Origin of the sequence: Allobosea psychrotolerans (assembly GCF_002917105.1) — a bacterium.
Classification (GTDB): domain Bacteria; phylum Pseudomonadota; class Alphaproteobacteria; order Rhizobiales; family Beijerinckiaceae; genus Allobosea; species Allobosea psychrotolerans.
This window is the reverse complement of the sequence record NZ_PQFZ01000006.1, coordinates 170,043-256,467: the sequence shown is the minus strand read 5'-3', so window position 1 is coordinate 256,467 and position 86,425 is coordinate 170,043. Positions and strand designations below refer to the sequence as shown.

The window sequence follows — 86,425 nt, the reverse complement described above, 5'->3', positions numbered from 1 at the left end:
TAAGCCGGCCTCGCGCCGGAAACGACGCGACCATGTCCGGACGCGGGAGTAGCTCAGGGGTAGAGCACAACCTTGCCAAGGTTGGGGTCGAGGGTTCGAATCCCTTCTCCCGCTCCAGGACATCTTAGTACTGAAGACTGCCAAAGGCGCCGGATTTTCCGGCGCTTTTTGCGTTTGGGGCTTGGACCTCGGGGGCCTTTCTGAAATGCCGCGAAAGTCCGCGGTTACATCTCGGTTCCAACTACGGCCCGATCTCAGATCGGACCGCCCAGGCCAGCCTGCCAACTCCTAATGTTTGAAGCAGTTTTCCAAGTGCCGCCGCAGGAAATGCGGATGTGGACGATCGTGAGCTTTGAGCGGCGGCAGGGCTCTGGCTGTCTTGTCGACAAAACAGTGTACTCCGTCGGAGTCTTTGGCCTGTCGGGAAATCAGGATATCAAGGTCGTCGGACAGGCTTGTGCGATCGCGAAGGCTACCAGGCCGTAATTGTGAGTTCGAGCGGACCGAGAAGTGGATCGCGTCATCGGTATCCAGGTCTCTCAGCCGGATCAGCACCACTTGCCGGCGCCGCTGCCGCAACCGCGTTCGTCGCCTTGCTCGTCATTGCCGCCTCGTTGCAGGAATCTGACCCTTCTGCAAACCAGGAACGGTTCAGACCGCAATTCTTGGAATAACAATGGGCCTCAGGTCCGCGGGTCGTAACACGGCTTGGGGGCTCAATGCGGTAGCCCAGTCAAAGTCCGCCAATGCGCGTCTGCGCGACTGGCCGGAGAGGCATTGCAAGGCTTCGACCGTAGACGAAAAAACCTGCTCGACCGCTGCCCGACCTTCAATGGTTGCGCCGAATGTTGGGCAGAGACGCTCGATGTCGAACTTCGTTGCCAGTTGCTGCAGGTCCTCGATCAACGAGTCGCAATAGGCACCGCAGAGCCAATCAAATTTTTGAACCAAGGCGTGCTCGACGACCTGCGGAGTAACGTCTTGTGCTTGCGGGCGAGCCACCCAAGGCCAGGGCGAGAACGGATTGGGCAGGAAGCCAAAAGAATCCGCTGTGAACAGGCTGCGGCTACGTCTCTCATAGAACCAGGTCGTGAGCAGCAGTCGCAAGCTCGGATTGATGACCTCGAGTTCGAAGTCCTCGACGGTTAGGCGATCACCAGGCGCGATCGTGACCAGGTCGGCCGGTGCGGCCTGAGTCCGGGCATTGGACTGTACGGCCGCGGCGTCGAAACCATCGAAAAAGTCCAGCGGATTGATGCCGCCGAGCGAGAGCACCTCTCGAATGCGATAGCGGTCCACCAGCCAGGGCAGGTTGACCATGGCATCGGGCTCCCAACGGCTAACCAGTAACCGTGGCGCTCCCCGGCCCGCCAACAGGCGGTCCAGCCCTTCCGCGATGCACTGCCGGTGAAGGCCAAGTCCACTATCCAACACTAAGGCTTCCCGCTCGCCGAGAAACACGTAGCACTGGAAGGGCACCCAGCCACGCAGCCCCTCAGAAATCCAGCTTATCGAAGTTTCCGCGGGAATGCCGCCGCCGACGGCATAGAGCCCTGTCGCGATCTCCACGACCGAGGCGGGCATCGTGAATCCGGCACCGGGCTCCGGCCGACGCGCTGCTGTGCCGCCGGTCGTGATCATGGCACGGCCTCGACACGGGGACGAACCGTCATGCCGAGCTTGACCAGCGGCAGCATCGCCTCACGCTCATCGACGACACCACCATGTGCGGTGGCGATGATCGCCGGCTCAAGCACTTTGATCATCTCGTCGATATCATCGAAGCTATGTTGCGGGTCTGTGTGCCGGGTCCAGTACATTGCGCGCTCGTTGAAGAACTGGATCATGCGCACATCGGGCAACGGCTGCTCGCTGGTGAGCAAGTCGCACTGGCTTTCCTCATGATAGTGCAGGTAGGCAAAGGCGTCCGAGACAAACAACGTCCGCTCCAGCGTGTCGAACGCCCATAGTGTGTCGCGCAGATCCCGCCAAATAGGGGGAATGAAAACGATCCGGCGATCTCCGAGATCGAGCGCCTCGCCGGCCGAAACATGTCGCATGCGGTGCGCATGCTCTGGATAGAAGAGGGCGAAATCCCGCAAGGCGCCTACCGCGAGAGCTTCGGGATAGAGATCCATCCAGTTGGTCAGGAGCCCACAATGGGGCAGCTCCCCATGGGTCGGAAAGATGTAATCGAGCGGCCGGCCGTTGAGGAAACGAGATATGTCGCTCTCCAGGCGCCGGGCATCGTAGGCGTTGCCCGTATCGACCAACATGGTCTTCTCCGAGCCCAGAACGAGATATGTGCACACATGCGAGTGCACGTTGCGTCCGTGATAATCGATGTTCAAGCAGCCTCCCGTCCAGAGCAGAGTGTCGCTCAGCCTGCGTGGGAAGCGACCGGTCGGCCGGTCGCAGGAGGGGCACGCCATTGGCAGTCCTCATTGGTTGCTACGCGAGTGGCTTTGCGTCTCGTCAGGGCGCAGAAGCCCCGATCGCGGCGAGTCCGGCCTTGCAGCACTCCATGTCCTGCAAATAGTGACCACCGCTTATGCCAATTGAGCCAATCAGTTCTTCGCCCTCCATGATCGGATAGCCCCCTCCAAAGACGATGAAGCGCGGGTATTGGGTGATGCCGTGCAGCAACGGAGGATCTTTCTGAATCCACTCGAAGAGCGAATGTGTCGGGCTGCGAAAGCTCGCCGAGGTATGGGCCTTGTCTTCGGCTATCTGCGCCGCGAGCATCGGCGCATTGTCCATGCGAACGAAGGCCTTGAGCTGCGACGAGCTGTCATAGATCGCGATACACACGGCCACGCCGATTTCCTTGGCCTTCTCTGCCGCGCCCTGCGCGGCCTTGATGGCGGTCGCGCTGTCGATCGCGCGCATGACAATGCTACTCATGAGACACCCTTCCCTCGATAACGGATATGCGAAGATCAGAAACGTGGCAGGCCGGCGTCAGCCGGCCATCGCCCGAATGCGCCGCATCGCGGCGGGGGACACGTTCATCCCTTCGACCCTGATAGCGCCGATGCCCGCGACGGATTCGACGACAGGCAGAACCGCTGAACCAAAGGTTAGTGCCTGCGCCGGGCAAGATATGCAGGTCCCTGTGAAAGCGAGCGAGACGTCGCCCTCAGGTGATATCGAAACCACTTCGACATCACCTGCATGGGCGCGCAGCTTGGCCCGGATCCCAGCCAATGCCTCGTCGACAGCATTCTCCAGCGACCGGACCGGCTCTCCCGAAAGCCGCGACATCAGTACGCTGCAGCAGCTGCCGCCGTCCCTGCCGCGGCCTTCTTGGCCCTGAGTTCGAGCTTCTTCTTCTCGACGTCGATTCCGAAAAGACGCGCCTGATTTTCGCCGAACATTTTTCGCTTCATCTCGCGCGTGATCTCGGGATAGCCGTAGCCGTCCTGTAGATCCTCGGGCATCTGCATGTCCGCGAAAAGCTTGATATAGGGCTGCAGCGACGGCCAGACGAACGCTTCCGAGCCGTAAAGCAGGCGGTCCGCGCCAACGAACATCAGCGCTTTGCCCAACATGTCCATCGCGACCCGTGGCTGGATCGGATAGATGTTGATCCAGGCCGACAGCGCCACCCAAATGTTCTCGTGCCGCGACGCGATGTTGATCGTATCGTCCACGAAAGGCATGCCCAGGTGGTGAATGATGAATGTCAGCTCGGGAAAGTCGATCGAGGCCTGCTCGAGATCGTTCGGCCGCTGATGTTCCAGCAACTGGCGGCCGAACGGGAAGCCTTTGTGAAACTGGACGCTGGTGATGCCGAGCTTGAGCGCCTGTTCCCAGAGCGGATAAGCCACGTGCCGGTCATCGGCTCGCCAGGCGGAACCGTTGAGTTGCGACTGATAGAACTTGAAGCTTATCGCGTTCCATTCTTCCTTCTGTCGGCGCATCTCGTCGAGCGCGCCGCGGCTGCCGTGATAGAGCGGGTCGACGCCGCCGCAGAAGACGACGCGATCCGGATAAGCGGATGCCAGCGCGTGATTGGCGCGGGCAGGCGAGAACCCTTCCTTGAACCAGCCCATCAGCGGCACGGTCTGGGCGACAGCCATGTCGGTGTCGGACTCCTCGAACAGGATTCGATGCGCCTCCGCCGGCTCAATATGCCCTTCCCCGAAATCAGGGTGGGCGATATAGGGGCCTTTCGAGTATAATTTCGCGGCTCCCCAGATAGAATCGATCATCTTCCGGCCAGGTTCCCCCAGTTTATTGGAGGTTCGGTTGTCGAACATGTGAACGACATTGTCGAAGATGAAATAATCGTCGTACATGAAGAGTCCCTCTCTATTCGAATTATTGTAATTGTATTACAGAGTGTGCCGTTTCCAATGCTGACGTCAATCGGGAAGACCCGCCCGTCTCGCAAAGCGGAACACTCAGACGCCGGCGGTCTTCTCCAGCACAGCCCAGCCCTGAGGCCCGATCTTCTCGCGCCAACTCTTGTAGTAATCGGTCTTGCCGAGCGCCTCGCGGAACATGCCGGGTGCCGGCCGGTGAATGGCCACGCCGTTGCCGGCGAGAGCCTTTTCCGCATTCGCCTCGGCCTTGGCTATATCTTCGCGCTGACCGAGCGCCGCTTCGCTGAACCGCTTGACGACGACCTCCTTCACGTCGTCGGGAAGGCGGCTCCACGCGCGCCGATTGGCCACCGGGATGAAGGCATCCCAGCTGTGGTTGGTGATGGTGATGTTCTTCTGGACTTCGTGGATCCGCATCGAGTTCAGGGTCCAGAGCGGATTGTCCGAACCGTCAACGAGCCCTGTCTGCAGCGCGGGATATAGTTCACCGAAACTCAGGCTCGTCGGCGAGGCGCCGAGTGCGGAAAACAAGCTGGAAAGGATCGGCGCAGGTGGAACGCGAATCTTGAAGCCCTTGAGATCGCCAGGTTCGCGGATGACGCGATTTCCCGACGTGATCTGACGAAACCCAACGTTGAACGCCCGCCCGACGTGCTGGATCGTGCCAACCTTGGCGACCTCGGCGGCTAGAAACGCGCCGAGCTCTCCGTCCATGGCAGGCCAGATCTTGTTGTAATCGCTCCAAGCGAAAGCGAGCGAATTGATGCCCGCCAGCGGTGCGATCGGCATCTGATTACCGTAGCCGCAGCAATAGAACTCGAGCGCGCCGTTGCGCACCTGGTTCAACTCCTCCGTGATGGTGCCGAGTTGGCTGCTTGGGAAGAGCCGAATCTGCAGTCGCCCGCCTGTGTCTTGCTCGATTGCGCGGATCGCCGCGCCAAAGCGGACATTCATCGGATCGTCGGGCGCCAGGTCGGTCGCTAACTTGTAGGTGAATTCGGCGGCGCGAAGGCGCCCGACCGACAATCCCGCGAAGATGGTCGCCGCCGAGCCGGCGACGAACAGACGTCTTGAATGTTTCACTTTCGACCTCCCGAGATCACGATGCGCGGCGTAACTCCCGACTGCGCCGCATCGGCCGACGCCAGGTTCGCCGTTCTGTCTTGAAGCATCGCCCTCGTGCCACGGCGCGCAACCGGCAATCGCGGCTCGTCTCACGCAGCGAGACGCCGCGGGTTTCGGCCTTGCCGCACGCCTCCCCCACCGATTGCCTGAACGCAAACAGGCAGGCTGGCCGCCATGGTGCGGCTCGACGCTGCCCATTGGGGGAGGATGAGCGATCATGCAGGACGATGTGTCCGTCGGGACAGCAGGAAAGCTCCCCTCCACTCCAATCGACCGGCCTGAGGCAGAGCCGAAACTCCCGCCAAGGCTGCCCTCCGGGTCCGTTCCCGTCGGCTTCGACGTGCTGGCGAAACTCTCGCGCGCAATCACCTTCTTCGCTGAGCATCTGGCTGCATGCATTGCCTTGGCCATTGCATGCATCTTGCTCGCGGGCGTGACGTCCCGCTATGTCTTCAACCAGCCGTTACACTGGTCCGACGAGGTCGCCTCCTTCCTATTCGTCTGGCTGACGATGCTGGGTTCGATCATCGCGCTTGCCCGCAACGGACATCTGCGCCTAACAGCGATGGAACGGCGTGCGGGCCCGCGCACGAAGACCGTGCTTAAACTTGCGTCCGGTCTACTCATCTTCGTCATGCTCGGCTGGATGCTGATGGCCTCCGGTGAGCATCTTGAGGACGCTTACTATTCGATCAACCCGATGCTGCACATTTCGGACGCGTGGCGTTCGGGCGCCATGAATGTTGGCCTGGCCTTGCTTGCGGTCGTGTCCTTCGCGCAGGTCGTAATCGGAGCGCGGGGCAACGCGGCGGAATTGCTGATAGCACTAGCCAGCGTCACCGCGGCGGCCGCGGCACTCTATGGGTTGAGCCTTGCGACAGGCGGACGCTACGACCTGGTCTTGTTCTTTCTCGTGGCCGGCAGCGCCTGCGTCCTCATCGGCATGCCGATCGCCTTTGCTTTCGGACTCGCCGCGCTTGCGTTCCTAAACTGGACCACCTCGATCCCGATGAGCATCGTCGTTGGCCGCTTCGAGGCCGGCATGTCGCATCTGATCCTGCTGTCGGTGCCGATGTTCATCGTGCTGGGCCTTATGTTCGAGATGACCGGCATGGCCCGCTCGATGATCGCCTTTCTGGCCTCTCTCGTCGGCCACCTGCGTGGCGGTCTGTCCTTTGTCATGCTGGGGGCAATGTATCTCGTCTCTGGCATCTCGGGCGCCAAGGCGGCCGACATGGCAGCGATAGCTCCTGCCATGGTCCCAGAAATGCGGAGACGCGGCGTGCCTGACAGCGAGCTCGTATCGTTGCTGGCCGGAGCCAGCGCCATGTCCGAGACCATTCCGCCAAGCCTAGTGCTGATCACTGTCGGCGTCGTGACCGGCGTCTCGATCGGTTCGCTCTTCGCCGCTGGGCTCCTGCCCGCGCTGGCTCTGGCCCTGCTCATGTGCGTAGTCGCGCGTTACAATGCGGGCCGTGATAATCTCAGCATGCCGGTCCGCGCTACCTGGGCGACGACGTCGCAAGCTTTCTTCGCGGCAATTCCGGGCCTGATCCTGCCGATCGTCATTCGCACCGCAGTCGTTGAGGGCGTCGCCACTGCCACCGAGGTCGCAACGATCGGCGTCGTCTACATCCTTGTCGCTGCGCTTGTCGTTTATCGCCGCTTTGATCTTGCCCGCTTCTACGAAGTGCTCAAGGAGTCGGCTACTCTTTCCGGCGCGATCATGATCATTCTCGGCGCTGCCAATGCCGTATCCTGGGCGTTGACCCAGACCGGTTTTTCGCAGGACCTCGCAAGCCGCATCACCTCGATGCCGGGCGGAGCCGCCGGCTTCATGGCGATGTCGATTCTGCTTTTCGTGGTTTTCGGCAGCTTGCTTGAGGGCATCCCCGCGCTCGTGATCTTTGGGCCGCTGCTCTTCCCAATCGCACGTTCGATGGGCATCCACGAGGTTCAATATGCGATGGTGGCGGTGCTCGCGATGGGGGTAGGGCTTTACATGCCGCCCTTCGGGGTGGGGTATTATACCGCTTGCGCCATCAGCCGGATCGATCCCAGCGCGGGCATGCTGCGTATCTGGCCCTATCTCGGTGTCCTCATCCTGGGGGTGACGATTGTCGCCGCCGTGCCCTGGATTTCCACGGGCTTCCTCAGCCGATGAGGCGTGACTGTCGCATCAGACCAGCCCGGGCGGAACGCCGGGCTTCGGAGGGAAGAGTCCGGCCCGCCCCAACATGGCGGGCACTGGCTTGCCCAGCCGATCGGCCAACCATGATGAGGCCGCGATCAGCGCTTCGCCGTCGAGCCCGGTTGCGATGCCCATCCGCTCAAGCATGTACCAGAGATCCTCAGTAGGGATATTGCCGGTCGCCGCAGGAGCAAATGGGCATCCACCGATCCCGCCAAGGCTGCTGTCCAGCCCGGAAAAGCCGCTACGGACGGCGGCGTAGGCATTGGCGAGTCCGATATTGCGGGTGTTGTGGAAATGGCCCCTTAGTCTGACGCCCGGCGCTTCCCGTTCCAGCGCGACAGCGAAGGCCTCTACTGCCCCAGGGTCGGCAACACCAATCGTATCAGCAAGGGTGAGTTCATCGAGTCCGTCGGCGGCGAGCCGGCCGGCAATCTCCAGTACACGGCCTTGCGGGACCAATCCCTCAAACGGGCAACCAAACGCAGCGCCGATCGTAACAGAGTAGCGGATGCCGGCGCGACGGGCTTCATCAGACAATTCGCGCGACACGGCCAGTGAGTCAGCGATCGTGCTGCCCTGGTTTCGACGGCTGAAACTCTCGGAAGCCAGCACGACGACGTTGATGCTGCGCACGCCGGCGAGAAGCGCGCGCTCAAAGCCCCGCCGGTTGAGAACCAGCCCGATGAGCTCGGCATCCAGACGTTGCGGGATGCGCGCAAAAAGCGCTTCGGCATCTGCCATCTGCGGCACCAGGCGCGGATTCACGAAGCTGGAGACCTCCATGCGGCGGACGCCCGCCCTGAGCAGGAGTTCACAAAGCCGAACCTTGTCATCGGTTGCAAAGGTGCGGCCCTCGTTCTGCAACCCATCTCTGGGCGCAACCTCGACAATATCGATGTTCTGCATCTCGAATCTCAATTTTGCATGCAATGGTGGCTGCTGAGTTTTCTTTCCGGGCAGGGCAAGGACACCGTAAATGCCATAACTATTTGTAAAAACAACAAAATACTTATTCTCAGAATGTGAGACGCAACAGGTTTCACTTTGACGCGCTATTTATTGCATCCAATATTGGGAAGCTTGGTCCGACTATGGAGCCGCCAGTGACGACAAATCCGAGATCCGGCCCACTTTCAAACTTGCGCGTCATCGAGATGGGACAGCTCATCGCAGGCCCATTCTGCGGGCAGCTCCTCGCCGATTTCGGGGCGCAAGTAATCAAAATCGAGCCCCCGGCCGGCGGCGATCCGATGCGGGTGTGGGGGCGAGAAAAACCGCATGGGAAATCTTTGTGGTTCCCTGTGCTTGCGCGGGGCAAGCAATCGGTAACGCTCGACCTGCGCCAGCCGGAAGGCCAGCGACTGGCAAGGGAGCTCATCGCTGGCGCAGATGTGCTGGTGGAAAACTTCCGGCCGGGAACCATGGAGCGCTGGAATCTGGGTTATGACGAACTCTCGGCCGTCAATCCCGGTCTGATAATGGTGCGGGTCTCCGGATATGGACAAACCGGACCCTACGCGAAGCGGGCCGGCTACGGCGCCATCGGCGAGGCCATGGGCGGATTGCGTTACGTGGTCGGCGATCCGAAGTCGCCGCCCAGCCGTGTCGGCTTCTCGATTGGCGACACCCTCGCCGCGACTTTCGGCTGCCTGGGTGCCCTGGTCGCGCTGCATGCACGCAAGACCACCGGCCGGGGCCAGATCGTCGACAGCGCGATCTACGAGTCCGTGCTCGCCATCACAGAGAATCTGGTCACCGAATATGCCAGCGCCGGCTATGTGCGGGAACGCACCGGTTCAATGCTGCCCAACATAGCTCCCTCCAACGTCTATCCGACGCGCGACGGCATCGACATCCTCATCGCCGCAAATCAGGATACGGTGTTCGCTCGCCTCTGCACGGCGATGGACCGTCCGGAGCTGGCGCAGAACGAACGCTACGCTACACATGGGGCACGCGGGGCCAACCAGGTCGAGCTCGACAGCCTTCTAGCGGAATGGACAGCGACGCTCGCCGCCGGCGATCTGGAGGCCCTGCTCGAGACGCACAGCGTGCCCGCTGGACGGATTTACCGGGCTCCGGAAATGCTTGCCGATCCGCATTTCGCCGCGCGGGAGGCGATCATCCGGCTGACCCACCCGATTCTCGGCGATCTCGCAATGCAGAACGTCTTTCCCCGGCTTTCCGAGACACCAGGATCTGTCCACTCACTCGGCCCTGAGCTCGGCGAGCACAACCAAGCGATCCTGGGCGGCTTGCTTGGGCTCGACGAAGCCGAGCTCGGCCGGCTATTCCGACTCGGCGTGGTTTCGGCGAGCCCGCTGCCGCCAAAGCAGCCTGCCGAAATGGACGCCGCCAGGGCTCGAGGCGATCTGCTTGCGCCGAGCGGAGCCTGATCTGCCATGGCGACGCCGACCAATCAGTCAATTGTCAAGGCCTTCGACATCATCGCCATCGTCTGCGCCTCGGCGCAGTCGCGCTCGCTGCGCGAGCTCGCGGCCGAAGCCGACCTTTCGCTGGCTTCGACGCATCGCATCCTCGGCACGCTCAAATCGGTTGGCGCTGTTAGGCTGACGCGCAACGGTGGCTATGAGCTTGGCGCGATGATCGCATCGCTACGCAAGCGCGATCTCCAGTGCCAGCAGGACATGCGCGCCGAAATCCAGCACGAGATCAACGAACTGCATAGGGATCTGGGCAGCAAGGTTACGCTTGCGGCACTCAACCGGTCGACGTTCATGTTAACCGTGGCAGAGAGCGGCGCCTGTGGCGTCTCGGAGATCGGAAACAGCTACGAGCCCTATTTTAGTGCTCCGGGGAAAATGCTGCTCGCAGGCCTGTCGTCGAACCTCTTGTCGGAATACATCGCCGAAGCGCCATTCGCCGCGTTGACGCCCGGGACAATCGTCGCTCCGGCGCAACTCGCCAGCGAGATCAGGCAGATCCGCCGTTGCGGTTATGCCACCGACAATGAGGAGTATCGCGAGGGAACCAGGGGCGTTGCAGTGGGGCTTCGGGATCGCGCTTGTGCATCGATCGGCGCCCTCAGCGTCAGTGACAGCGCCAGCAGGTTGCCGCAGCGTGCCACGCTTGAGATCGTCGGTCGTCTCAAAGAAACCGCACGTGCCATCGAACAGACCCTCGCCCGTTCGGCCAAGTTTGGCGACATCCTGACTTTGTACAGCGAGGATTGAGCCGAACCCTCTCTTGCACGATACTGCGATCTTTCAGCGGCACACGAGTTCCTTGCCAGAGGCGACATGGCAGAAGCAGTCGAACGCGTCTATGTGGCCATCCGATCAGGCATCATCGATGGCACGTACCCTTCCGGTACGCCGCTTCGCGCCGAAGGCTTGGCGATCCAGCTCGGCGTAAGCCGCACGCCCGTACGCGAGGCGTTCCGACGGCTCGACGCCGAGGGCCTGGTCCGCATCGTGGCCAATCAGGGCGCGCGCGTCACCGGTTGGAGCCGACGCGCAATGGAAGAGGTCTTCGGTATCCGCGTCCGGCTCGAGAGTTACGCCGCCGAGTTGGGCGCAACCACCCTTTCGGAAGAGGCTATCGATGAGCTCGACCAGTTAGACGTCCAGATGAGAAATCTCGCTGCGGGCAAGGCAACTGGCTTCATCGATGCGATAGCCACGGCCAATAGCCGGTTTCATCGCATCATCGTCGATGGCTCGATGAATCAGCGCCTGGCCGCGATGATCTCAATGGTCGTCGAGACGCATCTCATTGGCATGACGTTCCGTAACTATGGTCCGGGCGATCTGGCGCGCAGCATGTCGCATCACAGCGAGCTGGTCTCCGCCTTCAGGGCTCGCAACGGCGCGTGGGCTAGCGCCGTCATGCAGAGCCATATCCTGGCTGCCCGCAGCGTCGTGATCGCTGACAGCGACGAAACCTGACCCGTTCGAGGGGGCGGCTCACCCCTTTACAGCGCAGCCTCGAAGATGGTCCTGTCGAAGCCCTTGAGGCGGTCTACAATGGGCTCGCGCGAGAGCAGCTGTACAGCCTCGATTGTTTCGTCGATCACGCGGCTCGCGAGCAAAGCACCCTCGATGACCCCGCCATATGTCGAGCAGATGCGCCGGATATCATATTGCTTCAAAAGCGCGAGATCAGCCTCGATCACAGAGGTATCGATGCCGCAAAGCCAGTCAAACTTGTGTCGGAGATAGCGGGCGATTGACCCCCGCGACAGCCGTTCGTCCCAGGCTGTCACAATATCCAGCGAGCTGGTGCCGAGCTGGGACAAGAAGCCCCAAGTGTCCGACCCGAACAGCGTGCCGGTGCGCTGTTCGTAGAGATGGGTCTTCGGCAGCACGACGACGGTGGTGCGAAGGATCTCCAGGCTCAGGGCTCCGATCGGGAGCGCGCTGCCAGGTTTCGCCCACTCGACACTAGCGTGAGCAATCGCGCTGACGTGCGATTCGAGGCTCTTTTGATCAACTCGCTCGAAGAAGTCGAGCGGGTTGAGCACTCCTCCGCAGAAGACGGCATCCAGCTCAACTTCCTTTACCAGGAACGGGAGATTGATGATCGCATCCGGTTCCCGCCGCGTCATGATCAGCTCGCGCCTGCGGCAGTCAGCCAGAAGCCAGCTGATACTGCGGCCGACCTCGTCGCGATGCGCCGCGAGGCCAGTATCGATAATCATGGCGTGTCCGCCATCAATCAGGACATAGCAGGACACGGCGAGGTGGCCCTCCAGCCCGGACAGTATCCAGGTGGCGGGCCGCGCCGCCGGAACATAACCGCTGACCGCGAAGATCCGGCCATCGCAGATGTCCGTGACAGCGCTCGGGCGCACGGGCGGCTGCGGCCGCGACGGGAGGGAGATGGCCATGGTCATTGCCGCATCAGTCTCCAAGAAATGCCCGAGCCGTTACGGGAGCCGGGAAGGCGAAATCGGATTGGTCACGCTCGGAAGTGCCATGCCCTGCTTGATCAGTGGCAGCATCTGCGCCGGCGCTTCGATGACGGAGCCGTGCGCAGGACAGATGAAGCGCGGTCGCACGATGTCGATCAACCCGTCCAGCGCTGCGAAGGTCTCGGACGGGTTCATATAGCGTGTCCATTGCAAGGCGAGCTCAGAGAGGAGCCGAACCATCTTGCGATCGGGGATCGGCTGTTCGCCCGCGGTCAGCCCGCAGGCTCCCGGCATGTGGTGGTGGGTGACGGAGAAGCCGTCGGCCACGAAGAGCGCCCGGTCGCCGGTGTCGAAGGCCCAGAGCGTATCCTTCAGGTCGTTCCAGATTGCCGGCACCAGAACGACCTTGCGATCGCCAAGGTCGATCGCTCCCCCGGCCTCGATCTGAACCAGTCGATTGGCGAATTCAGGATAGTACAGATCGTAGTCACGAACGTCGCCGACGATCTTGGCATTGGGATATTTGACCAGCCATTTCGGCATCAGCCCGAAATGTGGGAACTCGCCGTGGGTCGGAAAGATATAGTCGATCCCGGCCTCCCCGACGAATTCATCGAGGGCCTTGTCGATCAGATCGGCGTGGCTGGGGTGCCCGGTGTCGATGAGGATCGATTTGCGCGAGCCCTTGATTGCATACATGCCAAAATGCGAATGCACGAGCTCGCCGTCGAGCTCTAGTTCCATGCAGCCGCCGGCCCAGAGAAGGCTCGGTGTGATCAGGCGTGGAAGCTCGGCTTTCCCGCCGACGGGCTTGCTGATGATCATGGCGCTTCCCGTTCGGCTTCCATTCTCGAGGCATATCGGCGTGCGGCAGCTGGCGGGTCTGTCGAGCCGGGCTCGCGACGCTTTCCTCTCCGATGATTTCCAACATCGCCGATCGGGCAAGCCTTCTACGCGGCAGTCTTAACAAGTGAGACAGGCAAACATCCCGATTGCAGATGCCACGGCCACATGCGTCGATCCAACCTAGACGCATCTTCCGCCTTGTCTGCCGCCAGGCAGACGCGGAGAGGGGCGCCATGACAGCGGCCGCCATGATCCGCGATTAGGGGGAAGACATGAGTTCGATTGCGAGCCACATCGACACGGACGCCGTCGCGGAGCCCGCGGCCAGCGCGACCGCCGACCGCATTGTCGGCAAGGTGATCTGGCGGCTGCTGCCCTTCATGGCGCTGCTGTACTTCGTCAACCAGCTCGATCGAGTGAACATATCCTTCGCTGCGCTGACCATGAACCAGGATCTCGGCTTTACCGCCCAGATGTACGGCTTCGGTGCGGGCATCTTCTTCGTCGGCTATTTCATCTTCGAAATCCCGAGCAATCTGCTCTTGCACCGCTTTGGTGCAAGGCTCTGGATCTTCCGGATCATGCTGACCTGGGGCGCAGTCTCCGTCGCGATGGCTTGGGTCAACTCGCCGCAGGCGTTCTATGTCATGCGATTTTTGCTCGGCTTTGCCGAAGCCGGGTTCGTCCCAGGCATGTTCCTCTATCTGACCTACTGGATTCCCAAGGCCTATCGCGGCAAGGCGCTTGGTCTTTTCATCATCGCCGCGCCCGCAACTCCAGTTCTGGCGGGTCCGATCTCGACGCTGCTGCTGGAAATGGACGGACTTCTAGGCCTGCGTGGTTGGCAATGGATGTTCATCCTCGAAGGCCTGCCGGCCATTGTGCTCGCATTCGTCACGCTATCGTACCTCACCGATCGGCCGGCAAATGCACAATGGCTGACAGCCCAGGAGCGAACATGGCTCGAGGACACCATCGCAGCGGAAGAGAAGGTGGTGGCGCAGCACGGTTCTGATAGCCTGTGGGACGGGCTGCGTTCACTCAAGGTCATGACGCTGACCATCTGCTATCTGATGCTCGTGATCGGGACATTGGGCGTCGCTTTCTTCCTGCCGCAGATCATTCGCACCTTCGGTCTCGGCAATCTTGCTGTTGGCTTCGTGATCGCGATTCCCTATGGACTTGCCGCCGCCGCCTGCATCCTCTGGCCGCGACGTTCCGACCGCAAGCGCGAGCGGCGCTGGCATCTCGCATTGGCCTGCTTTGCGGGAGCGGGAGGCCTGGCGGTCGCGGCGTCGATCGGCACGCATTGGCTGGCTATCCTGCCACTATGCGTTGCACTGATGGGCGTCTATGCGGCTTTGCCCGTGTTCTGGTGCATCCCCGGCAATTATCTCATAGGACTTGCGGCCGCCAGCGGCATCGCGCTGATCAACTCGATCGGTAATCTAGGAGGGTTTATCGGCCCCTTTCTGGTCGGCTGGTTGCGCGATCTGACCGGCAGCTTCAACACCGCGCTGCTGTGTCTCTCGATCGGCCCGCTCGTCGCAGGCCTGATCATTCTGGCGATGCCTGGCGAAATCGACAAATCCGCGAAATAGGGCCTCGCGACGCGATGCCAGCAGTACAGCTGTCGGCGGGCGAAGACGCCATGCCGACAGCTGGCGGCGGATTAGGCGACCTCGAGATTCTCGATATCCAGCAAAGTGCTCATTCCGCGCGGGAGTTCGCGTAGCTGTGCCGACAAGAGGCTCGCTTTCTGGCGCAATTGCGGGATCAAAGCGGACAGATCGCGCAATCCGAGCTGTTCTCCAGCAATGCTGAGCGCCGCAACAGTGCGTTCAGACTTGTCCTTCAAGGGTACTGCGATACAGCGGACGCCTTCAATGAATTCCTGATCGTCCAGCGCATATTCCACAGTGCGGATGTGCGCGATCTCGTCCAGGAGGCGCCGAGGTTCACAGATCGTATTGTGAGTTATCCTTACCAGCGGCGCTTCATTCAGATACGCGTTCAGCTGGTCGATACTCAGCGCAGCCAGGAGCAACTTTCCAGGCGCAGTGCAATAGGCCTCGTAGCGATAGCCGATCGTGCTGCGCATCTTCTGGTGCACACCGCTGTCATTCCCAGCCATGATGACCAACTCGCCATCGTCGAGCATGCTCAATCGCGCGCTGATCCCAGCCTTGCTGAGCAGATCCTTGAGCTGCAATTCCACAATCTTGCGGACTTGATGAATATTGTCGGAGATCGACGCGTGGATCCCGACAAGCTTCTCGCCGAGCTTGAAGGTTCCGTCCCCGGTCGCTTGCAGCGCGCCTACCGCCTTGAGCGTGCCGAGCAGGCGATGAGTTGTCGGCAGCGACAGGTTGGCCTTGGACGCGATATGCCGCAGCGAAATCGGCCCGCTTTCTGAGCACACAATCTCGATCAATCGAAACGCCTTCGCGATTGACTTGTTTGATTGAGTAACCATTCCGACCTCCCGTTGCGCCAAACAGGCGCCCTGGGCCCAATCTGCGAGGGCTCCAATTTAAAAGGATAACAATCGGCCGCGAACGCAGCAATCCTTCTCATGACGCGAGCGACGTACCGCACCCACGACGTTCGATTCCGGCGTCAAGAAAGTGAACGCCCCGCGTTGAATCGTAAAATTAGACTTTGAATACTGCCTCCAATTCAGAGGCAATTACCGCGTAATGATCGTCGCCAATCATCGTTTCCGGCGGAGATGCCGCGCCCAGATGCTATCGCAAGACCTCACTGCTTGAAGCAGTTCTCGCGGTGCCATTTCAGGAAAGGTGGGTGCGGGCGCTCATGCGTCCTCATCGGCGCGACGGCGCGTCCCGTTTTGTTGATGAAACTGCGAATGCCATCCGGGTCGTTGGCTTGCCGCGACACCAGGATGTCGAGATCGTCCGACAGGCTGATGAGGCCACGGTCGAACATCCAATGGGCCGTGCCCGAGAGGGCGATACCGTTGCTGACGATGTCGGGACCATGTGCTGCAACGGGTCGAATATGGGCGGCCGCGACCTCGGCACGCCCGCCGCCATTGATGAGCTTCAGCCCGGTCACCGCGCAGCGCTCGTCATAAGCGCGCAGGACGACACGCCGGAACACACGATCCCGGACCAGCCGCGATGTGATCAGCGTCAGCCGCTCGCGCTCCTGGTCGAACGCGAAAGGCGCCTGCTCCTCGGCAAAGCCGGACAGGGGCTGATCGACGCGCGGTAGCAATGTCTCGTGCTCGTCGAGGCCGAGAGCCAGGATACGGTCGAAGTCGACTGGTGAAATCGGTCGCACGGCTGCCTGGGCTCGGCCCGATATCCGCCCCTGCTCGTTCAGGACGCCGCGCTCGACGACGCCATTGGCATCGGTGAACGGGACAGGACGGGCGAAGTCGAGATAGCTGTCGGGTTCGATGATCGCGATGAACATGTCAGGCGCGGCAGGGTCCGCGATCACCTGCTGAACCTTTGCTACGGCGAAATAGCCGCGCGTCTCGGTGACCTTGCGCGGCTCGTAATAGATGATCCAGCCGCCAACACAGGCCTGCACGCGGCCAAGATATTGGCGCGGGAACTGATAGCGTTCGGCAGGGCTGTCGTCGTAGATCGAATCGTGACGGTGGATGAAGACGCCGAAGGCCATGAACACCTTATAGCGCGACATTCAGAGTTGGCGAGACCGATCCGATAACCTGCTTCGGTAGCGCCAAGAGTTGACTTTGGCTGCCAGCCTGGAAGCGGATATTGGCAGCACGCGAAACAATCGACTTAAGTCTTCGAGGACGCTGGCGGCTTCACAGCTGTCTGCCGCTGACCGGCCGCCCGCACGAAATCAACTTCAGCATCCCGGCCATACAGCCTGGCGCCACGAAGGACGTCGTCGAGCCCTTGCCCACACGGGAACGGTAGATGTGCCTATCCGCCAGCGCCTTCCGAAAGGCTCCGGTGATCTTCGCCTTGATCTCTTGCGGTGACATCCAGGTTTGCCTTGGTTGGGGGCGAGCGCGGATGGGCTCCCACGGCGTCGCCAAGTCCGGTGAACGCCATGAGGCACTAGCCAAGACGCCAGCCGCCGCTCCGATCTCTATCGGATAGAGTTGATCTGATTTATCAGAAGCTGATTGAGGAACTGTTTGGATAGGCCCGGAGCCGTCGCAGCCGGGATGGCTGCATTTGCGCTCGGCGCAGGCGGGCCAGAGGCGAATGCGAATGTAATTTTATCCGAATTGATGCGCGAAGCCTCGCCTAAGCCTCCCGGCCCTTTGAAATGAGTAAGCGTCCAGGTCGGTCCGAGCGCATTCACATTGCGCGTCACGACAAAGTTTACGTGACCACCGAATTCCCCGCCGCTATCCAGCTTCGCTCCCTCTACTTTGCGACCGCCGGCGGTCATGGCGAGGAATACGGTGTTCCTTATTCCAAGATCACCAGCGAGATTAGTATCTGCTTCGGGGCAGCGCCCATACTCTGGAAATTTGTCTACACGTCTTGCTAGATTAGCCATCGAGAAATACAGATTCTGAGTGTAATTTTGTTCGCGCGATCGACCAAGCCTCGCTCCGAAACCTAACTCGAAAAGTGGCGGATAGGGGAAACTCAAGCTTGGCGTCAGCTGTCCCGAGTCGGTAACCTGAAGCGAGAGGGAAGCCGCCACCTCGTAGTTACCCGTCAACAATACTGTCCTATAGCCCCCATACGGTCCCCCCTCGCGCACAAGGTCCACCAACTCGCAAGTCACGCGGCTTGTTATCGAGTTTACCGTCGGACCACCTTCCTTTTCCGGGATGTCGAACGCCGGGACACTGCAGCCGCCGGCCAGCGATGCAAGTAGCAAGCACACAAGTGCTGGACTCTTCGGCTCAGTCCGAGGAGTTACGACACGCATGGCCTGCCTACCTGAAAATGGGCGTGGCCTGCTCCCTCAATCGACAACTGAGTGTCCAGATCATCACACTGCTGGCGAGTCGCCTGGCAGCAGATCGCCTTGGGATTGCGACCTGGTCGAGTAACCGTGCAAGCGCCCCTCTCGTTGGCGGCTGCGTCGGCCGAAACGCGTTCGGCCGCGAATGGGAGATCGCGTTTCTGAATCTTTGCGAACATCGCGCGGATCTGGCGCGCGCTATACTTGACCGCCATCACGTGCCCCCCCGGAGGCTAGCTACCAGGCCAGCAACCTAAGGTTGACCAGGCGTCAGCCCTGGTCAAGGAGCATCGGGGTTTCTAAGGATTCGATCTGGCTCTGGCGGTGCCTGGTCCGGTACGAAGTCTCCATGTTTTCGTCGCTATGCGGGACACCACTACCAGATCTGAGCGCATCGCAAGCGTCGGCGTTCGTAGCGTCATCGCCATATTAGGCAATTAAGCCGGGAGCCAATTCAGTCTTCAGAGCCTCCGGTGTAGCTGATGTTATTGACTCGTCACGTTGTCCGCCCAAAATCAATCCGCGAAAACCTCGGGAAAAATCGAAGTGGCCGAGGCGCGTGGTTCGGGGGGAGCACCGATGCTGTTGGATCCATCGATCGTCGAGGAGGTGAAGAAGCGTTGGAAATCCTATGGAGGGGACGTCCGCGACGCTCGCGATCTGGCCTCCATAGGCAATACCGCTGCGAGGCCGGCCGATGCCACGGTCGAGTTCTGGAAGCGCCGTGCGCTCGCTCCGTCGCCTGACGGTACCGCGTTCAGGACAATCCCGCCCACCGAAAGCCTCTTGATCGAGGGCTTGGGACTGCCAGTGGATCGACGTGCTGAGCGCGTCCTGGGGACGAGCGACCTGCTGGAAGTCGTCTTCCTCGAGGCAGCGCTCGCGGTGGCGAGGACGGTCGCCCGAATTCGCGTGAACGGGACCACCGGCTCGCTGCTCGGCTACGGCACCGGCTTTCTCGTGTCCCCCCGATTGCTGCTGACCAACTGGCATGTCCTAAAGACGGAAACGGTGGCCGCGATCGCCACCGCGGAATTCGGCTACGAGACCCGGCTGGGCGACGGCGCGGCTCGCGATGGGTCCATCTTCAGGCTGCGCCCGGACCAGTTCTTCCTCTCGCAGCAGGACCTCGATTTCGCCCTAGTGGCGGTCGAGCAGACCGGCACGGCAGGCCAGTCGCTCGACGCATACGGTTTTAACAAACTCGTCGACGACGACGTCGACCTGATCGTCAAAGGTCAGTTCGCCAACATCATTCAGCATCCCTCCGGCCAGCCCAAGCAGTTGGCATTCCGGCAAAACGAGGTGCTCGAGAAACCAGCGAACTTCCTCCACTACCGAACGGATACCGCACCCGGCTCCTCGGGGGCGCCGGTGTTCAACGATCAATGGCAAGTCGTGGCGCTGCATCGCGCCGGCGTTTGGGCTACGAACGCGGCCGGTCAAATCCTCGCCGTCGATAACACGGTCTGGCGCGAAAGCATAGGTGAGGACCGTATCAAGTGGCTGTCCAACGAAGGCGTACGAATTCCCGCACTCCTCGCGCGCTGGCGCGAGCAGCCGTCATCCCTTCGCGGCCGTGAACTCCTAGAAGCGGTTTTCGCGCCCGGCGTTCCCGCAGTCACCGAACGGATGAAAGCGGAGGGCGCGCACCTGTCCCAAGGCGTCGCGGCGACACCCGGCGCGCTCGCCCATCCGAAGCCGCAAGGCGCGAGCGATGGACCCGAAATCGTCGATGGCGTCGCGACGTGGAACATCCCGCTGCGCATCTCCGTCTCCCTTGGGAATTTGCCTGGAGTGACTTCGTCGAGCACCGCGCCCGTCGTATCTGAGCTTCCCGCCGTTGCCCCAGCCCCCACCCCGGCACCGGCTCCGGCGCCGGACTTGGCGACCGTGTTGCGCCGCGCCAACGAGGTGCTCGCGGCCGGCCGTGACGACATCTTGAGGATAAGGGCAGGGTGGCAGTTCGACGAGAACGGCGTGACGGACAAGCGCGCGCTGGTCGTCGTCGTGAAGCGCAAGCGGTCGCCGGCCGAACTCGCCCGAGCCGCCATCACCGAACTGCCGAGGACCTTCGAAGGCTACCCGGTCGACGTGATGGGACCGTCCGTCGAGGATGTTCTGCGCATGGAGCTCGGCCCCCAGCGTACGGAGAGCTTGCTTCCCGGGAGCGTCTCCCCGGAGGAGATAAAGTACCATCCGCCCGAGGGACTGTCGCTGAAGCCTGTGCGCGGCACCATGCGCGTCGTCGCGCATGTCAGCCCGGATGCGGGTTGGCCCGTGCTGAGCGCCTTCATCGCCGACGCTCGCGAACAGCTTGTCGGTGCGATGTACGAATTCACGGCCTCCCACATCCGGGACGCCCTCGTCACGGCCGCTTCCAAACCTGGCTTCAAGAAGCTCACCTTGGTCCTAGATTCTACGCGAGGGAGCGCCGGAAACAATCCTTTGACGCCCGACAGCGAGGCGATGGTTCGCAAGATGCGCGAGACCATCGACACGAAGCTGGAAACGGCTTGGGTAAAGCTCGGCTCGGTCAACGGCTGGGTGAACCACGACTATCATATCAAGGTGCTCGTCCGCGACGGCGAGGCGCTCTGGCTTTCGAGCGGAAACTGGAAGGACTCCGGGCAGCCGACGCGCGATCCGGCGGGCGACGAGGACGCGTTGCGCACGATGCTGCGCAAGACGAATAGGGAATGGCACGCCGTGATCGAGCACCCCGGCCTGGCAAAGACTTACCGCACCGCCATCCTCGGCGACTTCGAGGCGAACCGCGACACGCGGCCCGAAGAGCTCGGCTTGCCTGAACTGTACGTCGAGTCCCGCCCGCTGCCGCCGGCGGAGGAGGCCCGCGAACCGGTCCGGTATTTCGCACCCTTCGACGAGCGCCGCGAGTTCAGCGTCCGGCCGATCCTGACTCCGGACAATTACATCGATGTCGTGCTCGATGCGGTGCGCGGCGTGTCGAGCGCGTTGCTCATCCAGAACCAAAGCCTGGCCACTCCCACGGAGAAGGCCGACCCGCGCTATCGCGAGCTATGGGAGACGATCCTGGCCAAGCAGAAGCGCGGGTTCGACGTGCGACTGATCTTTCGGATACAAGATCGCGACAAGGCAGGCAGCCGCGAGATGTTCGAGGCGTTGAAGGACTTCGGCCTCGACGCGAAGCGCATAAAGATCCAGCCGGGTTGCCACACGAAGGGAATGGTGATCGACGGCCGGCATGTCCTGCTCGGCAGCCACAACCTGACCAACATGGGGGCGACCACGAACCGCGACGCCAGCCTGCTGTTCGACGACGTCGGCCTCGCCGCTTACTTCTCGGCGTTGTTCGAGCACGATTGGGAGCATGTCGCCACGTCGCCCACCGCGGCGAGTTGGCGAGGCGGCGAAATCGCGCGCGCGGCGGGGGAAGCTCCCGAGGGGTTCGAGCCGTTCGATTGGAAGGCGTGGCTGGAAGCACGGTGACGAACCCAGCCTGCTTGGCGCGAGGGTTCGAATCCCTTCTCCCGCTCCAGGACATCTTAGTACTGAAGGCTGCCAAAGGCGCCGGATTTTCCGGCGCTTTTTGCGTTTGGGGCTGTGGGCGAACGCCGCCTTTCCGTGATGCCTCGAAAATCCGTGGTTGCCGTATGGTGACGTGGATTGCTTCGCGCCAGGAGCGCACCTTGGGGCAACGCCCGGAAGCGGACGTCCGCTGCGCGACCGCAGCAGAGCCCGAACGGACTCGCTGCGGACATTAGCAAGCACGGTAGTTGGATAGGCGCTGATCTCGCGACGAGCCGCGCTGCGATCCACCCTCCAGGCTAGGCATTGATGACGAGGCTAACCAACGCGCGGCATCGTTGCCCGCGCGACGGCTCGATTCGACCGACCCTCTGCAATCGACGGGGGACGACGAAAGCCGATCGCAATACGGTTGAAGGTGTTCATCAAGCCGATCGCAATGGTCAGGTCGACGATCTCCTTCTCGCCGAACACGGCGGAGACGGCTTCGAATTCGTGGTCCGGAATGGCGGTCTCGGCGACGCGGGTGACGGTCTCAGCCCAGCGCAACGCGGCGCGTTCTCGGTCGTCGAAGACGAGGCCCGCTTCCCGCCAAACCTGCACAAGCGCCAGCTTCTCCGGCGCGACGCCGTTGCCGACGAGATCGCGCGTGTGGAGATCGAGGCAATAGGCACAGCCGTTAATTTGCGAAATGCGCAGAAAGACGAGTTCGACGAGCACGCCGCCGAGTCCGGCCTGCTTGACGTATGCATAGACGCCGCCGAGCGCCCTGTAGCCGGCGGGCGCCACCTTTTCGTAGTCAATTCGAATGCTCACGAAGTGCTCCTGGATCCGCAAAGGGGATGTCACGGTCGCCGGAAGACATGAGGGAAATCCGGCGGCTCGGTACGGGTTGGGCCTGTGGACGGCATTGTCAGGTCAAGGAAGCGCCGTTCAGCTGCCGGCCGAATATGAAGGCGGTTCGGCCTGATCGACAGAACCAGGATCGCGCGGTCGCGATGGACCATGAAGCGACGGCGACCGGTGTCTTGGTCCATTCGAATTCGAAGTTCCTGGTACTGATCGCGCGGCCATCGCGACGTTAATTCCTCCTGACCCAGCCAAGCCCTGACCCAGCCAAGCCCTGACCCAGCCAAGTCCGTGAGGAGCCAATGTCAGATCCAATCGATGCCTCGGTCGCCTTGCCGAACGGGATCGTCCTGCGCCATGCGCACGGCCCTGCCGAATTGACGGCATGCTTTCCCGTGATATTCGGACTGCGCCCGCGGCTCAAAGGGGTCGAGGAGTGGGTCGAGCGCGCTTCCGAGATGGCCACCGACGGCTACCGCGTCCTGGCCGCCTGGCAGGGAAGCAGGGTGGTGGCGCTGGCCGGGTATCGGGTCATGGAGAATCTGATCCACGGCCATTTCCTCTATGTCGACGACCTCGTGACGGCGGAAGGCGAACGGCGCAAGGGGCTCGCCGCGGCGCTGCTGGCGGAGCTGTCCGCGATCGGCGTCGACGAATATTGCGGGCGCCTTGTCCTCGATACCGCGGCGACGAACGAGAACGCGCGGCGCTTCTACAAGCAGGAAGGGCTGGTGGACGCCATCGTCGGATTCATCAAGCCGCTGAGGCAGCCGGCATGAAGATCCTTCACATCGACTGCAGCCCGCGCGCGACCTCGCAGAGCCGCCAGCTCTCGGCCGCGATCGTCGAAACGCTCCTGACGCATCTGCCGCGTGCCAGCGTCCATCGGCGCGACCTTGGAGCCGAGCCGTTGCCGCACCCTGCCTCGGATTATGCCGTCGCCCTGTCGTCCGCAGCCGCCATGGCAGCGGCAGGGGCGAGCGGCGCGCTGGACTTGTCCGAAACCGTGATCCGGGAAGTCGAGGCCGCTGACGTGATCGTCATCGGTACACCCATGAACAATTTCACCGTGCCCTCGGTGCTGAAGGCGTGGATCGATCAGCTGCTGCGCGTCGGCCGAACCATCATGCCGACTCCGGCCGGCAAGGTGGGAATGCTGCGTGACCGGCCTGTCTTCGTGGGGATCGCGTCCGGCGGCGTCTTCACCGGCGACAAGGCGAACCAACCCGATTTCCTGACCCCTTACCTGTCGGCCGCCCTGGGCTGCGTCGGCCTGACGACGCTGCAATTCCTTCCCGTGCAGGCGACGGCCTTTCTCGATCACGACCAGACCAGTTCGGCACGGGAAGCTGCGCTGGCGGCCATCGACCTCAGCGTCATCGACAGGTTGCGGTGAGCCGGGTTGCAAGCGACAGGCGCGCCTGCCTTCAGCCGGCGCGCCTCATGATTTGTGCAAGCGGCGGGTGATTCAGTGCACGGCCGCCAAATCCTATGGAGTGAAGCGATGGCGCTGACAGTGTTCGTGGCCGGTGCCACCGGAGTGATCGGGCGATCTCTCCTGCGTCTGCTGCGGGATGCCGGTCACACGGTCGTGGGCATGACGAGGACGCCGGAGCGTGCTGCGGAGCTGGAGGCGTTGGGCGCTTCTGCCGCGATCGCCGACGCGTTCGACGAGGTCGCGCTGGAGAAGGCTGTCGCGGCGGCCGCGCCGGATGTTCTCGTCCATCAACTCACCGACCTCTCGACCGGCGCAGGTGCCGGCGTGCGCGAAGAGGGCGTCCGGCGCAACGCGCGCATCCGCCGGGAAGGGACCGCCAATCTCGTGCGGGCGGCGCGCATTTCAGGGGTCAGGCGGTTCGTCGCCCAGAGCATCGGCTGGGCCTACGCTCCCCAGACGCCTCCGTTCCTTGAGACCGATCCGCTGGACGTCGCCGCCACGGGCACGCGGGCCATTTCCGTGACCGGAGGCGTCATCCCGCTGGAAAGCGCCGTACTCGATCAGGACGCGTTCGAGGGCCTGGTGCTCCGCTATGGCCAGCTTTACGGGCCCGGCACCTGGTCGGCCGAGCCGAGCGGCACGGCGCCACTGCATGTCGAGGCCGCCGCATATGCCGCATTCCTCGCTGTGGATCGCGGCAGGTCCGGAGTCTACAACATTGCGGAGCCGGGCGGCGCGCTTGTGATAGACAAGGCTCTCGGCGAATTGGGTTGGAATCCCGACTTCCGCCTCGCCGGGCAGACATAGCGCATGGAGAGCGACGCCCTTTGGAAGACGACGCAGCTGACGCTGGATCGCGTCGGTCCGTCGACGCTCGTCGATCAGATCGCGCGCCATGTCGAGGTGGCGATCGCGGAAGGGGCGCTGCGATCGGGCGCGCGCGTGCCTTCCTGGCGCGACCTCGCGGCGCAGCTCGGCGTCGCTCGCGGCACGGTGAGGGCTGCCTATGAAAAGCTGATCGATCGCGGACTGCTCGTCGCGGCCGGGTCCGCGGGAACCCGGGTCGCCGGTCATCTTCCGCCCGCGGTGACGTCGCTCGGGCCGGAAGCCGAAGCGCTGTTTCCGGAAGACTTCCATTACCGCCCGCCGCAACCATTGGTCTTTCAGATGGGCGTTCCGGCGCACGACGCCTTTCCCGCCACGCTATGGGCGCGCCTTTACCGCCAATGGGTGCAGTCGACGTCGCTGCGAACCGGCTACAGCGACCCTCGCGGGCTTTCCGAGCTGCGCTCCGCGATCGCATCGCACGTCGCCCTCGCGCGAGGAATCGAATGCTCTCCCGAGCAGGTGATCGTGACCACGGGGTTCCGCGGCGGGCTCGGGATCGCGCTGCGCGCCATCGACGCCGTGGGAAGGCAGGCCTGGGTCGAGGATCCCGGCTATCCGGCGACCCGATATGCGCTCGAGCTGTCGGGGGTGCACCCGGTCGCCGTGCCCGTGGACAGCGACGGCCTCGTCGTCGAGCGCGGTTGCGAATTGGGGCCGCGGGCCGCGCTCGCCGTCGTCACGCCCGGCCAGCAGGCCCCGAGCGGCGTCGCTCTTGCAGAGCATCGCAGGGAGCAGTTGCTCCGATGGGCCAGTGCCCGCGGCGCATGGATCATCGAAGATGACTACCTCGCCGAGCTGCACCTGTCCGGCCGGTCTCCGAGCGCCCTGGCCTCTGGGCCCGGCGCCGATCGCGTCGTCCATATCGGCACCTTCAGCAAGACGATCGCACCGATGGTCGGAATAGGCTTCGTCATCGCGCCACTTCCTCTCGCGCGCCGGCTGATCGAGGTCGCCACCTGGCTGAGCGCCCCTCCCAACGCCGCCTTGCAGCTCGCATTGACGGCCTTCCTGCGTGACGGGCATTATCTGCGTCATCTGCGGAGGATGCGGCGCCTCTACGGGCAGAGGAGGCGCTGTCTGCTTGAGACCTTGGAGAGGCTCGGGGCGAGCGCCGCGAGGCCTGCCGGATTGTCAGTTCTCCTGCCGTTGCCCACCGGGTACGACGACCAGCGCCTTGCGCTCGATGCGCGAGCCGCCGACCTGGGGCCTACTCCGCTGTCGCCTTGGTTCGCCGCCGCTTCACGCTCCCAGTCGGGTCTGCTTCTCGCCGTTGCCAACGTGCACGAACGCAAGATCGACCAGGACTGCCGCCGCTTGCTCGGGATGATCTGAGACGCGCGCCGCATCCCGATCCATCGTCATCCGGCGGGGATCGCCTTTTCCGTCCGGTGGAGGACGCGCAGCAAGCCGACGGATGACTTCACGACGGATGGCGCCGACTTGCGGCGGCCCTGCTAGACCCGGCTTCCGGTATCTGCATGGAAGCGTTGCCTGTAGTCCTGAGGCGCGACGCCGAGCGCGCGGAGGAACGACTCCCTCATCGTCTCCCTTGCACCACTGGCTGACATTGGGGTGTTACCCGGCAGCAGACATTCGCCTTACCGGCCTCTCGAAAGGTGGCGTTAACGCCGCCTTCGCTATGGATGTGCCCGTAGCTCCCGCAATCGTGTCGGTCTGCCGCGCCATCGCGGCCCGCGAGATGGCCGGGTCAGCCGCGGCGGGGACCCGACATCATGCGCGTAACGCATTTTCTGATCTGCACCATCGCGGCCGGCGCCGCAGCGATCCTGGCCAGCGGCTATGTCGCCTATCAGCAGATGCACTCACTCTCGACGGCTCGCGAGACACGCAGTCTCGTCGTCGCGTCCGAGGCTGTCAGCCGCGTCATCGAGAGCGCGGCGATCGAACGGGGCGTGATCACGCAGGTGGTCCTGGCCGCGGACCCCGACGGAAAGATCGCCGCATCGGCCAACCAGGCGGCACGCGCCACCGACGCCCGCATCACGCAGATGCAAGCCAGTTTCGCAGACACCGCCTACGCCAAGCGTCCGGAGTTCGCGGGCCCCGTGTCCCAGATCGGCCAACGCCTCGCCGACGCACGCAAGCTCGCCACAGCGGAGGGGGCCAAGCCACTGCAGCAGCGCGATCCAAAGGCGGCGCAGGTCTTCAGCGGCACCGTCCTCGAACTGCTGAACCAGCAATCCGCGCTCCAGCGCCAGCTCGGAGCCCGCATTGGCGATCTCAACCCAGAGGTCAGCAACACGGTTTCTCTGGGCGAACTCGCGACGACGGTGCGTGAGGCAGCCGGCAGCCGGTCGGTCCATTTTACGCAGTATGTCGGCAGCGGCATCAAACTGACGCCCGCTGCCGTGTCCCAAGTCGATCGCTTGAGCGGCCGCATCGAGCAGCTCTGGCTGCTGATCGACCAGGCCGTGACGCAGATGCAGACCACCCCGCAGCTCAAGACTGCGCTCGAGATCGTCAAGACCGGTTTCCGCGACGAAGAATCCAAGACCTATGGGACGATGTATGAGGCGGCCCGCGACGGGAAGCCGGTCGCGATCGCCCTCGCCGACTGGCGCAGCTGGACGCAGAAATCGCTGGCGACCATCCTGCAGATGCGCGACGCCGCCTTCGAGCAGGCGAAAGTCGAGATCGATGCCGATCTGTCGAGCGCAGGCTGGCGCCTGGCACTCTCGCTCCTGGCGATCCTCGTCGTCACCGGCCTCGTGGTCGGAATTGTTCTGTTGTTCCATCGCGGCGTGGTTCGGCCGCTCGGGCAATTGGCTGACTCAGTCGGGCTGATGCTGTCGGGCGCCGACGACGCCAGAATCCCGGCCAAGGTCAACATGGTCGAGATCGACGCGATCAGTCATGCGCTGGGCGATTTCCAGGCCAACATTCAGCGCGTCCGAGCGCTGGAGGCACAGGAACAGTCGGCGGCCGCAGCCCGTCTCGCCCGCGCCCAGTCGATGGAAGCGGTGGTCTCCGATGTCGGCGAGGTGGTTGCGGCTGCGGCAGCCGGTGATTTCTCGGCGCGTCTGCAGATCGACCAGTCGGACGAGCAGATGCAGAAGCTCGTCGCCGGCATCAACGAGATCAACGCCGTGGTGGATTCGGCCACCAGCGAGTTCGCCAGGGCGCTTTCGGCGGTCGCCGGCGGCGACCTTACGGTGCGGGTGGATTCGGCCTATCGCGGCAAGTTCGCCGAGCTCAAGGGCGCGATCAACGACACGGTCGACCGGCTGTCCTCGACGGTGCGCACGATCCAGGCGACCTCGGCCGATGTCGGCCTCGCCGCCCGCGAGATCAACATGGGCGCCGACGACCTGTCGAAGCGCACCGAGGAGCAGGCCTCCAGCCTGGAGGAGACCGCCGCCACGACCGAGGAGCTGGCAGCCAGCGTCAAGGCCTCGGCCCAGGCCTCGAAGGACGCAGCGGCCATCGCCAACGATGCGATGCAGGCGGCGCAGTCGGGCGGCGAGATCGCCGGCCAGGCCGTCGACGCCATGGCGCGCATCGAGAGCGCCTCGCAGAAGATCTCCGACATCATCCGGGTGATCGACGACATCGCCTTCCAGACCAACCTCCTGGCGCTGAACGCGGCGGTGGAAGCCGCGCGTGCCGGCGATGCCGGCAAGGGTTTTGCCGTGGTCGCCTCGGAGGTGCGCACGCTGGCGCAGCGCTCGGGCGCTGCCGCCAAGGACATCTCGACCCTGATCTCCTCGTCCAATGCCGAGGTCGGCGAGGGCGTCAAGCTCGTGCGCCAGGCCGGCGCCCAGCTCAGCCAGATCCTGGTGTCTTCGCAAAAGGTCGCCGCGACCATCGCCGACATCTCGTCGGCCTCGGGGGAACAGGCCAACGGCATCGACGAGATGAGCCAGGCCGTCGCCCATCTCGACGAGATGACCCAGCAGAACGCAGCCCTCTCCGAACAGAGCGCCGCATCCGCCGCATCCCTCTCCGCCCGCATCGGACAGCTCAACGACCTCGTCGCGGCGTTCAAGACCGGGCCGGACGCCGCTTACGCAGCGCCCGCGCTGACCAGCGCGCCGGTCTCGGAACCCGCGCGCCTGCGCCATCTGGCGGAGGCTGCCTTTGGGAAGACCAAAGTCCCTGCGCCTCGGACACAGGCACCTCGGGCCGCCGCCCCGGCGCCCCACCCAGCACCGGCGGCGCTCGCCAAGAAGGTTGCCAACTCCCGCGCCAGCGACGCGGGCTGGGAAGAGTTCTGAGCCACGCCTCTCCGTCCTACGCAAGACGAGATCCAGGGGCCTGGACCGGACACGGTCCAGGCCCCGTTCTTTGAAAGTCAGTCCAGACGATCCGGGCCTGGTCCCCTGACTCGCCGCAGCTTCGGAGGCCGCATAGCTGGGAAGACGTTCGCCGCCGCCGCCAGCGACGAGAGGCGAGGCGGCGAGGTGAAGTATTGTCCGCGCCTGGTCGAGCGCATCGGCCGGAAGCCAGTTACCTGGGTCACTGCTGGTGAGATCAAATTCCTCGCCCTGGACGTCTTCCCGAATGCGTAGAATTCGACCCGCAACCGGCATGTCATCACGCCGTGTCGCGCGATGACGATACACCGCGACTAGAGCATTTTCGAGCGAAGTGGGCACCGGTTCGCGTGAAGACAATGCGATAAAACAAATAGTTAGAGCATTGCCGCGATTCGGAGAAACGCGGAGATGCTCCAGGGCGTGTGCAGATGAGTTGCCCGGCGCGCCCAAAAATAGCGCCGCTTGGCAACAGGAAACGCAGTCACATCTCTTCACTTAAAGCGGGAAAGACGCGCCAGGAGCGGAGATTGAGCCCTCTGCAGGAAGCGGACGCTGGTCGTGTCCGCCTGCATGGGTCGGCAGCTTAACTCTCGGCGCCTCAATCGGCGGGCCCGTGGTCGGGTTCGGCGTACCGCGTTCGCGGCCGACGGCCCCCATTGACTCGGGACGCTCTGCTATGAAACATTCGTTTCGTTCAACCTCGAACGAGAAGTCATGCGTTCCATCACTCAAGACACCGTTGCCCTTCTCACCGCCGCGCTGCGCCGCCTGCCGCCGCAGCAGGCCGATGCGGCGCGGTTCGTGATCGGGCGCAGCTTCGAGGCGGCGACAATGCCGATGCGCGGGCTGGCGCGGGCCGCGGGCCTTCCACCTGCGACGTTCACCCGGCTGGCCCAGTCTCTGGGCCTCCCCGGTTGGGAGGAATTGCGCGCTGGTTTGATCGCCGATGCGCGCGACGACCTCGGTGCGCGGCGGCCCTTCTCGGTCCGGCCCTTGCCGGAGGGAGGACCCGAGCCGCTCGCAGGCGCGATGATCGCGGCCGATCGGGCCATCCTCGACAATCTCGACGCAGCCCGTATCGAGCAGGCGGCGACGCTGCTGGAGGCCGCGCCGCGCGTTATCGTCGCTGGCTTCCGCAGCTGCCACGCCCCGGCGCTTCTGTTTCATTACCAGTATCGGCTGTTCCGTCCGGACACCACGCTGATAGGGGGCGTCGGCGGCGTGCTCGATGTCGAGCTCGGCGGCCTCAAGTCCGGCGACGCGCTCGTGCTCTTCGGCTTCGATCCCTATTCGCGCGATGGCCTGCTCTGCGCGGAGGCTGCGGCCGATGCCGGCGCGAAGGTCGTCGCTATCGTCGACCGCCCCGACGCGCCGGTGGCCGAGGGCGCCGCGGCGGTGCTCACCTTCGGCACGGATTCGAGCGGCTTCTTTCCTTCGCTCACGGGCTGCATCGCGCTGGTGCAGGCGCTCGCCGCGACGCTCTATTCCCGCGCGGGGGATGCGGGGCGCGAGCAGTTGCGCCGCACCGAGGCGCGCATCGCCGCCCATACGCCCTATCTCGAAACCGGGCCACGTCGGCGATGACACGACTGCTGCACCGTTCACCGGCCTTTCCGCCGCCAGTCGCCGCCGAAAGCAGCGGCATCCTCATTCGCACAGCCGACGGGCGCGCGATCATCGACGCCGCCGGCGGCGCAGCGGTCTCCTGCCTGGGCCATGGCCATCCTGCGGTCATCGCGGCGATCCGGGAACAGGTCGGCAAGCTCGCCTATGTCCATAGCGGCGCCTTCAGCAGCGCGCCGGCGGAGGAGCTGGCGGAGTGTCTCGTCGGCCACGAACCTGGTGGGCTGAGCCATGCCTATTTCGTCTCCTCGGGCTCCGAGGCCTGCGAGGGCGCCTTCAAGCTGGCGCGGCAGTATTTTCTGGAGGTCGGCCAGCCGGGCCGGACGCACTTCATCGCGCGGCGCCAGAGCTACCACGGCAATACGCTCGGCGCCTTGGCGGCGGGCGGCAATGCGGGCCGCCGGGCACCCTATGCGCCGCTGCTGCCCGAGAGCTTCAGCCATGTCTCGGCGCCCAACGCCTATCGCCGCCCGGCCGGAACCAGCGAAGCCGATTTCGTCGATGTGCTGGAGGCCGAGCTCGAAGCCGAGTTCCAGCGCCTCGGCCCCGCCAGCGTCGCCGGCTTCGTCGCCGAGACGGTGATCGGAGCGACCGCGGGTGCGATGCCCGCGCCAGCCGGCTATCTCGCCATGGCCCGTCGCCTCTGCGACCGACACGGCGCCCTGCTCATCCTCGACGAGGTGATGTGCGGCATGGGCCGGACCGGGACGACGCATGCCTGGGAGCAGGACGGCGCGAGTCCGGACCTCCAGACCATCGCCAAGGGGCTGGGAGGCGGCTACCAGCCGATAGCCGCCGTGCTGATGCGCGAGCCGATCTTCGCCGCGATCCGCGCCGGCAGCGGCCGTCTCTGGCACGGCCACACCTATATGAACCACCCGGTCGCCTGCGCGGCGGCGCTCGCGGTGCAGCGGACCATCGCGTCGGAAGGGTTGCTCGACCGGGTCCAGGCGATGGGCGAGCGGCTCTCGCAGCGGCTCAACGCTCGCTTCGGCAACCATCCCCATGTCGGCGACATCCGCGGCCGCGGCCTGATCCAGGCGATCGAGCTCGTGTCCGACCGCGCGGCCAAGGAACCCTTCGACCCGGCGCTCAGGCTCAACGAGCGGGTCAAGCAGGCCGCCTTCGATCTCGGCCTTGCCTGCTACCCCTCCGGCGGCACTGTCGACGGCGTCCGCGGCGACCATGTGCTGCTCGCTCCGCCCTACATCGTCACGGCCGAAGAGATCGACCGAATCGTCGAGATCCTCGGCGAAGCGGTCGATCTGGCTCTTGCTTCCTGAAGGTTGTCGCTGATGCCCCGCCTCGCCGTTGCCCGGTTCTCGCATGAAGGCAATTCCTTCTCGCCGGTGATGACCGGGCTCAACGAGTTCCGGCGTGAATGGTATCAGGGCCAGGAGGCCGAGGCTGTCTACCGCGGCACCACGACCGAGGGCGGCGGCGCCGTCGCGTTCCTCGACGCCCATCCCGAATGGCGCGGCACGTTCCTGCGCATGACGGGCGCGACGCCCGCCGGCCCCGTGACCCGCGAGGCCTACGACACGATCATCGACGAGATCGTCGCCGACCTCACGCAGGGCGAATGGGATGCGGTCTTCCTCTCGCTGCATGGGGCAATGGTGGTCGAGGGCATGGACCTCGCCGATTACGAGATCGTCCGGCGCGTGCGCGAGGCGATCGGGCCTGAGATGCCTTTCGGCGTCAGCTTCGACCTGCACGCCAATCTCGACACGCGCATCGCCGATCTCGTCACCTTCGCCGCCGGGTTCAAGGAACATCCGCATATCGACATGAAGGAGACCGCCGAGCGGGTGCTCGACGTGCTCGACCGCACGGTGAAGGGCGAGGTCCGACCCGTCGGCCACATCGCCAAGCTCGACGCGATCCTGCCCAGCATCAACATGCGCACGGCGGAGGGGCCGATGGCGGAGCTCGAAGCCTTCGCGCGCGGCCTCGAATTCGATCCGCGCATCCTCGATGCCTCGCCCTTCGGCGGCTTCTCCTATGGCGACACGGTTGTCGCGGGCGCCGGCGCGCTGGTTTATGCCGATGGCGACCGGGAGCTGGCGAAGCGCGCCGCCGAGCGCATCGTCGAAGAGACCCGCAAGCGGCTCGACCGCTTCTATATCGCGCTGCCCGATGCGGCGGCCGGCATCGCCCAGGCGCTCCGGCTCGGGCCGGAGGCGCAACCCGTAGCGGTGATCGATTCAGGCGACAACCCGCTCTCGGGCGGCATCGGCGATACGCCGGAGATGCTGCGCGCGCTGCTGGATGCCGCCCCCCAGGTGCCGACCGTCTTCGCCTTCTTCGCCGATCCCGCGCTGGTCGAGCGATGTGTCGCGGCAGGCGAAGGCGCTGCGATCAGCGGCACGCTCGGCGGGCGGATCAGCAGCGATTTCGGCTCGCCTGTGCCGTTCTCGGGGACTGTGCTCAAACTCACGGACGGCCACTACGCCAACAGCGGCCCGATGATGCGCGGCCTGCCGATGTCGCTCGGCCCCACTGCCGTGATCGGCATCGGGCAGATCAGGGTGATCGTCACCACGGCCTGCGGCTCGGCGCATGACCCGGCCTTCTATACGCTGCACGGCGTCGACTTCGCCCAGGTCGCGCTGCTCTGCGCCAAGGCCAAGAACCATTTCCGCGCCGCCTTCACCGCGATCTGCCCGACCATGATCGACATCGACGCGCCCGGTCCCGCTGCGCTCGATATCAACCGCTTTCCGTTCCGCCTGGCCCCGCCCACCCTCTATCCGCTCCGTATCAGGGAGGCTTCGTGATGAGACGCCGTGATTTCCTCGCCGCCGCTGCCGCGACCGCAATCGCTCGTCCGGCGCTCTCACAAAGCCGCCAGCGGGTCCTGAGGTTCATTCCCCAGGCCGACCTCGCCAATCCCGATCCGATCTGGACGACCACGACCGTCGCCTACAACCACGGCTTCATGGTTTGGGACACGCCTTATGCGCTCGATGCAAACTACCTGCCCAGGCCGCAGATGGTGGCGGGCCATGAACTGTCCGACGACAAGCTGACCTGGCGCTTCACCCTGCGCGACGGCCTCGTCTTCCATGATGGCGAGCCGGTGCGCTCGATCGACCTTGTCACCTCGATCCTGCGCTGGGCCAAGCGCCGGCCGCTCGGCCAGCTCATGATGAGCTTTGGCGCCGAACTGACCACCGAGGGCGACAAGGTCTTCACGATCCGACTGAAGAAGCCCTTCGGGCTGATGCTGAACGCGCTCGCCGATTACTGCTTCATCATGCCCGAGCGCATCGCCAGGACCGATCCGTTCAAGCAGATCTCGGACTATGTCGGCTCCGGCCCCTACCGCTTCCTGCGCGACGAATGGAAGCCCGGGGCGGGCGCGGCCTATGCCCGGCACGAGCGCTACCTGCCGCGCCAGGACGAGACGAGCCTGCTGGCCGGAGCGCGTATCGCCCATTTCGACCGGATCGAATGGCTCGTCATGCCCGATCCGGCCTCGGCAGCCGCAGCGCTCCAGACCGGCGAGGCCGACTGGCTGGAGAGCCCGCTGCCGGACCTGCTGCCGATCCTGCGCGGCAACCCTGCGACCCGCGTCTTGCGCAACGACCGTATCGGCGCCATCGGCATGGCGGCGATCAACCACCTGCATCCGCCCTTCAACAACCGCAAGCTGCTGCAGGCGGTGCTGACTGCCGTCGACCAGAAGGAATTCATGCAGGCCGCCTTCAACAACGAGCCCGAGCTCTTCGCCACCGGCGTCGGGGTCTTCACAAAGGGCCTGCCGATGGACAATGACGAGGGCATCGGCATCCTCAAGGCGGACGTCGCGTTGGCGAAGAAGATGGTGGCCGAAAGCGGCTACAAGGGCGAGCGCGCCGTGTTGATGGCGCCGGGCGATCAGGCTGTGCTCGGGGCCTTCGCGCCGGTGATGGCGGCGACGCTGGAGCGCATCGGCATCAATGTCGACCATGTCACGACGGATTGGGGGACGCTGGTGCAGCGCCGCTCCAGCCAGGAGCCCGTCGAGAAGGGCGGCTGGTCGATGTTCTGTACCTCCTATACCGGGCTTTCGGTGATGGACCCCGCCGTGCACCTGCCACTGCGCGGCACCGGCAAGGCCGGCTGGTTCGGCTGGCCGACCGATCCTGACATGGAGAAGCTGCGCGACAGCTGGATCGATGCGCCGGACCTTGCCGCCCAGAAGCAGATCGCCCGCAGGATGCAGGCTCTCGCCTTCGAAAACGTGCCGTTCATTCCGCTCGGCCAGTATTATTTCGCGACGGCGGCGCGTGCCGACCTGACGGGCTTCGTTCCGTGGCCCACGCCGATCTTCTGGAACGTCCGCCGCAGCGGCTGAGCGCGGGCACTCCAATGCAGTGCTGCGCCGCGAAGCTCCAGGCTGTCCGTAGCAGTGAGGCGCCAGCAGCGGACATCCGGACCTGGCCGGCAAGCAAATATTCCTCGTGCTCGTTGGCAAGGCCCGGGAGACGGCAGCGGCAGCTGCTTCGCGGCCTCGCTACAAGGACTCGAGAGCGGACCTGGGGCTTACCGCGAGGTCGGCATAGAGATTGCCAGAATGAATGGCGATCAAACGACGTTCATCGAAGCGCTTGGCCTTCTCAAGACCGCAGAAGAACGCGTTGGGGATCTTGAAATCAGCCAAATGATCTCGAGGTTTGAGCGGTGCATGGCTAAGATCGATGTCGAGGAGCCAGCGAGTGAATTCCAAGATGCTTTGGTGGACTGAGCAGCCGGCGAGGCGATCGAAGGCGGGACGGCCTGGGACGAAGCGGCAGTTCTGGCGAGAACGAAGCAGATTGAGGCATTTGCCAGGGAGGAATGGCGGACTAGCCGCCGCCTGATATGGGTCTTCCGACCGAAAGCACGTGGGAAGCGAGGGCGCCAGGCAACTCCGAGTGATAAGCACGGACAATGAGGAAGCCGCATACCCCATCGCGTCGTACGGCCTGGTGCTTCACTATGACCTGGCGCAAATCACAGACCCGCAATTCGCCTCGGCCGTGCGGTGCGACTGCTGAGACCTCGCTGGACCATGCCCTTCACTCGCCGATTGGGACATTGAGAGCCGGCCTCGCGCCGGAAACGACGCGACCATGTCCGGACGCGGGAGTAGCTCAGGGGTAGAGCACAACCTTGCCAAGGTTGGGGTCGAGGGTTCGAATCCCTTCTCCCGCTCCAGGACATCTTAGCACTGCAGACTGCCAAAGGCGCCGGATTTTCCGGCGCTTTTTGCGTTTCTGGGGTTGTGAGATCCGAGGGGCTATCCAAAGGGCGTCTAAGGACCGCGGTTACATCTCGGTTACCGAGCCTGCTTGCCCCAGCCCCCAGGAATCGGTTCACCGAGCGCTTGCTGGATCAAACCTCGCAGCTTTCGCTGCGAGGTCGATCTGCCAAATCACGTTCGATCATAAACAGGCGCCGCGGGGGCGACACGTTTCACTGCGTCGATTCCGTTCTGGGCGGCCTGTTTGGTCGTGTAGACTTCCGAGTGGCACAGCTTCTCGCCGTTGTTGGCCTTAAGATGCCAAAAATAGCCGCCGGAGCTCGCCTTAAAGATTTCGAACATGAGTTTTAGCCCTCCTCGGGCTCAGAAAGAGACCCGTCCGAAGCGCCGGGCCGTTGATTTTTGAGGAGGGGCCAGCTAGGTTCGTGGCGTTCAAGGCACGTCTAGCGGAGCTTCGGCCCCTCATTGGAAACCGGCTGTTAGCGCAGCCGGTTTTCCTGCCATGCCACCTTTGGAGTCAGATAAGGACCCATTGGCGGAAGATCTTCGGCCTTGGCGGGCAGTACGCCTGGAAACCGTGAGCCGTCCTTGATCTCAGCAATGCGCCCCTGATTCACGCCGAAAAAGGCAGCGATATCGTGATGGCGATCGCCCCGGAAAATCATTCCCCGGATAAGGGCGGCATCTTGTTTCGTCAGCGCGAGCCCGCTGGGCTCGGCTCTTGTACTCATGTGAAACCTCCATTCTGGATGTGAGTTTGTCGGGGAACTTCCCGACGACCGCAGCATGAAGGCAGAGTTTGCCGAAATCAAGGCATAATCTGATAATAAATTAACGTAGCCCGCTACGAAATTGAAATGCCGTTGACCCGTAGCTGTATATGAGACATCAAAGCGTCATGCGGACCAAACTCAAAATCAAAGCTGCAGCGCTGCATGCTGCCCGGTTGGGGCAGGTCGCGAATGTATTTGCAGGCATCGGCGTCTCGCGCGAAGAGACCGTGGAGCGCCCAGGCGAAAAGCTGCCGGTGATAGGCGTTCGCGATCTTCAGGACGGCACTGTTGCTGCAAATGATGAGCTCGATACGGTTGGCTTTCCATTTCCAACAAGAGCCGCAACCTATGCGGTTCGGCCCGATGATGTTCTTCTCACCGGGCGCGGAACGCTCCTTAAGTTCGGTCTAGTGGGCGAGGAAACGGCTGGAGCCATCGCCAGCGGCAACATAATCGTTGTGCGACCAAATGCGGAAGTGAAGGGAGGCGCGCTGTTCGCGATCCTGTCCAGCGACGTGTTTCGCCCGAAGATCGAAGTGCTGCGTCGGGGTGCGACCACGCTATTGTCGCTGTCCCCGAAGGATCTCGCCAAGCTCGAAATCAATCTGCCGCCGATCGACGAACAAGAGCGCATAGCCGCCCTCGTCAAGGACGCGCAGATCGCTTACCGCACCGCCCTTGAGGCTGCAGAAATCCGCCGCGCACTCGCGCGACGCCTGATCGACGCGCGCCTTTTCGGCGACAACCAGAACCATTGAGGGGAATATGGCCAAACTCACGCGCGTCGAACTGGAAAACCATCTTTGGAAATCCGCCGATATCCTGCGCGGCTCCATCGATAGTTCCGACTACAAGATTTACATCTTCGGCTTCCTGTTCCTGAAACGACTGTCGGATCGCTTTGAGGAGGAGGCCAAGGAAGCCGTCCGCAACGGCTTGGCGGAGGATGTCGCCTACAACGACGCGGACGAACACGAGTTCTTCCTTACCGAGCGAGCGCGCTGGTCATCGATCAAGAAGTTGACGACGGGCATCGGTGATCAGCTCAACAAGGCATGTGAAGCGATTGAAGACGACAACCCCTCGATTGAGGGCGTGCTCGCCAACATCGATTTCAACTCCGAATCGCGCCTTGGCGACGCCAAGAACCGGGAGGGGGTGCTGTCGCGCCTGATCGACCATTTCTCACGAATCGATCTGTCAAATGCCTCGCTGTCTGAGCCGGACATGCTTGGGCGCGCCTATGAATATCTCATCGACAAATTCGCGGATGACGCGGGCAAGAAGGGTGGAGAGTTCTACACGCCCCATCACGTCGTGCGGCTCATCGTCGAATTGCTGGACCCGAAGCCCGGGATGCGTGTCAGCGATCCCACCTGCGGGTCGGGCGGCATGTTGGTTCAGGTCGCAGATCATGTGGCGCAGCTTGAGGGCAAGCGCCTCGGCGAGCCGATCAACATCACGCTCCACGGGCAGGAGAAGAACCTTGGCACGTGGGCCATCGCCAAGATGAACCTGCTGTTGCACGGGCTTCGCGATGCGCGGATTGAAAAGGGTGATACCATCCGCAACCCGCGTTTACTTGATCAGGAGGGCAACCTCTTCCTCTATGACCGGGTCATCGCCAACCCGCCCTTCTCACTTGATAGCTGGGGGGCGGACGATGTCTCGGGTGATACGGAGAAGAAGGGTCACAACCGCTTCATCTACGGCATTCCGCCCAAGAATATGGGCGATCTGGCCTTCGTTCAGCACATGGTGGCGACGCTGAATGCCAAGGGCGTTTGCGGCGTCGTGATGCCGCATGGCGTGCTCTTTCGCGGCTCGGGTGACGGGCGCATTCGCGAAGCGATGCTGAAGGCCGATCTGTTCGAGGCGATCATAGGCCTGCCGGAAAATCTGTTCGCTGGCACCGGCATCCCCGCGACAGTACTGATCCTCAACAAGGCAAAAGCGCCCGAGCGCAAGGGCAAAGTGCTCTTCATTCACGGCGCGAAGGAATTTGAGGAGCGGCCCAAAAAGAACATCCTGGGCGAAGGCAACATCACGCGCATCGTCGATGCCTTCAAGGCATGGACCGATGAGGACCGCTTCTGCCGCATCGTCGACATGAAGGAGATTGAGGAGAACGACTTCAACCTCAACATCTCCCGCTACATCGACACGCTGGAGCCGGAAAAGCCGATCGATGTGAAAGCCGAGCTTGGCAAGCTTTGGGCTGCTGAGAAGGCCCGCGATGAAGCTGCCGCGCGCATGAACGCCCTTCTCAAGGAGATGGGTTATGTGGGGCAGTGATCACCCGGTTAAGCGACTGAAAGACGTCGTCCATCAAGTCCGAAGGCCTGAAAAGCCACACCCGAACGCTACATACAACCTAGTCGGGGTCCGACTTTATGCTGGCGGCGCTCGCATACAAGGAGCCTTCGAAGGCGCAACACTTCAAGCTCCCTCGCTCAATCGAGTTGAGTGCGGCGACATCATTTACAACAAGATGTGGGCGTCAAAAGGGACATTTGCTCTGATTTCAGCAGAATTCGGACCCTGCTTCAGTACGTCTGAATATCCGGCTTTTCGTCCCTCCGGAGATAATAGCTCAGAGTTCATTTTTCGTGTGCTGTCGCAGCAGCGCTTTTGGTTGCGCGCAGAAGCGTGGAGTTCAGGATCAACTGATCGAACGCGTCTGAACCCTACAGATTTTCTTACGTTGCCTATACCTGTGCCCGTTCCCGCTGAACAGCGCGCGATTGCCGATGTCTTGGGCACAGTGGAGGGGGCTATCGCCAAGACGGAAGCGCTGATCGAGGCGATCGCGGACGTCAAGCATGCCACTATGCGGGAATTGCTGACGCGCGGCATTCGACGCGACAAAGCGCCGATGAAGCCGATCCCGGCGCGCTGGGTGCTCGGGCGGGTTGCCGAAGGCGTGACGCATATTCCGGCGGACTGGGACCTCGCGACACTAACGAAGGTTGCCAAGCTCGAAAGCGGCCACACGCCTGATCGTAAGGAGCCGACCTATTGGGATGGTGATATTCCATGGATTTCGCTTCAAGACGCTGATGCGCTGGGTCAAGTGACGATCTCAGAGACTGCGGAAACAATTGGCCCAGAGGGATTATCCAATTCCTCTGCGAGGATGCTGCCTGTCGGTACGGTCGTGCTTCAACGGACAGCCAACGTGGGGCTTGCATCGGTGATGTCGCGATCAATGTGTACTAGTCAGCATTTTGCCAACTGGGTGTGCGGACCGAAGCTTGATCCTCACTATCTGCAACAGGTATTCCGTCATATGTCGCGCGAGTGGCTTCGTTTAGTCGCAGGGAGTGTTCTGCCTGACATCTACATGGGCACCTTCAAGGCTCTTCAAATTCTGCTTCCGCCGCTTTCGGAACAAAAGAAGATTGGTGAGGTTGGCGTCGCCTATGATCTTCGCATTGAGCAGGAGCGCGAGACGCTGGCCGTCTTGATCGAGAACCGCAACGCGCTCGCTCAAGAGCTCTTGTCCGGGCGTCTTCGGCTTCCCGAAGCGATCATTGCCCGACATAGCAACAAGGCAGGCAAAGCCGCATGAGCGTGGCGAGCGACCAAATCGAACGTGATTGGGTTGAGGACCCTGCAGCCGATCTGCTGCGAGTGTTGTTCGACTTCAAGCCCCTATCAACGGACGATGTACGACGCTTGCGTGAAGGGCTGGCGACCGAGCCCGTTCTGACGGTACGCCTTGCCGAATGTCTCAAGCGGCTCAATCCATGGCTTGGTGAGGATGGCGTTCGTCGCGCCATAGCCTTGGTCACGCGCGTTGCCGCCGTCGATGTGATGGAAGCCAACGAGAACGCCTATACTGCGCTCACCTATGGCGTGACGGCAGCCCACACTAAGAACGGACGTCGGCAGGACCGCAACGTGCGGTTTTTCGATTTCGATGACCCCTCTGCCAACAGCTTCGAGTTTGCCCGGCAGGTCGCTATCAAAGGCTCGCGTCAAGATATCATCCCTGACATCATCATCTATGTGAACGGGCTTCCGCTCGCAGTCATCGAATGCAAGTCTCCTGCACTTGCGGACCCAATGGGCGAGGCCATTCGTCAGTTCCGTCGCTATGAAAGTCGCGATGAGTTCTCCGGGCTCGGCGCACCACGCCTCTTCGAGACGGCACAGATATCAATTGCGCTTGCCCGCGATGTTGCGAAGTACGGCACGACGTTGACCCCTGCGCGCCAATGGGCGGAGTGGAAGGACCCTTATCCCCTGACGCTCGACACGCTGACCGCGCAACTCGGGCGAACGCCGACGGGGCAGGACATCTTGTTGGCCGGGCTGCTCGCTCCCGCCAACCTGCTCGACCTCATCCGCAATTTCGTGATGTTCGAGACGATCGACGGGCGACGCATCAAGAAGCTCGCCCGCTATCAGCAGTTCGTGGCCGTCGGCAAGGCGATTGAGCGCATCCGAACCGCGGTCAATCCGCAGCGCCGTGGTGGGGTGATCCACCACACGCAAGGTTCGGGCAAGTCGCTGACTATGGTCTTTCTGGCGACCAAGTTGCGCCGCTTGGCAGAGGCGGAAAACCCGACGCTCGTCATTGTGACAGATCGCAATGATCTTGATGACCAGATCGCCAGTCAGTTCCAACGCTCGGGCTTCGCCAATCCCATTCAGGCCGAAAGCGGCCAAGCATTGCGCGAAGCGCTTTCCGGTGGTGCGGGCACCACGGTCATGACGACTGTTCACAAGTTCCACAGCGCTGTGCCAACGCGCTCCTCGGTCATCTCCGATGCGCGCAACGTCTTCGTCATGGTCGATGAGGCCCACCGGACCCAATACGGCGCACTCGCGGCCCGAATGCGTGCCGGACTTCCCAACGCCTGCATGCTCGCCTTCACCGGAACGCCAATCGACAAGAAGGACCGCAGCACCCGTGAGGTGTTTGGCGATTACCTGCACCGCTACCTGATCGACCAGGCTGTGAAGGACGGCGCAACTGTGCCGATCTTCTACGAGATGCGCGATGCGCGGCTGAGGATCGACGGGCGCGACATTGAACGCGATATTCGCTCAGCCTTTCCCGAACTCTCCGATGACGAGATTGAGAAGCTGAAGCGCGGAATGCGTCTTCAGGAGAAGCTTGCCGGAGCCGATGTGCGGATTGAAGCGATCGCCAAGGACATTCTTGAGCATTATCGCGCCACGATCGAACCGAATGGCTTCAAGGCGCAAATCGTAGCTGTCAGCCGTGACGTCGCCGTCAGCTATGTCGATAAGCTACGGGAGTTGGGCGCGCCGGAATGTGCCCTGATCATGTCAGCGTCGAACAACGATACGGTCCGGCTGCAAGCGCATCACCTGTCAAAGCGGGAGCGCGATGATCTCATCTCGCGCTTCAAGAAGCCGGGCGATCCGCTCAAGATATTGGTTGTTTGTGACATGCTCCTGACCGGCTTCGATGCCCCTGTTGAGCAGGTCCTCTATCTCGACGCCCCGCTGCGCGAGCACACATTGTTGCAGGCTATTGCCCGCGTGAACCGGACTGCAGACGGCAAAACATACGGGCTTGTGGTCGACTATTGGGGTGACAACAAACGCATCAGCGACGCGCTGGACCTGTTCTCGGAAGAGGACGGCGTGCTGAACGCACTGCGCCCGCTCTCTGACAAGATCCAGCTTCTCGAAAGCCGCCACCGAGCGGCTATGCGCCTGTTCGAAGGCATCGATCGCGCAGATGAGGCGCTTTGCCTTCGGCTACTTGAGCTTGATGATGTGCGGGCGAAATTCGAACTCGACTTCCTGCGGTTCGCCGAAGCCATGGATATGGTCTTGCCCGATCCAAAAGCTCTCGAAGAGCCCTATGTGTCAGACCTGAAATGGCTGTCCCGGCTGAGAGTGATCGCCCGTCGCGCGCACTACGAAGAGCCGTTTGATCCCAAGGATTACGGCAACAAGGTTGGCGAGATCATCACCAAGCATCTGTCCGTGGAAGGCGTTGAACAGCTGCTGGCGATGCGGGACATCCTTGATCCGGCATTCAAGCAGCATCTCGACAGCCTGAATTCAGCCGAGGCGAAAGCTGCTGAAATCGAGCACGCCATACGCCATGAAATTCACGTCCACCGAGATGAGAACCCGACTGCCTATGCCTCTCTCTGGGAACAGCTAGAAAAGATCGTCAACGAACGCCGTGAGGCCCGGGTATCGGCTGCCAGCGCGTTGGCGCGACTTGAAGAAATGTCAGCCGACGTTTCGGCAGTCAGGGCGGGAGGCAGCACCTCGGGCAGCAAGCTCTCGGGAACGGCGGGAGCCATTCTGCCATTCCTCGATGAAGCCATCGATGCCGAAGCGCGATCAGGTGCGGCCTCAGACGTAGCCAAGGCTTTGGAAGGTTACGCCGTCGTCGTGGACTGGCAGCACAAGGAAGACGTGCAGAGGCAGATGCGCCGCGCGATCAAGGAGCGACTGCGTACGCTTGGGATGAACGCGACAACAATCGAAGCAGCCACGGCGAAGGTGATGGATGTTGCCCGCGCAAGGTTGGCGCGATGACGGCACTCGCTCACAGTCTCGATTTCGGCGGCGAGGTGGTGAGCTTTTCAATTGAGCGAACTTCCAGACGGAAGACGGTCGCAATTTCCGTTGGCTACGATGGGGTCAGGGTCCTTGCCCCATCTGATCTGGACGATGAGCGCGTCATCAGCATCGTTCGGAAGAAGGGGCGATGGCTCCTCCGCAAACAGGCTGGATACAGGGAGCTGGGAGGCGCGCCGATCACGCGCGAGTTCGTTAGCGGAGAGACGTTTCACTACTTGGGCCGCCAATATCGGCTGAAGGTGGTACCTGACACTTCGGCGGTGATTACTCGGATTACAGCGCGCGGCTCGACACTGGTAGCGCCAGTGTTACCCGAAGCGGGAACGCTAGTCCGTCGCGCTGCGGTTCGAAGCGCGCTGCGACATTGGTATCGTGACCACGCGAAAGTTCACTTCAGGGTGCGCTCGAAGGCGATGGCGGATCTGCTCGGGATTACGCGCCCAACAGTTCATGTCGTGGATCAATCGAAGCGGTGGGGCAGTTGTGATGCGCGTGGGCACATCCGGCTCAACTGGCGCCTGATCATGGCCCCGATGACGCTTGTGGACTATGTGATCGCACACGAGGCCTGCCATGTACTTGAACACAATCACTCAAAACGCTTTTGGCGATCGCTGGAAACGATCATGCCCGGTTATGAAAGCCGGGTGAGACACCTTGATCGCCTTGGGCATTTGTTCGTTTGGTGACCTGTGGGCTCGATCATCCACACTCCCGCTTTTCTTCAGCAAGCATTTTCTGCGTTTCGCAAGAGTTTATGCAGGCTCCGCCTCAATGGCCCACGCGATCGCGATGTGCTCCGCCACATCGAGCCGCCGCTCCTTGGTCTCATATTTCGACACTAACACTGCCGCTACCCCGATGCGCGCTGCCAACTGCGCCCCCGTGACGCCAGCATCCTTGCGCGCCCAAATCAGCGCTGCGAGCACGACTTTTTAGAGCTCGAAAAGCCGCCGCCCCAAGCGGTAGGACCGGCGCCGCAAAGAAACCCGCATGCCGGCCCCTCAAAACCAGCCATTCCGCCTAATAATGAAACGTCCAAAGCAGGCTCTCGCTCAGTCCCTTCAGCGCCTCGACCGCATCCGGGCGCTCGCGGGCGAGCGTGGTGATCAGCGCGTCGGCGACGGCGAAGGCGGCGGTCGGCGAGTTCGGCAGGAAGCTGTTGCGGGCCGGGGCGAAGAAGGTCATGTCGGCCAGCGGCACCAAGGGCGATGACGGTCCGTCGGTCAAAGCGATCAGGACGGCGCCGCGCTTCTTGGCGAATCGGGCGAGCTCGAGCGTGTTGCGCGAATAGCGCGGCAGCGAGATCGCGATGACGACGTCGTCGGGCCCGGCCGAGAGCATGTGGCGGACGGCGCGTTCGGGCCCGCCGCGCGAGGAGGCGAAGACGACGTCGGCGTCGAGATAGAGCGCCAGCCCGTCCTCCAGGAAGGCGCCGACATAATAGCTCGCGCCGGAGCCGACGATGAAGAGGCGGCGCGCCTTCAAGAGCAGGGCGATGGCGCGGTTGACCGTCGCTTCCTCCAGCGTCGCGATCGCCTCGTCGAGATTGGCGGCCTCGCGCTTCAGGGTCGTCGCCATGGTGGCAAAGACCGAGCCCGCCGTGGCGCGGGCATCGGCGAGGCCTTCCACCGGCGCCATCGCGACCTTGAGCGCCGCCGACAGGGCGGCGCGGAAATCGCCGTAATTGCGATAGCCCAGGGCCCGGACGAAGCGGGTCACGGTCGCGGTCGAGGTGCCGCTCTTCTCGGCCAGCCCCTCGATGGTGACGGTTGCGGAATCGAGCGGGCTCTGCAGCACGAAATCGGCCGCCTTGCGATGACCCTCGCTGAGCGAGGGGTAGATCTGGGCGATGCGGTTGGCGAGATCCGTCGTCGGCTTCAGGGCGCGTGACATGGCATTTCCACTGATTGACGTCGGATCATTTTCATGTTTCGTAACTCGTGAAAATAAAGCTGTCAAAGCAACGACCAGCTACGGGAACGGAGACCAGACAATGCGTCAGCCTGCGCTCATCACCATCCTGCTCGGCGCCAGCTTGCTCAGCGCGCCGGCCATGGCGCAGACGCTGCGCATCGCGCTCGCCTCCGAGCCGACCGCCGTCGACCCGCATTATCACGACCTCACCCCCAACAACGCGCTCGCGATGCATATCTTCGACGGGCTCGTGCTGCAGGATGAGAAGCAGGCGCTCAAGCCCGGCCTCGCCGCCTCCTGGGAGAATGACGGCAAGAATCGCTGGACCTTCAAGCTGCGCCAGGGCGTGACCTTCACCAACGGCAAGCCCTTCACCGCCGAGGATGTGGTCTTCACCTTCTGCCGCACGCTGAAGAACGAGACCAAGGTCTCCGGTTCCTTCGCCGACATCACCGGCAATTTCGCCTCGGTCGAGACACCGGATGCGCATACGCTGGTCATCAACACGACCGAGCCCGAGCCGCTGCTGCCGACCCTGCTCTCGGGCCTGCCGATCCTCACCGCCTCCATCGTCGAGCATGGCCCGATCAGCTACGACGTCGCCAAGAATTGCGGCGTCACCGGGCCCTGGCCGACGGTCAATAATTTCAACGACGGCACGGCCGCGATCGGCACCGGGCCCTACAAGCTGAAGAGCTATGTGCGCGGCTCGGCGATCGAGCTGGAGCGCAACCCGAGCTATTGGGGCCCTGCCGAGCCCTGGGCCAATGTGCGCTTCCTGCCGGTGACCAATGCCGGCCCGCGCCTGGCCGGCCTGCTCGCCGGCGATTACGACGTGATCGAGAACCCCGCCGCGCGCGACCTTGCCCGGCTCAAGGGCGACAAGCGCTTCGGCCATGTCATCACGCCCTCGACCCGGGTGATCTATTTCCAGCTCGACGTCGCCCGCGACGAGAGCCCCTTCGTCAAGGCGCCGGACGGCAAGAACCCGCTCAAGGACGTGCGCGTCCGCAAGGCGATGTCGCTTGCCATCGACCGCGACGCGATCGTCAAGCGCATCATGGATGGCGCCGCCGAGCCGGCCTATCAGTACCTGCCGACCGGCATGTCCGGCACGCTGGCGAACCCGCCCAAGCTTGCCTATGACCCGGCTGCGGCCAAGAAGCTGCTGGCCGAGGCCGGCTACCCCAATGGCTTCCAGCTGACGCTGTCCTCGACCAATGACCGCTACATCAATGACAGCCAGATCACCCAGGCGGTGGCGCAATACCTGACCCAGATCGGCATCAAGACCGAGGTCGACGCGATGACGCGGGCGATCTATTTCCCGCGCCGCGCCAAGAAGGAATTCAGCGTCGCGCTCGGCGGCTGGGGCTCGGGCACCGGCGAGGCCGCCTCCTTCCTGCGCCAGTGGCCGCCCACCCCCAACGAGGCCAAGACGCTCGGCGGCTCGAATTATGGCGGCTACAAGAACGAGGAGTTCGACAAGGTTATCCGCGCCGCGGTCACGACGCTCGACGATAAGAAGCGCGCTGAGCTGCTGCAGCGGGCGATGACGCTCGTCCTCGCCGACGGCGCCTTCATCCCGCTGCATTTCGAAAGCGGCATCTGGGCCTTCAAGTCCGAACTGGCGGTCGCCGGCCGCGCCGACCAGTACATGCTCGCCATGTCGGTGAAGCCGGCGAAATAAAGCCGGCGGTCCTCTCCTCGAGGTTTCCAACTCTTCAAGGTTCGGCATGACCGCCTATGTCCTGCAGCGGCTGATCCAGAGCGTGCTCGTGCTGCTCGCGGTCTCGGTCGTGGTCTTCTTCGCCGTCTACGGCATCGGCGACCCGATCGAGCTCCTGGTCTCGCCGCAGGTCAGCGATGCCGAGCGCCAGGCGCTGATCCGCCGGCTCGGGCTCGATCTGCCGGTCTGGCTGCAATACCTCACCTTCATGGGCAACGCCGTGAAGGGCGATCTCGGCAGCTCCTTCGTCCATGGCGTGCCGGCGCTGCAACTGATCCTGGCGCGCTTGCCGGCGACCTTCGAGCTGGTGCTGCTGGCGATGACGCTGGCGCTGACCGCCGGCATCCCGCTCGGGCTGATGGTCGGCCTCAACCCCGACAGCCGGCGCGCCCGCATCGTCATGGCCGGCACCGTGCTCGGCTTCTCCCTGCCGAGCTTCTGGAAGGGCATGATGCTGATCCTGCTCTTCGCCGTGCTGCTCGGCTGGCTGCCGACGGCCGGGCGCGGCGAGACGGCCTCGCTGCTCGGGCTCAAGACCAGCCTGCTGACGCTGGACGGGCTGAAGCATATCGCCTTGCCCGCGCTCAACCTGGCGATCCCGAACCTCGCGCTGATCGTGCGCCTGGTTGCGGCCGGGACCGCGGAGACGATGACGCAGGACTATGTGAAATACGCCCGCGCCAAGGGCGTGCGGCCCCGGCGCATCGTCAACCGGCATGTGCTGCGCAACATCCTGATCCCGGTCGTCACCGTGGTCGGCGTCGAGTTCGGCAGCCTCGTCGCCTTCTCGACCATCACCGAGACCGTCTTCGCCTGGCCGGGCATGGGCAAGCTCCTGATCGATTCGGTCTACCAGCTCGACCGGCCCGTGGTCGTCGCCTATGTGCTGCTGGCGACGCTGCTCTTCGTCACCGTCAACTTCCTGGTCGACGTGCTCTATGCCGCGCTCGACCCGCGGGTGAAGCTTGCGGGAGAGCAGGCATGAGCCTCGACTTGCCCCGTCCGGACTTGCCTCGCCGGGACCTGCCCCGCCTCGCCGGCCCGGCGCAGGCCGATACGCCCCTGCGCGAAAAGGTGCTGGCCCGCCTGCGCAACCGGCCGACGACGCGCGGCGCCGTGATCCTGCTCGGCATCATGGTGGCGCTCGCCTTGCTCGCGCCGGTGATCGCGCCGCAGAACCCGCATGATCTCGGCGCGCTCAGCGTGATGGACAACCGATTGGCGCCGGGCGAGCAGGGCATGGCCGGCTTCACCTACTGGCTCGGCAGCGATGCCCAGGGCCGCGACATGTTCAGCGCCATCCTCTACGGCCTGCGCACCAGCCTGCTGGTCGGGCTGGCCTCGACGATCGGCGCGCTCTCGATCGGCATCCTCGCGGGGCTCACTGCGGCGCAGTTCGGCGGCGCGGTCGATGCCGTGATCATGCGCGTCGTCGATTTCATGCTCGGCTTTCCCTCGATCCTGGTCGCGCTTGTGCTGCTGGCCTCGATCGGCCGCGGCGTCGACAAGGTCATCCTCGCCATCGTGCTGGTGCAATGGGCGCAATATGCCCGCCTGATGCGGGCGGCGGCGCTGGTCGAGCGGCGCAAGGAGTATATCGAGGCCGCGGTCAATTTCGGCCTGCCGACGCGTCACATCATGCTGGCGCATCTGCTGCCGAACTCGGTCGGCGCCGTGCTCGTCGTCGCCAGCATCAGCATCGCCTCGGCGATCACCCTGGAGGCGACCCTGTCCTTCCTCGGCGTCGGCGTGCCGGTGACTCAGCCCTCGCTCGGCCTGCTCATCGCCAATGGCTTCGAGTTCCTGCTCTCCGGCGAATACTGGATCGCCGTCTTCCCCGGCATCGCGCTGGTGCTCTTGATCATGTCGCTCAATCTCGTCGGCGACCGCCTGCGCCGCAGCTTCAACGTGCGCGCATGAGCTTCGACCTGGACATGAGCGAAACGCCCCTCCTTTCCGTGCGCGGCCTCAAGACCGTGTTCCATGCGCAGGACGGCGCCTGGGCGGCGGTGGACGGCGTCGATTTCCACGTCGCCAAGGGCGAGGTGCTCGGCCTCGTCGGCGAATCCGGCTCGGGCAAATCGGTGACCGGCTTCTCGCTGGTGCAATTGATCGACCCGCCGGGCGAGGTCGTCGCCGGTGAGATCCTGTTCGAGGGCGAGGATCTGCGCGCCGCCTCGCAGGAGCGCCTGCGCCAATTGCGCGGCGACCGGATCGCGATGATCTTCCAGGACCCGCTGATGACGCTGAACCCGGTGCTCAGCATCGGCGAGCAGATGAGCGAGGCGATCCTCGAGCATCGCGACTGCAGCCGCAGCGAGGCGCTCGCCAAGGCGGCACAGGCGCTGGCGCGGGTCGGCATCTCCTCGCCGGAAACCCGGCTGAAGCAGTTCCCGCATGAATTCTCCGGCGGCATGCGCCAGCGCGTGGCGATCGCGACCGCGCTCCTCAACGACCCCGACCTGATCATCGCGGACGAGCCGACCACCGCGCTCGACGTCACCATCCAGGCGCAGATCCTCTACGAGGTGCAGAAGCTCTCGCGCGAGACCGGCTGCGCGGTGATCTGGATCACGCATGACCTCGCCGTGGTCGCCGAGCTCGCCGACCGGGTGGCGGTGATGTATGCCGGGCGCATCGTCGAGATCGGCGATGTCGAGACCGTGCTCGACCGGCCGCGCCACCCCTATACGCTCGGCCTGCTCAACTCCTCGGCCAGCATGGTCGAGCCGGGCGAGCCGCTGCACCAGATCGACGGCGTCGCGCCGCGGATCGATTCGCGCCCCTCCGGCTGCCCGTTCCGGCCACGCTGCGAGCGGGCCCTGCCTGTTTGCGCCGAGAGCGACCCGCAGCCGCAGGCCTATGACGGCCGCAGCCTGCGCTGCCACAACCCCGCGGCGGAGCAGGTGGCGGCATGAGCGAGCCCCTGTTCGAACTGCGCGGCGTCCGGAAATACTTCCGCGGCAAGGCCAATCTCGCCGAGCGCATCCTGACCGGGCTCGGCCGGCACGCGCCGCCCGCGACCCTCAAGGCGGTCGATGGTGTCGATCTCAGCATTGGGAAGGGCGAGGTGCTCGGCCTTGTCGGCGAATCCGGCTGCGGCAAGTCGACCCTGGCGCGCATCGCCACCGGCATCCTGCCGCCGAGCGAGGGCGAGGTGGTCTATAAGGGCCGCTCGGCTGCGGCGCTGAAGGGCAAGGAGCGGCTCGATTATCTGCTCAAGGTGCAGATGATCTTCCAGGACCCCTACGCCTCGCTCGATCCGCGGATGCGGGTGAGCCGCATCGTCGGCGAGGCGCTTGCGGTCCACAAGCTCGTGCCGAAGGCCGAGCTCGATGGCGCGGTCGACCAGGCGCTCACCGAAGTCGGGCTCGATCTCGCCTATCGCGAGCGCTACCCCCACCAGTTCTCCGGCGGCCAGCGCCAGCGCATCGGCATCGCCCGGGCGCTGGCGGTGAAGCCCGATTTCCTGGTCTGCGACGAGCCGGTCTCGGCACTCGACGTCTCGATCCAGGCGCAGGTGATCAACCTGTTCATGGATGTGCGCGCGCGGCACGGGCTGACCTATCTTTTCGTCAGCCACGATCTCGGCCTGGTCCGCCATATCAGCGACCGCGTCGCGATCATGTATCTCGGCCGCATCGTCGAGATCGGCAGCGCAACCGCGATCTTCGCCGAGCCGGCGCATCCCTATAGCGCGGCGCTGATCAAGGCGATCCCCTCGGCGGCACGGCGCAAGAGCAGCTTCCAGCCGCTGAAGGGCGAATTGCCCTCGCCGCTCGCCCCGCCGCCGGGCTGCCCCTTCCACCCACGCTGCGAGCACGCCATGGCGGTCTGCCGCGAGGTCCGCCCGGACCTCGTCGAGATCGCGCCCGGCCGCAGCGCCGCCTGCCACCTGCACATGACAGGGAAAGCCGCATGACCACGCTCGTTCTCGATCCCCCGATGGGGCGCAGCAGCCTGCCCTTCATCGACGCCCGTCACCCGCAGCGGCCGTTGGAGATCAACTTCTACCGGCCGGCGCGCCATCGCCCGCAGGACGAGGTCGTTTTCGTCCAGCATGGCATGCTGCGCAATGGCGACGACTATCGCGATTTCTGGATCGAGGCCGCCGAAAAGCACAATCTGCTGATCGTCGCCCCGACCTTCGGCAACGACCATTTCCCGAGGGCGGAGGGCTACAATAACGGTCTCGTCGTCGGCGAGGGCGGCGCGATCGCCGCCGAGGAGGACTGGCTCTATGCCGTGCCCGCCCGCGTGCTGGCGGCGCTGCGCCGGGCCGGCGTGACCAAACGCGACACGGTCAGGCTGTTCGGCCATTCCGCCGGCGGCCAGTTCGTCCACCGCCTGCTGGCGACGCAAACGCAGACGCCGTTCGAGACAGCCTTTGCCGCCAATTCGGGCTGGTACACGCTGCCGACGCTGGAGCGACGCTTCCCGGAGGGACTCGACGGGCTTGGCCTCGGCGAGGCGGAGCTGGCGCGCTGGCTGGCCTGGCCGATGGTGATCTTCGCCGGCGACCAGGACATCGTCACCAGCGATCCCAACCTGCCGGCGCAGGCCGAGGCCCTGGCGCAGGGGCCGATGCGCTATGCGCGGGCGCATTTCGCCCTCGACTTCGCCAAGGCTGAGGCGGCGCGGCGCGGCTTGGCCTGCAACTGGTCGCTGATCACCGTGCCCGGCATCGGCCATGACGGGGCGGCGATGTCGCGCGCCGCCGCAGCCTGGTGGTTCGAGGGCCGGATGCCGACGGTCGAGGAGCTGAAGCCGGAGGCTTCGGCGGTGGCCTGAGGTTTTGCTGTCGCGGGCAGGCCTATCCCGGGACTGTCCCCGCACCCGAACGCGTCGCCGCGCTGGGGACGGAACGGATGTCCTCGAAGAACGGCGTGTTCGGACAGAATGACGGGCCATGGGCCGCAGAGCGGGTCTCCTCGAGCCAGCGTTCGCATTGCTGCGAGGCGGCGCACCAGAGGCAGCGGCGGCCGGCCGCAGCGAAGGCCCGGCCTCTGAGAGCGGCAAGCCCGGGATCGACGCCGATACGCGCCATCATCGCGTCCATCAGGCGCGCCCGCCGCGCGACCCGACCTCTCAACCATCCCCGCATGTTCGCATCCTTCGCATTGAGTGCCTTGGTCGACACGGCCCTGCCAGGCACGACCCCGGTTCCGTGACAGGCCGACGCCTCCGGGGCCTGGGTTGCGGCGACAATGATGCAGAGCAACGCGCATTTCGCATTGCGCCAGCGCAAACTGCGGGACGCTCTGGCTCTCTGCTTTAACGCGTTTTCTTCACGCGAGCCTGTGGCCCCTTCGCTGGGACAGCCTCTAATGCCCCAGGCGGGGCTGGGTCAGGACGCGCCAATAGGCCAGCGCGAAGCCCAGAAATGCCCCCGCCCAGGCAAGGCCGGCGACATTCAGAAGGCCCAGGCTCCAGGCGGGATGGAGCGAAGCGCAGATCCGGGCGAGCGCGGCAAGAACGACCAGGGCATAGAAGGCCTGGACCGCGCGGCTCGCGGCAAGGGGCCGCCCGGTGTGCGCGAGGCTCGCCCGCGACATGACTGCGAGCGTCATGGTGCCGACGGCGCCACCGGTCCAGGCATGGATGCCCGCAGTCGCCGATCCGAAGCCGAGCGCCGCCAGGCCGAGCAGCATGAAGCCCAGCGGCACGAACGCATAGGCGACGTGGAGGATGAGCACCAGCGGGTCCCGCCAGGTCCGGTATCCGGCCCAGCGCGCAAGCCGCACGACCTGGAGGAGGCCCGCCGCAAGCAGGGCAGCCCCCGTCGCGCGCGCCTCCGGAACCGCGATCCAGGCGAGGAGAGCCGCTCCGGCGCAGATCATCGCGGCGATATCGAAGCGCCCGAAGGATGCAGGCAAGCGTCCGGGGTTCTCCCGGGCCAGCCAGTTGCGCGTGAAGCTCGGCACGATTCGGCCGCCGACCAGCATCACCAGCAGGATGGTCGCAGCGATGCCGAGCCGGACGCCATAATCGGAGGCGCCGTAGAGATGAGCCTCCAGGTGGAAGATCGCGTTGCCGCCCAACAGCAGGCCCAGCGCAACCAGCACCTTCAGGTTGCGCCAGTTTCGTCCGACGACGATCTCGCGCCCGGCCGCTCCGGCGACAAGGAGCAGGAAGGACAGGTCGATCGCGGCGGCGGGAAGCCAGCCGATCCAGGCCGAGCCGGTCACGGCGACACGGCCAAGAATCCAGGCGACGACGAGCACCAGCAGCGGCTTGCCTAGCAGGGGCAACCGCCCTGTCCAGTTGGGGATCGCGGTCAGGAGGAAGCCCGTCACCACGGCCGGAAGAAAGCCGTAGAGCATCTCGTGGATGTGCCAGTCGCGCGGGGAAAAGAGGGTCGCGATTTCAAGCTCGCCATAGAGCATCGGCAGCCATGCCAGAATGGCCAGGCCGGCATAGATCGAGCCCAGGAGGAAGAACGGGCGGAAGCCGTAAGAGAGCACCGCAGGGCCGACATAGTCCCGCAGGCGCGGAATCGGAGCCATCACTGGCCTCCTTCATAGACGAGGACAAATGCGAGGGCGCCCAGGGCAGACAGGCCGCCGTCGCGGCGGCACGGTGTCTGCGGTGGCCGCCTACTTCGCCGCGACGGTCCCGAGCATCATCGCCTTGCGCATGGTCGTCTCCAGTTGCGATGCAAAAATCGCGAACCGCATCGAGGCTCTTGGGGGAGGTGATACGCCCGGCCCTCCGGCTGCTGTTTGATGCGGCGCAAAGAGCGCCGCTTTTGTGGGAGGGGCCGGTCGCATCCTGCTTGCGCGGCAACAAGCCAGGCAAATCCGCTTCGGTCGCGTCAGGACGAGCCCGGCCGCCGTTTGCGACAGCGGCAGTCCCCGCTATTGTCACTGTTGCCCGGCCACTCCGCCTTGCCGGCCCGAGCCCGTATCGGCGAGACTTGGCGCTGGCGTCCGTCCAGATCCGTGAAGACGTTAGCCTACACCCTGCTTCGGAGTGCTCGTCATGGCCAGCGTCGACCGGACCCTCGTTGCGGACCTGCCGCTGTTTGCCGGTCTCGCGCCGGAGCAACTCGACGAATTGCTGCGTGAGGCGCAGTCCGTGCGCTATCCGAAGGGAATGACCGTCTTTCAGCAGGACGCCGAGGCGCACTCGTTTTTCGTGCTGCTGCACGGACATCTGCGCGTCTACAAACTCACGCCGGACGGGCAGCAGGTGGTGGTGCGGTTCGTGTCCGCGGGCGAAGTGTTCGGGGTCGCGATGGCCATCGGGCGGACGACCTATCCCGCCACCGCCGTCGCGGTCGTCGACAGCATCGCGCTGGTGTGGCCGTCCGTCGCCTGGCCCCGCCTCATCGCCAAGCATCCGACCCTCGCCGTCAACACGCTCCAGACCGTGGGCAGCCGGTTGCAGGATGCGCATGCGCGCGTCGTCGAGATGTCGACCGAGCAGGTCGAGCGGCGGATCGCACATGCCTTGCTGCGCTTGGCCCAGCAGTCCGGACGCAAGGTGGAGGCTGGGGTGGAGATCGATTTTCCGATCTCGCGTCAGGACGTCGCCGAGATGACGGGCACCACCTTGCATACGGTCAGCCGCGTCCTGAGCGCGTGGGAGGACCGCGGCTTCGTCGCAGGCGGGCGTCAGAAGATCACCATTCTCGAACCGCACCGGCTGTTCGTACTGGCCGAGGGCGGCCTGCCATAGGCCTCGTGACGTCCTGCCGCCGCGCCGTCGGCGGCCGACGGACGTCACCGCCGCGCAGCGACCGCCCGGAGATCGGCCAGGACTTTGCCGCGGTCTGCGCCGTGCTCCCGGCAGGCGTCATCGACGGTGTGAAAACAGGCGATCGGGCAGCCGACGCAATGCATCCTGTGATCGAGGAAGATCCGGATGGTTGCCGGCCATCGCCGCATGACCGCGTCGACGAGCGTCGTGAACTCGATGGGCATGGCGGCCTCCTTGCGTAAATCCGGCATGGCCGAGGCTGCGCCCTTGGGCCCCGGCGATCGTTGCGCCGGCACAAATCCGCCAAGGGTGAGGCCGGCGGCTCTGCAAGGGTTCGGTCGTTTTGTTTGCGCGACCGCAAAGAGGGATGGCGAAGCTGCGGGCATTGTCCAGGCCGCCCGCCCGGATGCAGACCAGCCATGAGCCCAACAGCGACGCCGCCCCTCGATCCAGATCTGCTGGAACGCCTTCTCGGAGGCATGGATCCCCGAGATCGGTCTGAGCGTGGTCGATCTCGGGCTGGTCCATCGCGCGGCCGTGCGCATCGCACTCGATCTGGTCTGGCATCCAAGCTGGAGCCCGGACCGGATCACCGAGCGAGGCTGCAAGCTGCTGGGACGTCCACCGAAGGAAGCTGCCTGATGAGCGTCCGCACTGCGTCCGAAACCGTCATCGACGTGCGCCAGATCCTGCCGCGCATGCGCCGTCACCCGCTGATCTTCGCAACCTTCGGGGAGCTCGAGCCGAGCGACGCCCTGGTCCTGGTCAATGATCACGATCCCTGGCCGCTGCTCTACCAGTTCAACGTCCGCCATCCCGGGGCGTTCATGTGGCGCTACGAGGAGGAGGGGCCAGATGTCTGGCGTATCCGCATCACCCGCGCGGCCTGATCTGGCGGCAAGACGCCTGCACAGCCGTCTCGTAATCCGGGCGCCGCTCCCTGACCGCGCTGGCCCTCTTCGGCTTCGCCCTCGCGCTGCTGCTCCCGTTGCGGCAGCCTCGCGCTTGCGTGGTCGCAGTGGTGGATCGCGCCCCATGACCGCGCTTCTCCCTTCAATCCGCGGACAAGCCGTGCGCCGCGAGGCCCCCGGTTCCGCTTCCGGGCGCCCGGCATGGGGAGATTGTGATGAGTGAGGTGACGTCCGCTTCCTCGGAGGGCCTGGAGGCGCCAGCCGCAGCGGCAGGCGTGATCCAGCGCGTGCGCGGAATCGTTCGGGGATTGGAGCTCGATTGCGAGTGCCGGAGCAAACTCGACAGCGCCCTGCAGAGGTTCGAGGCGTTGGAGGATCGGCGTCAGCTCCGGCGCCTCATCCTCGACGCCCGCCACCAGACGGAGCGCATCGGCGCACTGCTTGATCTCGCCCGCGAACTCGACGAACTCCCGATGGATGAGCCAGACCTGAGCGTGTTCGAGGAGGTCGCCCTGCTGTTCGAAGGCATCGAGGAGGCGGCTGCACTCGGCGCAGCGGATATGCGGGCGGCACGGGAGGTCCGCAGGCCCGACGAGACCGTCGCGGAGTGAACCGCGCGCAGGCCTGATCGGAGCCGTGAACACAACATTTGGACCGCATGTCGGAGAAGCGCGTCGCGATCAAGGGTGTTGCGGTGCACGCGGGCGTTTCGATCGCCACCGGTATCGGCCATGACGGGGCGGCGATGTCGCGCGCCGCCGCAGCCTACTGGCTGGTGGGCCGCATTCCGACGGTCGAGGAGTCGAAGCCGGAGGCAGCGACGGTGGCCTGAGGTCTTTGCGCCGTCTGGGGGGAGGGCGGGTTGGTCGGTCGCTGCTGGCCGGTGTCAGCGAGAGCCGTGCGGGAAACCAGCCTTCGGCCAGCCTCTGGCTCCAGTGAGCCATGCCCGCTTGGCTAGGCAATGCGCCGGGGTGGGCAGGGCCTGTGAAGGCGGTTGCATAGAGATTGATGGCTCGCAGGGTCCAGTTACCGCCCAACTAGGTTGTCAGCAGAAAGAAGGCGCTCAAGCTGCGTTCCTGCCAGGCTTCGTTGAGCGGCCTCCCCGTGACGAGCAGGCTGAACCAGACCGAGCCGAACAGAAAATCGAGCGCGATGTCGACATCGAGATCAGCGCGGACCTCGCCGGTCTGCTGACCGCGCAGGATGATGTCACGGCCCAGAGCAAGGCGGGGTTCGACGATACGCGAGAGCAGCGCCTGTCTCACGGCGGGATCGGCCTGTCCTTCCGTGGCGAGCGCCCTCAGCATGTTGGCGCGCGACGGATCGAAGAGGCGGTGTACGCTCCACTGCAGATAGCTTTCGAAGCGAGCCTTGAACGTCTGGCCCTCGGGCGGCGCATCCTGCTGTTCGGCCGTCCCCATATAGAGATCGACCAGCAGATCCCCCCGCGACGACCAGCGCCGGTAGACCGACTGCTTGGAGACGCCGGCGCGCCCGGCCACGCCCTCCATCGAGAGCGCGGCATATCCGCCCTCCCGCACGATCTCGTATGCCGCCTCCAGGATTTGCCGCTGGACCGCGGGATCGCGGGGGCGGCCGGCTCTTCCCGCGCCCGGTGGCGAGGAGCTGCCGGCGTGATTGTCTATTGACATACGCTACGCTCCGTATTGAAATATCTTGCATTAGGGAAGCCCTCTTACAGCGCCTCGCTCGCAGGCTCAACGATTCCTCCCCGTGGCCGCATCACTGTGGTCGCGAACGATCAGGTGTGTCCATGCCCCAGACCGATCTCGGCTTTCTCAGCGCAATGGATCTGAAGCGCCTGTTCACGCGACGCGAACTCTCGCCCGTCGAGGTCGCGAACGCCGTCCTGGAACGGATCGACGCGGTCGACCCGTCGCTGAACGCCATGACGATGATCACGCCCGAAATTGCTCTGAACGCCGCCAGGGCCGCCGAAGAGGCCTATGCCGGCAAACGGCCGCCGCGGCTGCTGGAAGGCATTCCGCTCACCCTCAAGGACATGCATCCGACAGCGGGATTGCGGACGTCCCAGGGCTCCTGGGCGACGGTCGACTGGGTGCCCGACACCGATGCGCCGGTGATCTCGCGCCTCTACGAGGCCGGCGGGGTGACCGTCGGCAAGACCACCGTTCCGGAGTTCGGCTGGAAAGGCGTGAGCCAGAGCCCGCTCAGCGGCATCACGCATAATCCCTGGCGGCACGGCTATAATGCGGGCGCCTCCTCGGCGGGCGCAGCGGTCGCGGCTGCGTCTGGTTTTGGACCACTTCATCTGGGTTCCGATGGCGGCGGCTCGGTCCGGATGCCCGCGCATTTCTGCGGCGTCTACGGCCTCAAGCCGACCTATGGCCGCATCCCTTACTGGCCAGTGCCCAACAACGACTATGCCACCCATATGGGGCCGCTGACCCGCACCGTGGCGGACAGCGCCCTCATGCTGCAAGCGATGGCCGGGCCACACCCCTGGGACCATACCAGCTGCGAAGCCCCGCCGGAGCCCTATGCACAGAAGCTCGGCGCCGATCTGAAGGGCAAACGGATCGCCTTCAGTCCCGATCTAGGCCATGCGCGGGTTGATCCCGAGGTCGCGGAACTGACTGCGAAGGCCGTGAAGGCCTTCGAGGGGCTCGGCGCAACCGTCGAGCTCGTGACACCGGATTGGGGGCCGCTCGGCCCGGAGCTGGCGCGCTTTTTCTGGAAGGCGGGTTATCTCGCCCGCGGCGCGGCCTATCTGCCGCAATGGCGGGACAAGATGGACCCGGGCCTCGTCGCGATGCTCGACGAGGCGCAAGGCATCACGGGTGAGGAATACCACCTGATGCGGCTTCGCAAGCTCGACTATGTCGAGCGGATTCACCGCTTCTTCCAGGGCTGGGACCTGCTGCTGACGCCGGCCGTCAGCACCCCGGCCTTTCCGGCCGATCTGCTGCAGCCGCCGTCCTGGCCGCAGCATCCCTGGGACTGGCTGATGTGGGCGGAGTTTTCCTATCCCTTCAATCTCTCCGGCAATCCCGCGGCCAGCATTCCCTGCGGCTTCACGACCGACGGCTTGCCTGTCGGCCTGCAGCTCGTCGGTCCGCGCTTTGATGATCTCGGCGTCCTTCAGGCCTCGGCAGGTTTTGAGACGGTGCGCCCGTGGCAGCAACACCGGCCGCAATTCGCGGGCGGCAACGAACAGAGGGGTGCCGCATGATCACACGTCGAAGCCTGATCGGCCAAACGGCTGCCACGGTTGCCGCAGCGATCGCCGCGCCGCGGCTGGCGGCGAGCCAGTCCGCACGCGTCCTCAAATTCGTCCCGCAGGCGGATCTCGCCTTGCTGGACCCGATCCAGTCGACCGGGCTCGTCATCCGGCACCACGCCCTGCTCGTCTTCGACACGCTCTATGGCGTCGACGAGCAACTGCGCCCGCAGCCGCAGATGGCGCAGGGCCATGTTGTGGAGAATGGCGGGCTCGTCTGGCGCATCAGCTTGCGCGACGGGCTGCGGTTCCATGATGGCGAGCGGGTGCTTGCGCGCGACTGCGTCGCCAGCATCAAGCGCTGGGGCGCCCGCGACACCTATGGCCTGTCGCTGATGGCCGTGGTCGACGAGATCACGGCTCCCTCTGATACGGAGATCCGCTTCCGCCTGAAACGCCCCTTCCCGCTGCTGGCGGATGTTCTGGGCAAGCCGGGGACGAATGTCTGCGTCATGATGCCGGAGCGGCTGGCGCAGACCGACCCGATGCAGCGGGTCACCGAAATGGTCGGGAGCGGACCGTTCCGCTATCTGGCGAACGAGCGTGTTCCGGGATCACTCAATACCTATGAGAAGTTTTCCGGCTATGTCCCGCGCCCCGGTGGCGAGCCTAGCTTCATGGCCGGTCCCAAAGTCGTGCATTTCGACCGGGTGGAGTGGCGCACCATCCCTGATGCGGCGACGGCAGCTGCCGCACTCCAGACCGGCGAGATCGACTGGTGGGAGCAGCCCATTTCCGATCTGATCCCGACGCTCAAGGCCAATCGATCCCTCAAGGTCGAGGTCCTGGATCGCTTCGGCGCCGTCGCGATGATCCGCTTCAACCATCTTCAGCCGCCCTTCGACAGGCCGGAGATGCGCAGGGCGCTGCTCGCTGCGATCAAGCAGGAAGACTACATGATCGCGGTGGCGGGGGAGGACCGCAGCTATTGGGCCGACAGCGTCGGCTTCTTCGCGCCGGGGTCGCCGATGGCCAACAGCGCCGGCATGGAGGCCCTGCCGAAGACGCCCGATATCGGCCGTGTCAGGGAGGCGCTGAAGGCGGCCGGCTATGCGGGAGAGCGCATCGTCATGCCGGTGCCCACCGACTTTCCGGCGCTGAATGCGATGAGCGAGGTCTCCGGCGATATGCTGCGGCGCGCCGGCATCAATCTTGATTATCAGGCGCTGGACTGGGGAACGGTGCTGCAGCGCGTGGCCTCGCAGCAACCGATCGACAAGGGCGGCTGGAACATCTGGTGCAACTACTCCACCGGCGTCAGCGCGGTAAATCCGGCTGCACACACCTATCTGCGTGGCGTCGGGCGCACCGGCACTTTCGGCTGGCCGACGAGCCTCGAGCTCGAACAGATGCGCAGCGACTGGTTTTCTGCCCCTGACGAGGGCGCACGCCTCGACATCAGCAAGCGCATGCAGGTCCAGGCATTCCAGGACCTGCCCTATATCCCGCTCGGCGTATTCTACCAGCCGACCGCCTACAGGAACAACCTGACCGGTGTCCTCAAGGGCTTCCCGCTGTTCTACAACGTCAGGCGCGGCTAGCTGTGCAGGATGCGAAAAGCGGGAACCGCTTTTTCGCATCCTGCCAACTCCGCAGGCGAGAGCTGGAGACAGCCTTCGACAAGGTCGGGAGCTCGCTTGCCGAGTGAAAGCCGACGCCACCGTCCGCACCCGTGAACACAACATTTGCAAAGCCGCGATCAGCCTGTTAAACGTTTTACTGTAAAACGTTTAACAGGCTGTGGACCGCATGTCGGAGAGGCGCGTCACGATCAAGGATGTTGCGGCGCGCGCGGGCGTTTCGATCGCCACCGTGTCGAACGTCTTCAGTGGCAACAAGCCGGTGAATGCCGATCTGCAGGAGCGCGTGCAGAAGGCGGCGCGCGACTTGTCCTATCAGGTCGACCGCGCGGCCTCGCAGCTGCGTTCGGGCCAGGCCAAGGTCGTCGGCGTGCTCGTGCCGGATCTCGACGACGTGTTCTTCACCTCGCTCGTCTCGCAGCTCGAGGTCATGGCGCAGAAGGACGGCTACGACATCATCGTCGCCAGCTCGCGCGACGATATCGGGCTGGAGCAGTCGCGCCTGCGGACGCTGCTGGCCTGGCGTCCCTCGGGCCTGATCGTCATCCCCTGTTCGGACGCTGTCCCCGCCGGGCTGGACAACGAGTTCGCGCGCCTGCCGATGGTTTTTGCCGATCGCGTGCCGCCTGGGGGATCCATCGTCGACACGGTCGCGATCGACAATTGCGAGGCTGGCGAGATCGCCGCCCGCCATCTCCTGGAGCTCGGCCATCGCGACATCGTCGTCGCGGCCTCAAACGTGGCGATCTCCCCGATCCGGGAGCGCGTCCGCGGCGCCTCCGCGCTGATCCGCGCGACAGCGGGGGCCGACCCGACCGTGATCGAACTCGGATCGAATGCGGAGCGCGGCACGGAGGCCTTCCTGCACTGGCTCGAACGGCATAAGCGGCCGAGCGCGGTCATCGCCCTGACCAATGTCACCACGCTCAGCACCTTGTCGGCGCTTGCGCGGCTGCGCATCGACATCCCCGATCCGGTCTCCGTCGTCGGCTTCGACGACTATCCCTGGATGAGCGCGCGCAAGACCGGCCTCACCGCGATCCGCCAGCCGATCGCCGAGATCGCCGCCGCGGCCTGGGAACGGCTGCGCCGGCGCATGTCCGGCGATGCCTCGCCGCCACTCGGCACCGTTCTGCAGACCAGCCTGCAGGTGCGCGATTCCGTGCGCGAGCTTTCGCCTGCCGCCAGGGACGACGCCCAAAGCCACGATCTGTTGCAGGACCAGGAGACGAAGACGGCGGCGAACGCCGTCCACTAGAGCCTTGCGCGAAAAAGTGGGTACCGGTTTTTCGCAGAAGCAATGCTCTAAGCTTTTAGAATCAATCAGGTTTCCTGCATTCTGACGGAAGCGTCCGAATGAAGGAAACCTGATCTGAAAGACGATTGCGACCTGATCACCGGGCCGACAGAGCCCGGATCAAGAGAGTTCCGGAGGAAAGAGTGCAGCTTCCAACAACAGCACGGCTCCTGCCGCTGCTAGCGCCGGTGCATCTGCTCATCCTGAGCGTGATCGTGCTGCCGTCGCTTTATGTGGTCTGGCTCAGCCTGAACATGTCGAGCTTCGGCCAGGCGCCGAGCTTCGTCGGGCTGCAGAACTATGTTCGCGTCCTGGCCGATCCGGCCTTTCACCGCGCCTTGCTGAACACGGTCGTGCTCGTCGTCGTCGCGGTCCATCTCGAACTCGCTGTTGGACTCGGCATGGCGCTGCTGTTCGCCAGCGGCCTGCCGTTCCGACGCTTCCTGCTCGTCGCGGTGCTGGCGCCCTATGCGGTGAGCGAGGTCACCGCCGTGGTGATGTGGCGCTTCCTGTTCGATCCCGATGCCGGGCCGATCACGCTGGCGCTGCGCGCGCTCAACCTGCCGACGCTGGATTGGTCGTTCGAGCCGTCGCATGCGATGACCCTGATCGGGCTCCTGACGATCTGGCTGCACCTGCCCTTCACCTTCGTCATCGTCTACGCGGCGCGCCTCGCCATCCCCGCCGAGCTCTATGAAGCCGCCAGGATCGACGGCGCGACGCGCTGGCAGGCCTTCCGGCGCGTGACGCTGCCGCTGCTTGCGCCGGCGATGCTGATCGCGCTGCTGTTCCGCTACATCTTCGCCTTCCGCCTGTTCTCGGAGGCCTGGCTGCTGACGAAAGGCGGGCCGGCGCGCTCGACCGAGGTCGTGGCGATCTACCTCTATCAGGAAGCCTTCAGCTTCAACGCCTTCGGCCCGGCCGCCGCGACCGCCTGGATCATGGTGGTGATCTCGCTCCTGCTGGCGGGGGCCTATGTCCTGCTGCTCAGGCGGGGAGGGCTCGCTCATGCGCATTGAGCGCTGGCTCATCGGGCTGGGCAAGGCGGCTGCGGTCGCGGCGATCCTGCTCTGGTCGCTGTTCCCGATCCTGTTCATCGCCGTCTCCTCGCTGAAGCCGGGGCAGGACATCTTCGCGGTGCCGCCGAAATGGCTCTTCACCCCGACGCTGAAGCATTATGCCGAGCTCTGGCGGTCCTGGGGCGTCTTCTTCGAGGCCTTGCTGAACAGCCTGCTGATCACGGTCGGGGCGACGCTGCTCGCAATCGTCGCCAGCACCTGCGCGGGCTATGTCTATTCCCGTCATTCCGGGCGCTGGTTCGGCGCCAGCATCGCCGGGCTGATCATCGTGCGCCTGATCCCGCCGATCGTGGTGACGCTGCCGCTGTTCCCGATCGTCAACGCGCTCGGCCTCAACGACACGCATCTTGTGCTGATCCTGCTCTATGCGACCTTCTTCGTGTCGCTCGGCACGGTGCTGATGCGCACCTTCATGGACCAGATCCCACGCGAGCTCGACGAGGCGGCCGCCATCGACGGCGCCAGCCGCCTGACGATCCTGCGCAAGGTGATCGTGCCGCTGGCGATGCCGGGCGTGCTGGCGGTCGCGGTCTTCGTGATCGTGTTTTCCTGGAACGAGTTCCTCTTCGCCTTCGTCTTCACGGCCACGCGCGCCAAGACGGCGCCGCTCGTCATCTCCGAGATGATCGGCTCCATCGATGGCGTGGATTGGGGAATCCTCTTCGCGGCCTCGACCGTGCAGCTCGTGCCCGTCCTGCTCTTCGTCGTCTTCATGAACCGCTACCTCGTGGCCGGCCTCACCGCCGGTTCGACGAAGGGGTAGCCAACCATAAAAGGGAGGAAACAATGTCGAAGAAGCCTGAAACGAAACTGACCCGCAGAACCTTCGTCGCCGGCACCATCGGCGCGGCAGCCGCGTTCTCGGCGCGGCCGGTGCTTGCCGCCGGCAAGACGCTGAACGTGCTCAGCCACAAGGTCCACCAGACCGTGCTGGGCTCCGGCGACGGCGACCTGCTGAAGGACTGGCTCAAGGCCAAGGACGTGGAGATCGCCTTCACGACCTTCGATTCCAACCCGTTGCAGGACCGGCTCTTCCGCGAGGCCAGCCTGAAGGAGACCGAATACGGCGTTGGCTATCTCATCGACAACCGTCCGACCTCGCAGATCGCGGCGCTGTTCGAGCCGCTGGAGCCCTATCAGAAGCAGGATCCCATCGAGGACTTCGCAGACATCGCGCCCGGACTCGTCCAGGGCATGACGGTCGATGGCAAGCTGATCGGCATTCCCGTCCGCCATGCCACGCAGGGCCTGTTCTACAATGAGGCGCTGCTGGAGGAGGCCGGCATCTCGGCGCCGCCGACCACGTTGGAAGAGCTGATCGCGCAGGCCAAGAAGACGAGCTTCACCTCCAAGGCCGGCACGCCGGTCACCGGCATGGTGCTGGCGAGCGATCTGGCGGTCTTCCCGGTGATGTTCGCGCGCGCCTATGGCGGGGATTTCGTCAGCTCCGATTTCAAGCTCGTCCCCAATCGCGAGGCGATGGAAAGCGGGCTCGCGGCGCTGCGTGGCATGTTCGAAGCCGGCAGCCTGCCGCGCAGCTATGCGACGACCAAGAACGACGACCAGGTCACATGGCTGCAACAAGGGCGGGCGGCCTTCACCATCCTGCCCTTCGCCCGTGGCGCGCAGCTCAACAATCCGGAGCAGAGCAAGTATCCGGGCAAGATCAAGGCGGTCGAATTCCCCGGTTCGGCCGCGATCAAGGGCAAGGTGGCGATGGCCTCCGTCGTCGAGGCCTGGGCGATGGCGATCCCCCGGAACGCTAGGGATAAGGCGCTGGCCTGGAGCTTCATCAAGGAGGTTTCGAGCAAGCGCGTGACGCTGGGCATGGCGATCAACGGCAATGGCCCGGTGCGCGTCTCGACCTATGCCGATGCGGGGCTGAAGGCGAAGAACGCGCTCGCCGCCGTCGAGGCCAAGGTCCTGGCGACGGCGCGCGGCGCCTTCCCGCCATTTCCCGAGGCGGCGCGCGCCCAGGCGACCTTCCTCGAGGAGGTTCAGCTGGCCGTTCTCGGGCGCAAGCCCGTCAAGGACGCGGTCTCCGCCATCATCGAGCGCGTCAAGCCGATGATGCCGGCCTGACCGACGGATAACGGCCGGCGCTGCGGCGCCGGCCCCTGTTCAATCAATCGACTCACCAGCCAATCGACCTAATGCCAGTGGAAGGAAATCGCCTCATGTCCATGACCGGGGTTCGCTTCATCGAGGAGCCGGCGCGCTCCATCCCCGTCTCGGCCGAATATGACGTGCTGGTCGTCGGCGGCGGGCCATCGGGCCTCACCGCCGCGCTCGCCGCCGCCGAAGACGGCCTGCGCGTCGGGCTGATCGAGAGCCGCAGCTTCGTCGGCGGCAATATGACGATCGGCCTGCCGGTACTGGGTTTCCTCGGCCAGAAGGGCAACCAGATCATCGACGGGCTGCCGCAGAAATTCATCGAACGCCTGCGCCGGGAGCGCGATGGGGCGAGCGAGCACCGGCCCTGTCCGCTGCATATGGGCATCACGCTGGTCGAGCCCGAAGCGGTCAAGACCGTGGCGCTGGAGATGCTGATCGAGGCCGGCGTCGATGTGCTGTTCTACACCTTCTTTGCCGGCGCACTGGTCGAGAACGACATCATCCGTGGCGTCGTCACCGAGAGCAAGACCGGCCGCACCGCCATCCTCGCCAAGGTCGTGATCGACTGCAGCGGCGACGCGGACGTCGCCTACAGCGCCGGCGTGCCGACAGAAAAGGGCAATGCCGATGGCGGCATGCAGCCGCCGACGCTGATGTTCTGCCTTGCCGGCGTCGACACCGACGCGCTGCGCATGAGCATCGCGAATGCGCCGCCGGAGGCGCGCACCTATCTCACCGACTTCATTCCCGCCGAGTATTTCGGCCAGAACCGGCAGTTCATCGTCGTCGGCATGCGCGAACTCATCGCCAAGGCCAAGGCCGAGCGCGGCCTGGAGATTCCCAATGAGCGCACGATCATCATCACCGGCCTGAAGAAGGGCGAGGTCTGGATCAACATGACCCGGGTCAAGGGCACCGACGGCACCAATGCCCGCAGCCTGACCAAGGGCGAGATCGAGGGCCGCGCCCAGATCGACGACATCGTGACCTATCTCGTCAATTACGTGCCGGGCTTCGAGAAGGCCTATTTCACCAAGACGGCGCCCTTCCTCGGCATCCGCGAGACCCGCCGCATCCTCGGCCAGTATGTGATGACGCAGGAGGATGTGCTGGCCTGCAAGCATTTCGACGATGCGATCGCTGTCGCCAGCTATCCGATCGACATCCACCGTCCTTCCGATGACGGCTGCACCCTGATCTGGTGCGGCGATTGCTACGATATCCCGTACCGGTCGCTGGTTCCCCAGAAGATCGGCAATCTCCTGGTCGCCGGCCGCAGCATCTCGGCCACGCATGAGGCGATGGGCGCGATCCGCGTCATGGCGACCTGCATGGCGATGGGCGAGGCCGCCGGGCGCGCCGCCAAGATTTCGGTGCGCGGCAACCGCTCACCGGCCGATATCGACATCGAAGAGCTGCGCCGCCAGCAGCTCGACCATGGCGTCTACCTGCGCAACCCCGACGGCAGCCGCGCCGGACCGCCGAACCGGGCCGCGGCCTGATGATCGGGAAGGTACCGATGGCGGCGGAACCTCAGCGTCATTCCGGGGCTTCGCGTCAGCGAAGAGCCCGGAACCCAGAACCGATGCCCTTGCCATCCCAAGCTCATGGGAGCGGCACGTCTCCTGGAGCTACCGCATCGGTTCTGGGTTCCGGGCTCAGGCCTGCGGCCTGCCCCGGAATGACGGCGTGGTTCCATCGGCATGACGCTTCATCCAACGCGAGTGGCCCGCATTGCACCGCTGACGGGATCGTCAATCCATGAGCACCCACTTCATTGGCATCGACGTCGGCACCGGTAGTGCCCGGGCCGGGATCTTCGACCGCAACGGGCGCATGCTCGCGACGGCCAAGCGCGACATCGCGCTCTATCAGGACGGGCCCGATATCTGGGAACAATCGAGCGCGGATATCTGGCGCGCCGTCTGCGCCAGCGTGCGCGCGGCGATGGCGCAGGCGAAGCTCGCGCCCGACGCCATCGCCGGCATCGGCTTCGATGCGACATGCTCGCTGGTCGTGCTCGGCGAGAACGGGGCGCCGCTGCCTGTGGGCGCCCATGGCGATGTGAGCCGCGACATCATCGTCTGGATGGACCACCGCGCGCTTGCGCAGACCGAGCGCATCAACCGCACCGGTCATCCCGTGCTCGCCTATGTCGGCGGCACGATCTCGCCCGAGATGGAAACGCCGAAGCTGCTCTGGCTCAAGCAGCATCTGCCGCAGAGTTATGATGCGGCCTGGCAGTTCTTCGACCTGACCGACTTCCTGACCTGGCGGGCGAGCGGCTCACTGGCGCGCTCGGTCTGCACGGTCACCTGCAAATGGACCTATCTGGCGCATGAGGCGCGCTGGGATGCCGGCTACTTCCACCAGATCGGGCTCGGCGATCTGGCCGAGCAGGGTTTTGCGCGCATCGGCAGCGAGATCGTTCCCGGCGGCACGGCGCTCGGCCAGGGCCTGACGGTGCAGGCCGCGGCCGATCTCGGTTTGAAGCCGGGCACGGCCGTCGCGGCCGGGCTGATCGACGCGCATGCCGGCGGTCTCGGCTCGGTCGGCGTCCGCTCCCAACACGGCACGGCGCTGACCCGCATGGCCTATGTCTTCGGCACCTCGGCCTGCACCATGGCGAGCAGCCGCGAACCGATCTTCATCCCGGGCGTCTGGGGGCCTTATTTCGCGGCGATGGCGCCGGGACTCTGGCTCAGCGAAGGCGGCCAATCCGCCGCCGGCGCGGCGATCGAGCAGTTGATCGGCTTCCATCCGGCGACGCCGGAGGCGCAGCGCCTGGCTGCGCAAGAGGGTCTTTCGCTGCCGAGCTGGCTGGCAGACCGCGCGGCTGGACGCAGCGAGGACCTCTCCGATGCGGTGCGATTGGCTGATGGCCTCGTCGTCGTGCCCGATGTCCTCGGCAATCGCTCGCCCCATGCCGATCCGCAGGCGCGCGCCCTGATCGCCGGTCTCGGCATGGAGCGCGACCTCGACCATCTCGTCGCGCTCTATGTCGCGGGGCTCACAGGTATCGGCTACGGGCTGCGGCAGATTCTCAGAGCCAGCCGCGCGCGCGGCGCCGCGATCGAGGCGATCGTGCTCAGCGGCGGCGCGGGCCGCCATCCGCTGATCCGGCAAATGCTGGCCGACTGCGCCGGTCTGCCCGTGCTCGTGCCCGACGATGTCGACCCCGTCCTGCTGGGCGCGGCGATGCTCGGTGCGGCCGCGGCCGGCGCTTTCCCGGATCTCGCCCAGGCCATGACCGCGATGGCCCCGGCTGCGAGCGCCTTCACACCAACTGGGGGCGCTATCGCCGCGCTGCATGACAGGCGCTTTGCCGCCTTCGATCATCTGCAGGACGCCGCGCGTGTGGCGCGCGACCTGATGCAGGCAACCGAAGACCACACAGCACCGGAGTCGACGCCGTGACGCAGCAAATGGCCGGAAAAACCGCCGCGATCACGGGCGCCGCCTCGGGGATCGGGCTTGCCTGCGCAAAGCGCCTGCTCGCCGCCGGAGCCTGCGTCGTTCTGGTCGATCGCGACGAAGCAGCGCTGGCTCGCATATGCGGCCCTCTCGGCGCGGCGGCGATTCCACTCGTCGTCGATCTGACCGATGCCGCTTCGGTCGCCGGCATGATGCCGCAGATTCTCGCCAGGACCGGCCAGCTGGACATCTTCCATGCCAATGCCGGCTCCTATGTCGGCGGGCCGGTCAGCGACGGCGATCCCGATGCCTGGGACCGGATGCTGAATCTCAACGTCAACGCCACCTTCCGCAGCATCCACGCCGTGCTGCCGCATATGATCGCGCGCAAGACCGGCGATATCCTCGTCACGAGTTCGGTCGCCGGCATCGTCCCGGTGGTGTGGGAGCCGATCTACACCGCCTCCAAGCACGCGGTGCAGGCCTTCGTTCATGCCGTCCGCCGTCAGGTCATTCCGCACGGCCTGCGTGTCGGCGCGGTCCTGCCCGGCCCGGTCGTGACGGCGCTGATCGCGGACTGGCCGCGCGAAAAGCTCGAAGCCGAGCGTGCTGCCGGCGGCCTGATCGAAGCCGAAGAGGTGGCGGAAGCCGTCTTCTTCATGCTCAGCCGGCCGCGCAACGTGACGATCCGCGATCTCGTGATCCTGCCGCAAAGCACCGACCTTTAGCTGCACGATCCCGAGATGGAGGGCTTGGCCAGTCGCTTGGGCGGCCAATTTCCGGTTAGGTATCCATGGGTTACTGAGTTATGGTAATCTTGTCTCTCGACAATGGCTGGGGCTCAGACGTGATGCTGCGGACAGGTATCGTATTGCTCGCATTGGCGGTTGCCATGCCGGCTGGCGCACGTGAAATCGTTGCCTATAGGGGCGAGGCGGCACCGGGCGCGATCGTCATCAAGACCAAGGAACGGCGTTTGTATCTGGTGCAGGGCGATGGCACGGCCATCCGCTACCAGGTCGCGGTCGGGAAGGCCTCCAAGCAATGGCTTGGCGAGGTGCTGGTCGAGGGCAAGCATGTCGAGCCCGCCTGGTCGCCGCCCGACGAAATCAAGCGCGACAACCCGAAGCTGCCCGACGTCATCCCGGGGGGCTCGCCGCGAAACCCGATGGGCGCACGCGCGCTGACGCTGTCCGGGGGCGGCCAATATGCGATCCATGGCACCAATCGGCCGGATTCGATCGGCACCTTTGCGTCCTATGGCTGCTTCCGGATGTTCAACGACGATATCGTCGACCTGTTCGACCGCGTCTCGGTCGGAACCCCGGTTCTGGTCCTGCGCTGATCGCCAGAGCGTTTTCCAGCGAAGCGGACACCGGTTCGCGTGAAGAAAATGCGATAAAACAAAACCATAGAGCAAAGATCCAGTTGGATCCTTGCTCTATCGCGGGAAGACCGGAAACGCTGCCGCTTATTGAACGCGGTGGGCCGAAAAGGCCGACTCGGTAACCCTGCCTCTGTTGAGCGACCGCAGGCTGGCGATGTAGTCGGCCGGATAAAGCAGGGTGTTGCTGGGCGCCTGCAATCCCATGAATGTCGCGACCTCGCCGACCCACCTGTTGCAGTTATAGAGCACCGCATGCCAGGCCGGAGAGGTCTTCTGCTTGTTCCTGATATAGGCCGCAACGCGGCGGTACTGGGCCTCGTTCAGGGGGACCCTGAAGCGCGCCGAGATGTATTCGTCCTCGAGATCGCCATCGCTGGGGCCGGTCTCGGCCGGAACAGGCAGAACATGCCCGACGGACCAAAGCTGCGGTCCTTCGCCTGCCGGGTGCAGCCCGGCGACCTGATCGGCCGTGACCTGGCCGATCTCGCCCTTGGCGTTCAGCCGGCCATAAACGAGAAAGGTGTGGCCATAGCTGAGAGCGTAGCGCGACCGGAATTCCACGTAATATTGGTCGGTCCGCTGGCTCGCTTCCCGTCGCGGGGCGCGATGCCGGGTCCCGCGGACGGCCGGAGCGTCCTGCGTGATGGTCATCTGATTGTCGTCGGGGGGCGCAAAGCGATCCTGCGCCTGGGTCGGCCCGAGGCCGCAGAACATGCCCGCAGCGCAGGCTATAGAGGCCCAAGCGCGCGTTTGTCGGTTCAGATCAAGCCACACCGCATAACTCCTGCTTTCGCGAGGAACGTATACCGGCACAGCGATCGCTGTCGCCGTATCGTCGAATGACTGGAGCGATCTCTAACCCAGAGTAAGAAAACGGCCGGTTGGACCGGCCGTTTTCAATCTAGCTAGGGCTAGCCCTTCGTCACGATCGGCGCAGAAGATGGCGGGGGGGCTTTGCCTTTGCCCTTGCCTATGGATGCACATCCTCCGACGCCCATCAGCGCAACAGACACGGTCAACACCAGAAGCTTTTTCATTGATTCGCCCTCGTTGAGAACAGTCTAACTATGGATGGTAGAAGTTCGACTACTAGTGCGGATGCGCAACACCATGCCCATTTCCCGTGCCGAACAACGGTCGTGAGGCACAGGGCAGAGTATTCCAGATATCGCCTGCGTTTTCAATCACCTAAGCCGGATGAGACTGAAGTGCTCTGATTTATGGTTTCCGATGAGCCTATAACAGGCTACCTCTGCAGCGATGGCTGCATACGCTTCAAAACGTGGTGACAGCGTTTATGTTCCCTAGCTGACCCTCGGTATGACGCGGCCCGTGCGCGCCATGTAGTCGGCGTATTCCGCTCCGAAGGCGTCGAGCATCAGGCGTTCCTCTTGTGCAACGCGAAAGGAATACAGAATGCCGAAACCGACCAGGCCCGACAGGCCGGCGACGAGGTTCGGCAGCAGCAAGGCCTGCGCGATCGCCCAGAGCCAGAAGGCCGAATACATGGGATGCCGGACATAGCGATAGACGCCTTCGGTGACGAGGCGATGGCTCTCGCGCAGATCCAGCGACACCGACCAGTTGCGGCCGAGCGCGCGGTGCGTGAGACGAAACAGGACCAGGGACGCAACCGCGATCGCGGCACCGATCCAGGCCAGCAGCGGCTGGAACTGATAATTCGCAAAGCGCGGAAACCCGGTTGCGACATAAATGAAGGGCAGGAGCCCGAGCCCGGTGAACGAGATCGTCAGCAACACGATCTCCCGCATTCCGCGGGCGCTGCGGGAGATCGGCGTGCGCCGCGAGCGCCGTTCATGCGGAATCCGGATGACATACCAGCCGACGGCAAGCAGGACGTAGATCGCCTTCGCGATGGTCAGGGTCATTGCTGGGGGGCCTCTACTGGATTTGCGCCAGCCCGAGTCGATGAGGCTGTGTCGAGCACTCTGCCCTCGGTATCGAATGCGTGCATGGCGCCGTCCTTTGATCGTGCTTGCCGTTCCGCATCGAGCGGGCCGCAGGTGAACATGAAATAGTCGTATGGCGCGCGCCGGTCGTTGCCCCGGACGAACTGGCAATGCATCCGGTACCAGTTCCTGCGAATGCGGGGGTAGCGCGCCGGGTCGAGCATGCGCCTGATGCTGACGCTGCGGATGAGCGGCGAGTCCGTCTTGGCGAGGCCCATCAAGGGCAGCGGATCGCTGCGATAGAAGTTCATCACGTCCGAGCGCGCCTGGTAGTCGGCCCAGAACAGTCTGTGGACGGCGCTCAAGCGCGCAACGGCGGCGCGAAGCCGGCTTGCTCCGCGGTGGAGCCCGATCTTGAGCACCGAGGAGCCGGCGGAGAGAAACGTGATGCGGGGGCCGCCATCGCGCGGCAGCAACCCAGCCGTGATCGCGCGATCGATCAGATCGATGGCAAGCACGGCTCCGAGGCTGTGCCCGATGATGAGGATTTCATCGACCGCGTCATCCTGCGCCGCCCGGATGATGTCGGCCGCCACGCGCTGCAAGCGATCGTCGAGTACGGCATCGCCACGGCGGATGTAGCGGCGCGAGAAGATCCAGTCGTCAAGGAGCAGTCCGAGATACAGCCAGCGCTGCGCCGCATGAAACAGCAGCAGGAACATGCCGATACCGGCCCCGATTCCGGTCAGGCCGGAGCCGGTCGCGCGCGCCAGCGCCAGTCCGCCAGCCAAGGCGAGCAAGGTCAGGACCGCCAGGATCAGGAAGGGATAGAGAAAGAACATCGCATAGCGCCAGCTGGCGCGCAGATATCCCCAGAAGGCTCCGGCCAGGATGAAGTCGAAAAACGACAACAGCCCGCCGGGAAGGCGCCGCCACATCGGGGCGGCGCCCGTCGTCGCGATCACGTCATCCCAGCGGACCAGGCAGAATTCCGTCTCGCTTTGCCAATTGGCGCCGCTCGTCTGCACCTGCCAGGTCGCCAGATCCTCGGCGATGCTGGGTTCGGACGCTGTGGCGGACGCCGCCCAGACCCGCTCGAAGCGCCGCAGCTCCCTGACGAAGCGGCCATGCACAATCTCCGGGCGCGCATGGTCGTAGCCACCAATATGATAGACTCGGCGCCTGAAGACCTTCGTGTCCGTCATTCCCGGCTGTCCCGTCGCCAATGCGTTTCCCGTCCCGTTTTTTTGTTACTGGATAGCCTGTGCTTGCACCAGCAAGCCCCCGTCAAGCGTGTAAGCGCATGGAGGTGGCCCAGAGCCGGATGATTTCAGAGGGGATCAACAAGTGATCCCATCTGAAATCTGAATCCGTCTCTCATCCAGGAGTGAGAGCAGGATCAATGCGAAAAACCGGTGCCCATTTTCTCGCATCCTGCTCTAGGCGAGATGATCTGGAAACGCAGTCCCGGCCAGGAGGAGGCGTGAAAAACCGGGCGCTGACGGGGCTATCGGAGACGGAAAGCAGCTATCCCCAGCCTCCGCGATAGCCGAGCCCGCGCGATATGTCGTCTGCAGCCTCGACGACTTGCTCGGCAACCAAAGCAATCATGTCCGAGGTCAGGCGGGTGGACGGCCCCGAGATTCCGACAGCCGCCTCGACCACGCCATCGGCGCGTCTGATCGGTGCCGCCAGCCCATAGACGGCGCCACGCCATTCCCCGAGATTGACGGCATAGCCCAGCGAGCGGATCGTCGACAGCTCGTGCTGGAGAGCCTCGAGGCTGTTGACGGGCTTCGGCGTAAAGACGGCAAGATTCCGCCCGATCGCTTCGATGATATGAGCGGGCTGAAACGCAAGAATCGCCTTCCCGATCGCAACCGCATGGGCCGGGGCCTTGCCGCCGATCTCCGAACTGGCGTGGAGAAGCTCGGGACTGTCGATCTTGTCGATATAGATCACGTCCGCTCCGGTCAGGACCGAGAGGTGCACGGTTTCGCGCGTCCGCAAGGCGAGCTCCGAGAGGTGGCGCTGCGCCTCCCGCTTCAGGTCGAGCCGGGACAACAGGCCGACCCCCAATCCCCATAGCTTCAAGGACAGCCCATAGCGGCCGGTGGCCGGCTCGCGCGCGAGATATCCTGCAAATTCGAAGGCTTCGAGCGCGCTTTGAACGTTGCTTTCGTTCAATTCCGTCTGCGCCGCCAAATCTTCGACGCTCCTCGGCCGAGCGCTCTTGGCCAAGGCTTCAAGAACCATCAGGCCGTTTTGAAGTGTCGTGTCCATCGGTCGGGTTACGAACTCTCAAAATGCCACGGCATTCCAGGTCTGGGGACGCAATCTCCGTAGTCGGGCTGGGCTGAATTTTCGCTTGGAACTTACGGCAGCAACACTGCGAAACCTGCCCGAAGCGAGAGTGAAGAGCAAGTGGAGAGACCCGTGCATTGCGCGAAAAGGCGGGCGCCGGTCCTTCACAGAAGCGGTGCTCCAAGCCTTTAAGATCGATCATGTTTTTACCTTCTAGCGATGCCGTGCGAAGGTGAAGAACCTGATCCGGGAGTGCCGGCTCGATCGCGATCCGATGGCGGCTCAAGGCCTTGCATCGCCGGGAATGCCTGGAGCGCCCGGGTGGCGGCTCGGCGAGCCCGGCCTCGGCCCGTCGTTCACTTCAGATAATCGAGCAGGTTGAGCGACTGGATCTTGGCCAAGGCCGCATAGGATGCCTGCAGCTGGGTCTCGTAGGACGAGAGCTGGGCGGCGACGGCGGTGATGTCGACATCCCTTACGTCGCTGATCAGCCCGGAGGTGAAGTCCTGGTAATCGGCCTGCGTCGCCGAAGCGCGTTCGAGCGTTGCGGCATTGACCGAGAGGCGCCCCTGCACGGCCGAGACCGCATCGACCGCGGAGACGACGAGGTCCGATATGGCCTGCAATGTGTCGGAATCCGGCGTCGTCGTGGCGTTCGCTACGGCGCTGAGGGCACGCAACGCCTGTTCGAAGGCGGTATCGTCGCCGGTCACGCCATAGTTCACCGTGCGCTCGGAGGAGACCCGCACGGAGGCCGTCGTCGCATTGCCCTGGTAATAGGAGGTGTCGGCGGTATCGACGTCGGTGGCGGCGTAGTTGGTGAGATCGACCGCCGGCTGCGTGGTGTCGCTGCCGGCAAACAGATAGCGACCCTCGAACTGCGTATTGAGCAGCGAAGCGAACTCCGTGAGATAGTTCTGTGCCGTGCTGATCAAGGTGGTGTCCGAGGCGTCGGTCGTGCTGGCGCTGATGGCGCCGGACAGGCTCGCCCTGAAGCTCGACAACATGTCGGTCATCGAAGTGAGGGCATCGTACATGACGTCGATGCGGCTGCCGGCTTCGTCGGCGGCGTTGGCATAGGCCTTGGAACGGGCGAGCGAGACCTCGAGGCTGACGAGGGTTTTCGCCGAGCCGCCGAGGCCGCCATAATCCGTCGATACCGAGCCCGAGGCTTCCTGCACCTGGACTTCGCCCATCTTCGCCTGGGTGCGCAGCGAGGCGGCAAGCATCCTGTCGTTCAAGGCGAAAGTCGCGATGCGCGTGACCATGGTCTTTGCCTCCGCTTGGCTCGTCAGCTCGACTGCACGGCCTGGAGCAGCGTGTCGAACATGTTGTTCAAGGCTTCGAGGAGCTGGCTCGCCATCGCGTATTGCTGCTCGAGCTCAGACAACCGCGCGGTTTCCTCGTCCAGATTCACGCCCGATTGGGAGGACAGCGAATCAGCGAGCGACTGGCGGGCGGAGGTACCGTTGTCGAGGGCGGTCGAGGCGTTCGAGGCGGCCGTGGCGATGGTCGAGACGATGCTGGTCGCATAATCGGCGAAGGATGTCGTGCTCGCCTTGAGCTTGCCGGCAGCCGTGAAGCTGTGATTGCCGCTCAAGGCATCGTTCATCGCCTCAGCGACGCTGCTCTCGCCGACGCTGACGACGCTGGCCCCGACCGTCAGCGTGGCTGCCGTCGACAAGGCCGAGGTCGCGAGCAGGCCGGGCGTCGCGAGCAGGTCGGAGCGCACCGAGATCGTCGCCGCGCTGCTGCCGGTCAACAGGTCGTTCAGGCCGAAATAGTCGGAAAGCCCCTGGTCGTCGCTGCCGATGGCACTGTCGATATCGACGATCGCGACGCCGGTATCCGAAGCATCGGCCGTGACGACGAGCTTGCCGGCGCTGTTGAGCGAGGCCGAGAGGCCATCGATCGCGTCGATCGCCGAGGCGAGATCGCCGACGGTCGTGTAGGCGGAGAGGTCGAGGTCCTGATAGCTGACGAGCGCGCCATCGGCATCGGTCACGGCGAAGCGGACGGTGCCGCTGCCGGACAGGGCGTCGCTGGCGGAAACCGTGCTGGTGCCGGTCAGCGTCGTGGGCGGCGGCGATGAGCTGCCGGCATTATGGACGCTGTTGAGCGTCTCGATCAGCCCTGTGGCCAGCGCGTCGAGCTCGGCCTGGGCGGCAGGGAGCTCGGTGTCGCGCTGCGCGATCAGCGCCCCGACCGTGCCCGAGGTGATCTCGGCGGTGATGTCCTTGCCGTCGACGGTGATGCCGTCGAACACCGTCGCGCTGGTGACCGCCGCCGCGCTGGAATAGGAGAGTTCGTGGACATTGCTGTCGAGCAGGGTCGTGCCGGTGGATGTGGAGATCCGCATCTGGTTGTCGGATGTCACATAGTATTTGACGTCCATCTGCCCGGAGAGGGTCTGCAGTGCCGTGTTGCGCTGGTCTTCCAGATCGCCCGTGGCATCGCCCCGTGCCTGGGCCGCCGCGATCTGGCTGTTCAGGGTCGCGATGCTGTTCAGGGATGCGTTGATGCTGTCGACGGAGTCCTCGATCCCGTCATCGGCATCGGCGCGCAGGCCCTGGATGCCGGCGGATGTCTCGCGCAACTGGCTCGCAAGCGTGTCGAGCGCATCGACGACCTGCGCCTGCAGCGTCTGGCTCTCGGGCGTGCCGGCGAGCGAGGACAGCGCCGTTTCGAGATTGGCGATGCTGTTGGCGAGCGAGGTGCCGCCGCTGTCGCTGCCGGTCGTCGAGCCGAGCAGGTTCTGCAGCTTGCTCGCAAAGCTGTCGGTCGCGGTCGTGGCCCCCAGCGTGCTGGTCGCGGCCACGAGATCCTTGAGCAGGTATTTGTCGACATTGCTCTTGATGGCGGTGACCGAGACCCCGGCTCCAATGGTGCCCGTGGAGGCCGAGGTCTGGACCGCGACCTTGCGCGAATAGCCCTCCGTATCGGCATTGGCGACATTGGAGGAGGTCAGCGCCATCTGCAGCTGCGTAGTCGCCAGCGAGCTATAGGCGATGCTGCGGATGGCTGTGAACGACATGACTTATCCTCCCTGAGCCGCCGGCGCTCGGTCACGCCGCATTCGGACGGTTCCGTCCGAATGCGAAAAACGTGATCGATTCTAAAAGCTTAGAGCATTTCTCATGGGAAAACCGGTACCCACTTTTTCGCACAATGCTCTAGAGATAGCGGCCCGAGCCCGCCGGGGACGGCGCGCGCGCGGCCGCGAGGCGGGCATTCGCGCCATACTGGTTCGGCGGCGGGGCGGCCTGTTCGCGGATCGCACGCATGATCGCGTCGACACGGCGGCGCGTCGCCGCGATCGACGCGCGCAGGCTGTCGACATTGTCGTTCATATGCTTGCGCAGGGTCTTGCTGCTTTCGACCAGGCGCTTGTGCACGGCCGGGTCGGCGTCGTGGAAGTCGATATCCCGGCGGCGAACGCCGGCGACCCAATGGGTGAATTTTTCCGCCAGCTCGCGCTTGCGCTGGACGAGGTGGGAGGTCGATGCCGGCGCGCCGGTGGCGAGATGGTGATTTTCCTCGTCGATGACGACGATCAGCTCTTCGACGAGAGCGATCACGGCGGCGGCGGCGGCATTCGCCGATTGCCGCGGGGTGCCGGGCGCGGATGCATCAGGCATGGGTCGATCCTTCGGTTCGGTCATGATCGCTTCTGCGGCGTCATGGAGAGCTCATCGGCGCGCTGATAGGCGGTCATGGCGCGATGGGTATTGAGGCGCTTGTCGAGGGCGATGCTCATCTCGTCGCGGGCGCCGCGAAGCGCTTCCAGGGCGAGATCGAGATCCGCCAGCGTGACGAGGACCTCGTTGCGCTGCCGCGGCGGGATGCGCCCGCCGCTGCGTTGCCTGGCCTCGATATGGCCTTTCGCTTCCTTGTCGATGCGCGCCAGGCGGGCGAGCAGCGGATCCTCCGCCAGCACGTCCGGCTGCGCCGCGCGCGCAACCCGCGCCCGTTTCATCGGATCGCACTCAGCAGCGTGTCGTACATGCTGCTGACCGTGGACATGATCTGCGCGGCGGACGAATAAGCCTGCTGGGCCGCCATCATGTTGCTGAATTCCTGGCTCGTATCGGTGGTGCTGGTTTCCAGCATCCCGCCCGAGATCGTGCCGGCTCCGGCGGTTCCCGCGATATGCATCGAGCTGGCGCCCGAGACCGAGTTGGCGGCATAGACGCCGCTGCTCATCGAGGTCAGGCCGTTGGCGTTGCTGAAGGTCGCCACCGCCACCTTGTAGATCGCCCGGCGCTGATCATTGTCGTAGTTCGCGTAGACGGTGCCGTCGTCGCCGATCTCGATGCCGGTCAGCGTGCCATAGCTGATGCCGTCCTGATCATATTCGAGGGAGACGCTGAGTGTGTCGTCCCCGGAGGAGAGCTGACTGAGGCCGCTCGAGCTGTTGGCGGTGCCCATGTCGAGCGTGATCGTGCTGTCGGCGGCTCCGGTCGTCCAGCCGGTGAAGGAGAGCGTCGGCGGGTTGGGCGTGGTGCTGGCCAGCGTCCCGTCGCTGTTGAAGCTGATACTGATCGTGTTGCTGGTCGCGGAGGTGGCGAGCGTGGCGCTGCCGCTCGAATCGGTCACGTCGGAGAAGGCGGCGGTCCAGCTGTTTTCAGCCGTCTTCGTCCAGGTGACCGTCGTCTTCGCCGCCGTTCCCAGCGAGTCGAAGATCTCGACATCGCTCTCGAAGGTGTCGCCGACAGCGGCATCCGCCGGCAAATTGGCTTGCAGGGAGAGGCTGGTCGTCGCCGCGGCGATGCTCGAGACCGAGGTGGTGTCGATGGTCTTCAGCGCGCTGGAACTGGTGGATCCGGTGATATTGCCGTCGGCGTCGGTCGGCCAGCCCTGCAGGTAATAGCCGTTGCTTGCCAGATAGCCGGTCTTGTCGATCGTGAACTCGCCATTGCGCGTATAGTAGATGTCGCCATTGGTCACGCTCGATCCGACGACGAAGAAGCCGTTGCCTTCGATCGCCATGTTGGTGGCTGTCGCCGAAGCGGTCAGCGAGCCCTGAGCGGCGATGTTGGACACGCCGGAGGCGGCGACTCCGCCGGCGGAATAAGCCGATGACGAGGAATCCGCGATCAGGCTTTCGAAACTCGCGGTCGTCGTCTTGTAGCCGTATGTGCTGGAATTTGCGAGGTTTTGGCTGACCATGGCCAGGGCCGCGCTTTGTGCCGACAGGGCCGAGACAGCCGAATTCAATGCGCCGGTGAGACTCATGGCGATTACTCAACTCTATTTCAGGTTGGATAGAATCAGGCCGAGATGTTGAGCTGCGACGAGATCGTATTGACGCTCGAATAGAGCTCTGAAACCGTAGATGACAAAGCTGTCATCGATTCCGACAAAGAAGACAGCGTGTCGTTCATCGCGACTTGCTGGCTGTAGCTGGCGTAGGACATCAGTTGCGAATTCATATCGCTGGCACTTGTCGGATTCGACGGATCCTGGTTCTGCAATTGACTGACGATCAACTGCATGAAGTCCGTTTCCGTGAGCGAGGAAGACGACGACGACGAACTCGTCGACGTGGTCGACGCTGTTGATGCAACCGATGAAACCGAGCTGACGCTCATGACAAACCTCCATCGACAGCCCGGACGCGTACTGTCCGGGAAGCCTGTGTTGCGATCTGGCCTCTGGAAGCGCGGTCTGAGCCGCCTTCAGTATTGATACGGGCGGAGGAGGATTTTCAGGCGCGATTTATTGGCGCCATCGCAATTCGCGCAAACGGCGGGCGCTTTGAACTCGATTAAACAAGTATTAACTCTATTTATTAGCTTCTGAGTAAGATTTGGCACATGCCGTGCCGTGCCGTGCGCCGCAGCCGCGGCGAGACGGCATCGGCTCACCTGCCAGCCGATCAGGCGGATGCGCTGGGGCGGGCAGTGGCGGCGCAGGCGCACCTTATCCTGGCGTCTCCCAGGGTCTTGGCGCCTCCCGAGGGAAACAAATCATTACAAGCTGGCGCGCTGGAGAGCGAAGCGGCGAAACATCCGGCTTGCGATTTCGAAGCGCTGTCCGTGACCGGTTTCCAGCCGGGCAAGGCGCGGCAGCCCACCGCGCCGCTCATCACGCAAACGATGACGACGCTGCAACTGACGGGGCCAATCCGGCGGAGCGTGCCTAGATGAAGCTGGCGGTCTTGGCGTTGATTGGAGCGCCGGGCTGCCGATTGGACTGCGTGGCGGCGGCCGGGGGCTGCGAATCCGCGCCGACAGCTGCCACGATGATGCGATCGATCAGGCTTTTGGGCGCCCTGACGGGAGAGGCCGATTTGAACGCGGAGCGCAGGCTTCTGGCCTCATCGAGGATTCTGCGCGCGGCTGGAGAGGCAAGAAGCAGGGCCAGTCCCGGTTGCCGCAGTCCAGCCGGCCAGGTCGCCAGATCGTCGCCATGCCGATCAATCGCGTCCTGAAATTCGCCGAGCTTCATTGCGGTCTCGTTTCTGAGCGTATCTCCTTTGTTGATAAACTGTTTCGCAAATCAGGGAAATAGGCAAAAATCGCCGAGCGAACTCGCGCCCGGCCCGGCTGGGCCGAGCGGCGGATGGAGGCGGGACGAGCTGGTGCGCGGTTGGGCTGCCGCCCGGCCCGGCGCTTTGGAGGTTCAGCCGACCCTTGCCGGGCGGATGGCAGCCTGCGGATGCCGCGGCGCGGGGACTTCCTCGAGCTTCGGGCTCATGCCGGCGACGATCGCCCAGGAATCGCGTAGTTCGCCGAGATGCTTGATGATCTTCATGTAGCGAACCGGCGCGTCCGGCTTTCCATAAGCGGTATGGATCGCCACGATGTTATAGGTATAGGCCTTCATCAGCTGCTGGGAGATGTCTTCTCCCTTGTCGAAGCGCAAATTGTGGCACAAGCCCCGCAGAATCGTGGATGACTTGGAGATGCAGATATAGCTCTCCTCGTGCTTCCTGGCTTCGATGGCGCGGACAGCGAGGTGGAGCTGGCGGATGGCCTCATCGTAAAGCTTCACGACGGCGACGAGCGGATGGACTTGCGCCGCGACCATCCGGTAGGTGGCGATGGCTCGGCTTGCACTCTGGTTCATGTCTCTCGGGTCCATTCATTGATCGAGAAGCGCAGTCAGGTAGTCCTGCGTCGATTCCGCCGCGGAAATCGCGGCCTGGTAGCGGGCGTAGCGGTTGGTGAGATTGGTCCGGTAGGTTTCGGCGGCGGAGCGGATCGCATCGCTCTTGGTCTGGAGCGTCGTGTCGGTCGCCTCGAGATTGTCGATGAGCGTCTGCAGCGTGCCGTCCGAGCTGTCGGAGGCGTCGCTCGACGTGTTGTAGAGCAGCTCGGCGATGCCGGTGCTCAGCGAGACGTCGATCGATTTCGAGCTCGAGCCCGTATAGACGAAGCTGTAGCCCTCATAGGCGGTCCCGGCGGCACCGACGATCCGGGTGCCCTTGACCGTGAAGAGCGAGGAATCGCCGTTCACCGAAGCCGAGCTCAGCGCCCCGCTGGCGTCGACCGTCACATCGAGGGTGAAGGGATTGGGCACATTGGTGCCGCGCGCCAGCAGCATCAGATCGCTGGACGAGGCACCCATCTGGAAGCTGAGCAGCGCCTTGACCGAGTCGAGATCGTCCAGAAGCGCGTCGTCGAGCGTGTCCTCGTCGAGGACGAGCGTGCCGTCGCTGTCGAAGGAGAGGCCGATCAGCGCCATCGAATTCTCGCCGACCGTGCGCGTGAGCGCGCTGTAGACCGAGAGAGTCGTGCTGCGCATCGTCCCGTCGCCGAACAGCACGGCGTCGTCGGAGGCCGTGCCGTCGCTGGACAGCGTCTGCTGCGTCGTGACGAAATCGCGGAAGGCATTATAGGCGTCGACCAGCGCCTGGATCGCCGTCTTGGCGGAGCTGACATCGGCGCCGATCTCGATCGTGATCGAGACGTCGCTCTCGGTGTCCGGGTCGCTCTGGGTGGTCTGGTAGAGATGCAGCGTCACGCCGTCGAGCAGGTCGTCGATGTCGTTGGTGGAGCGGGTGGCGGTGATGCCGTCGAGCGTGACGATGGCGTCCTGCGATTCCTGCAGGACGTTGGCCAGAGCGCCGGTGCTGTCCGTGATGCCGAGCGAGGTGAGCACATCGTCGCCGGAGACGGTGCTCGCACTGATCGTCTCGCCGGTCTCGCTCGTGGACAGGATGAGCTGGTATTGCGAAGACGACACCTTCAGCACGGTGGCCTGCACGCCGGTGGTGCCCGACTGGTCATTGATCGCCTCGGCGAGATCGGCGAGCGACATGCTCTCGGTGACCGTCAACTCGACCGAGCTGCCGCTTTCGGTGCCAAGCGAGATCACGCCGGAATAGCCGAGATCCTCCGAGCTGCTGGCGACGACGCTGCTCGCGATCTTGTGGGCTTTGGCGAGTTGCAGAACCTGGATGTCGTAGCTGCCGACATCGGTTCCGTCCTCGACCGTCGCGGATAGCGATGAGGCGGCGTCGACGTCGCCATTGGCGGAGAGATAGGCGGCCCGGTTCAGAAAAACGTCGGTGGAGCTGTTCGAGGTTCCGGAGACGGCGCGCAGCGCATCGGCGGCGTCCGAGAGATCGTCGAGCAGGGATTGCAGCTGTTCATAGGCGGAGATCTTGGCCTGGTTGGCGGTGATCTTGAGATCGATCGTGTCGGCCTTGCTGAGCTTGGCCTGGACCGAGGCCTCGACAAGCGCGCTCCAATCGATGTCGGACGGATCGGTGGTGGCCGAGGTGCTCGACGTGCTGCTCGAGCTCGATGTCGTCGAGGTGCTATAGGCCGAGGACAACAGATCCGACGTGCTCGAACTCGTACTGCTGACTGACGCCATCTCATCGCACCCCGGTGGAAGGGCGGGCCGGAGGAGACCGGCCCGCTTCGGTCATCGATTCACTGCAGCAGCTTGAGCAGTTCCTGCGGCATCTGGTTCGCCTGGGCGGCAGCGGCGACGGAGGCCTGGGTCTTGACCTTGGCTGCGGCCAGGGTGGCGGATTCGGAGGCCACGTCGACATCCTTGATCGCCGAATTGGCGGCATCGAGGTTTTCGATGCTGGTGGCGATCGTGTTCGAGCGGAACTCGAAGCGTGATTCGAGCGCGCCGATATTGGCGCGGGCGCTCGAGACCTTGTCGATCGCGGCGTCGATCACATCGATGGCCGCCTGGGCGCCGTCCTGCGTCGCGACCGAGAGGGTGGTGCCGGCATCGCGGCCCGTGCTGCTGGTGTCGTCGAAGCCGAGATCGGCGACATCGAAGCTGCCGGTACCCGCGATGGTGATCCCGGCGGCAGATCCCGTCGCGGTGTTCGACAGGGTCAGCTTGCCCGTGGTCGCATCGACGGAAGCAGACACCGTGCTGGTGCCCAACGCCGTATTGATCGCGGTTGCGATGTCGTCGGCCGTATAGACGCCGTCCGAGGCCGTGCCGCCGGTTGTCGACAGCGTCACCGAGGTGCCGTTGACGGTGAAGGAGACGTCGCCGCCGCTGGCGTCATAGCCGCTGGCGCTGCCGATGAGGCTGGCGGGAGCCTCATCCGTCGCGGCGGTAATGTCGAGCGCCGAGGTGGTCAGGGCGTCGATCGTCACCTTGATGGTATCGCTGGTGGCGTTCGAGCCGACGACGACGACCATGCCGTTGGCGAAATCGCTGGTGCCATCGAGAAGGCTGGCACCGTTATAGCGCGTGCTCTCGCTGATGCCGTCGATTTCCTCGGCGAGCTGCGAGAATTCCGCGTCGATATAGGCACGCTCGGAATCGGTGACGGTGCCGGAGACCGATTGCGAGGCCAGCGCCTTCATGCGCTGCAGCATGTCGCTGATGTTGGAGGCGCCGCCATCGGCGGTCTGCAGGATCGAGGTGCCGTGCGAGGCGTTCGTGGCCGCCTGGGTCAGCGCCGTCACGTCGGACGAGATCCGGGTCGAGATGGCGAGGCCCGCGGCATCGTCCGAGGCCTTGGTGATGCGCGAACCGCTGGCCAGCTTGGACAGCGAGGACGACTGGTCGACGGAGTTCATGTTGAGGTATCGGACCGCCGAATTGGCGGCGATATTGGTCGAGATCACAGCCATGACGGCTTCTCCTTGCGCGGCTGGGAATCCGCCTTCCAGTTCAGGAGGGCGAGGACGCGGTGCTCCCGTGTCTGCCAGTTCAACGGGGCGGCAGAGCCAGGCGGGCGCGGTTTCTGCGGGAGAAGCGGACTATGGCTAATCGTCTGTAAATGACTGCCGGATATCGCGTTCCGAACGGCGCAGATGCTTGCGCAGATGCTGGCGGCCGCGCTTCAGCAGGGCCTCGACGGCCGATACCGTCGTCTCCATGATCTCCGCGATCTGCGCATTACTGAAATCGTCGTAATAGGACAGGATGAGGGCGACGCGCTGCTGGTCGGGCAGGCGCCCCATTTCCCGGGTCAGCAGGTCGTTGACCTCGTGGCGGTGCAGCGCGGTCAGGGCGTCGGGCTGCTCATCGACGATGTCGGGCAGGTTCTCCATGCCCTCGGCCTGCGGCCGCCGGCGCATGTCGAGGCAGCGATTGGTCACGACACGGTAGAGCCAGGTCGTGAATTTCGCCCGTCCGGTTTCCCAGCTGCCCCGATGCGTCCAGATCTTGAGCAGCGTGTCCTGGACCACATCTTCGGCATCGGCCCCGTTGCGCAGGATGCGCAGGGCCAGCGCATAGGCCCGGTCGACATGGCGTTCGACCAATTGGCGAAAAGCCGCCTCGTCGCTGAGCGCGATCAGCCGCAGGAGCTCGTCATCGCGATCCAATGGCCTGCGGATTGAGAGGTCCCCCAATTTCGGCAGCAGCTCCGTGCGCGCCTCCAGAGCCCCGATCGGCGGCATGGGAACGGCGAATGTCGCGATATCTAGTTGAGACGGCGGACAGGTCATAGCGGCATTTCCCAGGGAGAGATCGCGCACAAATCGATGGAGTTGTGGCTTGTCCCTTCCAGTGAAACGGAGCAGCGGCGGAAACCAGGCGCGGAAAAATCAAAAAAAGATCATAAATTTCAGATACTTAACTAGGAATAATTTTCCCAGCACTAGGCAAGAATTGCCGATCTGGAGGCCTGTTCCGAAGCACTCTCGATGCAGGCGGGCGCGCGTCGGAGATTGTCCGGCTGCTTCCGTCCGAGGACAGGACAAATCATGCGCCCTGATGGCTGCTCCATCGTCATTGCGAGCGCAGCGAAGCAATCCAGAGGACGTAGAGCGAGCCCTCCTGGATTGCTTCGCTGCGCTCGCAATGACGGCAAGGTTTCCACGTAACTGGTCCAGGGGCCGACACCTCGCCGCTGCCCTCTCCTTACAGGAGAGGGGTTCCCCGCGTTTTTCGGGCCGATATGCTAGCTCCTGCGCATCAGGATCATCTTCTCCTGCGTCATGTCGCGCATGGTGAAGGGGATGCCGCCGGTGGCGTAGCCGGATTCGCGGCGGCCGGCGAAGGGCATCCAGTCGGTGCGGAAGGTCGTCGGATCATTGATCATGACGGCCGAGGCATCGAGCCGGTTGGCAGCGCGTAAGGCGATGTCGATATCCTGCGCGAAGATGCTGGCCTGGAAGGCGACCGGCAGGGAATTGGCCCGGGCGATCGCATCGTCGAGATCGCGATAGCGGTAGATCGCGACGGCCGGGCCGAAGATCTCCTCCCGCGAGATGCGTGCGTCGGGAGCAGGATCGACGAGCACGGCGGGCTCCAGCGTCGTCTCGGAGAGCCGCTTGCCGCCGGTCAGCAGCTTGGCGCCGCCTTTCACCGCCTCGTCGATCCAGGAGGCAACGCGGTCGGCTTCCTTCGGCGTGATCAGCGGGCCGACTTCCGTGTCCTTCAGCACGGGATCGCCGGTGTGTAGCGTCTTCACCCGCGCGACGAGACGCTCGGTGAAATCGTTGACGATGGCATCATGGACATAGATGCGCTGCGTCGAGACGCAGACCTGGCCGGCATGGTAATAGCCGCCTTTTACGATCGGCTCGATGATCGCTTCGAGATTGGCGCTCTTGTCGACGATCGCAGGCGCGACGCCGCCATGCTCCAGCGCCGAGCGCGCGCCATGCGCCAGCTTGCTGTGGAGATACCAGCCGACCTTGGCCGAGCCGATGAAGCTGAGGAAGGCGATGCGCCGGTCGGTCGCGAGCTTTTCGGCAAGCTCGGTCGTCTCGGGGACGAAGCTCTGGCACCAGGCCTGCGGCAAACCGGCCTCATGCACGAGCGCGACGAAGTCGAGACAGGAGAGCGGCGTCGTACCCGCCGGCTTGACGATGACCGGGCAGCCGGTGGCGATCGCGGGCGCGACCTGATGCACGATCAGGTTCAGCGGGTGGTTGAAGGCCGAGATCGCGGCGACGATGCCGATCGGTT

Annotated in this window: 79 protein-coding genes, 2 tRNA genes and 1 pseudogene (1 of these 82 running past the window's edge); 44 read left to right on the top strand and 38 right to left on the bottom strand. The window is 64.2% G+C overall.

The features are described from left to right. Positions 1–42 precede the first annotated feature (42 nt). A tRNA-Gly gene (locus tag CYD53_RS13165) sits at positions 43–117 on the top strand. Positions 118–651: 534 nt separating this feature from the next. Here the strand turns inward: CYD53_RS13165 and CYD53_RS13155 are convergent. From CYD53_RS13155 to CYD53_RS13130, 6 genes are all read right to left on the bottom strand, one after another. Continuing rightward, positions 652–1,641, bottom strand: coding sequence for an MBL fold metallo-hydrolase (locus CYD53_RS13155; protein WP_103718540.1), 990 nt, complete (start codon positions 1,639–1,641; stop codon positions 652–654). Further along, positions 1,638–2,351: an oxygen-binding di-iron domain-containing protein gene (locus CYD53_RS13150; RefSeq protein WP_181011847.1), complete on the bottom strand. Its 714-nt coding sequence runs from the start codon at positions 2,349–2,351 to the stop codon at positions 1,638–1,640. The genes CYD53_RS13155 and CYD53_RS13150 overlap by 4 nt, the downstream gene beginning before the upstream one ends. Before the next feature lie 124 nt (positions 2,352–2,475). Next, positions 2,476–2,889: a GlcG/HbpS family heme-binding protein gene (locus CYD53_RS13145; RefSeq protein ID WP_181011846.1), complete on the bottom strand. Its 414-nt coding sequence runs from the start codon at positions 2,887–2,889 to the stop codon at positions 2,476–2,478. A gap of 72 nt (positions 2,890–2,961) precedes the next feature. Continuing rightward, positions 2,962–3,264, bottom strand: coding sequence for a NifU family protein (locus CYD53_RS13140; RefSeq protein WP_103718537.1), 303 nt, complete (start codon positions 3,262–3,264; stop codon positions 2,962–2,964). Continuing rightward, on the bottom strand, positions 3,264–4,301 hold the full coding sequence (locus CYD53_RS13135; RefSeq protein WP_103718536.1) for an amidohydrolase family protein: 1,038 nt from the start codon (positions 4,299–4,301) through the stop codon (positions 3,264–3,266). The genes CYD53_RS13140 and CYD53_RS13135 overlap by 1 nt, the downstream gene beginning before the upstream one ends. 105 nt (positions 4,302–4,406) lie before the next feature. Then, complete coding sequence (locus tag CYD53_RS13130; protein ID WP_181011845.1) at positions 4,407–5,411, bottom strand: TRAP transporter substrate-binding protein; 1,005 nt, start codon at positions 5,409–5,411, stop codon at positions 4,407–4,409. Positions 5,412–5,670: 259 nt separating this feature from the next. Between CYD53_RS13130 and CYD53_RS13125 the strand changes: the two genes are divergently transcribed. Next, positions 5,671–7,617, top strand: a complete 1,947-nt coding sequence (locus CYD53_RS13125; protein WP_103718535.1) for a TRAP transporter large permease — start codon at positions 5,671–5,673, stop codon at positions 7,615–7,617. Positions 7,618–7,632: 15 nt separating this feature from the next. Here the strand turns inward: CYD53_RS13125 and CYD53_RS13120 are convergent, their stop codons facing one another. Beyond that, positions 7,633–8,553: a hydroxymethylglutaryl-CoA lyase gene (locus CYD53_RS13120; RefSeq protein ID WP_103718534.1), complete on the bottom strand. Its 921-nt coding sequence runs from the start codon at positions 8,551–8,553 to the stop codon at positions 7,633–7,635. Between the two features lie 197 nt (positions 8,554–8,750). Here CYD53_RS13120 and CYD53_RS13115 point away from each other — a divergent pair, with 197 nt between their 5' ends. From CYD53_RS13115 to CYD53_RS13105, 3 genes are all read left to right on the top strand, one after another. Then, complete coding sequence (locus CYD53_RS13115; RefSeq protein WP_245928216.1) at positions 8,751–10,043, top strand: CaiB/BaiF CoA transferase family protein; 1,293 nt, start codon at positions 8,751–8,753, stop codon at positions 10,041–10,043. A 6-nt stretch (positions 10,044–10,049) separates the two neighbouring features. Beyond that, positions 10,050–10,841, top strand: a complete 792-nt coding sequence (locus CYD53_RS13110; RefSeq protein ID WP_103718532.1) for an IclR family transcriptional regulator — start codon at positions 10,050–10,052, stop codon at positions 10,839–10,841. Positions 10,842–10,907: 66 nt separating this feature from the next. After that, positions 10,908–11,555 carry a GntR family transcriptional regulator gene (locus tag CYD53_RS13105; RefSeq protein ID WP_103718531.1) on the top strand — a complete coding sequence of 216 codons (648 nt, stop codon included), beginning with the start codon at positions 10,908–10,910 and terminating at the stop codon, positions 11,553–11,555. A gap of 26 nt (positions 11,556–11,581) precedes the next feature. On the opposite strand, the gene CYD53_RS13100 is transcribed toward CYD53_RS13105, so the two are convergent. Further along, positions 11,582–12,502, bottom strand: coding sequence for a ComEC/Rec2 family competence protein (locus tag CYD53_RS13100; protein ID WP_103718530.1), 921 nt, complete (start codon positions 12,500–12,502; stop codon positions 11,582–11,584). A 33-nt stretch (positions 12,503–12,535) separates the two neighbouring features. Beyond that, positions 12,536–13,345, bottom strand: a complete 810-nt coding sequence (locus CYD53_RS13095; protein ID WP_103718529.1) for an MBL fold metallo-hydrolase — start codon at positions 13,343–13,345, stop codon at positions 12,536–12,538. 293 nt (positions 13,346–13,638) lie between these two features. Here CYD53_RS13095 and CYD53_RS13090 point away from each other — a divergent pair, with 293 nt between their 5' ends. After that, complete coding sequence (locus tag CYD53_RS13090; protein WP_103718528.1) at positions 13,639–14,967, top strand: MFS transporter; 1,329 nt, start codon at positions 13,639–13,641, stop codon at positions 14,965–14,967. A 71-nt stretch (positions 14,968–15,038) separates the two neighbouring features. Here the strand turns inward: CYD53_RS13090 and CYD53_RS13085 are convergent, their stop codons facing one another. The 3 genes from CYD53_RS13085 to CYD53_RS29935 all read right to left on the bottom strand — a co-directional run bounded on the left by CYD53_RS13085 (position 15,039) and on the right by CYD53_RS29935 (position 18,049). Beyond that, positions 15,039–15,842, bottom strand: a complete 804-nt coding sequence (locus tag CYD53_RS13085) for an IclR family transcriptional regulator (RefSeq protein ID WP_103718527.1) — start codon at positions 15,840–15,842, stop codon at positions 15,039–15,041. Positions 15,843–16,126: 284 nt separating this feature from the next. Continuing rightward, positions 16,127–17,020 carry an HNH endonuclease gene (locus CYD53_RS13080; RefSeq protein ID WP_103718617.1) on the bottom strand — a complete coding sequence of 298 codons (894 nt, stop codon included), beginning with the start codon at positions 17,018–17,020 and terminating at the stop codon, positions 16,127–16,129. A 441-nt stretch (positions 17,021–17,461) separates the two neighbouring features. Beyond that, positions 17,462–18,049 carry a hypothetical protein gene (locus CYD53_RS29935; RefSeq protein WP_146055913.1) on the bottom strand — a complete coding sequence of 196 codons (588 nt, stop codon included), beginning with the start codon at positions 18,047–18,049 and terminating at the stop codon, positions 17,462–17,464. 828 nt (positions 18,050–18,877) lie between these two features. On the opposite strand from CYD53_RS29935, the gene CYD53_RS13070 reads away from it, so the two are divergent. Then, positions 18,878–21,769, top strand: coding sequence for a phospholipase D-like domain-containing protein (locus CYD53_RS13070; RefSeq protein ID WP_103718525.1), 2,892 nt, complete (start codon positions 18,878–18,880; stop codon positions 21,767–21,769). Positions 21,770–22,126: 357 nt separating this feature from the next. Here CYD53_RS13070 and CYD53_RS13065 read toward each other — a convergent pair whose 3' ends face one another. Continuing rightward, positions 22,127–22,624 carry a carboxymuconolactone decarboxylase family protein gene (locus CYD53_RS13065; protein WP_103718524.1) on the bottom strand — a complete coding sequence of 166 codons (498 nt, stop codon included), beginning with the start codon at positions 22,622–22,624 and terminating at the stop codon, positions 22,127–22,129. A gap of 365 nt (positions 22,625–22,989) precedes the next feature. Here CYD53_RS13065 and CYD53_RS13060 point away from each other — a divergent pair, with 365 nt between their 5' ends. The 11 genes from CYD53_RS13060 (at position 22,990) to CYD53_RS13010 (ending at position 36,067) form a co-directional block, all read left to right on the top strand. Further along, on the top strand, positions 22,990–23,436 hold the full coding sequence (locus CYD53_RS13060) for a GNAT family N-acetyltransferase (RefSeq protein ID WP_210202337.1): 447 nt from the start codon (positions 22,990–22,992) through the stop codon (positions 23,434–23,436). Then, positions 23,433–24,053, top strand: coding sequence for an FMN-dependent NADH-azoreductase (locus CYD53_RS13055; protein WP_103718522.1), 621 nt, complete (start codon positions 23,433–23,435; stop codon positions 24,051–24,053). Before CYD53_RS13060 ends, CYD53_RS13055 begins: the two co-directional genes overlap by 4 nt. A 108-nt stretch (positions 24,054–24,161) precedes the next feature. Continuing rightward, entirely contained in the window at positions 24,162–24,902 is a 741-nt protein-coding gene (locus CYD53_RS13050) for an NAD-dependent epimerase/dehydratase family protein (protein WP_103718521.1), read from the top strand. Positions 24,903–24,905: 3 nt separating this feature from the next. Then, on the top strand, positions 24,906–26,315 hold the full coding sequence (gene pdxR / locus CYD53_RS13045; protein WP_103718520.1) for a MocR-like pyridoxine biosynthesis transcription factor PdxR: 1,410 nt from the start codon (positions 24,906–24,908) through the stop codon (positions 26,313–26,315). Positions 26,316–26,716: 401 nt separating this feature from the next. Next, complete coding sequence (locus CYD53_RS13040; RefSeq protein ID WP_103718519.1) at positions 26,717–29,218, top strand: methyl-accepting chemotaxis protein; 2,502 nt, start codon at positions 26,717–26,719, stop codon at positions 29,216–29,218. 756 nt (positions 29,219–29,974) lie between these two features. Then, a complete protein-coding gene (locus tag CYD53_RS13030) occupies positions 29,975–30,844 on the top strand; it encodes a MurR/RpiR family transcriptional regulator (protein ID WP_103718517.1) in 870 nt (289 codons plus the stop codon). Further along, entirely contained in the window at positions 30,841–32,166 is a 1,326-nt protein-coding gene (locus tag CYD53_RS13025; RefSeq protein ID WP_103718516.1) for an aspartate aminotransferase family protein, read from the top strand. The genes CYD53_RS13030 and CYD53_RS13025 overlap by 4 nt, the downstream gene beginning before the upstream one ends. A gap of 12 nt (positions 32,167–32,178) precedes the next feature. Further along, positions 32,179–33,663, top strand: coding sequence for a M81 family metallopeptidase (locus tag CYD53_RS13020; protein ID WP_146055911.1), 1,485 nt, complete (start codon positions 32,179–32,181; stop codon positions 33,661–33,663). Beyond that, positions 33,663–35,225 (top strand): ABC transporter substrate-binding protein, encoded by a 1,563-nt coding sequence (locus tag CYD53_RS13015; protein ID WP_103718514.1) that lies wholly within the window; start codon positions 33,663–33,665, stop codon positions 35,223–35,225. Before CYD53_RS13020 ends, CYD53_RS13015 begins: the two co-directional genes overlap by 1 nt. 219 nt (positions 35,226–35,444) lie before the next feature. Continuing rightward, positions 35,445–35,615 carry a hypothetical protein gene (locus tag CYD53_RS30265; protein ID WP_181011844.1) on the top strand — a complete coding sequence of 57 codons (171 nt, stop codon included), beginning with the start codon at positions 35,445–35,447 and terminating at the stop codon, positions 35,613–35,615. A 377-nt stretch (positions 35,616–35,992) separates the two neighbouring features. Further along, positions 35,993–36,067 (top strand) — tRNA-Gly (locus tag CYD53_RS13010). A gap of 217 nt (positions 36,068–36,284) precedes the next feature. Here the strand turns inward: CYD53_RS13010 and CYD53_RS13005 are convergent. Beyond that, positions 36,285–36,455, bottom strand: coding sequence for a YegP family protein (locus tag CYD53_RS13005; protein WP_103718513.1), 171 nt, complete (start codon positions 36,453–36,455; stop codon positions 36,285–36,287). Between the two features lie 137 nt (positions 36,456–36,592). Next, positions 36,593–36,844, bottom strand: coding sequence for a hypothetical protein (locus CYD53_RS13000; RefSeq protein WP_103718512.1), 252 nt, complete (start codon positions 36,842–36,844; stop codon positions 36,593–36,595). Positions 36,845–37,011: 167 nt separating this feature from the next. On the opposite strand from CYD53_RS13000, the gene CYD53_RS12995 reads away from it, so the two are divergent. From CYD53_RS12995 to CYD53_RS12975, 5 genes are read left to right on the top strand one after another with little or no spacing between them, the layout of a single operon-like run. After that, on the top strand, positions 37,012–37,644 hold the full coding sequence (locus CYD53_RS12995) for a restriction endonuclease subunit S (RefSeq protein WP_103718511.1): 633 nt from the start codon (positions 37,012–37,014) through the stop codon (positions 37,642–37,644). A gap of 7 nt (positions 37,645–37,651) precedes the next feature. Continuing rightward, entirely contained in the window at positions 37,652–39,181 is a 1,530-nt protein-coding gene (locus CYD53_RS12990) for a type I restriction-modification system subunit M (protein ID WP_103718510.1), read from the top strand. After that, the gene (locus CYD53_RS12985; protein ID WP_103718509.1) at positions 39,168–40,457 is read left to right on the top strand and encodes a restriction endonuclease subunit S; all 1,290 of its coding nucleotides are present in this window, start codon (positions 39,168–39,170) and stop codon (positions 40,455–40,457) included. The genes CYD53_RS12990 and CYD53_RS12985 overlap by 14 nt, the downstream gene beginning before the upstream one ends. Further along, the gene (locus CYD53_RS12980; RefSeq protein WP_103718508.1) at positions 40,454–43,423 is read left to right on the top strand and encodes a type I restriction endonuclease subunit R; all 2,970 of its coding nucleotides are present in this window, start codon (positions 40,454–40,456) and stop codon (positions 43,421–43,423) included. Before CYD53_RS12985 ends, CYD53_RS12980 begins: the two co-directional genes overlap by 4 nt. After that, positions 43,420–44,157: a M48 family metallopeptidase gene (locus CYD53_RS12975; protein ID WP_103718507.1), complete on the top strand. Its 738-nt coding sequence runs from the start codon at positions 43,420–43,422 to the stop codon at positions 44,155–44,157. The genes CYD53_RS12980 and CYD53_RS12975 overlap by 4 nt, the downstream gene beginning before the upstream one ends. A 66-nt stretch (positions 44,158–44,223) precedes the next feature. Here CYD53_RS12975 and CYD53_RS31000 read toward each other — a convergent pair whose 3' ends face one another. Beyond that, positions 44,224–44,397 carry a helix-turn-helix domain-containing protein gene (locus CYD53_RS31000; protein ID WP_103718506.1) on the bottom strand — a complete coding sequence of 58 codons (174 nt, stop codon included), beginning with the start codon at positions 44,395–44,397 and terminating at the stop codon, positions 44,224–44,226. Positions 44,398–44,491: 94 nt separating this feature from the next. Then, positions 44,492–45,364 carry a MurR/RpiR family transcriptional regulator gene (locus tag CYD53_RS12965; RefSeq protein ID WP_103718505.1) on the bottom strand — a complete coding sequence of 291 codons (873 nt, stop codon included), beginning with the start codon at positions 45,362–45,364 and terminating at the stop codon, positions 44,492–44,494. A gap of 100 nt (positions 45,365–45,464) precedes the next feature. Here CYD53_RS12965 and CYD53_RS12960 point away from each other — a divergent pair, with 100 nt between their 5' ends. The 6 genes from CYD53_RS12960 to CYD53_RS12935 are packed head-to-tail and all read left to right on the top strand — an operon-like array spanning position 45,465 to position 51,905. Then, on the top strand, positions 45,465–47,075 hold the full coding sequence (locus tag CYD53_RS12960; RefSeq protein WP_103718504.1) for an ABC transporter substrate-binding protein: 1,611 nt from the start codon (positions 45,465–45,467) through the stop codon (positions 47,073–47,075). A 46-nt stretch (positions 47,076–47,121) separates the two neighbouring features. Continuing rightward, a complete protein-coding gene (locus tag CYD53_RS12955) occupies positions 47,122–48,099 on the top strand; it encodes an ABC transporter permease (RefSeq protein ID WP_103718503.1) in 978 nt (325 codons plus the stop codon). Further along, positions 48,096–49,034, top strand: a complete 939-nt coding sequence (locus tag CYD53_RS12950) for an ABC transporter permease (RefSeq protein WP_103718502.1) — start codon at positions 48,096–48,098, stop codon at positions 49,032–49,034. Before CYD53_RS12955 ends, CYD53_RS12950 begins: the two co-directional genes overlap by 4 nt. A 14-nt stretch (positions 49,035–49,048) precedes the next feature. Further along, positions 49,049–50,032 (top strand): ABC transporter ATP-binding protein, encoded by a 984-nt coding sequence (locus CYD53_RS12945; RefSeq protein ID WP_103718616.1) that lies wholly within the window; start codon positions 49,049–49,051, stop codon positions 50,030–50,032. Then, entirely contained in the window at positions 50,029–51,036 is a 1,008-nt protein-coding gene (locus CYD53_RS12940; RefSeq protein ID WP_103718501.1) for an ABC transporter ATP-binding protein, read from the top strand. The genes CYD53_RS12945 and CYD53_RS12940 overlap by 4 nt, the downstream gene beginning before the upstream one ends. After that, positions 51,033–51,905 (top strand): alpha/beta hydrolase family protein, encoded by an 873-nt coding sequence (locus CYD53_RS12935; protein WP_103718500.1) that lies wholly within the window; start codon positions 51,033–51,035, stop codon positions 51,903–51,905. The genes CYD53_RS12940 and CYD53_RS12935 overlap by 4 nt, the downstream gene beginning before the upstream one ends. A 22-nt stretch (positions 51,906–51,927) precedes the next feature. On the opposite strand, the gene CYD53_RS12930 is transcribed toward CYD53_RS12935, so the two are convergent. After that, positions 51,928–52,218, bottom strand: coding sequence for a DUF6455 family protein (locus CYD53_RS12930; RefSeq protein WP_146055910.1), 291 nt, complete (start codon positions 52,216–52,218; stop codon positions 51,928–51,930). A gap of 220 nt (positions 52,219–52,438) precedes the next feature. Then, positions 52,439–53,620: an NnrS family protein gene (locus tag CYD53_RS12925; protein WP_103718498.1), complete on the bottom strand. Its 1,182-nt coding sequence runs from the start codon at positions 53,618–53,620 to the stop codon at positions 52,439–52,441. A gap of 475 nt (positions 53,621–54,095) precedes the next feature. Here CYD53_RS12925 and CYD53_RS12920 point away from each other — a divergent pair, with 475 nt between their 5' ends. Next, a complete protein-coding gene (locus CYD53_RS12920) occupies positions 54,096–54,794 on the top strand; it encodes a Crp/Fnr family transcriptional regulator (protein ID WP_103718497.1) in 699 nt (232 codons plus the stop codon). 44 nt (positions 54,795–54,838) lie between these two features. Here CYD53_RS12920 and CYD53_RS12915 read toward each other — a convergent pair whose 3' ends face one another. Then, the gene (locus CYD53_RS12915) at positions 54,839–55,039 is read right to left on the bottom strand and encodes a DUF1858 domain-containing protein (protein WP_103718615.1); all 201 of its coding nucleotides are present in this window, start codon (positions 55,037–55,039) and stop codon (positions 54,839–54,841) included. Positions 55,040–55,456: 417 nt separating this feature from the next. On the opposite strand from CYD53_RS12915, the gene CYD53_RS12905 reads away from it, so the two are divergent. From CYD53_RS12905 to CYD53_RS30260, 3 genes are all read left to right on the top strand, one after another. Then, a complete protein-coding gene (locus CYD53_RS12905; RefSeq protein WP_103718495.1) occupies positions 55,457–55,705 on the top strand; it encodes a DUF2249 domain-containing protein in 249 nt (82 codons plus the stop codon). Between the two features lie 236 nt (positions 55,706–55,941). After that, positions 55,942–56,337 (top strand): hypothetical protein, encoded by a 396-nt coding sequence (locus CYD53_RS12900; protein ID WP_103718494.1) that lies wholly within the window; start codon positions 55,942–55,944, stop codon positions 56,335–56,337. Positions 56,338–56,384: 47 nt separating this feature from the next. Next, entirely contained in the window at positions 56,385–56,558 is a 174-nt protein-coding gene (locus CYD53_RS30260; protein WP_181011842.1) for a hypothetical protein, read from the top strand. A gap of 205 nt (positions 56,559–56,763) precedes the next feature. Here the strand turns inward: CYD53_RS30260 and CYD53_RS12895 are convergent, their stop codons facing one another. Next, positions 56,764–57,378 (bottom strand): TetR/AcrR family transcriptional regulator, encoded by a 615-nt coding sequence (locus tag CYD53_RS12895; RefSeq protein WP_103718493.1) that lies wholly within the window; start codon positions 57,376–57,378, stop codon positions 56,764–56,766. A gap of 122 nt (positions 57,379–57,500) precedes the next feature. Here CYD53_RS12895 and CYD53_RS12890 point away from each other — a divergent pair, with 122 nt between their 5' ends. The 10 genes from CYD53_RS12890 (at position 57,501) to CYD53_RS12845 (ending at position 69,818) form a co-directional block, all read left to right on the top strand. Beyond that, entirely contained in the window at positions 57,501–58,940 is a 1,440-nt protein-coding gene (locus CYD53_RS12890) for an amidase family protein (protein WP_103718492.1), read from the top strand. Further along, the gene (locus tag CYD53_RS12885) at positions 58,937–60,529 is read left to right on the top strand and encodes an ABC transporter substrate-binding protein (protein WP_103718491.1); all 1,593 of its coding nucleotides are present in this window, start codon (positions 58,937–58,939) and stop codon (positions 60,527–60,529) included. The genes CYD53_RS12890 and CYD53_RS12885 overlap by 4 nt, the downstream gene beginning before the upstream one ends. Positions 60,530–60,737: 208 nt before the next feature. Beyond that, entirely contained in the window at positions 60,738–61,826 is a 1,089-nt protein-coding gene (locus CYD53_RS12880) for a LacI family DNA-binding transcriptional regulator (protein WP_103718490.1), read from the top strand. A gap of 182 nt (positions 61,827–62,008) precedes the next feature. Further along, entirely contained in the window at positions 62,009–62,884 is an 876-nt protein-coding gene (locus CYD53_RS12875) for a carbohydrate ABC transporter permease (protein WP_103718489.1), read from the top strand. Further along, positions 62,874–63,707 (top strand): carbohydrate ABC transporter permease, encoded by an 834-nt coding sequence (locus tag CYD53_RS12870; RefSeq protein ID WP_103718488.1) that lies wholly within the window; start codon positions 62,874–62,876, stop codon positions 63,705–63,707. The genes CYD53_RS12875 and CYD53_RS12870 overlap by 11 nt, the downstream gene beginning before the upstream one ends. 23 nt (positions 63,708–63,730) lie before the next feature. Beyond that, entirely contained in the window at positions 63,731–65,026 is a 1,296-nt protein-coding gene (locus CYD53_RS12865) for an ABC transporter substrate-binding protein (RefSeq protein WP_103718487.1), read from the top strand. A gap of 95 nt (positions 65,027–65,121) precedes the next feature. Then, positions 65,122–66,561: an FAD-dependent oxidoreductase gene (locus CYD53_RS12860; protein WP_103718486.1), complete on the top strand. Its 1,440-nt coding sequence runs from the start codon at positions 65,122–65,124 to the stop codon at positions 66,559–66,561. Between the two features lie 259 nt (positions 66,562–66,820). Beyond that, complete coding sequence (locus CYD53_RS12855) at positions 66,821–68,476, top strand: FGGY-family carbohydrate kinase (RefSeq protein WP_103718485.1); 1,656 nt, start codon at positions 66,821–66,823, stop codon at positions 68,474–68,476. A gap of 8 nt (positions 68,477–68,484) precedes the next feature. Continuing rightward, positions 68,485–69,201, top strand: coding sequence for an SDR family oxidoreductase (locus tag CYD53_RS12850; RefSeq protein WP_425428295.1), 717 nt, complete (start codon positions 68,485–68,487; stop codon positions 69,199–69,201). A 122-nt stretch (positions 69,202–69,323) separates the two neighbouring features. Continuing rightward, a complete protein-coding gene (locus CYD53_RS12845; RefSeq protein ID WP_181011857.1) occupies positions 69,324–69,818 on the top strand; it encodes a L,D-transpeptidase in 495 nt (164 codons plus the stop codon). A 126-nt stretch (positions 69,819–69,944) separates the two neighbouring features. On the opposite strand, the gene CYD53_RS12840 is transcribed toward CYD53_RS12845, so the two are convergent. The 10 genes from CYD53_RS12840 to CYD53_RS12790 form a co-directional block, all read right to left on the bottom strand. Further along, the gene (locus CYD53_RS12840; protein ID WP_146055909.1) at positions 69,945–70,511 is read right to left on the bottom strand and encodes a hypothetical protein; all 567 of its coding nucleotides are present in this window, start codon (positions 70,509–70,511) and stop codon (positions 69,945–69,947) included. Positions 70,512–71,164: 653 nt separating this feature from the next. Continuing rightward, the gene (locus tag CYD53_RS12830; protein WP_103718481.1) at positions 71,165–71,749 is read right to left on the bottom strand and encodes a protein-S-isoprenylcysteine O-methyltransferase; all 585 of its coding nucleotides are present in this window, start codon (positions 71,747–71,749) and stop codon (positions 71,165–71,167) included. Next, positions 71,746–72,975 carry a hypothetical protein gene (locus tag CYD53_RS12825; protein ID WP_103718480.1) on the bottom strand — a complete coding sequence of 410 codons (1,230 nt, stop codon included), beginning with the start codon at positions 72,973–72,975 and terminating at the stop codon, positions 71,746–71,748. Before CYD53_RS12825 ends, CYD53_RS12830 begins: the two co-directional genes overlap by 4 nt. Positions 72,976–73,297: 322 nt before the next feature. After that, positions 73,298–74,053, bottom strand: coding sequence for an IclR family transcriptional regulator (locus CYD53_RS12820; RefSeq protein ID WP_103718479.1), 756 nt, complete (start codon positions 74,051–74,053; stop codon positions 73,298–73,300). Positions 74,054–74,430: 377 nt separating this feature from the next. Next, positions 74,431–75,342 carry a flagellin gene (locus CYD53_RS12815; protein WP_103718478.1) on the bottom strand — a complete coding sequence of 304 codons (912 nt, stop codon included), beginning with the start codon at positions 75,340–75,342 and terminating at the stop codon, positions 74,431–74,433. A 23-nt stretch (positions 75,343–75,365) separates the two neighbouring features. Next, the gene (flgK, locus tag CYD53_RS12810) at positions 75,366–77,108 is read right to left on the bottom strand and encodes a flagellar hook-associated protein FlgK (protein WP_103718477.1); all 1,743 of its coding nucleotides are present in this window, start codon (positions 77,106–77,108) and stop codon (positions 75,366–75,368) included. Positions 77,109–77,247: 139 nt separating this feature from the next. Next, positions 77,248–77,712: a flagellar protein FlgN gene (locus CYD53_RS12805; protein WP_146055908.1), complete on the bottom strand. Its 465-nt coding sequence runs from the start codon at positions 77,710–77,712 to the stop codon at positions 77,248–77,250. 20 nt (positions 77,713–77,732) lie between these two features. Next, positions 77,733–78,050 carry a hypothetical protein gene (locus CYD53_RS12800; protein WP_103718475.1) on the bottom strand — a complete coding sequence of 106 codons (318 nt, stop codon included), beginning with the start codon at positions 78,048–78,050 and terminating at the stop codon, positions 77,733–77,735. Continuing rightward, positions 78,047–79,309, bottom strand: coding sequence for a flagellar hook protein FlgE (gene flgE / locus CYD53_RS12795; protein WP_103718474.1), 1,263 nt, complete (start codon positions 79,307–79,309; stop codon positions 78,047–78,049). Before flgE ends, CYD53_RS12800 begins: the two co-directional genes overlap by 4 nt. A gap of 35 nt (positions 79,310–79,344) precedes the next feature. Continuing rightward, a complete protein-coding gene (locus CYD53_RS12790) occupies positions 79,345–79,665 on the bottom strand; it encodes a flagellar hook capping FlgD N-terminal domain-containing protein (RefSeq protein WP_103718473.1) in 321 nt (106 codons plus the stop codon). Between the two features lie 225 nt (positions 79,666–79,890). On the opposite strand from CYD53_RS12790, the gene CYD53_RS29930 reads away from it, so the two are divergent. After that, a complete protein-coding gene (locus CYD53_RS29930) occupies positions 79,891–80,223 on the top strand; it encodes a hypothetical protein (RefSeq protein WP_146055907.1) in 333 nt (110 codons plus the stop codon). Here CYD53_RS29930 and CYD53_RS12785 read toward each other — a convergent pair. The 7 genes and pseudogenes from CYD53_RS12785 to CYD53_RS12755 all read right to left on the bottom strand — a co-directional run. After that, positions 80,216–80,524 carry a hypothetical protein gene (locus CYD53_RS12785; protein ID WP_103718472.1) on the bottom strand — a complete coding sequence of 103 codons (309 nt, stop codon included), beginning with the start codon at positions 80,522–80,524 and terminating at the stop codon, positions 80,216–80,218. The two genes, CYD53_RS29930 and CYD53_RS12785, sit on opposite strands and share 8 nt — an antisense overlap. A 174-nt stretch (positions 80,525–80,698) precedes the next feature. Then, on the bottom strand, positions 80,699–81,145 hold the full coding sequence (locus CYD53_RS12780) for a flagellar export chaperone FliS (protein ID WP_181011841.1): 447 nt from the start codon (positions 81,143–81,145) through the stop codon (positions 80,699–80,701). 15 nt (positions 81,146–81,160) lie between these two features. Further along, on the bottom strand, positions 81,161–82,900 hold the full coding sequence (gene fliD / locus CYD53_RS12775) for a flagellar filament capping protein FliD (protein WP_103718470.1): 1,740 nt from the start codon (positions 82,898–82,900) through the stop codon (positions 81,161–81,163). Between the two features lie 59 nt (positions 82,901–82,959). Further along, positions 82,960–83,217, bottom strand: a complete 258-nt coding sequence (locus CYD53_RS30995) for a flagellin (protein WP_425428294.1) — start codon at positions 83,215–83,217, stop codon at positions 82,960–82,962. Positions 83,218–83,352: 135 nt separating this feature from the next. After that, positions 83,353–84,135: pseudogene (locus tag CYD53_RS12770) on the bottom strand (flagellin); the annotation flags it as partial. A gap of 135 nt (positions 84,136–84,270) precedes the next feature. Beyond that, positions 84,271–84,861, bottom strand: coding sequence for an RNA polymerase sigma factor (locus CYD53_RS12765; RefSeq protein ID WP_245928215.1), 591 nt, complete (start codon positions 84,859–84,861; stop codon positions 84,271–84,273). A gap of 551 nt (positions 84,862–85,412) precedes the next feature. After that, positions 85,413–86,425 carry the 3' portion of an aldehyde dehydrogenase family protein gene (locus CYD53_RS12755; protein ID WP_103718466.1) on the bottom strand. 370 nt of this gene lie beyond the right edge of the window, so 1,013 of the gene's 1,383 nt are visible here — the last part of the coding sequence; its start codon lies off the right edge, out of view; it ends in the stop codon at positions 85,413–85,415.

Coding starts and splice junctions, on each gene's coding strand:
- CYD53_RS13155 (WP_103718540.1), bottom strand. CDS start 1,641: ATGATCACGACCGGCGGCACAGCAGCGCGTCGGCCGGAGCCCGGTGCC.
- CYD53_RS13135 (WP_103718536.1), bottom strand. CDS start 4,301: ATGTACGACGATTATTTCATCTTCGACAATGTCGTTCACATGTTCGAC.
- CYD53_RS12955 (WP_103718503.1), top strand. CDS start 47,122: ATGACCGCCTATGTCCTGCAGCGGCTGATCCAGAGCGTGCTCGTGCTG.
- CYD53_RS13020 (WP_146055911.1), top strand. CDS start 32,179: ATGCCCCGCCTCGCCGTTGCCCGGTTCTCGCATGAAGGCAATTCCTTC.
- CYD53_RS12930 (WP_146055910.1), bottom strand. CDS start 52,218: ATGCGGGGATGGTTGAGAGGTCGGGTCGCGCGGCGGGCGCGCCTGATG.
- CYD53_RS12865 (WP_103718487.1), top strand. CDS start 63,731: ATGTCGAAGAAGCCTGAAACGAAACTGACCCGCAGAACCTTCGTCGCC.
- CYD53_RS12900 (WP_103718494.1), top strand. CDS start 55,942: ATGAGTGAGGTGACGTCCGCTTCCTCGGAGGGCCTGGAGGCGCCAGCC.
- CYD53_RS13040 (WP_103718519.1), top strand. CDS start 26,717: ATGCGCGTAACGCATTTTCTGATCTGCACCATCGCGGCCGGCGCCGCA.
- CYD53_RS12935 (WP_103718500.1), top strand. CDS start 51,033: ATGACCACGCTCGTTCTCGATCCCCCGATGGGGCGCAGCAGCCTGCCC.
- CYD53_RS12965 (WP_103718505.1), bottom strand. CDS start 45,364: ATGTCACGCGCCCTGAAGCCGACGACGGATCTCGCCAACCGCATCGCC.
- CYD53_RS12780 (WP_181011841.1), bottom strand. CDS start 81,145: ATGAACCAGAGTGCAAGCCGAGCCATCGCCACCTACCGGATGGTCGCG.
- CYD53_RS12870 (WP_103718488.1), top strand. CDS start 62,874: ATGCGCATTGAGCGCTGGCTCATCGGGCTGGGCAAGGCGGCTGCGGTC.
- pdxR (WP_103718520.1), top strand. CDS start 24,906: ATGGAGAGCGACGCCCTTTGGAAGACGACGCAGCTGACGCTGGATCGC.
- CYD53_RS12895 (WP_103718493.1), bottom strand. CDS start 57,378: ATGTCAATAGACAATCACGCCGGCAGCTCCTCGCCACCGGGCGCGGGA.
- CYD53_RS30260 (WP_181011842.1), top strand. CDS start 56,385: ATGTCGGAGAAGCGCGTCGCGATCAAGGGTGTTGCGGTGCACGCGGGC.
- CYD53_RS12850 (WP_425428295.1), top strand. CDS start 68,485: ATGGCCGGAAAAACCGCCGCGATCACGGGCGCCGCCTCGGGGATCGGG.
- CYD53_RS12815 (WP_103718478.1), bottom strand. CDS start 75,342: ATGGTCACGCGCATCGCGACTTTCGCCTTGAACGACAGGATGCTTGCC.
- fliD (WP_103718470.1), bottom strand. CDS start 82,900: ATGGCGTCAGTCAGCAGTACGAGTTCGAGCACGTCGGATCTGTTGTCC.
- CYD53_RS13000 (WP_103718512.1), bottom strand. CDS start 36,844: ATGAGTACAAGAGCCGAGCCCAGCGGGCTCGCGCTGACGAAACAAGAT.
- CYD53_RS12860 (WP_103718486.1), top strand. CDS start 65,122: ATGTCCATGACCGGGGTTCGCTTCATCGAGGAGCCGGCGCGCTCCATC.
- CYD53_RS12905 (WP_103718495.1), top strand. CDS start 55,457: ATGAGCGTCCGCACTGCGTCCGAAACCGTCATCGACGTGCGCCAGATC.
- CYD53_RS13140 (WP_103718537.1), bottom strand. CDS start 3,264: ATGTCGCGGCTTTCGGGAGAGCCGGTCCGGTCGCTGGAGAATGCTGTC.
- CYD53_RS13070 (WP_103718525.1), top strand. CDS start 18,878: ATGCTGTTGGATCCATCGATCGTCGAGGAGGTGAAGAAGCGTTGGAAA.
- CYD53_RS12945 (WP_103718616.1), top strand. CDS start 49,049: ATGAGCGAAACGCCCCTCCTTTCCGTGCGCGGCCTCAAGACCGTGTTC.
- CYD53_RS30265 (WP_181011844.1), top strand. CDS start 35,445: ATGAATGGCGATCAAACGACGTTCATCGAAGCGCTTGGCCTTCTCAAG.
- CYD53_RS12830 (WP_103718481.1), bottom strand. CDS start 71,749: ATGACCCTGACCATCGCGAAGGCGATCTACGTCCTGCTTGCCGTCGGC.
- flgK (WP_103718477.1), bottom strand. CDS start 77,108: ATGTCGTTCACAGCCATCCGCAGCATCGCCTATAGCTCGCTGGCGACT.
- CYD53_RS13025 (WP_103718516.1), top strand. CDS start 30,841: ATGACACGACTGCTGCACCGTTCACCGGCCTTTCCGCCGCCAGTCGCC.
- CYD53_RS12995 (WP_103718511.1), top strand. CDS start 37,012: ATGCGGACCAAACTCAAAATCAAAGCTGCAGCGCTGCATGCTGCCCGG.
- CYD53_RS12885 (WP_103718491.1), top strand. CDS start 58,937: ATGATCACACGTCGAAGCCTGATCGGCCAAACGGCTGCCACGGTTGCC.
- CYD53_RS13105 (WP_103718531.1), top strand. CDS start 10,908: ATGGCAGAAGCAGTCGAACGCGTCTATGTGGCCATCCGATCAGGCATC.
- CYD53_RS13030 (WP_103718517.1), top strand. CDS start 29,975: ATGCGTTCCATCACTCAAGACACCGTTGCCCTTCTCACCGCCGCGCTG.
- CYD53_RS12805 (WP_146055908.1), bottom strand. CDS start 77,712: ATGCCTGATGCATCCGCGCCCGGCACCCCGCGGCAATCGGCGAATGCC.
- CYD53_RS12800 (WP_103718475.1), bottom strand. CDS start 78,050: ATGAAACGGGCGCGGGTTGCGCGCGCGGCGCAGCCGGACGTGCTGGCG.
- CYD53_RS12980 (WP_103718508.1), top strand. CDS start 40,454: ATGAGCGTGGCGAGCGACCAAATCGAACGTGATTGGGTTGAGGACCCT.
- CYD53_RS12940 (WP_103718501.1), top strand. CDS start 50,029: ATGAGCGAGCCCCTGTTCGAACTGCGCGGCGTCCGGAAATACTTCCGC.
- CYD53_RS12960 (WP_103718504.1), top strand. CDS start 45,465: ATGCGTCAGCCTGCGCTCATCACCATCCTGCTCGGCGCCAGCTTGCTC.
- CYD53_RS13145 (WP_181011846.1), bottom strand. CDS start 2,889: ATGCGCGCGATCGACAGCGCGACCGCCATCAAGGCCGCGCAGGGCGCG.
- CYD53_RS12890 (WP_103718492.1), top strand. CDS start 57,501: ATGCCCCAGACCGATCTCGGCTTTCTCAGCGCAATGGATCTGAAGCGC.
- CYD53_RS12840 (WP_146055909.1), bottom strand. CDS start 70,511: ATGACCATCACGCAGGACGCTCCGGCCGTCCGCGGGACCCGGCATCGC.
- CYD53_RS13015 (WP_103718514.1), top strand. CDS start 33,663: ATGAGACGCCGTGATTTCCTCGCCGCCGCTGCCGCGACCGCAATCGCT.
- CYD53_RS13095 (WP_103718529.1), bottom strand. CDS start 13,345: ATGATCATCAGCAAGCCCGTCGGCGGGAAAGCCGAGCTTCCACGCCTG.
- CYD53_RS13085 (WP_103718527.1), bottom strand. CDS start 15,842: ATGGTTACTCAATCAAACAAGTCAATCGCGAAGGCGTTTCGATTGATC.
- CYD53_RS12825 (WP_103718480.1), bottom strand. CDS start 72,975: ATGACGGACACGAAGGTCTTCAGGCGCCGAGTCTATCATATTGGTGGC.
- CYD53_RS13125 (WP_103718535.1), top strand. CDS start 5,671: ATGCAGGACGATGTGTCCGTCGGGACAGCAGGAAAGCTCCCCTCCACT.
- CYD53_RS13120 (WP_103718534.1), bottom strand. CDS start 8,553: ATGCAGAACATCGATATTGTCGAGGTTGCGCCCAGAGATGGGTTGCAG.
- CYD53_RS12990 (WP_103718510.1), top strand. CDS start 37,652: ATGGCCAAACTCACGCGCGTCGAACTGGAAAACCATCTTTGGAAATCC.
- CYD53_RS13080 (WP_103718617.1), bottom strand. CDS start 17,020: ATGGCCTTCGGCGTCTTCATCCACCGTCACGATTCGATCTACGACGAC.
- CYD53_RS12920 (WP_103718497.1), top strand. CDS start 54,096: ATGGCCAGCGTCGACCGGACCCTCGTTGCGGACCTGCCGCTGTTTGCC.
- CYD53_RS13005 (WP_103718513.1), bottom strand. CDS start 36,455: ATGTTCGAAATCTTTAAGGCGAGCTCCGGCGGCTATTTTTGGCATCTT.
- CYD53_RS12915 (WP_103718615.1), bottom strand. CDS start 55,039: ATGCCCATCGAGTTCACGACGCTCGTCGACGCGGTCATGCGGCGATGG.
- CYD53_RS12785 (WP_103718472.1), bottom strand. CDS start 80,524: ATGAAGCTCGGCGAATTTCAGGACGCGATTGATCGGCATGGCGACGAT.
- CYD53_RS13090 (WP_103718528.1), top strand. CDS start 13,639: ATGAGTTCGATTGCGAGCCACATCGACACGGACGCCGTCGCGGAGCCC.
- CYD53_RS12975 (WP_103718507.1), top strand. CDS start 43,420: ATGACGGCACTCGCTCACAGTCTCGATTTCGGCGGCGAGGTGGTGAGC.
- CYD53_RS13055 (WP_103718522.1), top strand. CDS start 23,433: ATGAAGATCCTTCACATCGACTGCAGCCCGCGCGCGACCTCGCAGAGC.
- CYD53_RS12790 (WP_103718473.1), bottom strand. CDS start 79,665: ATGAGCGTCAGCTCGGTTTCATCGGTTGCATCAACAGCGTCGACCACG.
- flgE (WP_103718474.1), bottom strand. CDS start 79,309: ATGAGTCTCACCGGCGCATTGAATTCGGCTGTCTCGGCCCTGTCGGCA.
- CYD53_RS12820 (WP_103718479.1), bottom strand. CDS start 74,053: ATGGACACGACACTTCAAAACGGCCTGATGGTTCTTGAAGCCTTGGCC.
- CYD53_RS13100 (WP_103718530.1), bottom strand. CDS start 12,502: ATGACCATGGCCATCTCCCTCCCGTCGCGGCCGCAGCCGCCCGTGCGC.
- CYD53_RS13110 (WP_103718532.1), top strand. CDS start 10,050: ATGGCGACGCCGACCAATCAGTCAATTGTCAAGGCCTTCGACATCATC.
- CYD53_RS12855 (WP_103718485.1), top strand. CDS start 66,821: ATGAGCACCCACTTCATTGGCATCGACGTCGGCACCGGTAGTGCCCGG.
- CYD53_RS29930 (WP_146055907.1), top strand. CDS start 79,891: ATGCCGTGCCGTGCCGTGCGCCGCAGCCGCGGCGAGACGGCATCGGCT.
- CYD53_RS12925 (WP_103718498.1), bottom strand. CDS start 53,620: ATGGCTCCGATTCCGCGCCTGCGGGACTATGTCGGCCCTGCGGTGCTC.
- CYD53_RS12880 (WP_103718490.1), top strand. CDS start 60,738: ATGTCGGAGAGGCGCGTCACGATCAAGGATGTTGCGGCGCGCGCGGGC.
- CYD53_RS12845 (WP_181011857.1), top strand. CDS start 69,324: ATGCTGCGGACAGGTATCGTATTGCTCGCATTGGCGGTTGCCATGCCG.
- CYD53_RS13050 (WP_103718521.1), top strand. CDS start 24,162: ATGGCGCTGACAGTGTTCGTGGCCGGTGCCACCGGAGTGATCGGGCGA.
- CYD53_RS12950 (WP_103718502.1), top strand. CDS start 48,096: ATGAGCCTCGACTTGCCCCGTCCGGACTTGCCTCGCCGGGACCTGCCC.
- CYD53_RS12985 (WP_103718509.1), top strand. CDS start 39,168: ATGTGGGGCAGTGATCACCCGGTTAAGCGACTGAAAGACGTCGTCCAT.